Below are 115,343 nucleotides of genomic sequence, written 5' to 3' on the forward strand. Positions count from 1 at the left end.
GACAAACAGTAAAGCCCCCGATGTGTCTTGCCCTATCCCATGGATCAGTGCAAAGGTATTTTGCTTAGATACCGCAAGGTAGTCGATTAAGTGATCTAATCCTTGGTTCTCTGGCAGTAGGTTTTGCAGGTAGCGCCGAATAGCACTTGATTGAATGTTACCTTCAAGTGGTAAGTAGGGTGATAATGCAAAGCCCTGCTGCTTCCATTGAGTTTGGTAAACAAAATGCAAGTTATCCGTATCTGGATCAAAGCTTAATTCAGCAATAACCTGCTTATTAAAAAGTACATTTAAACGGTATGCATTAGACCCAGCCATCATTAGCCTCACTTTCAGCGCTAGTCACTTGTTGCTCCCATGGCTTAATTGAAAGTTGAACTCCTAAGCCTTGCATCACATCTATCAACGCCGACAGGCGAATATCATCTCGACCTTGCTCTATTTTTATATAGGTCTGCTTAGCGATGCCACACAATGCTGCTGCGTCGGTTTGAGTGATGCCGCTTTGCGTACGCTTAGCTTTTATTGCGGCCCCTAATAATTCAACCGAAAAGGTCTTTGAGAGATCGGGGCTTGCTATGGCTTTTACAGATTTGGCCATCTAATACCTCCTATTGTGAACTCCAGCATATAGGGTTAATTTAAGCTGCGATTAGCTAAACGCTAACGTAATCATATAAGTCTACTTTAATAGACTTATAGAACAGATTATAGGCTGAAAATGATAAAGTCTATCTTTTTAGACTTTTATCCTAAAGGTACGTTCAGGAAGCATAAAGTACATAAAGTTAGACTTTATGTACTTGAAGGGTATTCACTTACTAGAATGATACAGGAAGGCCGTGGATGAATTTTTTAAAAGTTTTTTGAATATTCTTACACTAACTCGTAGTGACTCGCTTTTATTGTAACACCAATAGGAACACCCAGATAAGGAGCCACAAGCAAAACTCAACCCTATCAACTCGTTATGATTGAAACTAGAGCCCCGCCGCTTCAACACCTATTAAGTTAATCCTAGGCGTATATCAAGTTTTTCGACCCAGACATCTTCTTTGTAGTAAGGCTCAATAGCCAGTGGCGATATAATCAACTCCCCCAGGATAGAGTCATCTTCAGTCGTCATCGAGACGCTAGTGCCATCGGATAGCTTGATGTTGATCCCCCAGTCATACGTAATAATTTCATCCGACGGGACCCAGCCACCAGCCTTTGTTTTATCTACAATTGCACACTGACAGCTAAGCCGAAGGATCGCTATAGAATCGATGATCACGCCAACTTTCTCCGTCAACTTAATCTCAGAACATGGGCCTATAGAATGATCTATGACACTGTATTCTATTTCAGTCGGTTGCAATACTTTTCTAAAGATTGGAAGATGAAAGTCATGACCTTGAGGGCTCGTATTCCACTCGTTAGTCATCTCAACAAAGCCAGCCTCCACCCTAAAATATAATGGGGATAAACATGTGGCATTACCCTGACTAAAATTGATATCGACACTCTTGGTTAGTAAATTAATTTCTTGGCCTATCAGGCTCTGCAGTGATTCAATAGACTCAGCATCTAATTCGTAACTCGTTTGTGGCATGCTTTACTCCCCCCCCAAAAAAACGCCCAAAAATCAGGCCGCCCATTAGTAATGGACAAATATAACGAGACAAGATTTAACTTTCAACTCTGCCTGGAATTAAAAGGAAAATGAACCTGCTTTCAGAAGTAACGGATTGTTGAATCGTGCGGCCCTAGCTATAGGGTACTGGCGTTGTCTGTTGATGAATGGGGTGGCTTAACGTTTCTACTTATGCCTAGTTAACATCGAATACATTCACGTTAATGCGACGACGTGTATTCAGGTTCTTGAGATATTTATTTGCAGTTTCTGTCGATCCCGTCTAAACATATCTGAGTGAGGTTTTTGGGTTGTGTCAGTTTGATAAAACTAAAAACCACAAACAAACCCTAATACTTCAATGCATTAGGATCACCATTAAAAATGACGGCCCCTTTTTTGATTGAAAAGCGACCAGATTGAACATTTTGAATGTCGAGTGGCTGAAACGATGAACGAGGACCAAGTCAACCATAACGTCACCCAGTAAAGGACTACGACATAACGTCACCAAGTAAAGGATTACAACATGGATAATTACAAGCAATCCGCACAAGCTGCTGAAGGCGCTTTAGCGTCAGACACACTTGCTGCAAAAAAAGTTTTTGAACGTCATTACTCCCAAAAAATTGGCGTATTAGCAGGATACCTCCCCAAAGAAAGCAAATACGTTGCAAGCTGGTTAAGCGGGATTGTTAAAGAAGCCCTGGCCGCGCGTGAAGGCAAGTCTGCCGAGGATCTTCAACCTGCCGTCCTTGCCATGGCAGAGCTTCTGGAACATCACAACGAGCTGCGTGATCTGGTGCGATTAATGATCGCCGAAGGGCAAGACGTTCACAGGCAATATGAGCCGGACACAACATACACCGTCAACTCGATAGAGACGATGCTGTATGCAATGAATCACATCATTATGAGGGCTCCGCCTTTTACGCCCGATGTGCCCCACTCCGCCTTTCCTATGTCGGGCCTCTTTGTATACATGATGTGGACAAGGGGCGGCGAACACGTCTTCAAAGATGACAAATTTAACGCCAAACTCGCCGATATCCTGGACGCTTGGTGCACCTACCTCGACTCACCCACCTCATTAAATGTGATCACCACGGGTGCAGAAGGCTGGCTCAACACAAAATCCTACACCGATAACGACCTCGATCAATTCGTTAGTAAACAACAGCAACGAGACGATCCCGTGCACTGGGGTTATACGTCATTCAATGACTTTTTCCACCGTCAGATCATTGCCAACACCCGGCCGATTGATGGAGCTGGCAACCCTGCAGTGGTGACTTCAGCCAACGATGGCACCGTCTACCGCATCGCTCGAGAAGTCAAACGCACCGACAGTTTCGATTGCAAGAGTCAAAATTACTCCCTGGAAAACATGCTGGATGGTCGTCACGTTGACCGTTTTGTCGGCGGCGACGTTGTGCAATCGTTCCTCAGTGGCAACAACTATCACCGCTGGTGGGCGCCAATCTCCGGCACCATTATTGAAAAGCGGGTGGTGCCGGGTTTCATGTTCAGTGAACTGTATGGCGAAGGTTTTGACGACTCCGCAGGCACCCAATCCCAAGGTTATGAAGCGAATGTCAACACGCGTGGGCTCGTCTTTATCGAAAGCGACGATCCGTCGATTGGCATGGTATGTGTGATGCCGATCGGGATCACGGAAATATCGTCTGTGGATATTCAGGTCGAAGTGGGCGACAAAGTGAAGAAAGGTCAGGAACTTGGCTGGTTCAGCTACGGTGGCTCCAGCATGTGCCTTATTTTCCAGTCTGGTGCGATCAAGCAATTTACCATCGTCAATCCTGAGCCAGATTCAGATTCTGATAACGGCCCCTTTATCCGTGTTGGCGGGCAAATTGCGATAACACATACCCGATAATTTTTTTGCTTTCCGGCATGAATAACAACGCAGGTCGTACTGTAAAACATCGGCTACAGCCTGCGCTCACCCCCACCACCATACATTGAGTAAGGAATCACTGATTATGGCAACCCCATCATCTAAAGAGCAAGTATACGCGCCGTATTTAAAACAAATGAAAACCCAAATAACTACAGATTGTGAAAATCGCAGTCTGGATTATCTCGATGCCGATCTCGCCTGCGTGCAGGCCATCGCTCAGGCAGCGGTTAACGTGGAACTGTTTACCATTCCGCTCTATATGACCTCGCTATATTCGATAAAGGGAACCCACCAAATTAATAGCGAAGGCAGCACCTTATATACCGGCCGATGGTGGCCTGGAACAGCTCCAACTGCTGGCAAAACACTGACCACGAATCAACAAGTTTTCAATAAAGTCTATAGCGTATTCATTGAAGAAATGCTGCATCTGCAACTCGCTGCAAATATGTCAAGCAAGTTGGGTTTCACCCCAGTTTTCACCAGCAATGCGCTGCAAACAGACAACTACGGCTGGCATTGTTATGCCAAAGACAACACCACTATTCCGCATATTCTAGATTTTACCGATTGGAAGGGCAGACACCCGGACCTCAGCACAATGACGGTCGAACTCAGAGCCATGAACGAGACCCAGGTAGAGCTATTTCTAGCCATCGAGGAAACCGCAGCCTTAGCCGCTACAAACTTGCATAATCCAGACATTCCCCTACCAGATGGTGGTTCGCGGCCTAAATACTTTGAACCGGCGCCCTTTGACTGGTTTACCGCCAGCATGACCGAAAATAACCTGCCGTTGTTTGGCTCCATCGGCCATATGTACCTGTGCTACTGGAGCTATCTGGAAATTAAATATGATGACGGCTCGACCCTGCTTGAGCGCTTGACCAACGTCCAGCGAGATCAGTTCAACAACGTGCCCGAAAGGCCCGAAGCGCAGTACCCGGGCATCAATGGGACGTTATCAAGCACTGACCTACTGAAGTGCGAACTAATCAATAACATCGATGCCATTACCGATCAAGGGGAAGGTGATGCCGTCGTGCCCAACATCCTTGAAGTCTGGGGGCATCAACCTTGGGCGACACTCTATCGACAAAAATCGGCAGAAGTCGCTACAGGCATGTTGGGGGCAGTACAATCTAAATACCAACCAGATCCAGTCGCTCTGGCAGCAGATTATCCTGGTTATAACGATGTCGGTAAGCCCACTGAAGAGATGTCCGGCAGTGCACAAGCCCGCAGTGACGCGGCAAACAAAGATCACTATGAGTTATTCGCTGAAGTAAAAGCACTCTTGTCGCATTCTGATTACATGACCTGGGATACCTGGCACCAACAAGGCAACAGCTGGACCTCTGCCATGCTCGGCACTAACGATGCACAAAACCTACCTTCCACTCAAGATGTTGCCCAGGCCCTTAATAATCTTATCTCAACTGAAGAAATTAAGGCAAGCACCTACGACACCTTCAGCCAATCGGCAGTAGGCACCATCAAAGGCATTACCACGCAACTTAATGCCTATTGGCGTGACCCCTCGGTATTTTTTCCAGGGCCTGCAATGGGTGGCTCCGGCGACCGGGTATCCATCTGCTGGGCCGTCACCGGCGAAGTCCCCGATCTGGTCACAGGTATTGTCTCACAGGACACCAAAGCCATGCTTTATCACGCCTGTCAGGGGATGGACTTGACCCCAGACGCAGTGAGTGATCCCGATAGCTGTGCCGCTAAACTGGCGTATCACAGCTGTAAAGGCTCTAACGAGTGTAAAACCCAGGGCGGTTGCGGCTTTGTACAAAGCGCCAGCGGCGGTGGCAGTTGCAGCGGTACGGCAGCAAAGGGAATTAAAAGCGCACCGGCGGATAACCTATGCAGTAATTTAGGGGGCTGTGCAGTGCCCATCTCGGCGTCGCAACTGTTTCCCAAACAGACTGACGACTGCTATGAAATGCAGCTCTATAAATTTGGCGGCGCGCCTGATTTCAAGGCGACACCAATAAGTTGGTTGAAATTACATGCCCGCGACATGCTACCGCCAGTCGTTAAAGAAGTAGAAACCATGCCCTACAAAGTTGGCGATTCTGTTTATGACGTGGCTTGGAAAGCCTATTGTACTGCTGCGGGACTGGTGAAAGTAAAAGGTAACCAACTTGAACACCACCGTTCAATTGAAATGCCCACTCAGCCAGAACCTAGTGACATTCGTCTGGCATTGCCACCATCTACCTAATCAGGGAAGCCATTTACTTTGAGCAACCATATTAAATCAATGCAGAGCCTTTCAGGGGAAGGCTCTTCAACTCTTGGATTGAGAAATCTCGGTTTTGGCGTGGGTTTACGCCCACAGCATTTCCCCTATCTGATGAAAAATGACGATCCACTCGTTGATTGGTTTGAAATCATCAGCGAAAATTTTATGGATAATCATGGCTACGCACGTCATGTACTCCAACATATCCGTTCTAAACGTCCGGTGGTGATGCACGGTGTGTCAATGAACATCGGCAGTACTGATCCGCTCAATTGGACTTATCTACACAAGCTAAAAGAGTTGGCTGATGTTGTCCAACCCGAGTGGATATCCGATCACCTCTGCTGGACAGGATTTGCCGGGGTTAACACTCACGACCTGCTCCCCTTGCCACTTAACGAAGAAAGCCTGATGCATGTCGCTGGGCGCGTTAGAGAGATACAGGATTTTCTGCGTCGCCCGCTCATTATCGAAAACCCTTCTACCTATCTGGAATTTTCCCAAAGTGAATTGTCTGAATGGGAATTTTTAGCGTTACTCGTCGAACAAACCAACTGCGGGCTCTTGCTTGATGTGAATAACGTCTATGTCTCCGCCCATAATCACAGCTTTGACGCGACTGAGTATGTACGAGGACTGCCCCATCAAAATATCGTCCAGCTCCATGTTGCTGGCCCGACGGGTGTCGGTGACTGCCTGATCGATACCCACGACCAACCGGTCCCCACCGACGTTTGGCGCTTATACAAGCTGGCGCAGGAGTTAACAGGCGGTGTCGCTACGTTGCTGGAATGGGACGCCAATATACCCGATTACCCGGAACTGGTTGCCGAACTGGATAAAGCGAAAGCGGTGCTGGCTGGAGAGGCTATTCAAGACGTGCCAATTCATAGGCAGTCCGATGACACGCCCGTCCTATCGACCCCTGTTGTTTTTTAGTATGGAGACTTTGTGTCATGAACAACTTGAAACAGCCTTCTCTACAGCAGATCCAGCAGTGGATGAAAACCATCCTCACGGTTCGCGGCAGCCTGCGAGAAAAATTAGCGACCGCAGCGACCCCGGGCAACCTGCACCTCGAACAAATAGTAAAAACCCAGCAAGGCGTATCGCCCTACCGGCGACTTGACATCTATGCCGCTGGATATGTGATGCGCTTGGTTGAGTGTTTAAAGTCCGAGTTTTCGGTGCTGTGCGCCTATATGGGCGACGAGTTTTTTGAGACATTCGCCAAAGCTTATATTGTGACTGTGCCATCCGAGAACTGGAGCCTCTACTATCTGGGCGAGCACTTCAGTGACTTTCTAAAAAACACCCAGCCACAAGGCCTGCATGCCCCAGAGCAAGCAGCCTTTATCGCCTTGCCCGCGCAAATAGCTCAATTTGAACGGGCATATGCAGAAGTGTTATTGGCGAAAGGTTTGGAAAATAACACCGATATCGTCGCTTCAAAAATGGGATATGAACTGGCTTTTTTACAAGGGGTAATCATGTTGCCCCCCCCCCCCTGCCTTAGGCTTCTTAAGCTGGATTATCCGATCCTTGAGTTAATGAATTGCGTAGAAAAATCTGAGGACTATACCCTGCCGCAGCCAGAAAAGAGCCTGCTTGCACTAACCCGAGTCGATTACCGAGTAACCACAACTGAATTGGATGATTGGCAATTTTCGTTCTTAACCCACTGCAGCGAGGCTATATCCGTGCAAAAAGCCGTACAGATGACCGCGATAGCTTGCGGCATCAGCACTAGCGACCTACTGGCAAAACTGATGATCTGGCTGCCCATAGCCCAGAGCAGCGTATTTTTGGTTTCCTTGTAGATTAAGAGCCAGTTGATTAGATTTTTCAATATAACTATAACCAAGATATAACCAAGACACCCATTCTTGCTCTAAGGAAGATGGCCAATAGGATCTTCATCCGAAAATTTTGGGTGTCTTAGTGATTTTTATCGGATAAACGGTGCCTGTTTTCAGGCATCGCTTATCCGACGACTCCTATAATTCGTCGTGATGAGGTTTAGTGACATTGTCTGGTAATGCACTGATATCACTTTCCTCATCAGGAATACTCGATGGGTCGAGATCACCGCCGATATTACTCGGATCTGTCGGTATCGTGGAGGGGATTGCTACAGCCTGTTCAGCCAGTTCCCAGCCGAGAATGGTTTCCGGGCGCCCGCCTGCTTCTTCGGGGCCAGTGATGGCTTCCGTTTGTAACGGAAGTGGGTGGCCAATCAGGTGACCTACAGCATCGACAGCTTCAGGATCGGCCAGAGTCAGAGGCGTTTCATAGAGGTATGCTGTGGCAGTGCCTGGTACATAGACTCTCAACATAGTGCCATTGCGGATCCGGCCACGCGAGTCAGGCTCTTGATCTTGCGCATATCCATAGGCGACGGCAGGGTCACCTGATATATACAAGCCTTGCCATACATCATCCAGTGCCTGTGTTCTGGTTCTGATCCCCCCGAAAACAATGCTTTGAGCACCTTCCAAAGAGCTGCCGTGATAGCCCACAAAAACATACCCTCGCGCGATCAGTTGCTGATGTGCATGATTCAAGCGTGCTGAAGACCAGTTTCTGGTTCCCCTCGTGGTAAAGCTTACCGCCTCCCCCGCTCCTAGAAAGTTTGCACCATTGGGGTGTTCTCGTTCGAGTAACGCGTTGGCACTGTCGGCTGGCGCACTACAATGAAGCGCACCTGCAGAGCAGGATAGGCTCACCACGTCAGCACTTTGGGCTTGTTCAGGCGTATTGCCAGCGGCCTGATTATCAAATTGATTGACCTGCGCAGCTGCCAGGGTCAGGGTCACCCTAGCTCTCTCTGGTGCTTCTCGAATAGCATCATCCAGCGCATTACCAGGAGTCGGGTTGGTCAAAGCATTGTGGATCACTTGCTCTACCCTGTCCCATGATAGTCGGGCCAATATAAAGAGGCTGACAAGGTTACGTACCGGATAACCACAATTATTGAGTTCTTCCCAACCTCTGGGATGGCGGGTACGAGCTAGAGATTCAAGAGGAATACCGCATACCTGATGGGCAGTTAAGGATGCTAGGCTGTTACCTCTATCGAAATGGATTCGATGACTGATAACGGCCGGTGTCGTTGAGGGAGCGGTTGTATCCAGGGTCGCTGGATTACCTGCCAACACGCGATAAATTTGCCCTTCCCACGTGTCATCAGGATTACAGGTGTGTTGAGTCACGTAATTGTAGAACGCATCGAAAGGGTCAAGGAAGCAGAGTAATTTACCTGTGTGCCATTCACTCCAGCGTTTCTGTCGATGGTGCTGCTGCGGCGCTGCCACATAGCTCACTCCGGCACTGCTGATATTGACCATTGACAATGTTTGGTTATTGTCGAAAGCCCTAATATAAAACGTGGATTTATGCGCCAAACTATTTAACAGGTTGTTACTCACCTCTATACTGTAGATGGGAGAGATATATCTGTTCAGGCCTACGGCGTCCTGTTCAAGGAAGAATATTTTAATGCTGGCTGGAGCATCATCACCAACGGGAACAAGCCAGTTTAGAGACCAATTATTTTCTCCCTTACGAATATATGAGTAACTGCGAGGACCGGATTCCGCCGTCTCACTGGTAAAATTAATCGTTGAATGAGTAGTATGTAGTGTCAGAGCATTATCGATAGCAAGTTTGAGCCCCTCATTACCTTCTCCCAGTAACATAGAGTAGTGCAGTATGCCTTCTTCATTACTGGTTTCAAATAAGGGAGTCAGATCCAATTCACTTGATCTAATACCTTGGCTTAAATCGAGTTGGCAGTGAGTAGCACATTCTTGCCATAGATCGAATGCTTCATTGACTTGAGCTGCTGAGGTTATCTGTGGTTCTAAGCCACGCAGATCCGTTGCATTTACGCTAGTTATTGCGAGAAACAGTGAGCTAATCGCAACACTCAAGCAGAGATATCGTGTTTTTATCATAAAGAAATCCTTTTAATTAAATCAACGTCAAAGTGATACCATTGAGCCTTATTAAGTCAGTACCTAAAAACGAAGCGATGGGCTTTCATATAAAAGGTCTGTCCAACTTTCATTGTTAGCAGTAACATCCTCTCCTGCTGAATAAAATTAAATATTTCATTGGATTATTTGGGAGCTGACATAAAAAATCTCCACAAAAAACACCATTAACTTGGCTAATAATAGTTATTATTACGATCACATCAATATTAGCCGCGCCTCTCTATTATTTTAGTGTACAAGCAGACACTTACCCACGCCCCATTAACAAACCTGCAACTTAATTGAGTTTAATGAATGCACAAGATTAATAGACAACATGGCCGTACACCTGAGAATATTTAATAGAGTCGATATAAATTTATTCGAATGCCAAAGCTTAAATAACTTTATTTAACAGAAGATATATTCAGATTGAATTTTGGATTAGCTTCTATGAATATACCGACACTCGTCAGGTAGTCATGGTAATGCCACTGCACATCTGTTGGACCACTCATTCCTTTTAAATAATATTGACCACTACCATAATATTGTGCAAGACACTCTTCATCGAAAATCAATTCAGATGGTAGGTAACAATCCGATCTTCTACTATTTAGGTCAAGGCCATAACCGTAGGAGTTATAGTAGATGGGAGCCTGGCTACCAAACTCGCCTCGCTTAAACTTTATAGCTGTAAAATCAATAGAATAGACTTCACTTCGACCTTGCTTGGTCACATCACAACTTATAGCATGTTTCCCATCACCCAGTCCTGCTAACAGCTCCGGGATATTAAACCTTATCGCTCTCTCCAAATCTTCGCCTGAAAATAACGTACTTTCATCCACAGTACACTGCACTAAAATTGATTTATCGATATCTTCTCCATTAGAGGGGTAAACAAAATCCAACTCTGTAGCACAAACAGTTTGAGAAGTGATGAGTGCGGCTAATATTATACAATGTTTCATTATATTTAAAATTCCATTTTAATTGATATACGAATGGTATTCTCTTAAATAATTATCGATAAAGCAATAAGAAACGGATGAACTTTACAAAAAACAAACAGATTTTTTAAAAGCTCTACTTAAAATAAAAACTCAAAACAAAAAATGCAACATGGTTTGAATAACTTACCTCTTACGAAACACCAGACCGTTATAAACAATCAACACACTCTTCTATGAAATTAGATTCAAAATGGAATCTTCTAGCCTTCGAAATAGAGATTAAAACTATAACCAAGACACTCATTATTATTCTAAGAAAAATGGCTAAAAGGACCTTGATCTGACAATATTGAGTATCTTCGTTATTTTATTGACACTCTTAGATGTCTTCGTTATTTTATTGACGATCTTATTCCCCTTCGTTACTTCATTTCTTTCCCCGCCTAGAATCTAAAAAAAAACAACTTTTATTGATAATTACCTTCTGTACTGGAATGCTAATATTTAATCTAAACAATAGCATTCTAGTATAAAGTTCAGTCAACGTTTTAAATTGATTGTTAATACGATTCATATCAACTATTCATTGATTGGATAATTGTGGAGAAAATTATATGTTTAATCTAGATAAACACTTATTAAAGATCTGCTTATCTTTAATATTATTACTCTTATCCACTTCGAATAGCTGCTAGTCTTTTTCATGCACTTGATTCGAGGCCAAGAAAGTGTCTTAATTACAAGACACCTTTTGAAATCTATACTGAAATGAGTGGTGCACTTCTACTTTGAACCAGGGCAAGGGATCTTCATCTGACAATCTTGGGTGTCTTCGTTATTTTGATATAAACAGTTAAAGTAACCAGAGTTATTAACTCCTATCCCCTCAATTCCTTATTTGACTAACTCGCTGACTTTGCTATTTTATATCTATATCTCATGATGCTTTGGAAAGATAATGGCTAGCGGAATTGTTACCCCTAAATATGTCAGTGATTTTAGCTGTATAGGCCCAGATTGTGAAGATAGCTGCTGTATCGGTTGGAATATCTATATTGATAAGCAAAGCTATAAAAAAACAGTGGCTCATCGAGATTTGAAAACATTGGCTAAAACAGCCATGAAAAAAATTAAACGAAGTGATGATAAGTGGGCGATAATTCGTGCCGATTCAGATGGGGCATGCCCTTTCCTCGATGTCAATCGACTGTGTAAAATCCACTCTTTAGCCGGTGAAGATACCCTAAGCGATACCTGTAAAACCTATCCCAGAACCAGCTTAGTCAAAGAGGGGGATAAATATCAATCTCTCTATTTATCCTGCCCAGAGGCGGCAAGGCTGATCCTATTTAGTCCCGATGCCTTTATGTTTGAACGTAAAGAGAGTGGTTTAAAGAACCTTTTAAGTACAAGTCCTCTTTGGGCCAGTAAAACTTACGATAACAGCATCGATCTGTTACTCAATGAGCACCTTAGTTGGCAGCAAGCTCTGCTTGCGATCGGTTTATTAATTAATACTGCCGATAAAGTCTGGGGAAATGAGGTTGACGCGGATCAGTTAGATATTCGTTTAGAGCAACTGATGTTGTTGGCAGAGAAAGGTGTACTGCAAGAGCAATATAAAACCTTAGCATATGCTGATAAGCATCAGGTGCAAGCTTTCGCAACCATTCATGGTATGTTTATCGATGTACATCCAAGGCGTGATGGTGAAAGATTTAAGACCGTTAATGATGCTATCAGTACCTTGCTTAATGACGACAAAACCGTGGATATCGATAAGATAAACCATGCATGGAATACCATCGCATCACCTGCGTTAGAGGAGCATGGCGATATCTTTAAACGCTATATTCTCTACTATATTTACCATGAATATTTTCCGCTTACCTTAGGTGACGCACCTCAGTCTGCGTTTAGATTACTGGTATTGGACTGCTTTATGTTGCGCTGCTATTTAGCTGTGATTGCCCATAAGAATAATGGCCTATCTGAGAGTGATATACACCTCTGTTTTCAGGTTTATCATGTGGTACGCCAGCATAAACCAACCTTCATTAAAGGCGCCACAGCCATGATGGAGAAGTTTAATTTCTCCAGCGTAGCAGGGATCATAAGCCTGTTAAAAACTGGGGTTTAGCCAAGGTAAATTAAGAGTTTGTCCCGTCCTGAAATAGGTTGACGGTTTTATCAGACCAGTAGCAAATGCTGCTGGTCTTTTTCATGCACTTGATTTGGGGTTTTCATTCCCAAGCTTAAGTGCGGCCTCATTTCATTGTGATAATTTCAGCTTAGTTCAGCTCAAAAAATCATCAGTTGTTATGGGCATCTTAGTTATTGTCTACCAATGCCTTCTATTTTTGCAGCAACCCCGCCTATTTAGCATACAAATCAATTACACACCCGTTCAAGTTTAATACGCAAAAATAATGATTTTACTGAAATTAAAAATTTCCCAACTACGTAAAAAAATAAACACTGAGGATACCTGTTTGAGCAATAAGCATGATAAAAGTTAGGATTGCATAATATCTTGATTATTAATGAATATAAATGGAATCATAAAATGAAAACCCCTTCACAACCACTACTAGCACCACAACCACCCGTTAAAAATATTAATGAAGAAACGGCTTTGTTGCAACGCAGAGAATTCATCAAAAATACTCTCGCTTTTTCGACAACATTGGCACTAAGTGGTCTTCCACTCAGTGCACAAGCGGAACAGCTGCAACTCTTTTTCAAATTCCAATATAGACGAGTATTGCCTGAGCTCTTTCAACGTCCACCACAACTAGACTCTCATTATCCTGTGGTTATAATCGGCAGTGGCTTTGGGGGGGCTGTCAGTGCTCTGCGCCTAGGCGAAGCTGGTATTAAAACTGCTGTCATTGAAAGAGGGAACCGTTGGCCCATCGATCCTAAACGTTATATTTTTGCACATGATATGTTTCCAGACGGACGCAGTTTTTGGCATCGCACCTCCACAGCTTTTCCTGCATTGACTTTCGATTTACCTTTTTTTCAATCCATTTCTCCCCGCAAAATCAATAAGTTCTGCGGTGTCATTGATATCATCAATCGTCCTGGTGAAAATTACACAACGGGCAGTGACCTACTTCTTGGGACTGGCGTTGGCGGTGGTTCATTGGTCTATACTGCCGTGACTGTGAAACCTAAGCGAGAATATTGGGAACAGATCTATCCCGAGGGGTTATCCTATGATGAGATGAACGATGTCTATTATCCACGCGTTCAAGATGTATTGCAGGCAAGTGAAATGCCCAGTGACATTTACCACAGCTCAGCCTTTAAACACAGCAGGGATTGGGATGATGAAGCCATAAATGCAGGGTTCACCCCTTACAAGGTCGCCGGAAACTGGCATTGGGATATTGTTAGAGGAGAATATACGGAGCAATATACCCCTTCCGCAACTCGAGGGTTAACAAACTTCGGTAACAGCAATGGGGTAAAAAACGACCTCAGTCAGAACTATATTCCGATGGCTGAAAAAACGGGGAACGTTTCCATCCATCATAACCATGAAGTAAAAAATATTCGTTTTGAAAATGGCGTCTACACCCTTGAAGTCGTCGAATATGACCCCTTTGGGCACGTCATTCATACGACACACCTCACCACGGATAAATTGATCATGGCTGCAGGTTCATACCATACGACCCGACTGCTGGTCAGAGCCAAAGGAAGAGGTGATCTCCCGCAATTAAATCAATACGTAGGAAAAAACTGGGGCGATAACGGTAACCGTATGGCCTTCCGTCAACCAAAAATCACTCTCCCAACCGGTGGTCCTCAAGGAGCGCCATCGGCCAGTGCCATTTATAGCAATGACCCAAGCCATAGCCCCATTTTTGCAGAGAATTGGGCGAATGCGGCTGTAGTAGAAGTCGGGGTATCCATGTTGTTATCCGTGACATTTGATATGGACAACAGAGGCCACATTTATTACGACAACTCCAAAGATGATGGTGTGTTGTATTACCCTAAAAGCAAAGAACTAGATGCAACAAATGCAGCAAGATCCATCAATGATCAAATGGCTTCAGCCAATAATCAGAAAGTGGGAGCGCCAGGGTTCAATGACGTCATTTTTACCGGTGCACACCCTGTTGGTGGTATGGAATTAGATAAAGCCACCGACTTATTTGGTCGCGTGCATGGCTATGATGGTTTGTACGTGATGGATGGGGCATTAATTCCAGGTAATACAGGCGGCGCAAACCCATCTTTCACCATTGCTGCCTTAGCAGAGCGAAATATAGAACATATAATTCAGTATGATTTCTAGTGTGGCTAGTTATGCGGTTCTGTCGAAAACGGGGTTGTTGCAAAAATAGTTGATATTGGTGAATATACTCGTTTACTTCCTAGAGTCGTCACAGCATGAGCAACCCTGAATTTAAATGGAAACACTTTGCTGCTGAAGTGATCCTTTGGTCTGTTCGTTGGTATGGCTCCACTCCAATGAGTTATACCAACCTCAGTGACATGTTATCAGAGCGAGGGATATCCGTGCATCGCACGACACTCTATCGCTAGTTCATCGAATATAGCCCAGCGCTGCGAAAGAAGCTTCGTCGGTATCAGTTCATCCGCAAAGACTCATCCTGGCAACTTGATGAAACCTACGTCAAAGTGAAAGGCCAATGGTTTTACCTGTACCGCGCTATTAATAAGCGAGGGGAAACGTTGGATTTTTATTTTTCAAAAACGAAATAGACACTCAGCCTATCGATTTCTTAAACGTTGCTTGAAGCCGTACACGCTTAACAAACAACCTAATACACTGAATACAGACAAGCATTCCTCTTACGCTCATGCCATCGCATCTCCTGCGTTAGAGGAGCATGGCGATATCTTTAAACGCTATATTCTGTACTATATTTACCATGAATATTTTCCACTTACCTTAGGTGACTCACCTCAGTCTGCATTTAGATTACTGGTATTGGATTGCTTTATGTTGCGCTGCTATTTAGCTGTGATAGCCCATAAGAATAATGGCCTATCGGAGAGTGATATACACCTCTGCTTTCAAGTTTATCATGTGGTACGCCAGCATAAACCAACCTTCATTAAAGGCGCCACAGCCATGATGGAGAAGTTTAATTTTTCCAGCGTAGCAGGGATCATAAGCCTGTTAAAAACAGGGGTTTAATCAAAATAAGTTAAGAGTTAAATATGGAAAGGCGAGTGCTTCATGCATTCGCCTTTTTTGTTTTTGTGTCTTGCTCTGAAAAATCGAGCCAATGAAAAATCGGAAAAATCGAGCCAGCCATTATTAATCAATAACATATGAAGTCTGTGGCAAGCTATCAATATTCCACTTACCCATAAATCCAATTACAGTGGGAAATCCTAACTTACACTAGCAAAAATTAATAAAATGAGGTTTTTGAGGGAATATGTGAAAATTCAGACAGGTCTTATTCGTTCTTTATAAAAAAGAGTCAGGTTTAAACAGAGAGAGCGAGCAAAATTACCAGCCAGTTTGAAGGTACTGACAATCTTTAGAAAAATGCCGTCGGCGCGAAGTGAATTCCTTTAGGTGATTAAGGCGCTCATTGCCAATAAAAGGCACTGAGCGTTAAATGTTCAGTGCCTTTTATGGGAGATTGGATGTACATACGTTTAATCATTTGCAATAAATGATAGCTAATTACACTGATTTCAGGAACTGATCTATTTCCCCCCCTCATCAAGAATAAATTTTGCAATAGCTTCTGATTCATGGCGGTTTATAGGTGGCTTAGGCATGCCAAGACCCCCTAACTTAATAGCGACTCCCAATCTATCTACAGCATTATCTGTGCCTTCATATTTAGACCGCATCTCTTTGATAGAAAGAGCTTCCGAATCTTTATGACAAGTTAAGCAATCATTATCAGATAATAGCGATTGCACATCTAAGTTATCCGGATGATAGATTATTTTGGCGTTAGCGAGTTTAGTTAAGGCTATTATTTCTTCATCGGTTTCTTTTGCAGACCCATAAGCGACTGACAAATAAGCGGCAATAAACTTAGCTTCATCCATACTGATAGGTGCACCGTAAGCGTTTCGCATTTTATACATCTCACCAGTCCACTCTTTTAGATCCATTTCTGGTGGTTGATACATGACATAATCAACTGAATGACAAAGGTGACATTTAGATTGCGCAAGCCCATACCCGGGTAATGCCAATGGCTTAAGTTTTGTATTATCCATAGGTAATGAAATTGATACGACTTCAGCTTTAACAGTCAATGAAAATAGCGTTAATATAATAAGTAAAAACCGCATCTAAACCACCTTAATACTTGTACGTTCAATAGCATTACGGTTATAACCACCATGATTCCAAGTTGCATTTACAGGTTGTGTTTCACCGCTCTTACCTGTTGCTCTGACCATCACAAGTGTTCTTCCTTTTTCACTGAAATTATGGCTTAACTTCCAACCTCTAAAGGAAAAGCGACCAAGATCTTCTCCAAGTGTCGCTTGCATCCATTTTTTGCCACCATCGACTGACATTTCGACTTTTTTTATACCACTACCACTGTCAAAAGCAATTCCCTTAATTTCAATACTGCTTGAAGCGTTAACTTCATCACCATTTTCTAAACTAGTAACAAAACTTCTTATTGGGAAACGATTTACAGGTAACGTCGTTTTCGCCCTTTCATTTGGTAATTCACTCTTCGAATCGTTATCTGGTAGACGGTATGCTGTCGTCATAAAGAACGCATCAAAGTTATCAAACTTATCCTCTATGACTTTGAGATGTGATACATGCTTAACCCAGTATGTTGCATACCAACCAGGCACGATTAATTTAACTGGAAATCCATTTAAAAATGGTAAGGGCTCACCATTCATTTCCCAGACCAACATAGGTTCGCCGGTCATAATATGGTCAATAGGTAATGATTTTTTGAAATCTGGTGTCGTGTCTCGTACCGGCTTATCCAAACCATCTATGATGACACTTTTCGCTGCACTTGAAATACCTGCTTTCGCTAACACATTTTTAAGTGGCACACCTTTGAACTTCGCATTACCCATTGCGCCATTACTTAATTGTGCACCAAAAACACGTGGTGATGAATAACCTCGGCTATTACCAGTACATTGTTGTACCGCTACGATTTCTTGCTGGCCTTCAATCGACTTTAATTCAGCCAAACTTAGCGTAACTTCCTCATCAACAGCTCCAGAGATAGTAATGGTATATTTATCAGTGTCTATGGCAACAGGTAAGTCAGCTAAGTGATAACGAACAAAAAAACGATTATTGGGTGTTATTAACCCTTCATTAAATACATTAAAAGGAGTCTCAAGATGAGGTGGTCTAGTATGTACAATCACAAGATCATCTTTTTGAGGAAATGTACTTAGTACGGGCTTAGGGCCAGCAGCATAGCTCACCCCTTCACCATCCGAATACATTTTCCCATCTTTCATAAACTCTTTGGAAAAAGCAGTCAATGGCGCAGCAGCTAGTGCGACATAGCCCCCAGCTTTAATGATTTCCCTTCTTAACTTATTCATTTTCATAATTACGGTATCCTATTAATCTTTAAATCTATTAACCTTTAAATCCACTAGCCTTCAATCTATTAGCCTTTAGCCAGCTCAGCGATTATTTAATTTTTGATAAATATTTCGAAAGGGATTTAATTTCATCATCTGTCAGCTTTCTAACCACGTTTTGCATCATTTGACCTTGATCACCAGATCTAACACCCGTTCTCCAGTCAAATAATTGCTTCTCTAAATAGTCAGAAGATTGACCTGCCAATCTTGGAAATGATGGGTTACCTTCCGTTTTTTGACCATGACAAGTAGCGCAAGCTGGGAGCGCTCGTTGCCAATCACCTTGGAATATTAGGCGTTCAGTAGGATCTTTAATCAGCCCTTCTGCAGATTTATCTGGGAAAATCTCACTTATATCTGGTGAATCTAGCGAGCTGAAATAGCTGGCAGCAAGCAACTTATCTTCAACACTTAAGTTTGCAGTCATGCCTTGCATCGTCGTATTTTGTCTTAAACCTGATACAAACAAGTTCAATTGATTATAGATATAAGCTTCTTTCAAACCGGCTAGTTTAGGCGTCCCAGGTACACCGCCAAGACCATCTGCACCATGACAGCCCACACAAGTGGCTAACACTGCGGGCAATGGTTTTTCATTTCTAGAAAAAATATATGTTTTCGCTTGCATAAGCCCGATATTTTCTTGTGGTTCATTTTGTAGGGAGAGAATATAAGAGGTTAAAGACAACATTTGATTTCTAGTAAGTCGCTCAGAAAAAGCAGGCATAGTGTTGCTCATGCCATTCTCAATAACTCGCTTAATATCATCTTTGGTTGAACCATGAAGCCAGATATTATTCGTTAAGTTTGGTGCACCTATGCCATGTGTCCCTTGGGCATCTTTTCCGTGACATGATGAGCAATTAGCATCAAAAAGATCATTACTTTCAAATGGTCCTTTATTTAGCTGAGAAACATACTGCGTAAGTTCATCTATATCGTCACCGTTCAATACCTCTTTCCAAGCAGGCATTTTACCGTGACGGCCATTATATATAGTCGTATAGATATCTTGAGGTGAACCGCCGTATAACCAGTCTTTATCCACTAAGTTTGGATAGTTATGCTGCCCTGTTGCATCCAGACCGTGACAAGCAGAACAGTTATCTCCAAATATTGCTTTACCCTCTTGTATAACAAGAGGTTCTTTTTGTAAAAGCGTGAATGTTTCCTCATCAGTATGAGCATTGATTGCGCCATTAATATCATTGTTAATATCAACTGATTTCGCTACATAAGCGTCATCGGCCTGTGTCCAGCCGACAAAACCTTTCCAGGAAGCCAAGCTTGGATATAGAAGGACATAAACAATGGCGCCTATAAATGCAATAAGATAGGCCGCAAAGAAAACTTTAGGAATAGGAGCATCTTTTTCATCTATCCCATCAAAGTGCTCTATTGTTTTATTACTATCTGCAGTTTTGTTTTTTTTAAACTGCGAATAGATAACTGCGACCATGATAAAAAAGAAGATAATCGATAGTACGCTAGATAATATTTTTGTGGATTCCATTAATTTAAATCTCCAGCTTTTTCCTGTGTATCCACACCGAGGCTCATTAAGTAAGCAATAAGTGCATCGCCTCTCGTTTTACCCTCAACTTTGTTTACTGAGTTTTCAATTTGAGTGTCTGTATATGGAACGCCTAGTTTTTTCATCGCTTTCATTGAAGCAACAACATGACTACCGTTAATCTCTTTTTCAAAAAGCCACGGATATTGAGGCATGATTGAAGCAGGTACAACTGCTTGAGGGTTTATTAGATGCTGCTTGTGCCAGCCTTCAGTGTATTTCAAACCAATATTAGTTAAGTCTGGCCCTGTTCTTTGTGAGCTCCACAAAAAGGTAAACTCATAAACATCATCTTCCATTTTATTAGGACGACCATATCTTTTTCTTTCCGGCTCCAAGTTTCTAACCATCTGGGTATGACACCCCACACAACCTTCTGCCATATAAACATCTCGCCCAGCTAATTCTAAGGCGGTATATGGTTTGGCCGTTGTGATTTCCTTAAGGTCATTTGTGAAGAAAAATCCTGGGAAAACCCACACAAAGAATGAAAATAAAACAACGACTGTCGTGATAGTAATAAATGCTTTTACAGATTTAGATATTGAATTTTCCATTAACAACCTCCTTTAATCATTGCTTTTTGTGGATTATTTATAGTCATGATTAGGTTGTAAATCATTACCAACATACCGGAGATAAACAGAGCACCACCAATTGCACGCCCTAGCATATAAGGTTCAATAAACCGTAAGATATCAACAAACGTATAAGTGAGTGAACCCGAATCAGTGAGGCTTAACGATTTAATACCTTGACCTATACCACCAATCCAAAGAGCAACGACATAGAAGGTTATACCTAAATGAGCTAGCACAAAATGCACCTTAACTAGACCAAATGAGTAGAGTTCTTTTTTATATAACTGTGGAATGAAATAGTAGAAAGTTGCGATACACGTCATAGCAACCCAACCTAGTGCGCCAGAGTGAACGTGTCCTATAACCCAACTTGTATTGTGCGCTATCGTATTAAACGATCTGATAGCCATAAGAGGGCCTTCAAATGTTGCTAATGCATAATAGGCGATTGACGATAAGAAAAACCATACAATGGGATTTTTTTTCATCTCCTCTTTATTGGAAGTACAGGTCATCCAAGCATTAAATGCGCCAGCCCATGAAGGGATCCACAACAGAAGAGACATCACTATGCCAATATTTTGAATCCAAGTTGGAACTGATGTACCAATTAAGTGGTGTGTACCAGCCCAAGTATAAAAACCAATTAATCCCCAAAAAGTAATTAATGAAAGTCGATATGAATAAATAGGTCTGTTAACTAACTTGGGAATAAAATAATAGTTGGTACCAACAAAGCCAGCTGTCAATAAGAAGCCAACCGCATTATGACCCCACCACCATTGTACAAGCGCATCACTAGCACCAGAAAATATCGAGTAACCTTTAAATGCATATACTGGGATGGATAAATTATTTACCAAGTAAATTAATGCTATAACAACAATAACACCACCACTAAACCAGTTTGAAACAAATATATGATTTGTTTTCCTTTTAGCTAGTGTTCCAAAAAATATATATCCAAACGTTAGCCAGAGGACAACAATAGCGATATCAACCGGCCATGTAAATTCAGCATATTCTTTGGTTGATGTATAACCTAAAGCGATTGATATAAGGCCTATTATCAATGTTATCTGCCAACCCCAGAACAAAAACCAAGATAAACCTTTGGATATTAGATTAACTAATGAAGTTTTAGCCACAATATATAGCGACATACCTATAATAAAGTTACAAACCAATCCATAAATGACCCCGTTCGTATGCAGCGGTCTTATTTTTCCAAAATTAATATACTCATTGGCAAAGTTTAATTGGGGCAGGTATAACTGTAGAGCCGCCAATAAACCTATACACATAGCTACAACCCCCCAAGCGATGGAGGCAATAATAAATGCTTTAACTATTTTTTCTTCATTTTCATACATGAGTATGTTCTCTGTTTACATCGGTTAATACGATGTGTTTTGTGATCAAGTAAAACTTGTACACTTAGATAGGCGTTTAAAATCAGTTGCAGCTTCCACCATCATGCTACTGGTATAGCTATTTAAATCATCGCCCTTCTTCACTAGTGGATTAATATCCATCAGCATTAGATCTCACCGTATTTCATACCCAAAATGCATGTTGGTTCATTTCCAGAAGATGACCTAAACAGGAAGCAGAAATAAAACCACAGGTGATATGATCAGCGGCGTAAGGCTCAATAAGCCGATAGAGATAGACAATAGAAAATAGACACGTTTTCAGTTAATAATAAGCAACTAATTCAAACACATAGAACCTATAACCACCTCTTTCTCAGTGAAAATAGTATAACCTTCCCTGCAAGTTAAAATAATTAAAATCAAGTTAACCAGAAGCTCAATAAAATTGAATCACGATAAAATAAATAAAATCACCGAAATGGTGCTGAGATTCAACCCAGTAATGTCTATGGTGATAGTTTTTTCCAGTGCCCTCATCATCTCCCAGCAGCATTGCACGTCTGGATACACGAGAGCAGTAGTGGACATAGGCGTGTCTTCTAAACTCACTTGGCTTCATCTTGGGCGGGGCATAACAACCTCTCACTTAACCACTGTTAGTCAAGAGTAGCGAGCCAAAAATCGAGCCCGCCATTATTAATCAATAACATATGAAGTCTGTGGCAAGTTATCAATATTCCACTTGCCCATGAATCCAATAACATAGGGGAATCCTGACTTACACTAGCTAAAATGAATAAAATGAGGTTTTTTGAGGGAATATGTGAAAATCCAGGCAGCATTTAATGTGGGTGGCACTATTAATTTTCCAATTAAGTTAATCGTAGGCAAATATCAAGTTGTTCGACCCAGACATCTTCTTTGTAGTAAGGCTCAATAGCCAGCGGCGATATAATCAACTCACCCAGGATTGAGTCATCTTCAGTCGTCATTGAGACACTAGTTCCATCGGATAGCTTGATGTTGACCCCCCAGTCATATGTAACAACTTCACCTGACGGGACCCAATCACCGGCCTTTGTTTTATCTTCAATCGCGCACTGACAGCTAAGGCGAAGGATCTCGACAGAATCGATGATTACGCCAACTTTCTCCGTCAACTTAATCTCAGAGCATGGGCCTATAGAATGATCTATGGCACTGTATTCTATTTCTGTCGGTTCCAATACTTTTCTAAAGATTGGAATATGGAAGTCATGACCTTGGGGGCTCGTATTCCACGCGTTAGTCATCTCAACAAAGCCAGCCTCCACCCAAAAATATAACGATACAAGATTTAGCTTTCAATTCTGTTTAAAATTAAAAGAAAAATGAACCTGATTTCAACCTATGTAATCTTTCCAATCTCGGTGAACAAACTCGCTTGCGACGGCCCCTAAGGGGTAACCTCACGTTAAAGATACTTGGATGATACGAGTCATCCCGCCGTCCACCAACCAAGAAAAAGCCCCGACACTTTCATGTCAGGGCTTTATTATTGCTGTATCCCGTTCTGCGTTAAGTTAACGCTTATAGATGATACTTAATCAAGAGCGAGAAGACACTTTGGTCAACTTCAAGACCGGGAATACCATTGGGTATGCCGTATTTGTTCTTCCAGTAATCATATTCGACACCGACATAAAATTGGCCGCTCTTACCATTGATCACGGCACCTAAGTCATACTTAAGTTGTGGATTAATGTGCAGCATAGGCTCATAAGAGTCTTCAGATGGACTAAATACCCAGTCAATAAAGCCATCGAACACTATGCCAGTGTCACCAAAATCGATTCTCCAGGCTGGGGTTAGCTGCCAACCATCACTGGCACCTCGTTCTCCTGCAGAATTACTCAATTCGGTGCGCTGATAGACGTTCACATTAAGGTAGCTAAAACCAGGCACAGCCCAATCTGAACCTATACCATAAAGCATGGTACTCGCCGCAGCAGAACCTTGCTCATATTGCAGTGCAAGAGACAGATCCGTTAAGGGGCCAAAACCTATTTTGCTATCAAAAATCTTACTGGCACTAAAGCGAGTACCATACTCACCATAGTTAACGTGATTACTATCACTTGGCGCATCATTGAAGTAAATAAAATCCTGGAACGCAAACCAATCACCGTATTTCCAACCGCCGGCGGTTTCTAGCGTGATGGTGGTTTGCTCCGCAGGGTCGACCTCAAAGTTATCGCCGTAAAGGGCTGTCACACTGAAATCAGACCATTGAACTAAGCTTTCAGCAAATACTGTAGGGCTTGCTAGCAATGCTACTAATATCCATTTATTGTTCATATTCCTCACCTGTAATTGACAAACTTATTATTTTTTTAAGTGGTTAAACTTGTGTAAAGTAACTCTTTATATCATGACTCAGTTTTAAAGCTGAGTCAGACTAATACTAAATCGCCCAACCGCCAATATAAAATGCAACTAATGTAATGGTAATAATAACCGTACCTAGGTTGAGTTTCTTCCATTCACCTGAAGTCACCCGCCCTATCACCAGCACTAAAAAGCCCAGCATGATGCCGGTAACAATATTACTGGTCAGCACGATAAACACGGCGCACATCAAACCAGATAATGCATCCACCGAATCCTTGAAATCTAACTTGCTGACATTAGACATCATCAAGAGTCCGACATACATCAAGGCTGGTGCTGTGGCATAAGCCGGAACCAGATAACTAAGCGGTGCCAAAAATAACATACAGATAAACAAGCCACCTACCACAGTGGCAGTTAAACCTGTCTTGCCGCCTGCGGCAGTACCCGCTGCTGACTCTATATAGACCGCAGCCGGTGCACCACCGACCATGCCAGCAAAAATACTAGTCACAGAGTCAGAAGTCAGAGCCTTGCCACCATTGATGATCTGCCCATCCTTATCCAGCAGATTGGCCTGACCGGCTACCGCACGAATGGTACCCGTAGCATCAAAGATAGCGGTCATCACCAGAGCAAATACCGTGGGCAAGATCATAGGGTTCAACGCCCCCATGACATCCATAGTGCCAATCAGGGAGTTCTCACCACCAAAGTCAGGCATGGCAAATAAGCCTTGATAAACCACATTAGGATCGAAGATAAGACCAAATACCGAGATAGCCACGATCACAAGTAAGATACCGCCAGGTACGCGGAGTTTCTCCAGCCCCAAGATGGCCGCAAGACCTATCACGGACATCAACACCGACAATGAAGTGAATTCACCTAATGCAATGGGCAAACCTTCATGGGGATTTTTTATCACCAGTCCTACACCATTGGCGGCGATGAGCAGTAAAAACAAGCCGATGCCGATGCCAGTACCGTGAGCGATACCAAATGGAAGATTAGTTAAGATCCATTGACGAATACCGGTCACGGTAATGCCGGTAAACACGACCCCCATAAGGAAGACTGCACCTAAGGCAACAGGAATACTGACCCCTTGCCCCAGCACCAGACTGAATGCAAGAAATGCCGTGAGTGAGATGGCACAACCAATGGCCATCGGCAGTTTTGCCCATAAGCCCATCAGCAGGGAACCAAACGCGGCGATCAGACAGGTAGCGATAAAAACGGCGCCAGGATCAAACCCTGCGATACCCAACATACTGGGCACCACGATAACCGAATAAACCATAGCCAAGAAAGTGGTCACACCGGCAATTAACTCTTGCCGGACCGTGCTCCCTCGTTCGGTTATCTCGAAGTAATTGTCTAGCGGACTCTTTGAAGCTAACTGAGTTTGTTCTAATGATTCATTTCCAACTGTATTACTATCGGTCATATCATTGCTTCCTTTTTGCCACAAAATATGAGCCTTGATAACATCATGCGAGTGTCTACTCAGACTTCAAGCAATGGCGCCAGGGTATAGAACGACGAAGATTTATACCTTGGCTTGATGTTAAAATTAAAGTTCAATATGACTATTGAGCTTTTATTTTCGGCCCATACTTCCACATATACTCGGCTGCAACAGCCGAGTATTCCAATTTCTGACTCGCGCTTAATTGCGTGCGTAGACTAATTGTCCATCGACATAGGTACGATAGATGCTGCGATCATCACTTAAGGTAATGAGCACAAACAGCTCATCGGCGAGCGACTTAGAGTTGTCATATCTCAATTGCTGTAAAGGGGTCGCGCAGGGATCGATAACCACAAAGTCGGCTTCCTTACCTATCTCAAAGTTACCGATCAGGTGATCTAAAGACAGAGACTTAGCCCCGCCTAATGTCGCCAGATAGAAGGCCTCGAATGCAGACAAACGATAGTCCTGCAGTTGCATCACCTTGTAGGCTTCATTCAGGGTCTGCATCATGCTAAAGGTGGTTCCCGCACCAATATCGGTGCCGACGCCTACCTTGACCTTACGCTTCCAGGCTTCCTGTAACTTAAACAGGCCGCTGCCGAGATACAGGTTTGATGTAGGACAGAAAGAAACCGCTGAATCTGTCTCATGCAGACAATCCCACTCACAATCTTCGAGGTGAATGCTGTGGGCAAATATACTCTTAGGTCCCGTGAGCCCATGGTGATGATAGACATCTAAATAGCTGGCACGCTCAGGAAACAGCTCTTTAACCCACTTAATTTCATCCTTATTTTCACACAGATGAGTGTGTACATAAGTATCGGGAAACTCTTGCTTGAGTCTACCGGCGACATCGAGTTGCTCAGGGGATGAAGTCGGTGCGAAACGTGGCGTGATGGCATAGAGCAGACGTCCACGCTTATGCCACTTCTCAATCAGTTCCTTGCTCTGGTTGTAGCTAATCTCAGGCGTATCCAGCAGATAGTCAGGTGCATTCCTGTCCATCATCACCTTACCCGCTATCATGCGCATATTGATGTTTTCAGCCACTTCAAACAGTGAGTTAACTGACTCAGGATGCACGGTACCAAATACCATGGCCGTGGTTGTGCCGTTGCGCAGCAGTTGTTTTACAAAGAACTCAGACATCTCTTTGGCATAATCTTTGTCTTTGTAACGCGCCTCAGTGGGGAAAACATAGTTATCTAGCCATTCGAGTAACTGCTCACCATAGGCACCCACCATCTCAGATTGCGGATAGTGAATATGGGTGTCGATAAACCCGGGCATGACTATTTTCCCCGGATAACTGCGCACCCTGACATCTGCAGGGATCTTGTCTTTGCCCTCTTCCCAGGTGCCGATCCACTCTATGCGTCCATTGGCAACAAACATCAGACCATCTTCAATAAACCTTAGATTTTCCTCGATGTCTGCTGGATCATCTACCACGCTTAAAATATCCAGGAACGAAGCTCTAATGACTTTTACCGTGTGACTATATCCCATCCCAAACCTCAACTTATCTTTTATTATCAATTCATTGCATTAAAATACAGACTAATATTTATAATTCGTTTTTACATCAGATTCAGGCAAATTTTTAGGTTTAGACAAATTTTCAGCTTCACTCTCTTCAATCTGCTCTTTCAACGACTCGCGTTTCTCTGCCGTACACTGAACTTCATCGGAGCGACTGACCCTAAGCACCTGGTTAAGCAGCAACGCAACGAGTGAGCCTGCTGTGATACCTGAGCTGAAAATCACCCTAATTGAGTCGGGAAAACTGTGGAGGATTTCGGGGCGGAAGGTTACTGCCATACCAAAGGCGACACCTACAGCTATGATCATCATGTTGCGCTTAGTGAAGTTAATGCGAGCTAAGATACCGATACCCGCTGAGATGATCATGGCGAACATCACCAGGCCTGCACCGCCGAGCACAGGAGAAGGTATGGTGACAACCAGAGCACCGATCTTGGGGAATAGTCCGGCGAACACCATGATGAGACCGGTTAATGCCACCACATGTCGGCTGGCGACCCCTGTTATCGAGACGATACCTACATTTTGACTAAAAGATGAGAATGGCGTGGTCCCTAAGGTCGATGCCAAGGCGCTGCCCAGACCATCACATAAGATGCCCTTGGAAAGCTTCTCACCAGTTAACTTAGTATTGGTCGCATCACTCAGGGCTAAAAAGTCGCCGGTGGACTCCATGATAGTGACCAGGTAGGCGATAGACATGCCGATTATGCCGCTGATGGTAAAACTGAGACCGAAGGGAAGTAGACTGGGTAAGGCAAATACCGGGGCGGCACCAACCGGGGAGAAGTCGACAATACCTAACATGATCGCGACCAGATAACCGACAAACATACCGATAACGATGGCGGCTGCAGAGACTATGCCCTTGCCTAGCTGTGATAAGACGATAACCACCACCAACACCAGCAAGCCGAGCAGCAGGTTATTATGATCTCCATAGCCCTCTTGGCCGACAAAACCACCGGCGAACCAATCTACTGCCACAGGTAAAATCGTTAAGCCAATAAGCAAAACAACGGTGCCTGAGACTACGGGAGGAAATAACTTTCTTATCTGTGGCATAAAACGACTGCCAATTATCATCACTAGCGAGCCTATTAACGCCGAGCCAAAAATCGCCGAGACCCCGGATTCCAGACCGATGGAGATAGAGATGGCAACAAAGGTAAAACTGGTGCCCATCACCACGGGTAAACGTATTCCAACCGGGCCTGCACCTTTACACTGAATAATGGTCACCAGGCCCGAGACCATTAATGCGGCATTAACCAGGATAACCATCTCATCTGTGGCCATACCTATGGCGGAACCAACCACTAGAGGGACAGCAACAATCGCCCCCATAGCGGCTAACATATGCTGCAGTGCCAACACAATACTGACACCCATTGGGGGTTTATCTTCAATCTTATATAACAGTTTCATCTCGAATCCTTATCTAAACTTGGTGGTAAGTCATGCGCTAAGACATCAACAAACTTGGTGGGTTTTTAAGTAAACTTCAGATCAAACAGGAACAATTAAGGTGTAAAATTGAGATCGAGCGCGACAAATGTCGCGCACGTTCTTCACTTTTCTCTGGGGATTTATAGCTTGTTTAGTCCTTCGAGGACTTTTTCAGGAGTGAAATGCCAGTCGCGGATCCACACGCCACAGGCGTCATGAATTGCCGATGCGATAGCGGGCGCAGCTCCGTTGACCCCGATTTCAGAGATAGACTTGGCCCCGTAAGGACCCACTTTGTCGTCACTCGGAACCAGTACCGCCTTAAATTCCTTAGGAATATCGCCAATCATAGGCGCACCATAACTCTTAAGGTCGCGGGTTAGCGGGATGCCATTTTCATCGTAGATAAGCTCTTCGGTTAAGCTGTGACCGATTGCACGTAAACTGGCACCATAGATCTGGCCCAGGGCAAGGTTTGGATTGATTGGAGTACCGCAGTCAAGCAAGGCGTGGAACTTCTCCAGCTTGATTTCACCGGTGCGGACATTGACCGCCACTTCGGTAAAGTTGGCACCATAGGGGAAGGCGAACAGTGAGGTGGTGTAACAACCGCTAGCCAATAACTGCCCCCAACCTGTGCCGCTCTCGGCGCGATGGGCAATATCGAAATAGCTGACTTCACCTTGCTTACCTTTCACCACCCCGGGCGCAGCGAGAATCACATCTTCGACGGACTCATCCAACATCTCGGCGCCACAGGTTAAGATCTTAGTGCGCATGGCTTCGGCAGCAATTTTGGCGGCATTGCCAGAGAAACAGGTACCCGAAGAGGCGTAAGCGCCCTTATCGAATGGAGCATGATCGGTATCACCTGAGTGTATGGTGATCTCATCGATGGGGCAGCGCAGCACCTCGGCGGTGAGTTTAGCCACCACGGTATCGAGTCCGGTACCGATATCGGCACCACCGGAGTGAACGATAAAGGTGCCATCGGATGCCATCTTAATCGAACAGTTAGCCTGATCGATATCTGGAATGCCCGATTTTTGTTGAATAATCGCCACTCCGCGACCAATTCGCCAATCACCATCCGCTTGCTTGTCACCATCCCAGTTAATCAGCTCACGTCCCTGCTTAAGAATTGGCTCTAGGGCACAACTTAAGGCTCTTGGCGCCGTTGCCGGCATCTTACCTTCACCGATAGCCGCCAAGATCTTAAGTTCCTGACCCTCACGAACTCGGTTGATCTCGACCATATCCAGATGATCAATACCCAGAACTTCGGCCATCTCAGCCATCGCCATGGTTAAGGCGAAGTTACCCTTAGGCGCACCATAACCCTGATAAGCACCTGTCGGGCAGATATTGGAGTAGTAAGTCGTCACACGAAAATCGACGTTATCACACGGGTATAGTGGCAATGACAAGGCTGGACCATTACAAGGCACCGTCAGGGCGTGGTTACCGTAAGGACCTGTGTTAGCCAGAAAATCCATATCGATCGCGGTCAAAGTACCGTCTTTCTTGGCACCAATTTTTACATGCACCTTAGCCACGTGACGGGTAGAGTTAGCGATAAACTCCTCTTCACGTGTGTAGTGAAAATACACGCCTCTGCCAGTGATCCAAGTCGCCCAACCACAGACATCTTGCAGCAAGATATCTTGCTTAGAGCCAAAACCACCGCCGACACGCTCCTTGACGATATGCACCTTGTTCTGCTTAACACCGATAATTTTAGCCACCTGACGACGCACATGCCAAGGCACCTGAGTCGAGTCGTGCATCACCAGACGATCGCCATCCATATAGCTATAACAGATGTGAGTTTCCGTCGGTAGCTGCTGTACCTGCTTAGACTCATAGGTACGCTCTATGACATGATCGGCCTCGCTAAAACCTTTGTTGATATCACCGATATGGCCACGAATACTCGCCGCTATATTTTTCCGCGGAAAACAGCCAATGGGGAAGTTAAGGATCACCTTACCGTCTCTGATATCGGCATTTTCATTTTGTTCAGCCAAGTCATCGGGAGCGCCAACAACATACTCTATGGGACCATTGTGGATAATGGGCGCATCGGCGGCGCGGGCGTCATCTATGCTGATAACGGGCTTGAGGACGTCATATTTAACCTCAATCAGCTCCAGGGCCTGCTCGGCTATCTCAACGGATTCAGCCACCACGGCGGCGACCCTATCACCCACATGACGTAGTTTTTGACAAAACATGCGTCTATCTAATGGCGAAGGCTCTGGGGCACTCTGACCACCTGGGGTGTAAGGAATATCCGGACAATTCTTATAGGTGATGACAGTCACCACCCCCTCCAAAGCTTCGGCTTTAGTGACATCTAAGTGAGTGAGCCAGGCATGGGCATGTGGACTGCGGAGCATCTTTATCACGCAAGCATCTTTAGGGATCCTATCTTCTACATAACAAGGTTTCGCCTGCACCATTTTGGCCGAGTCTAGCTTAGGGGTGTTCTTACCGATAAAGGTGAGATCGTCTCTGAACTCTGGCGCGTACTGCTTATAATGCTCTGGGTCTTTCAGGCGATTTACTGCTAACTCGATCACTTCATAATATTGCTGGTAGCCGGCATCACGGCTAAATATGCCGGTCAAAGCATCGTCTATCTCGTCACGATTTGGATTCGGGTTATGCTTTAACAGCTCAGTTAAGATCAGAGCCATGGCGGGATCGTTATATCCCGATTGCACCACACCCACGTCGATCATCGCTTGCTGGACATGGTTCAGCTGGTTCCATTTACCTAATGATTCGGCCGTATAGATTTCGGCGCCCTCAAGCTGAGCCGCGATCAACAAGGAAGCGTTCAGTAGACGGCCATCGACTAATATCACGTCGGAACCTGCAAAACCAAAACCGTCATCACTGTTACGTACGGAGCGAAAACCTGCCTTGTTCAGTAAGGTTTGGACATTATCACCAAGACGACAAGCAAGTTCTTGCTGGCGATCATTTATTGTTAGGTTAATACTCATCACTAAGCCTCCTTTACTAGACGTTGGCATTCGGCAAGTAAATCAGTCACTAAGATGCCTGAAATATATTGTTTATAATCGACGCTGCCGCGAATATCAGCCTCTGGAAATACTGAGTTTGCCACCGCTTTTTCAAGTTGTTCATCAGTTAACTTTTGTGCTTCGACGTCTCTTAATCGAACAGGAATGCTGTAACCAGCTCTGCGTGGTGAGACACCATCGATGGCGATCACGCTGTCACCAGCCTGGTCTAAAGATACGGCCACATTGATAATAGAGAGGCCCGCCGCTGAGCGAGTCATGTTGTAGGCCAGACAAACCAAGTTGACATCCGGGATCACGACTTGAAGGATCAAGCCACGGCTGGCACTTTCCAGATAATCTTCGATCCCCATCTCTCCAACGTCGGCCGTCACGATGCGCGCCTTAAGGGCTATCAAGACAGGCAACAATAAGGCTTCTTCTTGAAAGGCGGCGATCTCTCCGCCAATAGTGGCTTGATTACGTAGATGTTTTGAATAAATGAATTTTGCAGCCTGCTTTAGACCATAAGGAGTTAACTCATTTTCCAGCACAGACTGAACCCGACACATGGCATCGATATACAGGGAGTTGCCGCGCAATTCAATGGTTTCCAGGGCTAAGTTATTCAGAGAAATCGCGACAGTTTTTTTAGTCAGACTCGGTCTGGCATTGAGTTTTGAGCCACCAGCAAACCAAGTAGCATTGGCTGCGTGCTCCTTCATTAAATTCAGAGCTTGGTCCGCGCTGCTCGGCTTTAAAAAGCGTTCAATCATAGTACTTTCCTTCTCAAATAAGCCTATTTTTCAACCAGTGTTAAATGATTTAAAAATAAGTGATGCAATTGAGCTAACTAGTGGCAACATTTACGCCAGAATCAGGATTGACTTGGTTATTGTTTTTTTTTGTGATTCGGGTCAAGTTTATGCCGCCGTCGATGAGACTCTTGACGCTATACGGCAGCATAGCGACCTAGATTCAACTCTCAGCAGGAGAAATTAGCCTGATAAAGCACGAAATAAAGGGGGGAGATGGGACGGAAGCGGACGATTAATATCAAGGGCTATCAAAATAATAATAAGGGCTATCACTTTGATAGTGATAGCCCAAGCTGGATAAGTTTGGCCACAGTAAAACTCTGGTGCGACTAATGAAACTCGCGGAACACTCCGGAAATAAATGATTTCTCACAGTAATGACACTTCAGCTTAACCCCGATGCGCTCTTGCTTAATATTGAAGCGACTGTCGACGGGTTCATTATGGCTGATACAGTTGCTATTAGGACAGGTCAACACCCCAGAGATACGCTCGGGGATAGCCACTTTAAACTTGTCTACCACGTCAAAATTTTCGATCACATTGATGGTCGCCTCAGGTGCAAACAGGGCTAACTGGTTGGCCTGATTTTGATCGAATACCGTATGCTCAATCTTGATCAGATCTTTAAAGTCGCCGCTACTGGTCGGCAAGTTGAAACCTATGGTGAGACGCTGTTGCCCCTTGGAGAGTTCAAAAAACTTCAGGATTTTAATCCCTTGCCCGGGTGCGATATGGTCGATAACGGTTCCATTTTCAATGGCTTCGACTTTTAAATGCTTCTTCATTACTCATCTCCATATTCGTTGGTCAGCACTAAGGCGAGCAGCGCTTGGCGAGCATAGACGCCATTTTCAGCCTGCTGAAAGTAATAAGCATAAGGGGTGTAGTCTACATCTGTGGTGATCTCATCCACCCTGGGCAATGGGTGTAATACCTTAAGATTGTCTTTCACTCCCTCCAACATCTTAGCGCTCAAGATAAAACTGGATTTCAAATGCTGATATTCAGTTTCATCGAAGCGTTCCTTCTGCACCCGAGTCATATACAAGATATCTAAGTTATCGACCACGCCGTCTAAGGTGTCATGCAGGGTAAATTTACACCCTTTGGCATTAAGCTCATCGATAATGTAATCGGGCATCGACAGTGCAGAGGGGGCAATGAAGTGGAACTCACAATCAAACAGAGATAATGCCTGGGTCAGAGAATGCACAGTACGACCATATTTCAGATCACCCACGAAGGCCACCTGCAGCTTATCTAAGGTGCCTTGGGTCTCATAGATACTGAACAGGTCGAGTAAGGTTTGAGTCGGATGCTGATTCGAACCATCGCCGCCATTGATCACCGGAACCGAAGAGAACTCACTGGCAAGACGGGCAGCGCCTTCTTGATTGTGGCGCATAAAAAACGCGTCGCAGTAGGAGGAGATCACCTTTACCGAATCGGCCAAAGTTTCACCTTTTTTGCCTAAGGAAGTATTACCACTATCGGGGAACCCGATAATGCTGCCCCCTAGTCGATGAACCGCGGTCTCGAAAGACAGGCGAGTTCGCGTCGAGGCTTCAAAGAAACAGCTGGCGATGACACTGTTTTTCAATAGTTCAGGATTAGGTTTTTTTTTCAGTTTATTGGCGGTAGAAACAATAAGTTCTAATTCAGAACGTGAGAGATCGGAGATAGAGATTATATGTTTATTATATAAGGGGTTACTCATTCTTGCAGTGTCCTTTTCCGACGATGAAATCGGAGGAGAATTGTACCCCTTTTAGGTCAATGAGTATAGTGATATACACTCATTGACCTATGATTTACCCTATATTTTCCAGCCATCGTCGCAAGAGGTTGAGTGCCGCACATCGGCGATACTCGGCGGTTGAACGGTGATCATCGATAGGGGCTATCTTCTGGCTATAAAAATCGACGATCTTGTCGATGGTTTCCGCTTGTTGTAATACGTCCGCACTCTGCCCAATCAAGCCCTGCTCAAACTCGACATTTCGGACCACTGTTGGCCCTATGGCGCCGAATGTCAGTCGCCAATCCTGGATAATGCCCGATTCTATTCGCACCCCGGCTAATATCGACAACTTAGTGAGCGCATTGGCTTTGCGGGTCCCGACCTTATGATATAAATAGTCATCAAACATTGGCAGAGTCAGGCTTACCTTAGTCACTATCTCATCGGCTAACCTCTGCGTCTGACCGGGACCCGAGATAAACTCCTCTATAGCTAACTCCCTTTTACCGCCGGGACTGCCGAGCTCGATACGCGCATCGAGCAGATACAGGGCGGGCAACATGTCAGCCGCGGGCGATGCATTGCAGATATTACCCACTAAGGTAGCCCGGTTACGCAGGGCCGGCGCTGCGATTCGCCTAGCCGCATCTTTAATCATGAAGGGAACAGACTCGTGAGCAATCAACTCGTATAATGTCACCCCAGCCCCTATCACTAGCCTAGGCTCACTGGTTTTATTATCGAGCTCAATCCCCTTGATCTCGGCAATATCATCGAGAAACACCACAGCATTATCGCTGTCACCATAGTGAGCCATTCCCTGCACCATAAGATCTGTGCCACCAGCAAATAGCGTAGCGCAGTATATTGCATTCAACTCAAGCGCTTGCTCTAACTTAGTCGGACGATAGATATTTACCATAGACCTTCTCCCTTTCTGGCCGCAATTTTACCCGCTTCGACTATCATGGCGTAACCGGTACAGCGACACAGATTGCCGGCTAACGCTTCCCTTATCTGCTTATCCGTTGGCGTAATACTCGCACAGACACGATTATCCAGCAGGTGATAGAGGGCTAATACCATGGCTGGCGAACAGAAGCCGCACTGTACGCCCTTTGCCTCTAGCAGAGCATCGATAACGCACAGCCCCTTCGGCGTATCCCTTAAGCCTTCTAAGGTCACCAAGGCCGTTCCTTTCGCTTGGATGGTGGGGATTAAACAGGTATTGACCAGCTGGTTATCCATGATGATCGAACATGAACCACACTCACCTTCACCGCAGCCCTGCTTCGCCGAGGTCATCCCTAGTCGTTCTCTTAAGGTATGCAGTAGAGGCTGCAGTGGATCGACATCCACCTTGACTGCCTGGCCATTAAGCTTGAAACAAATCTTCATCGCGCTACTCCTTGAGTCTTGCCCCTTGTAACCGTTATATTGCTGAGGCATAGCTTCTTCGCCCCATAGAGGAGATCACACACCACCTCTGGCGTAATAGGGATCGATGAAATAGGCAGGCCGATAGCACTCTCAACCGCGGCACAATAAGCCGCAGCGCCGCCATTATGGGTCAACTCGCCTCCCCCTTTAGCGCCCTTAGGCCCATATTTGTAAGGATTATCGACTAATGCGCTGCTGATCGCGGGCACATCCATCGACGTAGGTATCACATAATCGGCCATGGTGGTTTGTTGGAATTTACCCTCACTGTCTAAGGTCATCCGCTCTAAACTGCCATAGCCCAGCGCCTGTACCAGACCACCGTCTATCTGGCCCTTAAATACCATTTCATCTATCGCATGGCCCACATCGTAGATGGCCCACAGGCCGGTGATCTCAGTTTCCCCCGTGGCTGGGTCCAACTCGATCTCAACGATATTCATGCCATAGCTGGTCACCTGATAGGCATTTCCCTCAAACTTTTCTTGATCCCATTTATGGTAACTGGGCTTTTTATAATCTTCTTCGACGCATTGCTCGGTACCATTTATCCAGATACTGGCCAATTTCTTTGCGGCGACCTCGATAAGGTAGCCCACGATGACGATTGAACGCGATGCGACTGTGGGTCCGGAATCAGGCACCACACCGGTATCGGCTCTCGCGAGTCTGACTGAGGTTAATGGCACTTTCAGCGCATCGGCGACAATTTGACAAAAGGTCAGGCTGAGTCCCTGGCCTAAATCTGTGTTAGAGACCTGGATCTCAACCTCATTATCGGCCCCCTTCACCAGACGCACTTTGGCCTTGACTAAGGTATCTTCGAGATCCCCGGCGAAACCACAGCCATGCTGAAACATCGCCAAGCCGATCCCTGTTAACAGGTCACCGTTCTTTGACTGCTGGCGGTAGGCTTTGGCCTTCTCATGGTAATCACTGGCCTCACAGATCTGCTCATACATCTGCTCGAGCACTAAGTCACCGAAGATGCTAGCCCCGGTTAGCGTCGTCGAGTCTGTGTTTAACAGATGATCATGTTTAAAGTCCGCCGGCTCCAAGCCAAGTTGCTTGGCAACATGACTAAGGTGGGTCTCTATGCCGAAGCACGTTTGAGGGGAACCAAAGCCTCTAAAGGCACCGTTAGGTGAGGTGTTTGTCGCCCAGGCCGTGGCATCGACTCGCACATTGTCAATCTCGTAGACATTGATACAACTGGTGATCGCCCTCTGTAGCACTATGCCTGATAGACTCAGGTAAGCCCCCGAGTTTATATCCACCTTCACTTCCATGGCGACTATCTTGCCCTGTTTATCGACTCCGGTGCGGTAATGAAAATCGATAGGGTGGCGCTTCGAGGTGAAGGCAATATCTTCACTACGGGGCAGGACGAGTCTTATGGGCTGACCCACACGCTCAACCGCGACACATAAGGCACCGGCAAGCACATCGGGATAGTCCTCTTTGCCACCGAAACCACCGCCTGTGGTGGCCTGAATCGCTCGTACCTTATTGTGACCCAGCACCACTGAGATACAATGATGAACATACCAGGGGCACTGCATCGAGCCTTCGATAACAATCTTGCCATCCAGTGGATAGCCGACCATGCCTTGTGGCTCCAGATACATATGCTCCTGATAGCTGGTAGACAGCATCTCTTCAAAAATATGCTCAGCCTGAGCAAAACCCCTGTTTACATCACCTTTATTGATCCTGTGGCTATCAAATTTATTGTCCTGGCCATGGATGGCACCATCAGTGAGTTTTTGCGAATCCGGGAGGGTGAAGGCAGGGGTGAGCGGCTGATACTCTACGTGTATTTTGTCTAAGATCTGCTCGAGAACCTTAATCTCGGGTCCCACCACAAGTAAGATAATTTGACCTAGATAACGCACTTCATCATCGGCGAAAACGGGCCAATCCGCCTCCACCATCTGCAGCACGTTGCGCCCAGGCACGTCTTTAGCGCCAAAGACAAAATAGCCTTCGGGTAAGTCCGGTAACCTAATACTTTCGATCTTACCTCTTGGGCATGAAGAGCGAAACAAGCGCCCTTCCAAAAGATTATCGAAATGACGGTCGGCAATAAACTTCGCATCTCCTGTAGCTTCTTGCCATTTGAATTGCGTTTTATCCCTTTTCATAACGTTTCTCTTCTTAGCTGTATTTGTGGTATTGCACCAGATACGTATTGCTAATGTGTGCATCCATGGGGCGATACCAAATGAAACACAATAATGAAAAAGGGAAAAAGTACCGGCTCTTAATATCGAGAGGCTCTATGCCTCTGTGAGCAATACTTCTTCCCTATTTCAAACGCTTAATGGTTAACTGAGCTTATCCATATTGGTCCAGATGCGTTGAGCTACTTTTCTTGCCTCAGCGTAGATTGGCGCAACATCGAATGGGAACTGGCGATCTTGGTAGACGAAGCGTCCCTCAACCATCACAGAGTTAACGTTACCGGCATTGATACCGAAGGCGATATGACCGGGTAAGTTATCTGCCAATAAAGGTGTAGGACTCATGTAATCTAAGATAGTGAGATCAGCCTTATTACCCGCTTCGAGTCGGCCGAACTTAGCACCGAAATTCTTGGCTAAGATATCGTTACCCAGCCATAGGTTACGCAGGAAGCTGTCGGGCCACAGTGGCCCGCCGCTGTCCCTGTGCTTGAAGAATGAGAACTTAAGCTCTTCAAACATATCGGCGCCGATACCGTCAGTGCCTAGCACGACATTATCGAACTTAGCCAGCTGATGGTTGTAACCCACATTGTTGTTCATGTTCGAGCGTGCATTGTGCGCCAGGAAGCCGCCACGAGCGTTCAAAATCTCAATATCTCTATCCGATAAGAACAGGCCGTGAGCCAGTAAGGTCTTATCATTGATCAAACCGAAGCTATCCAAACGCTCAACTATGTCTTGGCCATAATGATGATGACTGTGGGCCACATCATAGCGGTCTTCGGCGACATGAACATGGATACCACGACCTGTGACCTTGACGGCTTCGGCCATCATAGACAAACCTTCATTGGTCACTGTAAACGGTGCATGGGCACCGATATGGGCCTCAACCAGATAAGGTTCATCGCCCTTCTTCTTAGCCGCATCGATCAGTTGAGCGAAGGCGATATTTTCCTCGACGCCGGCTTGCATCTCTTTCATGCCAGCGTTTCTATCTGTGGTTTCATAACAGGTCATGCCACGTAGACCCGCCTTAATGAAACCGCTACGTAAGGTCTTAAGTGAGCCCGCGATATAGTTAGGCGATGCGTGGTGATCGATCACACTCGAGCAACCATTCTTAATCGCTTCAAGGGAACAGATTAGGCCACTGTAGTAGACTGCTTCCTCATCGAGGGCCAGATCCAGACGCCACCAAAGGTTCTTCAGGATGGAGATAAAGTCGGGGCTAGGCTTAATATCAGCCATCACCCCTCTCGCCAGGCCAGAATAGAAGTGATTATGGGAGCACACTATCCCAGGCATAACGAGTTTACCTTTCATATCCGTCACTTCTGCTTGCGGATATTTACTGCGCAGGTTTGATCCCACCTCTTTAATCGTAGTGCCATCAATAAGGATATCGACACCCTCTTTAACGAAACATGGCTCAAATTGAACAGCTGTTGCATTTTGTAATAAAATCATAAGACTATTCCTTATTCACCTAGTTGACCAAGTAAGTAATCATGCTCGGTAACCACGAATTTGATGATGCGTGAAATATCACTTAAGCTGTCAGGTAGCGTAAAATACTTGCCATTATTTAGCTCACAGGTGTAGATCTCTTCATTGGCGCGAACCGTAAGACGTTCGTCTCCGACGAGGAAGCCGCTATTGTGACTGGCGTTCATGTCTGCTAACGAGTTGAAGATGGTCAACTTGTCATGGTAAGGACGGCCGTTCCACGGACAGAACTGAGCACAGTTACCACACTCGTTACAGTAGGCATCGATATGCAGTACCTGGAATTTATCTTTAAAGCCCGGGACTGCCAGTGAGATATTGGCGCGATTAGGACAGACATCCACACACTTAGAGCAGACATATGAACACTCCAGACAGCGCTTGGCTTCTTGCTCAATGAAGGCGTCCTGATCGTCGGAGTTAACCAGCTTAACTTGGATCTCGGCTTTACGCTGGTAGAGCTCTTCCACATCAAGATCTGAGATAACGCTATACTGACACTCAGTAACAGACTCTTTAGCAAGAATTGATGAAGCCGCTTTGCGACCACCTGAGATAGCCGATACGATAGATGAAGGACCCGTGTTCGCATCACCTATAAGGTAAACATTCTCGAGGCCTGTCTCGCCGGTATCGGCAGAGACGATTGGCCAGCCATCTTGACCCATAGGGATACCGATTTTGCTAAGCACATCGCAGTTACTCTGCTCACCGACGGCGGTGATTAAGGCATCGACATTGAGCTCAATAGTCCTATCGGTCGCCACTGGGCGGCGGCGTCCCTTAGCATCTTTCTCACCTAGCTCCATCACGCGAGCGACAAGCTTGCCATCTTGGCTTAATGACTCTGGGTTGGTGAGAAACATGAACTGCACGCCAGCGGCTAACGCTTCATCATACTCATCTTTATAGGCCGGCATCTCAGCGACAGTACGACGGTAAAGTACCGTGACTTGCTCAACGCCATCCACTTTCAGTGCCGCGCGAGCACTGTCCATTGCCGTGTTACCCGCGCCAACCACGGCCACATGCTTACCTAGCTTGTTATCACGGCTATCGAAGAAGCCATTATTGTACTGGGCCAAGAATTCAAGTGACTTGAATACGTGAGTGTTGCCACCTTCGAGTGACATTGGGTTGCCTTTGTCGGCGCCTATGCCTACACAGATATACTTGAAGCCACTAGCGCGCAGTGCATCGACGGTTAAATCTGTCTTACAGCCATACTCTATGTTCACGCCATGGTTAGTGACAAACTCGATATCGTGCTCAATCGCTGCGGCTGGAATTCGAAAGTGAGGAATGATGTTCTTGACCACACCACCGGCATTGGCTTCTTTTTCAAAAATAGTCACAGGGTGACCCGCGCGCGCTAAGAAGTAAGCCGCTGACAGACCCGCTGGACCCGCGCCCAATACGGCGGCAGGCGCCTTATCCGTAAGACTCGGCTGATGCCACTTCGCCTTATATTCATCCCAACCTTTCTCCAGGGCGATCTTCTTCATCTCACGAATATTTAACGCGCCTTCATAGTCACGACGAGTACAGTTGTACTGACATTGATGGTCACAGATCTGACCCGTGATAGCAGGCAGCGCATTACGTGAGTAGATAACCTCGAGGGCCTCGGCATACTTTTTCTCGCCCATTAAGCGTAAATATTCTGGAATATCTTGGCTGATAGGACAGGCGGTAACACAAGGTGCAACCGAGCAGTCAGTTAAAGGCAGTGCCTTATTGACTGTGATATCTTCGGGGCCACGCCACTCTTTTTGGGTGTAGTCGACCGTCAGTGACTTCTTCGCCAGCTCAGCTAACTTAGGGATATTGACCTTAGTCATGCCCCACTCGCTGCTATTGGCGAGCTCGTTCACGCAATCGGTTAGGCGCATGTATCCACCAGGCTTAAGTAAGTCTGTCGCCATAGTGATGGGGCGGATACCCGCTTCGAAGATCTCTTTAATGTTGAACTTGCTCGCACCGCCAGAATAGGAGATCGGCAATTCACCATCGAACTCATTAGAGAGTTCGAGCGCCACATTGATAGAGAGGGGGAACAAGGCGCGACCCGACATATACATCTCTTTATCGGGTAGACGGCCTTTCTTGTTGATCGTGCCTAAGGTGTTAGTCAACTTAACGCCAAAGCCAATATTGAGCGTTTTACCGAGGTCGACCAAACGATGCAGCATGGCTTTAGCCCCATCGATCTGTAGATCATGACTAAACGACTCTTCGCTCAGTACCACATGGGTAAAACCTGCATTATCTAAGATTGAGCGTACACGCTTAAAACCTAATAAGGTTGGATTGAGTTTAACGAAGGTGTTTAGCTTCTTCTCTTCAAGCATGTACTGACAGATGGCTTCAATCTCAGCTGGCGGGCAACCATGCATGGTTGAAAGGGTGACGCCCTTAGAGATCTGTGGAGAAATAGCGTTAAGCAGGCCGTCGATTCGATTCGCCGCAACTTTAACCCCATATTTCTGCTCGAAATCACCAGCTGCAACGAAACACTTGAGCTGCTCAATATGCTGCACAAACAAGGGGTGCTTGCTGGAGTCGATCATATTATCGATAAAGGCCTGCATAGGCGCAGTCTTAATGCCGTCCAGATCGTAGCCAACACTCATATTAAATACAAATGACTTCTCTTCACCGTCAACAAGAGGCTGGAACACCTCTTCTAACAGATAAAGTGCAACCCAAGCTTTAACATACTCATCATACGCCTTAGGCAAGGTAAATTCGCTTGACCACTCGGTATTGAAGCACTCATCTTCCGCATCAATACACGGCTTAGCAATCTCTAAGGTATCGAGTTTTTGAACCGTTTTGAGCTCCATAAAACGACCGCCGGCTAACCATGAACAGATAATGTTCTGCGCTAGCTGGGTATGAGGACCCGCTGCTGGACCTACGGGTGTTTGGCAATTCTCACCCCAAACCGCGAGCTTATTAGCATCATTTTTACGATAAAACTGCTTGGCTGGGATCCCGAATATCGATTGACTCTGTTTGAACTCACTGAACATACGATGAAGTAGTTCGTCAAACGGGACGGGACGCATGATGTCTCCCATGGTAAATCTCCTGATTTCTGTGCTGTTGTTATCTACAAAGCCGCTACATTTCATCAAGCAATGATAAGGACTCTTAAGTTAGGAATGACCTTTGTTAAGCAGACAGGAGCAACTACCACGCCAAGGTGACATTTTTTACAAACAAGCAAAAAAAATCGTGATCTTGGTCAAGATTGAGCAGCAAATATTGTATTTTCATCTGAGATGGCAAGCTAACGAGGTGATAAAACAAGCAGAAACAGAGCTTTGTAGCTCAGCGAGATAGGAGATGATCTCCACCGAGTGATCTTCTCTATCAATTTGATAAGTTATTTAAGATCAGGGTCACATCAGAGCATTTATTTTAACGTCATAGGACATTTATCAAGGCCTGATAAGTCATCGAGAAAATCATCTAGGGTAAGGATCACATCAGAGCATTTATTTAAACGTTATAGGGCATTTATCAAGGCTTGATAAGCCTCTGGGGTATCGACATCCTGATGGATCACAGGCGTAGTCAGCCCCATATAAGTCACGGTTTTCCTGTTGAGGATGGACTTCATTTTACTGCCAGCCGGCGCCGCTATGATTGCCAAAGCTAAGGAGGAAGGCAGCAACACAGGATGACCACTATGTTCAGTATCTCCCGGAAACAGGCTAGATTCGCCTCTTAGTTGCCACATAGCGCGAAACACATCTGCGCCTATATTGGGCATATCACCGTGAGCGATAAAGAAGTACTCACTGTTAACCTGAGCCACTCCAACCTGAATAGAGGTAAACATGCCTTGGGTAAACTGCTCATTGATCACCACCAAGACATTAGGGCGATCACGATATCGCTCAAGCAGTTCCTGACCCCTATGGCCTGCAACTAAGATGACTCGAGAGCAAAAACTCAACGCATTTTCAATACTTTGATCAAGAATTGTATGATGGCGATATGCTAGCATCATCTTCCAGTCACCCATACGCGATGACAAACCCGCGGCAGGCATCACGCAATCGATGTTCTGGTAAACAGGCTCTGGAATCAATGGCATGCTGGTATTCTCCTGGATAAGTTTATGATGTTATTCGACGCTATTTATAATCAAGATCATGCATCGACCCAACTGCTGGCCCTCGTCGGCGGCGGCGGTAAAAGCACCACAGCCTTTGTGCTTGCCCGCCAGGCTAAAGCCCGAGGATTAACGGTCTTAATCACCACAACCACTAAGATGTACCTGCCCAAATCGGACCAGTTCGATACTATCATAGACGCTGAGAATTTAAGCTATCAAATTGATAGCCATGATAGCTCAGCTAGCCAAGCAGCCCCTCGAGCGTTTATTTTTACAACAGTCTCTCCCGGCTGCGGCGATACGACCGAGTCAGCGCCTTCACAGACAAGGCACTATACTCCTTCATCATGGCCGACAGCAAACATCTGCTTCTGCTATCAAGACATTATTGAACACCCTGAAAACAAAGAAAAAAACAAAGTTACCGGCATATCGTTCGCCATGTTGGATAAGCTAAAATCCGCGGCATTATTCGATCTAATCATCATAGAAGCCGACGGCGCAAAACACTTACCGATTAAAGCCCCTTCTGGGCATGAGCCTTGCATTCCTTCCTCTGTTGATACTGTGATTGCGGTCACCGGTTGCGAAGTGATTAACCAGAAAATCGATCCTAGACAGATCCATCGTTGGACTGATTTTCAACATATCACCCAATGCAAGACTGGCGAGATTCTGGATCAACAGGTTTTGGGTAGGCTAATAGCCCACGAAGACGGCATGTTTAAACACGCTCCCAACAGAGCAAAGCGAGTCTGGATCATTAATAAGGTCGAACTTTCACCTAACTATATAGCAGTGAAAGCACTCGCAATGGCTCTACTCAGGCAGGAGATGCAGCTCGACGTCATCTGCTTAGCGAACATGCAAGCATCTATACCCATAAAAGAGGTGATGACTAAAAGGTCAATCACTATGAGTGACGAGGACGGATGAATTAGCCGCCTCCTTTCGTACAAGGTCAAATTTATGAATATTTTTGCTCATGCTGCTGAATTAGAAGAACTCAATATCCCTTTCGCCCTGGCTAATATCCTCGAAACATCAGGCTCGGCTCCCAGACATCAAGGACAAATGATAATTAAAGCCGACGGCACCACACTAGGTACCATAGGTGGCGGCATGATTGAGCGCTATGTTATCGAACAAGCCATCGAGGCTATCCAGCAAAGAGATCCCAGAGTGGTAAAAGGCCGTATGACCCGCACCGGCCCCGATTCCATGGACATGGATTGTGGCGGCACTATGTCGATACATATCGATGTATTTGGATTAAAAGCCCCCTTAATTCTTATCGGTGCGGGCCACGTCAACCAAGCCGTGGCTCAGGCCGCCCATGTCTTAGGTTTCGACATTACTGTCGTCGATACCTATGCCGACAGCTTAGCCGAGGAGAACTTCCCACGAGGCTGCAAGCAGGTCTTTGCTGAAACCATGGAACAGGCCATCGATAAGCTCACTATCACAGATCAAACTTATCTGGTTATCGCCTCAAACCATGAAGATAAAGACGCGATCACTAAAATTATCAAACAAGAAACCAAATATATCGGCCTGTTAGCCAGTAAACGTAAGTTACAGACCCTGTTTAGTCACCTGAAAAATATTGGCATAAGTGATGAGCGAGTCCAAGCCGTCTACTCTCCTATCGGCTTTAGCATAGGGGCTGAGACGCCGGAAGAGCTCGCCGTCAGCATCATGGGCGAGATATTGAAGGTCAAAAATGGTGCCGCCGGTGGCCTGATGAAAGACGATCCCCGCATCAACCGCAAACGTTTAGTACTGATCCGCGGCGCCGGTGATATCGCCACCGGGGTTGCCATACGTCTGCACAATGTCGGCTTTAAAGTCGTGATGACAGATATTGCTAAACCTGAGGTTATCCGTCGCTCCGTCTCCTTTGCCCAGTGCCTATTCGATGACACAGCCACAGTCGAGGGGATCACCGCCCAAAAGGCCAACTCTTATAATTCGATCTTTAAGCTCATCGATAAGGGTATGATCCCTGTATTGGTCGATGAAGAGTGTAAAACTGCCGCCAAGTTACAGCCAAATTTTGTGGTCGATGCCATTCTGGCTAAGCGCAATTTAGGCACCACAAAAGCACTGGCGCCACACACAGTAGCACTCGGTCCAGGCTTTATGGCTGGGGTGGACTGCGATGCCGTTATCGAAACTAATCGTGGCCATCATTTAGGCCGCATCATATATCAAGGTGAAACAGCCCCTAATACCGGTATTCCCGGCAACATCGGCGGTTACACCCACCAAAGGGTATTAAGAGCCCCCGAAGCCGGCACCATGCGCTGCCATGTCAGCTTGGGCGACATAGTCAAAGAGGGCGAGCTTATCGCCCAAGTGAACGACACCCCCGTCATAGCGCCCATGTCCGGCAAGGTCAGGGGCCTGCTTAATGAGGGGCTAGAGGTTCACCAAGGTCTTAAGATTGGTGATATCGACCCAAGGGGAGATAAAGCCGATCACCTGAGCGTATCCGATAAAGCCCGTGCCATCGGCGGCAGTGTGCTGGAGGCATTGCTACACTTAGATATGCGCAGCATATAACGACGGAGCCAAAGATTTAGCGAACCATAGTTTAACTTGAGCAACAGGTAAGCTTAAAGCAAGAGCTAGGCAAGAGTTAAGCACAAGAGATTCAACCTTAGGGAGCCAGCAGGCTCCCTTTTTAGTGTCTGATTGGTCTGATGCGCGAGTATTGAACAAGCCAACGGCAAACCTGCTGGGTGTTCTCTTGATTGAATAGTGAATAGTGAATAGTGAATAGTGAATAGTGAATAGTGAATAGTGAATAGTGTGATGAACGAGCTTGGAGCGACTCAATAGCCATGGGTATAAAATAGGGATGGCTATAAGAGTGGGATGATAAAGGTGTCACCTCTTGTCGATGACACCTAATACCATTCCATATAAGTATCTGGTCAGTTCAGATACTTACTCGGAATGGTATAAATGAACGAATAAAAAATTGGAGGCGCGGTCGTCACCTCCATAGGATTAAGTCCACTCTAACGATTAATGGATATCCTCAACATCGACTTCCACATGAGCCGCAACCGCACCTCCTGGGCGTGACGCTATCTCCTCATAGAGTTTCCATCGACGCTCCAGAACATGCTGGGCCCGGTTTGTTAGTGACTCGGCTAAATCAGGATCACTGCGTGTCAGCATATTGAATCTAGCCTCATGGGAGCGATACTCCTTCAAGGAGATGCTGGGTCTCAGTGAATCGAGTGAGAATGGATTCTCTCCTACCTCACGCAATTGCGGGTTGTACCTAAACAATGGCCAGTGACCCGACTTAACCGCTAACTGCTGCTGGCGTAGCCCTTTTTCCATGTCGATACCATGGGCAATGCAGTGACTGTAAGCGATGATGATCGAGGGTCCTTTGTAGGCTTCTGCTTCTCGCATGGCCAACAGTGTCTGCTGTGGATCGCCACCTAGGGCAATACGAGCAACGTAGACGTTGTTATAGGAGATAGCTTGCATCGCCACATCTTTCTTGGTGGTCTGCTTACCCGCTGCAGCGAATTTAGCCACGGCGCCCAGAGGCGTCGATTTAGACATTTGACCGCCGGTGTTAGAATACACTTCGGTATCCATCACCAAGACATTGACATCAGCACCGCTGGCTAACACATGATCTAAACCACTAGAGCCAATATCGTAAGCCCAACCATCACCGCCTATTATCCAGATTGAACGACGGATCAGCTGATCGGCAACCGAGATAAGATTAAGCGCATCTTCCGTTCCATGCTTCTCAAGCTCAAGTTTCAGCTCGTCGACGCGTTTAATCTGCGCCTGTATATCAGACTCAGATCCTTGTTCGCCATTGAGTAGCTTATCGATGAGTTCAGGCCTGAGATCCCCTTGCGGGTCTTGACTGATACGAACCAATAACTGCTTAGCCATCTCTTGTTGCTTAATGGCCGCTAAACGGAAACCAAAGCCAAACTCGGCGTTATCTTCAAACAGTGAGTTAGCCCAAGCAGGACCACGGCCGGCATCATTCTTAGCCCAAGGTGTGGTGGGTAAGTTACCGCCATAGATAGATGAACAACCTGTCGCATTGGCGATCATTAAGCGGTCACCAAAGAGCTGAGACACTAGCTTAAGGTAAGGTGTTTCACCACAACCAGAGCAAGCACCCGAGAACTCGAACAGAGGCTGCAGGAACTGAGCGCCACGAACATGTGAGAAATCCACTCGTGATCTGTCGTTGTAGGGGATTGAGGTAAAGAAATCGAGATCTTTCTTAGCTTGTTCCATATACGGCCCTTTAGGCTGCATATTGATGGCTTTAACCTCAGGACTTGTATCTGTTACCTCTTGTATCACCATAGGACAAGCATCGACACACAAGGTGCAACCGGTACAATCTTGTGCATAGACCTGCAAGGTGTAACGGGTATCGGGGAAACCGCGAGCGGTAATGGTATGAGACTTGAAGCCATCCGGCGCCTTGTTAAGCAGAGACTTGTCATAGAACTTGGCGCGTATCGCCCCATGAGGACAGACGATTGAGCAGTTACCACATTGGATACAGGCTGTCTCTTCCCACACAGGGATCTGCAGGGCGATATCGCGCTTCTCCCACTGGGTCGTGCCCGATGGGTAGGTACCATCTACAGGTAGCATAGACACAGGGATGAGATCGCCCTTACCTGCCATCATCTTAGCGGTAACTTGTTTGACAAAATCAGGGGCTTTTTCATCAACTATGGGTCTATCAATCACTTTGGCGGTGACTGATGCGGGTATCTTCACCTCTTCGAGGTGGGCTAAGGTGTGATCCACTGCGGCGAAGTTTTTCTCAATGACCTTAGGCCCTTTATGGGTATAGGTTTTAACGATGGACTTTTTGATCTTATCGATGGCGACGTCTTTTTCTAACACCCCAGAAAGGGCAAAGAAACACGTCTGCATTATGGTGTTAATGCGCTTGCCCATGCCTGTATCTTCCCCCACCTTGTAGGCATCGATCACATGCATGCTCATCTTTTTCTCAATCAATTGAGACTGCATCTTGGCGGGTAGTGTATCCCACACTTTGTCGGCACTGGCTTGGGTATTAAGCAGAAACACGGCGTTTTCTGTCGCCTTAGCTAACATATCGGTTGTATCGACGAAGGTCGCCTGATGACAGGCTATGAAGTTGGCCGATTGAATAAGGTAAGGGCTGTTAATGGCATGGTTACCAAATCGCAGGTGTGACTCGGTTTGTGAGCCTGACTTTTTCGAATCATAGACGAAATAGCCCTGGGCGAAATAATCAGGATCTTCACCTATGATCTTGATGGTATTTTTATTCGCACCTACGGTGCCGTCGGCGCCTAGACCATAGAAAATAGCCCGCACCACATCCTTTGACTCTATGTCATAACTGGCATCAAACTCGAGGTGAGAATGGCAAACATCATCAATAATACCTAAGGTGAAATGTTTCTTTGGCTTGTCCTTAGCTAAGTTATCAAACACAGCGCTAACCATAGCTGGGGTAAATTCTTTGCTAGACAGACCATAGCGTCCCGCCACTAGCATAGGCATCTGCGACAGATTATCTTGCTCACTATAACTGTCGACCAGAGAAGTTAAGATATCTTGATAAAGAGGGTCGCCGTTAGCACCTGGCTCTTTGGTTCTATCAAGCACGGCTATCTTGTTAACCGTCTTTGGTAAGGCCGCAAGCAGATATTCAGCACTCAATGGACGGTACAGTCTCACCTGTAATAGACCCACTTTTTCACCCGCCCGGTTTAAGGCGTCGACTGTCTCTTTAACGGTCTCGATACCTGAGCCCATGGCGATGATCACCCGCTCTGCGGCTTCATCACCATAAAACTCTATCAGTTTATAGTAACGGCCGGTGATATCACCGAGCTTATCCATGCAAGCCTGCACGATTTCAGGCGTCTTATTGTAAAACGCTGTCACGGTTTCACGCCCCTGGAAATAGACATCAGGATTTTGCGCGGTACCTCTAATAAAGGGCTTATTTGGGCTCAGACCTCGCTCTCTATGGGCTCTGACAAGTTTATCATCGATCATAGTGCGAATATCGCTATCACTAATAAGCGCAATCTTATTCACTTCGTGGGAGGTTCTGAAACCATCGAAGAAGTGCATGAAAGGGATCCGCGCATCTAACGTGGCAGCATGAGCCACCATAGCCATATCGTGGGATTCTTGCACGGAAGATGATGCTAATAGGGCGAAGCCTGTGCCTCTGGCCGCCATCACATCCTGATGATCACCAAAGATGGACAACCCCTGAGCCGCCAGTGAACGCGCGGCAACATGGAATACCGTCGCGGTGAGCTCACCGGCAATTTTATACATGTTCGGCAACATCAGCAGCAAGCCTTGGGAAGCCGTAAATGTGGTAGTCAGGGCGCCACTTTGCAGTGAGCCATGCACGGTACCAGCTGCGCCACCTTCGCTCTGCATCGAGGCGATAAGTGGGATCCCTTGCCAGATATTACGAATATCTTTAGCCGCCCACTCCTCTGCGAGCTCCGCCATGGTCGAAGATGGCGTAATGGGATAGATGGCACATACTTCACTGACACGATAGGCGATATGGGCCGCGGCCTCATTACCATCACAGGTGTGCATCGAAGCCGTGACTGAGTTTAATTCTGTTGTTTTCATATCTTGCTCCTAAGCCTGCTCGGCCGCTACCATCTCTATGGCATGACATGGACATTGGGAATAGCAAGCGTTACAACCGGTACACTTGTCATAATCAATCTTATAGCCTTTACCTTTGCCTAAGTAAGTGATCGCTCCATGAGGACAAGCTGCTAAGCAGCCATTACACTCGAAACAGTTACCACAGGAGTAACAACGCTGGGCCTCATAAAGGGCCTCTTGCTCGGTTAATCCGCCGAGCACTTCGTCAAAATTAGTGCGACGTTCGACAGGATCTGTGGCGGGTTGCTCACTTTGCTCTGCATCGGTTTTATACCAAAGGTGCAATTTATCTAGCTTGATGAGGGGCGTTTTTTCGACCTTAGTAAAGATGCGCCCTTGGAGGAAGGCATCGATATTAGCCGCTGCTTTCTTTCCATGGCCGACCGCGATGGTGACAGTGCGATCGCAAGGCACCATATCACCACCGGCGAACAAGCCTTTATAGCCTGTCATCATGTTGTCGTTAACCACAACACTGCCATCCCACTTATGCTCAACATCCGGAATGGCCTTAGTGAGCTTGGTATCGATATTCTGACCTAGAGCCAGAATTAACGAGTCGGCTTGCAGCGTCTCGAACTCGCCTGTTGGTTGAGGCTTACCCTCTGCATTGATCGCCATCTTCTCTAGGGTAAATTGCTGACCATCTATCTGATTGATGGTGCGCTGCCAATGAAACTCGACACCCTCTTCCATGGCTTCGACACATTCAAAATCATGGGCAGGCATATTAGCCCGGTCTCGACGGTAGACCACTTTTACCTGGGCACCGAAACGTTTAGCGGTACGCGCCGCATCCATGGCCGTATTACCACCGCCATAAACCACCACAACTTTACCCAGTTTGGGCGCCTTGCCTAGTTCGACATCTCTTAAGTATGAGACCGCATCGGTCACCTTTTCAGGATCAGCATTGGGGATGTCTACGCCGCGGCCAATGTGAGCACCAATGGCGAGAAATACCGCATCGAACTGGCCACTCACCTTCTCGGCTAAGATAGACTCGACCTTAGTATTGAGCACAATCTTAATGCCCATATCTTGGATACGTTGGATCTCTTGATCTAATACTTTGCGCGGTAAACGATAGGCGGGAATACCAAAATGCATCATGCCACCAGCCATGGGGGCACTATCACGGATCTCGACATCATGGCCCTTGCGCTTCAGATGATAAGCCGTTGCCAAACCACTGGGGCCCGCACCGATAATAAGCACTCGCTTACCACTCGATTTGGCCTCGAAACGCACAGGCCACTTATGCGCTATGGCTTGATCGCCCAGATAACGCTCCACGGCGTGAATGCTCACTGATTGGTCGACATCATTACGGTTACACGCACTCTCACAAGGGTGATAACAGACGCGGCCATGAATAGCTGGCATGGGATTATTCTTGATCAACGCCTGAAATGCGGCTTCATACTCTTCTTCTTGAGCGAGACTCAGCCACTCTTGGATATTACTGCCTGTCGGGCAGGCATGATTACAAGGGGGAAGTGAGTTCGCATAGATGGGAAACTTACTGCGCACCGCGCCAGAGCCTTTCTTTGTAGTCAGATCTGGTGGTAGCGTCATATCTTTGGAAGTATGTCTCATATTTTTACTGCCTTAATATGGATCACATGATGCGCCTAAGCTGAATGTATGCGTAGGCGCATTCGATGTTTAAGCTTGTGCTAGCACAAGGAAATCCCCCCTGTGCTCTATAGTGATTAATTACTCACGCAGGTTCCTGAGCGTTCGGCTAGTACATCGAGTCCATGCTCCAGAGCACCGATATAAGCCTTGCCGCCAAACGCGGCGAAGTCACTAACGGCTTCAACTTTGGGCCCCATGGAACCAGCTGGGAAATCATACTGGCTTAATTCAGCAGGCGTTGCATTGCGCAGGGCACGCTGGTTTTCAGTACCCCAGTCGAGATAGACAGCATCGGCATCGGTAAGAATAAGTAACTTCTCTGCGTTCAACTGCTTAGCAAGTAGTGTCGCCGATAAGTCTTTATCGATAACACCTTCTACACCCACATAACCGAGATCAGACTTACACACTGGAATACCGCCACCACCACAGCAGATCACCACTTCGTCAGCAGCTAGCAGAGTATCGATAGCATGCTTATCCAGAATATTGATCGGCTTAGGTGAAGGCACCACACGACGGATAAATTCACCATCACGCTTCATGATCCAGTTATTAGCTTCAGCTAAAACACCGGCTTCATCTTCGTTATATACCGGGCCAACAAACTTAGTCGGATCTAGCATGCTCTTATCATTAGCATCCACTTCGATGCGCGTCAGCAGAGTAGACACTTCGCGATCTGGCATTAAATTTTGAACTTCTTGAGCCAACATATAGCCGATCATGCCTTCAGTCTCGGCGCCCAACACATCTAATGGATAGGGAGATACCTTGGTATAAGCTAAGTTCTGTAGCGCTAACAGGCCAACTTGTGGGCCGTTACCGTGTACGATAGCGACGCGATAATCTTTAGCGATTTCGGCGATGGCTGCGGCAGCAATCTTTATATTGGCTAATTGGTTAGCATAACTTGGTGCATCACCACGGCGTAGTAATGCGTTGCCTCCTAGGGCAACTACAGCGATAGGTTTCATAAATATTCCTTGACTCTCCGACTCATTAACCCGCGGTTCTGAAAGAGATGACTCTGAAGCCATCGCGAGTTAATTGTGGATAAAATGATGAATTAGATGTTGTTTTTATCGAACGGCTTGCGGTGCACGAAATGCCCTGCACCGGCTTTCCCTAGAAACTCACCATGATTTGCAACGACTTCTCCACGACTGATGGTCATGACTGGCCATCCAGTAACAGCATGTGATTCAAAAGGGGTGTAGTCAGTATTGTCATGTAATCTGTCATGACTGATAGTGACCTCAAGTTCAGGATCGAATAACACAATATCCGCATCCGAACCTTCCAGAAGGCAGCCTTTTTGTGGGTAAAGGCCGAACAGTTTTGCAGGTTTAAAACTGGTTACCTCGACAAATTTTTCAGGAGATATCCTGCCCTTAGACACCCCTTCGGAGAAGAGGAGCGGCATACGGGTCTCTACACCCGGCATGCCATTAGGACAAGCGGTGAAGTCATCGACTCCCTTGTGCTTCTGGTCGTGGTAAGTAAATGAACAGTGATCGGTAGCGACTGTGTCTATGCTGCCATCCTCGAGCCCCAGCCAAAGCTTTTCAAGTTCGGCTTTAGGTCTAAGAGGCGGGCTCATCACATATTTAACGGCATCTTCATTTTCATAGAGGCTATCGTCCAGCAACAGGTACTGTGGGCACGTTTCCGCCCAAACAGCTTGCTGGTTCTTCCTGGCTAAGCGGATATAGTCCAGGCCTAGGCCGTTAGAAAGATGGACGATATACAGGGGCGCGTTACCAGAGAGGCTAGCAAGGTTGATCGTGCGGGCAATCGCTTCCGCTTCACATTCCAGTGGACGACTGACGGCATGGTATTTGGGGGCAATTTTGCCCGCTTTAATTAGCTGAGCACGACGCTGTGCTATGGCGGCATCATTTTCTGGATGAACCGTTGTGAGTGCATTTAACTCATTGAGACGCGCCATGGCTTTAAGGGTACTGTCGTCATCAAGCTTATAACCATAGGTGAGGTAGAGTTTGAAACTAGAGATGCCCTCTTTTTCAACCATGGTTTGCATATCAGCAAGCACTTGCTCATCTACATGCTGGATAACGCCATGAAAGCTATAATCGATCACCGCCTTATCTTGAGCGTACTCTTTATACACGGCGAGCTGGTGCCCTAATGAACAACCTTTAGGCCCAAAACCCATATGATCTATGATCATAGTGGTGCCGCCACAGGCCGCTGAACGGGTACCTGTGTAAAAGTCATCTATGCTGCGGCTAATGCCTACATCTATGTTGAAGTGGGTATGAACATCGATCCCACCAGGCATAACGTAGAGGCCTTGTGCATCGATAATCTTGGTCTCAGCCGGGGTGTCAGTGATGGTCTCACTCACTTTGGCTATCTTACCATCGATAAGTAGCAGCTGTTTTTTGGACTGACCATGGGCATCGACAAGCGTGCCATTAATGATCAGTATCGCTGTTGATGTCATCGAAACCGCTCCCAAGAAAAAGAAAAAAGAAAAAAAGAGAAAGTACAGAAAATAAAAGGCTTGGTATAAATGACACTTTAAGGGCGATGCAGTCGCCCTTAAAGTGTCTTGCTTAATTACTTCTTAAGCTGATCTAGGTACATCATTGGGATCACGGCGTACATAGCCGCACACGTCACAAGATGAGCTTTCCAGGTCTTCTCGTTTGGTGCATGAGCTTCAGGCTCTTTACCCGGACCGAAACCGATAACGGGAATACCATGACGACCCATGATAGAGACACCGTTAGTTGAGAAGGTCCACTTATCAACGACTGGCTTCTTATCAAATAACAACTCGAATGAAGACTCGAGAGCCTTAGTAGCAACATGCTCGCTATCGATCTTCCAAGTTGGGAAGTAACACTCAGTGGGGTAAACAAGACCCGTGTAAGAAGGACGGTCGTACTCGTACATAGAGACAACGCCTTTAGCCTTCTGAACTGCAGGTAGAGCACGAATTTCTTCTAGTGCGCCTTCCCAAGTCTCACCCCAAGTTAAGCGACGGTCGATAGAAACAGCACAGCTATCGGCAACAGCACAACGGCTGGGAGATGTATAGAAGATCTCTGATACCGTTAACGTGCCTTTACCTAAGAAGTCATCATCGCCTAGGTTTTGCGCTAGCGCTTCAACTTCACCTAAGATGTGACCCATCTTGAAGATTGCGTTGTCGCCACGCTCTGGAGCAGAGCCGTGACAGCTGACTCCTGGAACGTCGATACGGATTTCCATACGACCACGTTGACCGCGGTAGATCTGGCAATCTGTAGGCTCGGTAGAGACGACAAACTCAGGACGGATCTTGCTCTGTTCGATAATGTACTGCCAGCACAGGCCGTCACAATCTTCTTCCTGAACGGTACCAGTAACGAGTAGCGTGTACTCACCTTCAAGACCGAGGTCTTTGATGATCTTACCTGCGTAAACCATAGAAGCCATGCCGCCTTCTTGGTCTGAAGTACCACGACCACCGATAATTTCGTCATCTTCCATGCCGATGTAAGGATCGAAAGTCCAGTTATCAAGGTTACCCACACCCACAGTATCTATGTGTGCATCCATGGCGATTAAATGTGGACCATGACCTATGTACCCCAGAATGTTACCCATAGGATCGATTTCAACTTTGTCAAAACCAACTTTTTCCATCTCTTCTTTAATACGTAAAACCACTTTTTCTTCGTCACAGCTCTCACTAGGAATAGCGATCATGTCACGGAGGAACTTAGTCATATCAGCTTTGTATTCTTCTGCTTTTGCTAGTACTTCATTGAATGGAATTGTCATAATATTTCTCCAAGCTTGGATGGTGGTCATCACATCCAGCTTTTCTCGATTACTAAAAATACAGCTCAGTCATTGATGACGACACTAGGCTGTGTCTATTGAAAAATCACGCCATAGTTGGGTACTTGCCGCCCCAAACGATGTCACGGTAGTTAAGCGGGTCGGTATCGCCCTCGGTGTTGATTAACAGCACGACTGAGTCTTTGTTAAGACCCATCTTCTGCATCAAATCAGCTTTGTCTTTATGGAAATGAATCGCGGCGAGAAGTCCAAGACCAACGGCACCCGACTCTCCAGAAACTACACGAGGGTCTGTGCCCAGTGGATTACCGAATACACGCATACCAAGTGCAGCTACGGCGTCATCACACGAAACAAATTGTGTCGCACAGTCACGTAGCACTGGCCAGCCGATTGGGTTGGGCTCACCGCAAGCCAGACCCACCATGATGGTGTCAAGAGATCCATCGACATTGACCATCTCGCCATTAGCACTGATGCCAGAGCGATAGATACAGTCTGCAGTCTCTGGCTCAATGACCACTGAGTGCAATTTGTCCGGGCCATAAATAGAAGCCAGATAACCTAAGACACCACCGGCTAATGCGCCAACACCCGCCTGTAGAAACACATGGGTTGGTGCTTTCACGTTTTGCTCTGCCATCTGCTCAACGGCTTCAAGGGCTAACGTGGTATAACCTTGCATGATCCAAGTTGGGATCTCTTGGTAACCTTCCCACGCCGTATCCTGAACCACTTTCCAGTTGTTCTGTGCTGCAGTCTTGATGGCTAGTCGAACGGTATCGTCATAGTTCATGTCGGTAACAATACACTCGGCCCCTAGAGACTTGATGCTGTTAACTCGCTCGACAGCTGCGCCTTTTGGCATGTAAACGACGGCGTTCTGACCTAGCTTGTTAGCAGCCCAAGCCACACCACGACCATGGTTACCATCGGTAGCCGTCGCAAAGGTCACCTTTTCGGTGATATCATTTTTCAGTTTATCGAAGTCAAACGCATTAATATCAAGCTTGAATTCATCGCATAACAGACGCGCGATAGCATAGGCGCCGCCGAGCATTTTGAAGGCATTAAGATCGAAGCGGTGCGCCTCGTCTTTAACTAAAATTTTACCTAAACCAAACTCTTTGGCTAAGCAATCGAGAGATTGAAGTGGTGTTGGCTGATAGCCTTCGATACCGCTATGGAAAGCGAGGGCTTTCTTAGCTTCCGCCGCAGTGAAAAGTGAAGACAGTTGACCATTGTAATGACGGTTATCAGCTATCTCCATATTGAGTGAGAATGTAGACACGGGCATACCTCATAGGTGAAAACAGATAGAGGGGCAGAGCTTTGCCCCAAGAATGTGTAAATGAATCAGCAAGAGTTAATTACTTAACGCGCTTTTTAGCATCTGTTAGTAACTCTTTTAGTATTTTTCCTGGCTCGGAAAACTTACGGTTTAGGATCATTGAGGCTATGATATATGGCTTCCAGCTTGCTTCTTTGTAAGTCGCGATACGGTACTTTTCAAATACTGACTCTTCAACTTCACCCTCTTTGCAAGACACCCCTGAGATATCGGCAGGTAGACAGTGCATGTATAATGCTTCGCCATCTTTAGTCTTAGTCATCATCTCTTCGGTACAATGCCAATCTTTATGCTTTGCATTTTGTGCAAGACACGCTTGCTCTAGCGCTTTTAGGCCCTCTTGGTCATTGGCACGTAACAGCTCGGTACGCTTGCCCATGACCTGATATGGAGCCCAAGATTTAGGATAAACGATGTCAGCACCTTCGAACGCTTCGGCCATGGTATCGACCTGTGTGAAGCTACCGCCTGAGGCTTTAGCGTTCTTCTTCGCTTGCTCAACGACTTCAGGAATTAAATCGTAACCTTCTGGGTGAGCTAGCGTCACGTCCATACCGAAACGAGTCATCAAGCCTATGATGCCCTGAGGTACAGAAAGGGGCTTACCGTAGCTTGGAGAATAAGCCCAAGTCATAGCAATCTTCTTGCCTTTAAGTTCTTTAAGGTCACCGAAGTGCTCTTCAAGCCATGCAAGATCGGCCATTGACTGTGTTGGGTGGTCAATATCACATTGAAGGTTAATCAGTGCCGGACGGCTTGGTAACACGCCTTTTTCCACACCTTCATCCAGTGCTTCACCCACTTCACGCATGTAAGCGTTACCCGCACCTAAATACATATCATCACGAATGCCGATGGCGTCAGCACAAAATGAGATCATGTTGGCTGTCTCACGCACTGTTTCGCCGTGAGCAATTTGAGACTTACCTTCATCGAGGTCTTGTTGAGCCAGGCCTAACATGTTGATTGCTGATGCGTATGAGAAACGAGTACGAGTGGAGTTATCTCTAAATAGTGAGATACCCAAGCCATTGTTAAATACGTTAGTGGCAATGTTTTCATCGCGCATGGTTTTAAGGACTTTCGCAGTCTTAAGTACACGCTCTAACTCAGCAGGAGTTTGCTCCCATGTGAGTAGAAGATCTTTTTGATCTAATTGAGATTCAAGTTCATTAATTTCCTTGATAAGTGTATTGATGCTTTTCATCATTATTCCTACTTCTTTTGTGATTTTGTTGATACCTACTTATTAAAATAAGAGGCGATTACTGGAATTTTTGCAGAGGTCACATTGGATGTAGAGACTAAAAGCAAGATGGATGCCAAAACTAAAAAATAAAGGTAAGGCGTTGTTTTAAATGTTATTTGTAGTTTCAAAACAATAAAGTAGAGGGTTTGAAGTGAGAGGCACTATCATTGATAGTGATTAAAATGATAGCTCTCAGATGAGAATTATCATTCTGATACCCACAATGTGATGCGGGTAACATTTCTACACAAGCGCGTAACTTACTTAAATAAAATTATTCCATATCAAAACAAAAGAATGCCAGACACCTAATATCGATTGATGACAAAAATCATAAGATCACACAATTGAATACTGCATATACCTCTGAGCTGATGAAACTTCAGCCCACCATATTAGAATTCACCCAGAAGTTATCCGCCGTGTTGCAACTCGACGCGGAAGTGGTTGATGCCAATTTAGTGCGTATCGCAGGTACTGGGCCTTACAATAAATTCATAGGAAAGAAACTAAACACCAGTTCGAGAATTTTCAGATACATCATAGAAACCAAAAATAATAAGGTGGTCGTAAAAACTCGCACCGATCCTATATGTGAAGGCTGTACAACTCGGGACAGCTGTGAGGAAACCGCTTTTCTTGGTGTGCCAATCATACTCAATGAATCTTGTATCGGTGTGATCAGTTTAGTGGCATTTAATCAAAAATCACGGGAATTAATTAAGAATAATACTCAGTTATTTCTCGATTATATTCAGCATATTTCACAGATTTTTGTCATCAAGGTATCTGAATCTAAGAAGAGTAGCTCCGGGCTAGATGATGTTTTTTCCAGCTTAATAAACAATATGGATCAAGGGGTACTGGTTCTCGATGGCAGTAATCGGGTTTTACATGGCAACGCCCCAGCCTTAGCCAACCTGAATATCAGCCAAACGGAACTGACGAGTATCGAGATCAATATTCAGCCTTTGCTGGTGCATGACAATAAATTAAAAGGACCTGAGCAACATATTATTACCTTGGGAAAACGCCAGGAGCTAGTGGTAGGACAGTTTCATGTCATCAAGAGCCAGCAGCTGTTTTTAATGTCTTTTTATCAGCCCCACAACGCGATCTCCCAAGATGATACTTCGATGAATTTATTTAAAGATATCATAGGTGAATCCAGCCAAATGCTTCAGTTAAAAACCTTAATTTCCCGCGTAGCCAGGAGCCCATCGAGTATCTTGATCGATGGCGAGAGTGGCACGGGTAAAGAGGTCTTTGCTAAAGCTATTCACGCCCATAGTGATCGTAATAAACAAAGCTTTATTGCCATTAACTGTGCCGCCATCCCGGAGCAACTGCTTGAAAGTGAGCTGTTTGGCTATGTCAAAGGTGCCTTTACCGGTGCCCTGACGAAAGGTAGAGTCGGGTTAATTCAGGCGGCGAATAATGGCACCCTGTTCCTCGATGAGATCGGCGATATGTCAATGACACTTCAGTCTAAGCTGCTGCGCGTCCTGGAAGAGCGCGAGGTAATGCCCATAGGTTCTAACAGCCCAGTGCCGGTAAATATTCGTATTATTTCTGCGACCAATCGCAACTTCAAAGAGATGATAGCCCAGAATGACTTCCGTGAAGATCTCTACTATCGCCTCAATGTGATCCCTATGCATTTACCTGCATTGAGAGAGCGAAAAGGCGATATAGAACACTTAGTCTATCACTTCCTAGAGCGCCACTCTCACGCCATAGGCGCCTGCTATCCGGGGATCACAGAGACGGTGATTAACAGCCTGAATGCCTACCACTGGCCGGGAAATATTCGTGAACTGAGTAATCTTATCGAGTACCTGGTCAATATCGTGCCAGTTGGCGATCAGATCGATGTCGACCTGCTGCCCCCCTACTTTGATAATCAGGTCGAGGTTAGTGAGACCAAGACCAGAGTCACAGATGACTATCTAAATCTTGAAGAGATAGAGAAGATAAAAATAGAGGAGTGCATCTCCAGACTAGGTAACCGTAAGCTCGTGGCGAAGGAGCTAGGGATAGGGGTTGCCACTCTCTATCGCAAGATTAAGAAGTACCAACTGTCTTAAACTAAGCGTCTGGCTCGATTGAGGATTCGTGGATACTTGAGTAAACAAGAATAAAAAAACCTGCTAGTAAGCAGGTCTAATTAATCACAGGTGAAATAGGTGAAAAGCGCGTCGGGGGCTAGCTCATACTTACATTCTTACACACAGGGTTGTGCTATATCCCTCGCTAACCGCGCTGTAAGCCCAGAAACTAACACGGTTGCTACTCATAGACATGACATCAAAACTTACAAACCCAATCACTACCTATGATACGCTTTTCACTATTCAGTATAGTCAATATTTAGCCACTATTGCGTTTAAGAGACTAAAAATTTCAGTTATTGCGTAATGGGAACGTATTTCTACACTGGAGCCACTTCCCCTAATTTTCCTAGTTCCTTCAATATCCGCAGCAACGACTATGTCTCCCTATGAGTCTGGCCAATTAAAACTGAGCTACAACTGCATTTTAGCTATGCACTATTTTAGCCCCTCAAACGCTCAAACCCAAATAAGTTACAAAAATTAACATTAACCATCAATAAGTTACATAAATTAATTGTGATTAATGTGATTGACCCGCTTGCGTTATCTAACTTAACTTGGTAGGGCGCAAGCTTACTTCTGTAAACTCAGTGTTCGATGGCTCTTTCGCCTAACTGCTGATCATCTCGATAATCATGTAGCCATCCGCACGCATACAGAAGCCCCGGTCTCCCCTACAGACCTAAGCCTAAACCTTAGCAGTTTAAGGAATCATAAAAATGAGAAATTTAGAACTATTCAGTACCGCCTCAATCGATCATCTTCTCTGGTCATCAGATGAAGATATTACTAAGTTAAGCTCACCAGCCCTGTCTATCTTCACAGACTTCGATCACTCTCAGCCTATGGTCATCGACTCATCGACCCATGCACTCGAGGCTTTGGAAATCATGAATAAGACCCATGGTTTTATGCGCCTGGTTGTGAATAAGAACAATCACTTCTTAGGCGTCATCACCAAGCACAGACTGCTTCACAGAAAGATGGTCAAGCTAGCGAATAAGTTTGGCTCGAGTCTGGAAGAACTCTTAGTTACCGATATGATGATTCCAAGGGATAAGCTAATGGCTCTGGATTATGAGCAGATCACCACCGCCAATGTCAGTGATGTCGTCAGATCCTTACAGCAGAATGGTTTACACCATATTTTGGTGGTGGACCATCAGCAGCATCACATCAGAGGGCTGATCTCCGCCAATGATGTGGCACGAAAGCTCAGAGTTCCCATTGATATTGAGCAGCCACCTTCATTTATGCATATTTTCAAGACTGCAATCTAAAACTGATTGGTACTGGTACAGCTCCTGTAAAACCTGTACCAGTATCAATTGTTAGGCTGCTGAACTGGTGTCACATCTGCCGCATCAGCCAGTCTTAAAACAGTAAGCCACCAATGCTGGTTTACTGTTTTACTCAGCCTTCTCTTTCATTTTCGATGAGTGTCCGGCTAACACCAACAAACCAGCAAGAATACCTAAATTTTTGATGAAGTTTTGCATCTCATGGGCTCCCTCGATACCGGTATAGTTCCAGAAGTCATGTAAACTGAAATTGATTACAACCACGAGTGCAGCAAGCATGAGTGACACGGCTACAGTGTATCTATTGGCCATTAATGCCAGGGCGGCGAGTATCTCGAACGCCCCAGCTGTTGCCAATAACACAGGGATCATCACCATATTATGCTTAACCATCAGTGCCACATGCATATCCCAGCTAACAAACTTCATGATCCCGGGTAATAAGAAGTAGAGGGCTAACAATATTCTTCCACTGGTGATTAATGTTAGGTTCATAACTATTATCCTCTGATCTTAAAAGAACCAGACTCTGTTAATAGAGTCTGGTTCTTATTAGGAAGCTTTGCTTCGTTAATTAAGGTCTTTACTAAATAAACCGTTAAACAGCAGTTATATCAAGTGATCATTGACCGTCAGGGCCACATCGATATTACCTCTTACTGCATTTGAGTAAGGGCATACCTGATGTGCAGTCTTGACTAATTGCTCTGCCTGCTCTTGAGGTAGATCGAGTGTCACAGATAATGATGCAGTTAATCCAAAACCACCCTCTTCTCGTACACCAATCGTGACAGTCGCCGTAACGGGTGCCAGGCTTAATGTTAGTTTCTCTTCCCGTGCAACGTGTAAAATCGCATTGGAGAAACAAGCACTGTAACCGGCCGCAAACAGTTGCTCTGGGTTGGTAAATTCTCCGCTGCCCCCCATCTCTTTGGGGTAGCTAAGTGATAGACTTAACTTGCCATCATCTGTGGCCACATTGCCGTTACGACCAGCGCTCGCGGTTGCTTTAGTTTGATAGATTGCTTTCATAATTAGTCTCTCTTCCTGTATTAGTTCTCTGATATGAGTACTCTTGTTCAGTGCTTAGGTATTAGTACTCGGATTAAAATTTCAGCTCACACGCCAAATTAGATTGTGCGCAATTTAATTTAAGGCAACTCTATCAGCATTAAGCTAATCGCGCAACTAACTTGCGCGCAATTCAAATTATTATAAAGCTAATTCCCAAGTTAAAAGTAACGGAATGGTGTTTTATTAAGCGAATCGATTCAGCAATTGTTAAGTAAACTGACGCTAATATGCTCTGGTACTCGACTCATTACAGGAGGTAAATATGATCAAACCTATCTTAGGCTTCTTAGGGTTAGGCTTATTGGTGTTATCCGTAGGTATCTTTGCCGGTGAGATAGGCAGGGGGGACTGGACTCATCAGCAAGACTCTGGCAATGCTGCTGTAATAGCGACTTATGGTTATCAGAAGATGAAGGTATTAGACGCTGGTTCGGGTAAAGCTTCTGTCATTTTCACCAATGTTAACGACCGTGAATACTGCGCTGGCCAAGACGCCCTGTTTAACCCCATTAATGCCAATATAAATATTGAATTAGAGATAGATAGTCAACTGACAACCATAGCACTCCCCGCCTTAATTGGTTGTGATGATGGCGAGTCTTTCGCCCAGATAAAAGACACGGAAAGCATGCAGTTGATCGCTATGATGTACGATGCGAAAAGGGTACTTTTTCATCAACAAAGCTACTCATTAAACGGGTTTGAAAGAGCAGTGAAAAAGGTCATAGACTAAATTCTTGTAATCAAAATCGCGGCTAATGCAGACAAGATAAACATTGGCTAATACAAAACGTCACATTTATTTTATTGTGATATGCGACTGGCTTTGTTTATGCTTTTCTCTAACCATGCTCAAACCTGCCTCACTCACATTTGAAGTGAGCGCAAACTTTGCTTGGCAATAACGAGTTTCTTGTCTTTCAAGGAGAAGATTGACGAGTGAAATTCCCTCTAAGCTAGGAGTAAAATTTGTCCCATCTATTTTCTCGCTCCAATGTATTCGCTTCTGGTTTAGCAGCTAGTCTAGTATTGGGTATTCCAGCCGCACATGCAGGCCAATGGCATCTCCAACTCGATAATGACATCATTTTTGGCGATGATGGTAACTATACCAATGCCATCATCCTGGGCTGGGAAAGCGATACAGAGGCTGATTTGTCTTTTGCTCCGATGCTGGCTCAATGGCTTGGTTCACTCACCTTCTCACAAACCGATGCTGAGCACGCTTGGGGCTGGAAGGTCACCCAACAGATGTGGACACCAGGCATGATCGAAGTCGATGCACCACAAGCTGAAGATAGGCCTTATGCTGGCTATCTGGCATTTGAAGGTCATACGGCAAGCTATTCAGCTAGATTAGCGCAAAAAAACTGGCTCTCATTAGGAGTCGTTGGTCCAGCATCGGCCAATGAGCAAGTTCAATCCTTTGTGCATAAGGTCACGGGTTCCTCCGCTCCTCAAGGATGGCAATACCAAGTCGAAAATCAACTGACGCTCCAAGTCGCCTACGAAATTGACAGTTTGTTCATGCGTGGAGCGGCATTTAATAATGACTTTCTCGGAGAGACCCAATGGGATATTGCAGGCTTTAGTCATACACAATTAGGTAACTTTAGAAGCCAAACAGACTTAGGCTTAACCTTGAGATGGGGAAACGAACTGGCAAGTTCATTCGGTCGACTGAGTCAACATGCTGGCCAGTATGGCAATCTGTCCGCCACGGCACAAAGCAGCAGCTTCATGGTCTATAGCCGCGCTTATCTAGGTTATCGCTTCAACGATCTCACCCTCGATGGTTCTCTCCCCTATGATTCACAAGTCGAGCTAGAAAGCAGACAAGCAGGCATCAATACCGGCATTATCTGGGCCCATCCAGGCTGGTCTATTGCCTGGACGTTCAATACCTACACCAAGGAATATCAGAGCGACACAGACAAGTGGCATGGCTATGGTTCTTTAGTGGTCAGTTGGAACTTGTAATAGAAGAGTCTACAAACGTTAGAGAGTGATGATGAACAGTCTCGATTGTAGACATGTTAGCCTTAGAGAGTATTCAATAAGGCTAACAACTGAAATAGAGAAAGTAAGTTAAGATAGATCGCCTTTTGAAGGCTCGTTGAGTGTATTAAAGAAGTCATACAAGCTTTCGAGAATTGCGCCAAGCTCACTGCTCACCACTTGTGTCTGACCCTGAGTCTCCTGCAGTTGCAAGGAGGTCTGGTCTGCCAAGGCCATCAACTTTTTCTCCTGATCTTCCTCTAATCCCAGGCCAAACAACATGCCTTCTAACTCGGACACCATGCCATGCATGATGCCTTGAGAGTTTTTATCGTGTTCAAAAAGCCGAATCGTAGTTCTTTTTATCTGCTCTTCCGCCACCGAGATGACTTGAGTAAAGATCTGTTGGCGCTGCTCTAGCATCACATTACGGGTCTTGATGTTAGCCAGTTGTGCATCTGCGATATCCATCAATACCGCTAAATGGTCTCTAAAACGACCACAGCGCTTCTCATCGTCTAAGGGCATATCTTTGATCAGCAGGACGATGTGAGGGTCTCGAATTACGGTGCGGATCCCGACACTTAAAATCCGCTCATGATGGACTACGAACCGAGACAAGACTTCGGCCTCTATACTCTCTTCATCACAGCCAATGTACGCTACAGAACCTGTATCGACTCGAGCCACCGCGTTCATACCAAACCTAGAGAGAATATTGATCATGGCACGGCCCACATCCTCGGCATTCTTGATCGATTGAACATCTTTAATAAATTGCACCACTTGCCCTAGCTCACTGTTGACAGTCATCGCCTCCATGGCAATGCTCACGGCCTCGGTCTCACTCGCCTTAGCTGCGCCCATATTCTGACGCTGCTCTAAACAATTGGCCAACTTAGCAAATAAGATCTCAGGCTCGACAGGCTTAACAATGTAATCATCGGCGCCGGCTTCATATCCGGCAAGACGCTCTTCATATGAGTCCAAACCAGATACAAAAATAATAGGCAAGCACTCGGATTGGTACTGCTTCCTTAAATGGACACAGACCTCATACCCCGAAATCCCAGGCATGTCGACATCGAGTAAAATGAGGTCAGGCAGAGACTTAGCCACCTCAATGAGGCACATTTCACCGGAAGCCACTTCGGACACTGAGTAATCACCTTCAAGCATAGCGCTGAGCATCAAGCGACAATCAGCAGTATCATCTACTATCAGTATATTTACATTTTCGCTCATGATTAATCCCATCGAATAAATGAATGAATCAGACTATTTTTTTGTCTAAATAAGGCTCAGAAATCGCATCTTCTGCGGCAACCACCCGATTACGTCCCAGCTCTTTAGCCCGGTAGACAGCGGCATCAGCACGGGTAAGTAGTTCGACAAATGTTTGCTCATGTTTCATTAACTGAGCGACGCCAAAACTCGCAGTCACAGTTATCCCCATCGGCTCTAGCGCTTCAATTTCAGCTCTTAATATTTCAGCCTTCTCGACAGCAGAATGGAGGGAGCAATGTTCCAGTAACACCACAAATTCCTCGCCACCGAAACGTGCCACTACATCTTCTTTTCGGTTACCTGTCTTGAGTATTTCCGCTATAGCCTTGAGTACCTGATCGCCAGCATGATGGCCGAATTGATCATTGATGTGCTTGAAAAAATCGATATCTATCATAAGCAGTGATAGCGGATTACCATGTCGATCGACATGGGCCAATTTATTCGCCGCGGATTCGATTAAAAAGTGACGGTTATACAGTTGAGTCAGTTGGTCATGGAGCGCCATGTTACGAAGTTCATCACTTTGATACTTAAGCTTTATCTGGGTAGACACCCTAGCCGTCACAATCGCAGGACGTATAGGTTTAGCGATGTAATCCACCGCACCGAGCCGCAAGCCAAACTCCTCATCTTCATCTGAGTCTCGACCCGTGACAAAAATAATCGGAATATTTTTGGTATTTGGGTTTTCTTTAAGTTGACGGCAAACTTCATAGCCATCCATCTCAGGCATGATCACATCGAGTAAAATCAGATCAGGAAAGGGGGGATTTTGGGCGAGCTCGAGACAACGTTGGCCATTCATGGCGATTTTCAATCGATACTGATGCTTTAAGCATCCGGCCAACAGCTGAATGTTGGTTCGAGTATCATCGACCAATAGAATCGTTGCTTTTTCAGCCATTGGCAATCCCCTTAGATGGACTCGAATCAGTATCAACAAGATAGATGGAGAGCTCACTCAAACATACACAGGCTTGCTCATGTTCAAAATCGGCCAAAAGTTGCAGTAAAAGATCAAACTTCTGCTGCAGTTCGGCTCGTTCACTGGCTCTTTTTAGATGACCATAATCCTCTACATCTATGTAACTGCCTTCACTGAGTTTTACTGAGATATCCGCTAAGCTTTCTGAAATCAACTGTTTACTGGCACGGGTTAGCGTAACCTCTTCTTCCGGAGACTTTTCATGCAGGTTGAGCACTGAAATTAATTCTTCATATCGGATCTGTAACGCGGGGATCTCGGCTCGTATTTTATCCAGCTCTTGCTCTTTTGCCGCTTTCTCTATCGTCGCTGCACAAGCTTGAAGTTTACTGCCACTAAGATTTGCTGCGACACCTTTTATAGTATGGGAAATTTGACGTAATTGATCAACATCCCCTATTTCACTGGCCTCCAACAGGGACTCGATACGCTTAGGCATATCCTCTACAAACAGATTCACTATGGCATTTAACAGGGATTCTTTGCCCATTGAACGCTTTAATAGCGCCTCTTTATCCCATATTGCCTTATCGACCTCAACACTGACTTGGTCGGTTTTAACGCCAGTTATTGCGCTGACTGCAGAATCCGATGCCTTAGCAGACACATGCACATCAAAGCCATCTAGATTGAGATCCACTTCATCAGACTCAGCCAGAGGAATCCAATGTATGAGTTTATCGAGCAGCTTATCTGGATCTATCGGCTTTGGCAGATAATCATTCATCCCTGAATCTATGCACTTCTCTCTATCTCCCATCATGGCATTCGCTGTCATGGCAACTATGATAATGTCTTTATTCCCTTCTCCCGCATTGCCGGTGCGGATCTCACTAGTGGCTTGATATCCATCCATCTCAGGCATTAGGCAATCCATCAAGACCAGATCGAAAGGGGAACCGACTACATTTTTCAGTTTATTCAATGCTTGCAAACCATTTTCAGCGACGACCACATCTAAGTTAAAATCTTCTAAAATCCCCATGGCCACTAATTGATTAACGTAGTTATCCTCAACTAAGAGAATACGGGTGTCATGAGACCATCTCGGTATCTTGGGCTCGTTCGCTTGATGATGTAACGCCTGAAGATAATGATGAGTCACCAAAGGCCGAGCATTTTGAAGTGCCTCACCGCCATCGGCGACGACGTTGAGTGCATCTAAAATATCTGAGGTGGTGGTAGGTTTAGGGAAGTAGCCACTGAACCCAAGTTTCGCGAAGAAACTGGCATCCCCCATCTGAGACATAGAGGTCATCATTACCAGCTTGATTTGAGCAAATCTAAGATCGGCTTTTAATTTCTGTCCAAGCTCGGCTCCGTCCATTGCTGCCATCTGCATGTCTAAGAAGGCGACATCAAACTTAGGACTGCCAGGCTCTTTATCCCTTTGAGAGCATATATCCAAGGCGTCCTGGCCGCTGCAGGCCTCAACCACAGTCGCTCCCCATAGCTCAAGTTGCTCCCGGATCACCTCACGGTTAGTCGCATTGTCATCGACCACCAACAAGCTTAGCTGACTAATATCGACCTTAGGGATCACTAAAGTCGACCTGTTACTCCTGCCAAGCAAGACCTTAAATTCAAAACAACTGCCTACGCCATAAACGCTGCTCACTGAAACATCCCCGCCCATCAGGCGCGATATCTTCTGTACTATGGCGAGTCCCAATCCAGTACCGCCATACTTTCTGGTGGTTGATGCGTCGACCTGGCTAAATGATTTAAACAAACTGTCAATTTTATCCGCGGGAATCCCTATCCCCGTATCGGACACGGAGCAAGTTAACCACCATTGCCCCTCATTGGCAGGGGTTAGCTCGGCTCTCACCACCACCTCACCTTGCTGAGTAAACTTGATCGCATTACCGGTTAAGTTAGTGATCGCCTGACGCAGCCTACCAGGGTCTCCGGTAACCATAGATTGTTCGACCCCTTTAAGATCTAAAATCAGCTCTAGGTTTTTATTTTGAGCCTGATGGGCAATGCCTTCGGCAAAATCACCCAGCATTCCCCTCAGGTTGAAATCTATCTGTTCCAGCTCTAACTTGCCGGCATCGATTTTGGAATAATCTAATATGTCGTTAATCAGCGAAAGCAAAGATTGTGCACTGGACTGAGCTATGTTGACACGGCGGTTTTGATACTCGGTCAACTTAGAGTTAGATAGCAGACCCAACATGCCGATGACGCCATTCATGGGGGTACGTATCTCATGGCTCATGCTGGCTAGAAACTCACTCTTAGCCTTAGTGGCTAGCTCTGCCTGCTCTTTCGCCTGCAACAGGGCATTTTGATTTTCAGTTCGCTCGGTAATATCCCTAAAGCTCCAGACTCGACCAAAATACTCACCATCGATTTCCATGGGAGAGGATGCACGCTCGAAGACTCGACCATCGATAAACTCAATGGTATCGAATGCCTCTAACTCTCTATCCAGATAGACTTCCTCGACACGTTTAATGAAAATATCAGGATTTTTCAACTGACTCATGATCTGCTTTAATATGACTCTATCGTTAACCCCTTTGTCGAGTAACTCTTTAGCGACTCCCCAGAGATGTGAAAACTGACTATTAGTCCTTAATATCTCGCCATCACTACTGGTCACCAAGATACCATTACCGGTCGACTCCAGTGTGGCATTCATCAGGGTCAACGCCTCTTTAACCTCTAACTCATTACGCTTTCTCTCGGTAATATCGGCTCGAATGGCGATGTAGCTCTTAGGTTGATTTCGCGCATCTTTGAGCGCCATGATGGTGGTATCAACCCAGTAGATCTCACCTCGCTTATTGCGATTACAGATCTCGCCATGCCACACCTTGCCCTTAGTCACGGTCCTATACATCTCAGAGAAAAATTCCACAGAATGAAAACCTGAATTAAGGATACGATGATTCTGGCCAACTAATTCGTTGACTTTGTAACCACTGATCTCGGCAAATTTATCATTGGCGTAGGTGATGGTGCCTTTCAAATCTGTCACAGCAACAATCGCATGCTGATCTAAGGCAAACTTCTGCTCTTCCAGAGAATCCAGCGCCTCCATGACCAGGCTATTAGCCTCTATAAGTGCCTCTTCATTACGCGCTTTTGCTTCAAGCATATGGTTAAAAGCACTGGCTAGCAGGCCAATTTCATTCTTGCCTTTAACATCCACCCGAGTCAGATCTTCTCCAGCGGCGACTTTCCGACTGGCTTCGGCAAGCTTAATAATCGGTCGAGTGATCTTGCGAGCAATAAATACCGAGGCAAGTAACACGCCCATCGCCGTTAGCAGCACGAATAAGAGGGTGATTTTTTTCAACCAGTTGCTGGCTTGTAACGTCTCTTCGCTATCTATCTCACTGATCAATAACCATTCTATGTTGGCAAGATGAACCGTGTGGTAAAGCCCAATCACCTCTTTGCCGGAAGGTCCGATATACTCATAAGCTATGCTCCTTTTGCCATCTGTGCCAGCATTAGCCCCTCTCCCCTGCCAGGCGATAAAAGGACGAGTATTAATTTTTCTTTGCAAGACCTGCTCCCAATTATCTTTTATTGGCGTCCTGAGAATACCGTCTTGACCAATAATGTAATGAGTTAAAGAGCTAGAGTCTGATATGGTCGAGTGCAGCATATTCAATATTTTATCGAACTTTAATTCGATAACATAGACCCCGATAGGAGCGCCAAATTCATCGAGAACGGGGGCAGAAATAAAGCCTGTGATTTGACCTTGGCTCAATGGGCTCCTCTCCAAGCCAGAAAAGTTAGCCTTACCAGAGTCCATGGTCACTTTTAAACTTTGAGTAAACTGCGAGGCCACTAAATTGGCCGAGAAGACATTTTTGCCTTTCGCATCATTACTCACCACGGAATAAAGAATGTCACCATCGAGATCAATCAAGAATATATCGCTGATATAGTCATATTGACGACTTAATACGATAAGGTCGTTTTGCAGGCCATCGACTCGCTTGGTCCAATCGTAACTCGTCACATATTCATCAGCTTTTTTACCACTGGATAGCTTCCCCTCAGAGAGTGAATTCAAAATAAGCCCGGCATTGATAGATTCGGCTTCGACGTTGAGGTCTACCATGCGATAATTAAACCAGCTCTCAATGGACTGTACACTCAGCAGCGAAGACTGAGTTAACTCCTCTTCAGCTGCATCGACCAGACTCTGCTTGGCCTGCTGATAACTGAACCAGGCAACAATTGTCAGAGGCAGTAAGGATAAGATCAAGAACCAGATAGTCAGGTTGAAGCTTAAAGAGCTTAGCTTGTCTACCTCTTTCATCGGTGCTTGTGTGAACTCATGTTTCATTGGCTCTCTCACTTTAGCGGTTCAATTGGGCCTGGCTCACTCCGATTAAGTCATTGCGACTAAAACCTTCATCTGCAAACTTGTCGATATCGATAACATTTTTGATGATGCCTCCCTCAACCGCCAGATCCATAATCAATTTAAGACCCGGTTTATCCACATTCAGGTTTTGATAATTAATCACTCTCAAGTCGGGATCAAGGCTCGCGATAATGGCTTCACGGGTATGGGCCGGAATATGCTTACGCACTAATTTGACGATTTCCTCTAATGCTTCTCCTCCTTGAGCACGAGCAACCTCAATATCCTCTCCCGCCTTATGAATATAATCCATCACTTCATGGACCGCCTGACGCTTATATTTAATCGCAGCATCAGTTGCCAAAGCAATACATTCCACATGCCCATGCTCCCAAGGTATCACATCTTTTGAATACCAGGCCACATGCCCAAATCCCCCCGTCTCAACCACATCAGCCCAGGGTAAGGACTGTTCGAAAGCCGCCGCTTGGGCTCTATTACTCTTACTCTTAATAAAGCTTGGGGATTTAGGTGGCGCGACGGCAATCGCCAGTACGTGGGTGCCTGAATTGGGCGTTAAACTCATGGTGAGCCCATGCTCTTTTAGATAGCGATATAGCACAACGGTATGGGTCGCCAGCAGATGAGGCATACCGATTTCGGTTGCGCGGCCTGTCGACTCAAATACTTGCTTCAATGCCTTGGCAACCTTGTCATCGGGCTTTCTTTCATGCCTCACAGCGGGAAGCTTGACCTGCTCATTTAGCAGGTCGTTAATTGCCAATGCGTTTCCATCCCTGTGCATCAAGCCTATCCACCTGAAATGCGGTTTTTCGCTAAACATATCCATCGCTAATGGGCTCATCACATAGGCCATGTCGACCTCACCGGATTGGAAATACGCCCGTAATAGATCCCAGTTTTTCATCTGCTCTATCTGATAATCGGCGTACTTCATCTCTTCGCGATAGCGCTCATAGGCCACGATCGATGCATAATGATCTGCAAGAGGAATATACAATGCCTTGATCACTTTTTTATCGGCGGCATGAGCACTAGCTGATACAGCCAAGACAAAAAATAGTGTGATAACAAACGCTAAATAGGTGATGAATCGGTGTGGCGAACGAACACTAGCCGACATGTGTCTCTCCCTGACCTGTGATAATAAGCAACTACATAGTAGTACTCACAGAGCTTAGTAGAGCATCGTCAGCTTTTCACTAAGGAAGAGGAAAAAACACTAATGAAGCTTAAGGTAAGTCCTTACATTAAGTAAGGTAATACTTATTTGTGCACTTGCTTGGGAACTCACTTATGAATAAGTTATGGATGAATACGAGTTGGCTGAAATATATGGAGAGCATGCACCGTCAACGTCGAGTTAACTAACAAGCACTATCGATAATAATAAGCATGGGACGGCCGCCGGCTTCATTTTCCAGCATGTAATGACGACTCTTCATAGAAGTTACATTTCCCCTCTGAAGGCCACTTTTTAAGTGGTGCAATTTGAATCGCAAATTGCGAGCTGAAATGACAAAAAACACAAATGCCATAAAAATCAAATTATTACAAAATGGCACATCTCATGCAGTTCATAGTAAAATCCGTTTCATATAGGGACTAACTATGAAATATCTCTCTCCTCTCATTCTCTTTACTATCTTATCTACCTTTGCCAATGATGGCATTGCAGCTGAGTTTGAGTCATGTCCGACTCAGGCATTCATCATACAAACGCCTTCTTCTGTTCCCATTGCATACGGTGTCGAATTGGCAACGGGTAGCTATGTGATACTTTCAGACGACATGAATCGCCTTGCTTCCTATAACGGTGTGGGATTTAATTATCACGATAACTATATCTATGGCTGGGACTATGAAGCCAGCACCTTAGGTAAAACCGGTGATGACTATGTGATCACCCCACTCACCATTATTAAAGATGCCGACGCATCTGCTGCGGGAAACTTCTTTGTCGGTGACATCGCCATCAATGAAAATGCCTGGTATGGATATAGAAAAAATAAGGGTCTATTTAAAATCCCCTTAGATGACCCAAACAACTATCCAATGACACTCGTTGCCGGAAGTACAGCTAACGCGACCTATAACATCACCGACTTTGCCTTCCATCCAAGCGATGGATATATCTACGCCGTCACTAATGGCTATAATGCCAGCCTGCTTCGCATCGACCCGTTTGACGCCTCCGCCACAAACCTGGGGGTGGTGGTCGTCTCAACGGGTTCAAAATTCACCTTTGGCGCGCAGTTCTTCGACCCCGACGGTGTGCTTTACCTGAGCAATAATAGTAACGGTAAGATCTATCGCCTCAATGTTAATGAGTCAAATCCCATTGCCGATATATTTGCTTACGGCCCTTCATCATCGAGTAATGACGGTGCCCGGTGCGCCTTGGCTGAAGTGCCTGTTGGTGAGAATGTTGACTTTGGTGATGCGCCTGATAGCTATGGGACATATATGGCTTCCAATGGTGCCAGACACTCCATCATAGATGATTTTTATTTAGGTGCCAGTGTCGACGGTGAAGCTAGTGGTTACCCTACTCCTTTGTCAGATGATGATAGTGACGGCATGGATGATGAAGATGGCATTAGCTTCCCTACTGGTTTTGAAGTAGGTGAATCCGCTGTCATTCTTGCCACCGCAACGGGCAGTGGCGGTTTTCTCAACGCTTGGTTTGACTGGAATCGAGATGGTATTTTTGACAGTGACGAGCAGGCTATCACAGGCCACGCCCTTTCCCCCGGCAGTAACAATGTCAATTTAGATGTGCCTACATGGGGAAAAACCGGTCAAACATGGGCTAGATTTCGCTTCAGTAGCCTGGCCGACATTGGCCCTACCGGGGGAGCCGGAGATGGGGAGGTCGAAGACTATCAAATCAGCACAACTGAAACCGGCGTGACCATTAACTACTATCCATCATCTTCAACTTTCACCTCAATAGTTTTTGAAGATCTCTACCCAACCCGAGAAGATTACGACATGAATGATGTCATTTTCCATTTAAGGCTCATTGAATATGTCAAATATGGTCAAGTCAGACGAGTAGAGTTTGTAGCTAAACTCGCAGCAGCAGGCGCTTTTTATCACAACGGATTTGCCATTCAATTACCGGGTATCGCGATGAGTAACATCAAGGAAAATACCATTGAATGGAGTATTGACGGTGTTGCACAGAGTGCTTCGCCGCTGGAAAGCGGTCAAACTTATGGCGTACTTATACTTGCCCAAGACCTTTGGGATTACATTACTCTCACTACTGGGTGCGAGTTTCTTCGTTCAGAATCGGGCTGCGGAACTAGCTACCGCACCACTTGGAATATGACTATCCCCTTTGTGAATGCAGTGCCAGAATCCCAGATGCCAGACTTTCCCTATGACCCTTTTATCTTTGCAACCCCAGAAAGTGATCATGGACAAGCAGCAAAGGAACCCACTGGTGAGCATCCCGGACGAAAACTTGAGATCCATCTGAAAAATAAAGCACCTACAGATAAATTCGATACGGCCTATTTTGGCTTCAGAGAAGACAGATCCGTTCCAAATCAAGGGCTCTATTTTCTTAATGAAAATGGTATGGGTTGGGCATTAGAGGTGCCTACCAGCTGGAAACACCCACTAGAAAGGCTACGTTTAGATGCGTGCTATCCAGAGTTTATCGATTTCGCAGCAGATAACAGCGGCAATACTAATCCCTCTTGGTATCTTACCCCTATTTCGGCACTCGTTTTTCAGGACTAACGTTAACTTGACCTGAACAATACCCTTGAATATGGGAAAGGAGATGAATATGAAAAACTTAACAAAAATGACGAGTATAAAACGCTATTTATTGCTGTTAACTTTCAGCATCCTGCCTGCTTGTGGAGGCGGAGGAGATGAAGGCTCTACAACAGATACCAGCACCCCACCTCCGGTAACTCCACCAGCAACATCTACCCCGAAGCCAACTTCATTAGATGATCTCATTATTGACCCTCACAATGTCATGCAGAGCGTTTTCCAACTTGCAATCGATATCAGTATCGACTCAAGCAAGCGAGCCTATTTCTCACTGTGCGATGAATTTAATGGCAGTAATAACACTTACTCGGTGAACTTTGATTCCTGCCAGTTCAGGGGGCCACTGGATAAGGGCCTACTCACGACCAAGATCAAAGTAGCGAATCATCAGAATAAATTGATTGCCGTTCTCTGGTTTTATGATGGCAAAGAGCCACAATACCAAGTTTGGCAATATGACACTGGACTTGAGCAACAAGTATTGATGATAAATTAATCATCTCACCAAGTTTTTAAGAAGGCTCTACAACAAGAAAGCGCAGCCATATGGCTGCGCTTTCTATTCCTGATAAAAGTATGGCTAAACAGGTATAAAGTTTATCTGATGGCACTAATCCGTTGAGTTAACTTTGAGTTAGCCCCTCATCGGCCAGGCTCTTATTCAGTTCAGGGCTGTAACCCGAATCAGGTACACCAGCTTTTTGCTTAGCAATTAGAGAGAAAGCGACTGTGATAAACAGTATCACAGTGATCGCCAAGCCAACCTGCACCCCGGCAACGGCCATAAAACCCGCATTTAACGCCATCACTATCTGCTCATGGAAAAGCACCCAATCCGCTAAAATGGTGGTTAATAAGATACATGCTGTAGCAATGAGTGAGATAAACAGCATTTTTCGCTTATCAGACACAAACCAAGCCAGCACCAGATAGAGTCCAAGACTCGCCACGAAACTGCTCATCATCAATTCGTCTCGCCCAACCACTCCCAGGGGCACTACTCGCTCGAACAAGAATGCCATCGCGGTGGCGAATATAACTCCCATGGTCGAGCCTAACGTCATGCTATTAACCAATGCGATACTCTTTGGCGAAGATTTTCTCTGCTGCGTCCGTTTCTCGGCCCAAAGTAGATTACCACTGACGATAAGCACACACACACCCATGCCAAGTAATAAATAGATCAGTCTAAGATCCGTGCCCGCATAATCACCAAAGTGCAGCGTCGAGAGTACAATTCTCCCGGTGGTCATCGTATTGGGAGTCTCTGGCGCCCTTGAGAACAAGGTTTCGCCGCCATCTAAGGTAAACACCTGCTCGACAGGACTGACAAATTTTCCTGACTCGTTACCGAACATGTGCAGCAGTGCACTGCTATCACCATAGTTATAGGCGCGAATGACTCTAGGTGGCTGACCAAACGCTGCAATATGCTGAGCCACTAAGGTATCAACTTCTGCACTGGTATCCTGCGGCTCATCCAGCCACTCTGGCATTTGCTGGGTATAACCAGCATCACTGAGTAGTGCTTGTTGATCGCCTTTATACAAGACTAAGGCGAACGCGATCTGATAGATGATAACTAAGTTAAATATCAATCCTGTGATGGCATACATCAAGGTAAACGGCAGGGTCATCACGCCAATGACATTATGCATGGTGAGCAGCTGATCTCGCTTACCCTCGTTAGTGCGGTAAAGAAAAAACTGTCTGAACAACTTACGAGCGTGAATGAAAATCCCAGATATCAGCGCGAAAAAGAAAAATAGGGTCACAAAACCTATAATATAACCGCCATTGGGAATATTAAGATTGTAATGTAACTGGTAGATAAAATCGGCCAGATAGAAGTCATCGACATGTGCCAGGATCTCGCCAGACACAGGGTCCATCAAGAGTGACACATAATCGATATCCGTCGTCGCATCTTCGGGGAGGACGATGTCCACATAGACTTTATAAAATGGCATCTCTGCAGTCGGAGACACTAGTGTCAAATGCTCCTTGGCATTGAAGGGACGATCCTTAATTGCCAGTGTCATTATCTCACTGGGAGACAAAACCTCGCCTTGGGCAGGTGTATGATGTGGCAACACAGACCAGAGGTATATTTCACTGCGAAATAAACTTATTGAGCCCATAAAAAAAACGATGAATAGCAAACCAGAGATGATCAATCCCAGCCAACTGTGAGCCTCGGTTAGACGCTTTAAAAATTGTTTATTCATAATGACTTAGTTTAATGACTTAGTTTAATGACTTAGTTTAATGACTTAGTTTAATGAGTTATGTTTAATAAGCTGTTGTTCACTTGACCTCAGTTCAGATAAATCTCAATTTAACTGAAAAAAAACAGAGTATTGAATCCAGCCGATACCAACAATAAGCCGCCACAACGTCGCCAGGCATGCCAACCTGAATCACTGGCATAACACCAGATCATGGCACTCACCCAGAGTGGAAAGGCCATCAATAATCCGACAAATAGCCGAGTATCGACGTCTAATGGAAGTATATAATTGAGATTCAACATCACCGAAATCGAGATAAGACAACCACCGAATATGGCGGCGAAGGTTTTAGGCCACATGTTGACCTCCCAGCTGAACCACAGCGACCCAGAAGATTAAATTGAAACAGCTCAAGGGAACCAATTTAGCCTTAACATGCCCAAGCTGTAGCACTAAACTCAGCCAGATAAACATGGTAAACGCTAATACCATCAGCGCCGAAGCAATCGGGTTATAGATATATGTTAACAACCAGATACTAGCCATTAAACAGACGACAAAAACAGAGATGGAAAAGCACTTCATCAAAGGTTTAGCCAGTAAACCTTGATGCTTACTGGACAGAAATGCGGTTAAACATCCAAACCAGAGTACGACAATCGTTACGCTCATCTTAATACATGCAAATAGTTATCATTTAGATAACAGGCGAGCCTACCACCTCTCACAAACTTTTCAGTAAAATTTACATTAAAAGCTGCACATCTGTGGCCTGGCAATGGATACGAGACATATTAGTGTAAATACTCTTGCCTCAACACCTTAACTTTGTGTTAACATCCGCCGCGATTTTTAATAATGATTCTCATTCGTATAGATATACATCGAAATGCAGACAGGACCTATGATGAAACATAACCCAATAACACTCGCTATTCGCACCAGCATACTCTTCTCACTCATGCTTCCAGCCATGTCTAATGCCGATGACCAAGCCATAGAAAGGATCATGGTCACAGGCCAGAAAATAGACAGAACACTACAAGAAACCACGGCTAGCGTAGCTGTGATCACCAGCAAGCAGATCGAAGATCAAAACATTAACGATCTTTATGATGCACTCGAACGTACTCCAAACGTTAACGGTGATCTCCGTAGTGGTTTTAGCATACGTGGCATAGATGCCTATAACGTTTCAGGTGGCGGCAGCAGCAACTTAGCTTCTATGTACATCGATGGCGCAGTGATGCCCTATGGTGTTGTACGTCAAGGCGGATTCTCAGCATGGGATGTTAGCCAGATAGAAATTCTGCGTGGTCCTCAATCGACCCTGCAGGGACGTAATTCCTTGGCCGGTGCCATCATAATGCGCACGGTCGACCCGAGTTTCGAATGGCAAGGAAAAGCCAGGCTAGGTGTGGGTGAAAATGGTCAGAAGGAGTACGCTGCAGCCATAGGCGGTGAGGTTATTGAAGATGAAGTCGCCTTTAGAGCCAGCGCCGATAAAAATGATTTCGACGGTTATATCAACAATACAGTGACAGGCAAGCCTGCCGGATATAATAACAATGAAACCTATCGCTTTAAGCTGAAATATCAGCCTTCAAACTTGCAAGAGTTCTATGCCCAAATAGGCTATACCAAAGCTAAAAGTTCAGTGGGTATGCAGAGCACTAAAACAACGGCTCAAGATGGCAGTCCGCTAAACGATCCTTTTGGACAAAGAGAAGTATCAATCGATCAAGACAGCTTTACCTTCACCGATGTCGATATCTACACCTTAGCGCTCAACTACGATATCAATGATGATTGGACAGCCTCTGCTGTCAGCGCCTACTCCACTGTCTATGGAGGATTTAGCTGGGATGATGATAGAACTCCTGAGCCTACAGCAGCAAGATTTTGGGACAATCAAGAAGATACATTCAGCCAAGAGCTTAAACTGGTATTCGACACGGACAAGGTTTCCGGTGTTATCGGTGCCTTCTATTCTAAACAGGATATTAACACTAAATCCTATGGTCAAAGATACCTTAGCTTCCAGCGCTTAGGCGTACCGACTCTGTTAGTCACTCCCCCGGAAAATGGCGGGTTAGGACTACCACAATCACTTGCAGACATGGTCTTAGGCCTATATGCCGATGTTGATCCAGTACGGATTTATAATGAAGCAATAACCAAACAAAGTGTCACTAACTTAGCCATGTTTGCCGATGCGGTTTATGAAATCAATGACAATTGGGACATCTTTGCCGGTTTCCGTTTCGATCGCGAAAAACAGGAAAATGAATCCGATGGGGATATAGCGATCACCAACGCTCATCTGATGCCAGACCCTGCAAATCCAGCATTTGACCCTATGACAAGCGCCCTGATCACTGGGATCAATGCAAAACTGCTAAGCATGGCGGACAGCGCCTCTGGGGCAGAGCCCTTGGTTGATGCATCTTTCAATGCCTTCCTGCCAAAACTCGGTGCCAGCTATCACTGGAGCAGTGACATCACCACCAGCTTTACCGTACAACAAGGTTATCGCTCCGGTGGAGTAGGCACTAACACGGCCCAAAACACCACACATACCTTCGATCCCGAATATACCTGGAACTATGAACTGGCATTTCGCTCAGTCTGGCTAGAAGGCAGCTTAAGTGCCAATGCCAACTTCTTCTATGTTGACTGGCAAGATCAACAGGTAGATGTACAGTTCTCGGGTAACAGATATGACAGTGAAACCCGTAATGCGGGTAGTTCAACGGTTCAAGGCTTCGAAACTGAACTTTACTATCAGATAGATAGCGACTGGAGCGTCTATGGCGGCGTGGGTTATGCCAAAACTGAGTTTGAAGAGTTTTTGGTCGTACTGCCAACCGTGACTTACGACCTATCCGGTCGAAGCTTCGAAGATGCCCCCGAGTGGACGGCAAACATAGGCTCCACTTATCGCAGTGACTCTGGTATCTTCGCTAACCTAAACGTCAGCTATGCAGGCACATCATCAGCCCTAAATAACCCCGAAGCATCAGGGCTTGATTACGAACCTGAGAACGATGCAAAAACCTTGGTCAATGCCCGTATCGGCTATGAATGGGATAACTTCTCAGTCTACGCTTTAGGCACCAATCTGTTGGACGCTGAATATGTAGCTTCAGCTGACACCGGCTATGGAGTCCACACCTTAGGTGATCCAAGACAATTGACTCTAAGAGTCGAAGCTCAGTTCTAACCTAGACGAGTCAGTTTAATCAGTAAACTTAGGTAAGCTAAATGAGCAGCATTTGCTGCTCATTTTCATTCCAGGGTCAGTCTCCATTCACGAGTTTATTCCCCCAGTCCTTCTCCCCTTAGGCAAGGCGTTTAATCGCACTAAAGTGTACTCAGGACTAAGTTCAGCCTTTTTATCACTATAAGCCTTTATCGAGTCTTAGCTTTGCCAGGCTTTACTCACTCTACTCAATAAAAATTAACCCTTAATATAAATAATTCATATCTCAGCGCACACATGTAAGCCAATGAAAAATCAGAATATAACTTTCACAGCAAACGAACAATTAAAACAATCGTTTAAATTACTCGTTTGGAGTTATTGATCTAAGTTTGATTTTATGTAGTAATGTGATCTGAATTTCTGGTCGGATGAGCGAAGAAGATGAGCATAAGAACCCAATTAAAAAAGATAATGCCGAGTATTTCTACCACAGAGCAAGAGGCACTCGATGCCGGTGATGTATGGTTAGAGGGATCGATCTTCCAAGGCAAACCTGACTTCGCTGCACTGAGAGACATTCCGGTCGCTAAGTTAAGCGTAGATGAACAGGCCTTCCTCGATGGTCCTGTGACCACTTTAATAGAGATGATAGATGACTTCGCTATCCAGGGTGATAAACATATACCGGATCACATTCTTAGCTATCTTAAAGAGAACAAATTTTTCTCACTGATCATTCCAAAATCCTACGGCGGACTCGAATTTAGCCCTTACGCTAACTCAACCATAGTTGCCACCATATCGGCCAAGAGCTCAGCCGTTGCCGTTACTGTCATGGTGCCTAACTCTTTGGGTCCGGGCGAGCTATTGATGCATTATGGTACCAGTGAGCAAAGAGACTACTGGCTACCGCGTCTGGCTAAAGGTCAGGAGATCCCGTGCTTTGCCCTGACCAGCCCGGAGGCTGGCTCTGATGCCGGTGGTATCCCGGATGTTGGCATTGTGACTATGGGTGAATTTGAAGGTAAGCAGGTACTTGGTCTCTCGATCACCTGGGATAAGCGCTATATCACCTTAGCCCCTATCGCCACAGTACTTGGACTGGCGTTCAAGGTTCAAGATCCAAAGGGTCTGCTTGGCGGCAAAGAAAATCTTGGCATTACCTGTGCGCTGATCCCTAAGTCTCACCCGGGGGTACAACTTGGCAATCGTCACGATCCTATGGGCGTTAACTTCTATAATGGCACCACACGCGGCGAAAATGTATTTATCCCTATGGATTTCATCATAGGTGGCCAGGCTAAGATTGGCCGTGGCTGGGCTATGCTCGTTGCCTGTCTTGGCGCGGGACGTGGTATCTCTTTACCTGCCCTTGGTGCAGCGGTGAGCCAGTGCTCATTTAAGTCTTCGGCAGAATATGCCGCCGTCCGTGAGCAATTTGGATTATCTATCGGCAAGTTCGAAGGCATTCAAGAAAAACTTGCAGACATTGCCGGTAAGACGTATTTACAGGAATCCATGCGAGTGCTGACCACAGAAGGCCTAGGTATAGGCCTTAAGCCTTCGGTAGTGACTGCAATCGCAAAATATCATATGACCGAACTTGGCCGAGATATACTCAACTCAGCCATGGACATTCAAGCCGGTAAGGCCATTCAACGTGGTCCACAAAATACCTTAGCCTCGGCTTATGTTGCCCAGCCTATCGCTATCACGGTCGAAGGCGCTAACATTCTGACCCGTAACCTGATGATTTTCGGGCAAGGCGTAATGCGTTGTCACCCTCATATGCAGAGCATGGTTGAGGCGATTCACAGCGATCATAAGAATGCCGATAAGGTGTTTAACAGCATATTCCGTAAAACCATAGGTTACAGCGTCAACAACAGTTTGCGCGCATTCCGTTTAGGCCTGCTGCCATTTACAGCCCCTTCAAGCTCTAAGCTAGCCGAAGTCGCGACATACGAGAAATCAGTCAACAAACTGGCTTCGAAACTCGCAGTATACGCCGACTTCTCTTTGCTGGTACTTGGCGGAAAACTCAAGCAAGCCGAGATGCTATCGGCGCGCCTGGGTGATGTGATGAGTTACTTGTACGCTGCCATGGCGTCGATTCGTTATTACGAGCAGAAACTGCCAAGCGAGCAAAGAGCACAAGCAGCGCCTTACTTTCACTATGCGACCCGTTGGTCTCTGTGTAAGGCAGAAGAAGCACTGCTTGCCTTCCTGGAAAACTTCCCGTCGTCGCCAGTACGTAAGTTAATGCGTGCATTAACGGTGACTTACTCAGCTAAAATGCCGAAAGTGAATGATAACTTAGTCAGAGAGCTTGCCGAGCAGGCCCAGCTCAATACTGAGTTCAAGAAGAACCTGACTCACTTGATTAAGCCTGTTGTCGGTGATGGTAACTACATCAACGAGCAAGCCTATCTGGCTAAGATGGATTGCCTCGAGTTACTGGCTAAGGTGAAAAAGGGGCTTAAGGCGCGTGCATTCAAACCTGGCACTCGCTTCCCTATCACTCTCGATAATGCTCTGGACGCTAAAGTCATCAACGCCACAGAGCACAAACAATTGCTGAGCTACAACCTCAAGCGTGAGCGCGCGATCCGCGTCGATGAGTTCGATTTTAATATGAATTTAATCGGTGAAAAAGCAGAGCTAAAGATAGCTAACTAAGTTCAGTTTTCACTATACCAAGAAGAGATGCAGCCAAGTGGCTGCATTTTTTTAAACTCAATACTGAGCATCAAGGTAAGAAATATGTTTCACGTATGCTAACCATAATGAGGCATCTGAATAATATTTGGACGAACACACTTCATTTACTATTTTCAATGTGCTCTTAAGCAACTCATTGACTATGATGCCGAAGCCTAGAAGGAAGCTTATATAAGCTTCCTAATCAATTTAGAATTCGAATCAATAACTTATGAAAAACATACTGAAACAAACGCTCGTTATTGCAACCCTTGCTCTCACTATATCGGCATGCACTTCAATGAAAACCATGGAAGCCACAGGCGGCAGCCTAGCCGATGGGGTCATTGAACTCTCCTACACCCGTACGCCAAGTGAAACATCTATCTTCGATGAACAAGATGCCTTAAAGACAGCAACAAAAAGATGCAAAGCTTGGGGATTCAAAAAAGCAGATGCTTTTAGCGGTGAACAAACCAGCTGCCGGGATCAGCTTGGCTCAAGATGTGATGTCTATATGGTCACCAAGAAGTATCAATGTGTTGGTAAAGGCTAGGTTAGCTATAGGCTATTAGCCTTTAGCTAACCCGTTTTGTTAGTTTAAGTGCTTGGGGATCATGGTTTTGCCAAAAGGCATAATGATGTTTTCCCCTCTGCTTCACCTGATACATGGCCCTATCAGCCTGTTCGTAAATCGCAATAAATGGATCGGAGCAATCAAATAGACTGATACCGATACTTAACCCTAATTTGATTTCACAGGAATCAATCTGAACGGGTCTGCAATAGTGTTCCAATATGCTTTGAGCTAACTTAGCCAGTACCTCTTTATTGATAGCAGTATGCAAAATCACGAACTCATCACCACCAAAACGCGCTAGCTTGGCTAACCCTCCCGCCTTATTTTTAAGGGTCTGTGCCACATCCATCAACACCAGATCGCCGAATCGATGACCATGTTTATCGTTAAGTAACTTGAAACCATCGAGATCGATGAAGAAAAGTGCACCGCCAATGCGTGGCTGACTGTGTTGTTGAATATAAAATGCTTGCTCCAGCGCCTTACGGTTGAGTAGATGGGTAAGAGGGTCACAATGAGCCAGCCTGGCTAAATCAAGTTCGTAGCGCTTCTCTTGGGTAATATCAATATGAGTCCCCATCATACGAACAGGTCGACCTTCATCATATTCGACGATACGGCCTCTGTCTGAGACCCAACTTACGCTGCCATCTTTATGCAGCATTCTGTGAACGACCTGATAGGACTCAGCTTTACCGGATACATGATCTTCAAAAGCGGCGATTACCCAGTCTCTGTCTTCCGGATGAAGTTTTCCCTTCCAGCTATCCACATGAGCCGACAACTCTTGCTCCGTATAACCCAGTAGATGCCCCCACTCACGATTGAAAATAGTGAGCGTACCACTGGGGATATGCTGCTGCCAAAGACATAAACCTGTGCCATCCAGAGCAGCGGTCAGCTTCTCCTCGACACTTAGCATCTGCCTTGTTAACTCGAGATTATCATCTTTCAACGCTTTGATTTCGGCTTGTAATTGTCTGATGGTTTTATCTGCGCACATCCCCTTGCATCCCTAACATACTTTCAAAATGGTCCTTTTATGAGCTTAACGGAATGGCGCCCCGTATTAAAGAGCGGAATACATGTTCAACTAAAACTCCTAGTGATCTATAGAAAAGCAAACAAGCTGATAATGACCAACACATTCAAATCTATCGGTAGATATAGGGAAAAAGATGAACTTTGATTGGCAAGAGCTACATACTCAATATTTTGATACTTCTGTCGCTTTCTATACGGCACATTTCAATTGCACCATCAGGGAGGTTCGCGGAAGAAATGGTAAGCGCTACGGACTCATCATTCCTCATGGTTCTGTCAAACCTATGGCCGGCATCTTCGAGACCGCAACTAACTGTCAGGAAACAGCGAAGGATGGACAATTTCATATGCCTATATCGGCTTGGGTGGGGTATGTCACTGTCGACAATATTGATCAATCCGTAGAACAGGCATTAGCTGATGGGGCCATTGAACTTGCCGCATTTGAGATCCCATATATCGGCTCAGTCTCAGTGCTCAAAGACCCAGCAGGCCAAGAAATCAACTTGATTGAGTACAAGGCAACTGGCAGTTCACGCAAATAAATGAGTGAGTCTAGTGTTATTGTTAACTATTTAAAATGGCTAAGAAAATGTATTGAAAGTGATCCAGGTAGGCAATGGCCATGGGGAATAGATCTCGCCCCCGATGATAGCTTTGTGGCCACTGCTGCCATTAGCGATAACAAGATCTCAATCATAGATCCTGTCAACCTAACGACTCAACACATAGTTGTCGGTCAAGGACCCCACGGTATCCGTACCAGTAAGGACAGCCAATGGATCTACGTCACCTTAACTAAAGACAACCAAGTCGTGGTGATCAATGCCCAGATCATGACCATAGAGAAATGATTTATTGTGGGTAATTTCCCGTTCTGGATTGCGGTCAATGGCAGCCCTTAGCTTGCTCCAAGGTAGAATGAACCCAAAGTCTATTGCGCCTCTATCTCTTGTTGCAGCTCTTTAAGCGCATCCAATATTGTCATAAACTTACTTCCGAAAGGCGTCACGTGATACTCCACACGCGGCGGGATCTCCGGATAGCTGATTTTTTCTAAGATCCCAAATTCGACATTACGCTTCAGGCATTGATTAAGTACCTTAGTGGTTAAGCCCTCAACACGGCGTACCATCTCACCAGGGCGATTGATATCTTGAGCCAATAGCTGAAAAACGGTCAAAGACCATTTACAGCCCACTATGGTTTCGACCATGCGTGTGCTTTCACTCGGGCTTACCACTCGTAACTGCAAAGTTGAAATTTCTTTTTCTTTTAAAGTCATAAAGATGTACCAAAAAGTACCTAGCGAACCTATTTGTACTTACTATTTTAATCTGTCGATGAGCCATAAGATTATCACATCAAACGGCTTAAACGCCGACGAAATAAGTAATCAACGAATAATCGACAAGGATTCATTATGACAGCTACAGAGACTCATTCTTCAAACCTGGCTTTTTCACATTCCGGCATCGCACTTATTGTTGGCGGCTCGAGTGGTATGGGCTTTGAATCGGCCAAACAACTCGTAAAATCCAATATTCAAGTGGTTATTGTCGGCAACAACGCCGCTAAGCTTGAGAAGGCCGTTGCCGAGCTGAGTGAATTTGGTAAGGTATCAGGGTTACAAGCCGATCTTTATCAAACTAGCCATGTTCAACGCATCGTCGACTTTATTGAATTACCTTCAAACAAGGTTAGTTATCTGGTCAATGCCGCCGGCTACTTCAACCCCAAGCCCTTCATTGAGCACAGCCAGAGTGATTATGAAATTTATATGGGCTTAAACAAGTCTACTTTTATTATTTCTCAAGCCGTAGCCAAGAATATGATGCAAAATGACGGTGGCAACATAGTCAACATTGGCTCTATGTGGGCAAAACAAGCGGTTAAGGCTACCCCCTCTTCTGCTTACTCTATGGCTAAAGCCGGACTTCATGCCTTGACACAACATATGGCCATGGAGCTGGCAGACGCTAATATCAGGGTCAACGCCGTCTCTCCTGCCGTGGTCAAGACGCCCATCTATCAAGCCTTTATTGAACCTGAGCAGATGGATGAAGCCTTAGCAGGCTTTAATGGCTTCCATCCAATCGGTAGGATAGGCACTCCATCAGATGTTGCCAATACCATTAGCTTTTTGCTTTCAGATGCCTCCAGTTGGGTTACTGGTGCCATCTGGGATGTCGATGGCGGCGTGATGGCTGGGCGAAATTAAACCAGTTTCGAGTTTCGAGTATCGAGTTTCGAGTATCGAGTAAGAAAGAGTAATCATGAGAACTGTGGAATCAACAAGGGCCAGGAAATGAATCCTTTATTAAATATAAATCTGAATATGGATTTTGCACACAGAGTCGTTATCGACAGCAATGATATGGACTGGCTTCCTAGCCCCCTTGAGGGAGTCACCCGTAAGCCTCTGGCAAGGGAGAACCAAGAAAGCGGCCATGCCACCAGTATAGTGCGTTATCAAGCTGGTTCACATTTCAGCGCACACCGTCACCCAATAGGTGAAGAGATATTGGTGTTAGATGGCACCTTTTCCGATGAGACGGGTGACTACCCGGCGGGGACTTACATTCGTAATCCGCCAGGCAGCAGTCATAGCCCGTTTAGCACGAATGGTTGCACCCTTTTTGTCAAACTCAACCAGTTTAATATTCAAGATACTCAGCAAGTGCGAGTCGATACCAAGAGACAGGTATGGCAACAAGGTATTGGCGGGCTCGAGGTCATGTCACTGCATGATTTTGAGGGGCAGCACACAGCGCTGGTGAAATGGCCTGCCAATGAGGTTTTTCAACCCCATCGACACTTTGGCGGCGAAGAGATACTGGTATTATCGGGGCAGTTTGAAGATGAACATGGCAGATATCCGGCAAACACCTGGATACGCAGCCCGCATCAGAGTGAGCATCATCCTTTTGTGAAACAGGAAACGGTTATTTTAGTCAAGGTGGGACATCTGATGATTTAAAAGCCAAAATAAGTAAAAATCAGCAAGGAGTAGCTAGTGAAACCTAGCGGATTTTGTTATTGTTGAGCTCACTTTGAAGTCGACTGACTCTAATACTATTACCAACTTAAACAGATAGGAGATTAATTGATGATTGTTACAGGTTTTAACTGGGCAACAGGCGCTTTAACTTAAACAGTTATAGATCAAAGCAATTTTTGCTTAGCTCTTTTAAGTAGTTGTTTATGTAAATAAGGTTCCACTACCCGGTTGTATTTATCGTTACGACTAGCGACGACTCGTCCTAGCCTCAAGTAACGCATAACACCGGGATCTCAGATATACCTCAGGTTAGTTGACGATCCCCTGATCCAATCAGTTCAGGCGCTTTGCGCTGGGATAAAAATGAATAAACACAATCGATTCTCAATAATCAAATCTAAAACAATCTCGAGTTCAACTTCTAACTCAATCTCTAATGCTAGCAGTGCTGCTACACATCAAGAGAAATCAAACTACTCACTCACTCGATTAGGTTGGCGTCCCTTTTTTGCACAACAAGTGGCAGAGGAGAATATCACCGAGATTCAGTTCGCTAAAGTGATGGCCTGTCACCGAAATCAATTCGAGCTAGAGACAAGTACCCACACCTTAACGCTCCCTATCACAAACCAGATGCCTGATATCACAGTGGGTGACTGGTTGGTGCTTAATGATGACCACAGTTTTCGTCATCGGCTGGAACGTATCTCATTATTTAGCCGCAAAGCCCCTGGAAGCAAGGTGCAGACTCAGCTCATTGCGGCCAATGTCGACACGGTATTTATCGTCTCATCCTTGAATAATGACTTTAATTTAAACCGTATAGAGCGGTATCTCGCCTTAGCCAATGAAGCCAGGGTAACCCCGGTATTCGTACTGACTAAAGCCGATCTTTGCGATGACACTCGAGTCTACATTAAGCAGATATTGGGCATTTCTCCGCTGGCTATGATAGAGACAGTTAATGCGCTAGCACGAGAGAGCGTGCAATCTCTACACACTTATTGCTCTGCGGGGCAAACAGTAGCGGTCATGGGCTCATCCGGAGTTGGAAAATCAACACTCATCAATAGCTTGATAGGGAGCCAGTCACAATTAACCTCTGACATTAGGGAAGATGATAGCAAGGGACGTCACACCACAACGGGGCGAACTTTACATCAACTGAAATCAGGAGGTTTACTTTTAGATACACCGGGTATGCGAGAGCTACAACTTGCCGATTGTGAGCAAGGCGTCGCTGACACCTTCGAAGAGATCATCTCTTTAGCAAGGCAATGCAGGTTTGGTGATTGTCATCACCAATCTGAGCCTGGATGCGCGGTGCAAATGGCGTTAACCAATGGAGAGCTAGAGTCCAGACGTTTAACCAGCTACCTGAAGTTACTCCGGGAACAGGCATTAAATACGGCGAGTTTAGCCCAGAAGCGCGCTAAAGATCGTAACCGAACCAAGTTCCATCGCTCGGTACAAGATGGGGCCAGAAGGCTTAAGGGAAAATAAGTTTTCAGTCACAAAATAGTGTGTGGACACAAGCTACAAGGGCGCTTTCTACAAGCGCCCTTTGTAAGTCAATACAACACCGAAGTGATTTGCGACTCGATTACGCCCGCTCAGAGGATAATGATGCGATACATGTATCAGTAGCCGAAGCGTTTTAGATCAGGACTCATATCCAGATCTTAGTTACCCTAGGAGTCTCCCATAAACCTAGCTTGTTATCCCATCAAGTTAACCGTTTGTATGCATAATTGCTTGAATTTTTCCCATAGGCTTAGGCTAGTTACACTCTTATGCTGGCTAGAAAGACCTTGCCGATAATGCTCTGTGCTATCTCGGCGCTCTTGGGCACGATTAGCCACTTCAGCGAAACGTTTACGCTGAGCAAGAGTCATACTGGCCATAAAACTTCTAAAGGGGGTTTCAGGCATTTTAGCTGCCAGGCTTGTCTTAGGTGTGCTGCACATAATCACTCCAGCAATCAAAGATACATAGGTAATTAAATGACAAAGCTATAAACTCGAAAAATTGTCATATCACAAGATGCTTGCTTATATAGACCTTCACAAGGGGGATTTTATTTCCTGTTTTTTCTCTAACAATACCCTCCCTTTCTCCCAACAAAACCAGCATCATTTTCTTGCCATATTTCACCTTATTCCGGTCAGGTTTAAGGCAAGAATCTCACAATTTCATTTCATTATAACCAAAACAATATAATATTTATTTGCCATAAATTTCAATAGATTATCATTATTTGGATTTATCACGAATTAAGCCTAAATTCGATTGATATAGAGAGACGGTTTCAATAACCTTGCCCCATCGATGGCGACAATACCCTTAGGTATATGACCATTCCATTTAAAGGTGAAACATGAAATCAATCCGATATATCTTCAGTCTGCTCGCGTTTGTGATAATAGCCAGCTCAACGGCTGTGGCCGCGCCTCAAGTCGGCGTCATGCTTGGCAGCGATACCGGGATAAATGCTAAATTTGGTGATATTAAAGTAGGAGTTGGGTTAGATAATTTTTCAATCACAGTAGACAAGATGATTAATTTTAATAACACACCGCATTTTTACTATGGCTTTGGTGGCAAGATTGCCGATATCAATTCCAATCATCATGATGTTAAATTGGGTGCCAGAGCCATATTCGGTGCGCAAACCTCAGTAGAGAAGTTCACTTTCTTCGTTGAGGCTCAGCCTATTCTTTACATTATTGATGATGTAAAAGTCGAGTTAGAAGCCATAGCGGGAGTTCGCTATCAGTTCTAGAATCACTCAACTATGTCAAATAGTGTAGTCATTGAGGAGCCCGCGCTAACACCAAACGGGATAAGATGAGTAAAAATGCGCTTAACCTCTTGTCTTATATCTATCGGTATTAGCCAGTCATCTTAGATTGCGGGTTTACCTCGTTTAGACATAAGATCGGCTTTGACTATCTCGATAGCCGATAACGCGACTTCGGTTTCTATCTTGTTACTTTCGAAGAGGTAGATAAGATCCACGGCCAGTTTAATATCCTCTGCAGCATCATCCAGAGAAGAGGGTCCTTCTTGCTCTACAGGATTTGTTGGTACTTTCTCTGATTCTGGTATGTTTAGCTTGGACATCTTGTCATCTGAAATTTATCGGCTACTGGTTAACTGATATTGTAGATATTTCTTATCTTAGCCACAAGCCTGCTAAAAAACTCGCTCACTAAATTGTAAGCTTGGTTGATAAGTGAGTTTATACACTAATTGCTCAACTTAGGATCATAAAAAACTTACCGTTCGAGCTCACATTTACTTTACCTCATAGGAAAATGGCGAGAGAGAAGCTCTTATCCATGCGATTAAGCCTTTAGTGTTTGCTCAAGCAAAGATATACTCGACAATAGATAACAAAGATGACTAACTTAGATGGCGGATCATGAGCGAAACTAGCCCAGGCAAGACACAGAAACTCGATTTCTCAGCAATTAATAAGACCACAGCCAAATCGTTTAACGCACAGAAAAACTTGATTAAGCGCCTCTTCAAAGGCAATACTGTCTTGTGTGAAACCTGTAAGCAACCTCTCAAACTCATCGTGCCAACAGACAAGCAACAGACTGGAAAGTATGGTGTTTTTTGCAATAAAGGTTGTACAGATATTGAGTTAGAGCTAGAAGTGGTGCTTTAAGCCATCCCAAATATTCTTGCTAAAGCCTTCAATCTGAGGGCTTTTAAAATCACTCCTCATGTTTAGCCTTTTCTTAACGTTCCATTTCTAGAATATGTCATTTCGCGAGAGAATAATGCGCAATTTAAGAACCACTACTCACCCAGAACTGAGTTCACTCGAAGGTAAAATCTTCCATCGTAGAGCTGCCCGCGGCATCATTCTCGATGGTGAGAACATTCTCATGCTCTATACGGAGCGATATCATGATTACAGTATTCCAGGCGGGGGAATTGATGCAGGAGAAGCCATCGAAGCAGGCCTGCTAAGAGAACTCGAAGAGGAAACTGGCGCTCAACATATCGAAGTGGTGAGCGAGTTTGGTCTGTACCAAGAGTTCAGACCTTGGTACAAGGAAGATTTTGACATCATGCACATGGAGTCATACTGCTACGTATGCAATATTCACCCCGAACTCGGTGAAACGAAACTGGAAGCCCACGAAATTCAAAATGGTATGACACCTGTGTGGATCAACATATTCGAGGCCATAAAACACAACGAGCACACCATGGCTAACAGCCCCAAGAAAGGCATGTCTATCGAACGAGAGACCTACCTGCTCAAGCTCATCGTCGAAGAGCTCTTGTAAGCTCTTTTAGGTACACACTCAAGCAGTAAGATTTATTTATCCTCTGCCTAAGTAATTCTCAATATTATTAATTCAACAGAGGTTTAAGCTTGCTTCATCAGGCTTAGCGGAAGTTAAGCGCTAACAAATAATACCTCTAGGTATAAATAGGCAGGTTGAGAATGAATTACAAACATATACTCTTGTGTGTCGCACTGAATAAAGACAGTGGGAAAATCTTAGCAAAAGCGGCTAATATTGCCAGACAGAATCAAGCGTTGCTGAGTCTGCTGCATATCGACCTGGACATTCCCCACACCTATGAGGGGATGCTAGGAAGCGATTATAAAGAGCAGGAGAGCATCGTCAGAGAAGAATCTACGACTTCGATGGCTAAGCTTATCGACTCTCTCGACATGGATATAAAACATCACTACCCGATCCACCAGCACATCATACACTCAGGCGATCTCGACAGTGAGATCCTCGACAATATCGACAAATATGACATAGATCTACTGATCATGGGTCACCATAAAGTGAACTTTATCACTCAGTTTTTGCTTTCACCCACTGAGCCAGTTTTGCGCAATATGCCCTGTGACTCGATGTTCATCAAGTTATAAGCCTTACCTTTAATCCAAAAATAAAAAGGAGCCTGGGCTCCTTTTTATTATCAGTTAACAGTCCTATCGCAAATATGTTTAGAAATTAACGAACAGGTTGATGATCATGGCATTGACGATATCGATAAAGAAACCACATACCAGAGGCACTATGATGAAGGCTCTATGAGCCGCGCCATATTGCTGAGATACCGCCGTCATATTTACAATCGCCGTCGCTGTCGAGCCCAAGGTGACCCCGCCAAAGCCGGAACATATGACTGCTGCCTCATAATCTTTGCCCATCAGCCTAAATACGATAAACACAGTGAACAGAATCGACAGCAATACCTGCAACGTCATCACCACAGAAATATAAGCCAGACTACCTTCAAGCTCCCAAATTTTCAGGCTCATCAAGGCCATGGTTAAGAACATGCCTAGACAGATATCTTGAATGAGTGATAAGCCTCTGGAAGCATCCTCTACATAACTTCTGTCTTTCTCTTTGTCACGATTGAGATAAGCTCTGCCTACATTACCAATGATAATACCCGCTAACAGACAAGCAACGAACATAGGCAGCTTAAGCCCAGCCTCTTGTAATCCGATGTCGATAAAATAACCCACAATCAAGGTCACGTTTAACCATAACCAGGCACGTAATACCCCAAAATAATCGACTTGAATATGATTGCGGTTACTATTATGGCTAGCACCGATATCTAAGTTAGTATCCAGATTCGGTTTCACATTATGACGTTTCATCAAATAAGCGGCAATTGGCCCACCAATGACACAAGCTGCAATAAGGCCTAATGTATTGGATGCTATGCCTAGCTCACTGGCATTCGGTATGCCTAGCTCCTCGACGAAGGTGGGTGTCCAAGCCATGGCCGTACCGACACCACCGATAAGGGAGACAGAACCAGACATCAAACCCGCTTTAGGATCTAAACCAAACAGGGTCGCGACACTGACCCCCATAAAGTTTTGCAAGAAGATAAAAACGGTCGAAAGCACTAGCAAGATAAGCAGCGGTTTACCGCCTTTTAGCAAGGTGACAATATCGGCCTTAAGCCCTATACCGGCAAAGAAATAGAGCAGTAGGATATCTCGGACATCCAAATTAAATTCAATCTGGATGCCAAAAGCATAATAGAGAACCCCGACAATAATCGCACAAGCAAAGCCTCCGACCACGGGCTCTGGAATACTGTATTTTCGTAACAACTCATAGCGAGAGATGATCGTTTTACCTATAAACAGCGCAATAATGGCTAAGGTAAACGAAACAAAATCTCTAATTTCAACTATCTGGGGTTCCATCTATTTCTCTTCCTCCAAAAACTTTTCAGCATTTTACATTACATTAACACTCAATGAAAAGAGCATCATGAATAGGGAACATGAATATAGAGAAATAATGCTGAATTAGAGTTGAATCAAAGAGATAAAAAGCTGATGATTCAGCTTTCTAAACCCTAAAATATTGTCATAGATATGAAAAATCAGCATTAGCGTTATTGGCGGGTATAGATCTGTAGAATGGGGGTCTTGTTATTACCAAATGAAAGTGTCATTGAGATGCTTTCTCCTCGTTTAAACTTCTGCTTATAGGTATGTGGAGAGAGACGTCTGCCATCTCCCATGAGTGCCATAACCTGATCACTTTTAAAGATTCGGCTACCCGATGATTGATTTTCCAGGGTCACCACGGCGCGACGATCGCCTTTTTCATTACTCATCAAGACGTAATTGACCACAATAAAGTCACTGATTTTGGGCTGTATATCACCGTCATTGATGAAATTAAGCTCTACATTATCAGACACAATACGGTCGACATTAAAAACATCACTCAAGTTGTTGTCGTCAGGCTTGTTAGCGGAAAAACTACTAAAACTGATCAAGGAGGCGATCAATACTAGGCTTGTTGTTAATTTACGGCTCAAAAGAACCTCCTGTTTATAATGAAAGAGCAGAATTTATTATACATTTTCCTCTAAAACTTTATCGCCTTTATGCTTAAAGCTAAAGGCATAGTCTGACTCGCCATGTTTTCTTAGATACATGAGTCGCTCTTTCCCCTCTTCAACATCAGGGCGATAACCTTCAGGCACCCACCAGATCACGTAGTTAGCTTGCTCTAGCCTATCAAACCATTCACTTTTTCGTTTTAAAAAACGAATATGATGAGTCTTAAAGATAAAGCCTTTGAGCGCTTCTACTGACTCCCACACCGACATGTTCACGATAATCGAAGGATCATCGAAAGCTTGAATACTGGTTGCATCGCCACTTTCATCTTGCAAGCGCCACACAAACCCTTGGCTTGATTCGGCGATGGCATTAATGGGTTCTAAGTTATCGACAAACTCTTTCATTAAAGGTTCATCCATTGCCGCTTTGGTACGGGCAATATTTAATTGGGCTAACTGCATTTTCTCTGACATTAAACTTCCCTTTTAAAGCAAGATTTGTGATGGACCAATCACAGGAAATAAACATAAATTTAGGTTATCTGACTCTACCTTAATTTTCCTTATGCTGAAATAATCAGCTCATACTCAAATGTAATAAACAATCTTCCGCGGATAACACTTAGCCAAGCAGATCCAAAACAAAGTCGCTGATATGAAAATACCGCTGGGTGTACATCATTGGTTAGCCAGTATCAGTGTGGGATTAGCTGTTCAATCTGGATTTATGTCTCACTATCACGAACTAATAAAGCAAGCCGATAATTCACTATACCAAGCCAAATCCAGTAGCATTTTTACAAATGAAGTTAATCATTGTCAGGTTCTGTGACCTCGTGTTCTTGTTCAGGGGAAATTAATCACCAAGTTTCTCTTAAACCTAGAATGACAACACTATCACTAAAAAGGTTAATCATTATCTGGCTCTGTGACTTCGTGTTCTTGCTCAGGAGAGAGTACCCACGACTCTCCCTCGGTTCGCGCAATGATCACAGTGCCGCAGGCGTCGCTATACACATTGACCGCGGTTCGCATCATATCCAAGATCCTATCGGTGACTAAGAGCAGGCCAATCGCCTCGAGTGGCAGGCCTATCGCGGCTAAAATCACGGTAATGGCCACTAAGCTTGCCGCAGGGATCCCTGCGACTCCAATAGACGTTAATAGCGCCACGAGAACTATGGTGAACTGGGTAATAAGTCCCAATTCCAGACCATAGGCCTGAGCAATAAACATGGCTGCGACGCACTCATACAAAGCAGTACCATCCATATTCACCGTAGCCCCTAAGGGCAGCACGAAACTGGCTGTCTTATGTGATACTCCGGCGCGCTTTTTTACGCACTCCATAGTCAGAGGCAGAGTGGCAGATGATGAAGCGGTAGAGAATGCCATCAACATGGCTGGCGACATCACAGATAACTGCTTTAGCGGACTCACGCCTCCTACAAATTTAAGCAAGAGTGGTAAAGCCACAAAGGCATGCAGTGCTAAAGCCGTGATCACAGTCAACAGAAAAACCAACATGGGCGCGAAGGCATCGAAGCCTGTGGCACTCACGGTTTTAGCGATTAATGCAAAAATACCGATAGGGGCAAACTTGAGGACAAATTGAGTGATAAGCACCATGGTCTTAGACACACCCTTCCAAAAATCTCTTAGCACCTCTCCCCTGCGCCCTTCCACACGTCCCATAAAGAAGCCAAACAGCAAGCTAAAGAATATCAGGCCCAGCATCTGCCCTTCTGCCGCTGCGGCGATTATGTTGGTAGGGATCATGCGAATAAAAATTTCAATCAGATCTTTACTGCCTCTGCCTTCGACTTTCAACAGAGTCGACTCGAGTTCAGCGTTATCGGCGTGCAGGTTTAATAGCTCCCCCGCGGGCGCACCATCGATAATGCCAGGGGTAGTAATATTAACGACCGTGAGTCCAATCAAGATGGCAATAAGACTCGTCGTGGCGTAATAGCCCAAGGTCTTAAGCCCCAAACGGCCCAAATTATCCCCCTGATTAAGGCTAGCCATACTGGAGATAATCGATGCCATGATTAAGGGGACAATCACCATTTTTAAAGCATTAAGAAACAGGGTACCGAAAAAGCCATAGACTTGGTAAATGTGACTGTTAGGAGGCGTAAGCAAGCCAACAAAAATGGCTATAACAATCGCTATCATTATCTGCCAATGAAGTTTCATCTGTCACACCTCAATGAATAAACATGGTCACTACCCTACAAATACTAGTAAAACACAGAGGAATTATCTAAATAAGGCAGTCAATCAGCATCCCAATCTGACAATTATCATTTTTGTTTCTAATAAGTTAATTTACCCCGCCCCGTGTACAAGTCTCGTATTTCAGACGTTAGCGCCAGTGGTTTACTGAGTTATCGCCTTAAGTAAAACAGGTTAAAGTTCACCCTAATCACCGTGGTTGGACTTGTTAGCACCTTGTATATAACAGAGTATTTTTAATACAAAGAAAGGAAGTAATGCTCTATGGAAGGAGTAATCATAATTAAAATTGAAGGTGCAGACTTATGTTTAAATCTCTATCATCCCGTATATTTGTCGGCTTATTTGCCGGCCTGATATTAGGTACAATAATTCAATATGGTTTTGCTGGCAGTAGCTTTGCCAACACCACCTTAGTCGATATCGCATCAGGTGCTGGCAGCATGTTCGTGCAGCTCATCATGATGCTGGTCGTCCCGCTGGTTTTTTTCAGTATAGTTACTGGTATTGCCGAGCTTCGCGATCTCAAATCTTTCGGCCGCTTGGGCAGCAAGACCTTCGGACTATATCTCGTCAATACTGCAGTCGCAATTATCGTCTCAATTGGTTTAGCCATGTGGATCGCACCAGGGGCGGGCATGAATCTAGTAGGCGATCAAAATGCCAGCCTGACATCGACAGAACTTCCGGGCTTTATCGACATGATAGTCAACATAATCCCAAGCAATCCTATTCAGGCATTCGCTTCGGGTAACATGCTGCAGATCATCTTTATGGCGTTGCTGACAGGCGGTATCGTTAAAGCTTTGGGAGATGAAGTACAGCCTGTGGTGGCCTTCTTCCAACTAGGTAACAAGATCATGCTTAAGATGATCACCGTTGTGATGAGCATCGCCCCTATCGGTGTATTCGCCCTCATGGTTAAACTCGGTGCGACCTTCGAACCTGAAGCCTTCTTGAGTGTATTTAGCTATATGGCGGTCATCGTCGGTCTACTGGCATTCTGGGCACTTGTGGTATACCCAGTCGTTATCGGCATGACCACCAATATCTCAGCATCTGAGTTTCGCCGTAAGACGCGTGAGCAGTTCCTGTTCGCACTGTCTACTGCCAGCTCAAATGCCACGATTCCGGTCACCATGCGTACCCTAACTGAAAAACTCGGTGTAAAGCGCAGCGTGGCAGGTTTCGGCGTACCTATGGGCGCAACCATGAACATGAGTGGTGTGGCTATTTATATCACAGTTGCAGCCTTCTTCGTCGGTAACGCCTTCGGTACACCCATCACCATGGATCAAATACCCGTGCTGGCCTTCAGTGTGTTCCTGCTGTCAATCGGTGCAGGTGGTGTTCCTGGTGGCGGTATCGTCATGATTGGCGTGCTCATTCACCAGATGGGTCTACCTGTAGAAGCAATTGCTCTGGTAGCAGCCCTTGACCGTATCATCGACATGTTCTGTACCAGTACTAACGTAGTGGGTGACTCGGCGGTAGTAACTATGGTCGACCACAGCGAAAAATTAGAAGAAGCTAAGCTCAATGAGCCAGTTAAGGCTTAAGTTATAAGTTATAAGTTATAAGTTAAGAATAAAACAAAGGCGCCAAATGGCGCCTTTGTTTTTACTAACCCAGTCCCAGAGTGAAATGTGGGCACCTGAGATAAATGTAGAAAACCAGAATTAAGGGAAACAAAGCACAGATAAGTATCTGATGAAGCTAGGGCTGTTAAGCAGGTTTGTGGTGCTTAGTGATAAATCTATCGAGCTCGTTAGCAAACGCCTGTCGTTCACTCTGACCCAAGGGTGCCGGGCCGCCAGTTTGCACACCACTAGCTCGCATGGTATCCATAAAATCACGCATATTCAGAATAGCCTTAATATTTTGCTCGGTATAAAGCTCACCACGGGGATTAAGCGCCACGCCGCCTTTATCGATCACCTCAGATGCCAAGGGGATATCGGCGGTTATCACTAAATCGCCCGCATCGAGCCGCTTAACTATCTCATCATCGGCCACATCGAAGCCCGACGAGACAGTCACCATCTTAATAAAACGAGATGGCGGCACACGCATCGAATGATTGGCCACCAGCGTCACTTCAACTTTAGCTCTATCTGCTGCTCTAAACAGCGTCTCTTTTATTACACCGGGACACGCATCGGCATCAACCCAAATTTTCATATGTTTCCAATTACAATAAATGTACATAATATCAGTTAAATCATTTACCATTGAAAATGGTTTGTACATGATTCAGATTATTCAACAAAAATGTTTTATCATCTATCCAATAAATTATTTGGTTATCAGAAAATGCTCGTTTTATTACATTTTCAGCCAAATTCAAAATAAACTCATTGTCAGTACCGGCAATGACAGGTTTTAATTCAGATATATCTTCAGGCATAAAATTTAACACATTCCCATTAACCTCCCACCTTCCATTACTGTTTATATTATATTTAAATATAACTTCCTCATTTGTATCTAACTCGAGAAACTGAATATGAATAATAGTAGAGTAATCATTGTCACTATGGAACTCTAATTCACCATCAAAGTTAGCTGTCACATCACCTTCAAACCGACCTAACATTGCTGAATTATTATTAATGTAAACCTCCTCATGAAATTCCCAGCGACCTTCCAAAAAGGCGTTGGAATTCCCATATCCTGTTCCATAAGTAAGTCCAAAAAAAACACTGAAAAAACACACTGAAAAAATAAACAAATAATTCATGTTTTTCAAAAAATAAGACATTGATTACTCTCCAGTGGAATATTAGAATTTAGCCCGATCCGAAAAGAAAAACTACTGCTGTCATCATAAAAAAACAATAACGACAAAGTTCTTTCATCTTTAGATGAAATAAAAACTTTACTTAATTTTCCCGAGTATTCATTTGAAATATAAATTATACACTTCTTAATAATAGGGAATAAATCTGAATTTATTTCGCTATCAGCAAACCCCAACAACTCTACATTGTCTATTAATAAACCGGTAAAAGACTCAACCTTAACTTCCGGATCATGTTCAGTTACAACCCAAGAAATTAAAATAGCTAAGCATATAGCTGAAAATATTGAAAAGGTCATTTTTAGCGTAGCTGGATTTTTATAAAATGATGCAGATTTATTTTTACCAAACATACCAGAGTTTTCAGTTATCTCTACACCAGGAGTCAACATGTAGCCCATTTTAGTTACGGTTTTGATATAACTCTGCTCTCTGACATTGTCGTCTAAAATCTTCCTTAATAGGGATACAGTTTGGTTAACACTGGTTTCATCAACAACTAAACCACGTTTTAGCCAAACTTCCTCTAGTATTTGCTCCCGGGAAACCACATCTCCCTTATGGGAAATAAAAAGGCTCAATAATCTGGATTCATTAATCCCAAGTTCGATAGTACTGTCATTTAACGTATCGGTTAATTGATCCGTGCAGGCATTAAACACATACCTCTTACCTAAGCCATAAACCTCAGTAACATCATTATCTTTCACAAATTTCTCCATTGTATCAATTGAAGACCACAGCAAGTTTACATTAACTCTTTGAGGACTTAGCTGAGGCGGTGACCACGTGTTTCTCTCAATAGCCAAGTGTATCAAGGCTAGATTAATACTCAACGACAATTGCTACATTAATGCTACATTAATGGAACATTAGAGCGTAAAAACAGATGTAAAAAGGTAAGTGGAGCGCCAGAATCATTTTCATAAGATAATTTTATATAATTATTCAAAGTATCACAAATATTCCAAGCTTCCAAAAAAAACCAACGACAAAAAAAATCAATTAAAACAATTGGTTGAAAGTAATTTTAGAATTGTTTTATTTGGAGTAAATAATTTAAACACATTTATATCGATTTTAGATTATTCACACCTCAAACTGCACTAGCCACAGTATGCTTATACCAATAAAAGTGCAATTCACACAAGCTTAAGCTGGCTATGCTAACTGTATTTACATCCATAATGCGTAATGTCATCGAGCTAAAGTGGGTATAACGACAGTTAATATGAGACTAATTATGTTAGAGAAAAAAGAAAATATCCCAACTAATGATGATATCAAAGTATTGATCGTTGATGACGTTAACATCAACTTGATTCTGGGGAAGAGGCTGTTATCTAAGCTAGGGGTCAAAGTAGACACTGCAGACTCTGGAGTGCAGTGTCTAGAGAAAATGAGACAGGATGACTATCATCTAATCTTACTCGATATACAAATGGAGCCTATGACGGGCCCAGAGACAATGGCCGAAATAAGGAAAAACACACACTGGGACCAGGTCTCGATAGTCGCTGTATCCTCTAGCCTCACCGAAGAAATCATCAACCAATGTAGAGCATTCTCTGTAACACATTTTTTGAAACGGCCTTTTCTCAAGTCAGACTTGAACACGATATTAACTTCTTTAGTAAGCAGCTAGTTTCGAATAAATAACATTTTCCTACAAGAGAAATTAGATATGGACTCACGAAGTAATAATAGATTACTTACCAGTAAAACTAAGGTTAATAAAATCTCATTACGTTTTTATATCCTAATAAGTATTTTATTTATCGTAGGTATCATAGGCGGAGGCGTACTCTCAAATTTAAGCTACCATATCGATGATTACATCACAGTAGATCAGGCAACAACAGCATTAGACAAGGCACGTTTGAATGAACTCGTGTATGCCCGTGATGGTAGTTTGTTATCGGCTGGTACGATTCAGAACAATATGGATAAAATTCTAAAAAGTATCCATAGGGATGAGTTAGCAAGCTATTTCCGCAATGATAATGATGGTGAGAGCAAGTTTATTTTTTCACTAAACAGTTATGAAGAACAATTTAAGCTCTTTGTGAAACAACAAAATAAATTCAACAATGGAAAAAAAAGAGTTGCATTAACTGCAGCAGAAATGACCAATAAACTAATTGAGCTGACCCAATATCAGGAGAAGCATATCAAGGTTGATGTGAATAGTATTAACAACCTAAGAAATATAGTCGATAACATATACAGAATAGTAATGATAACTACGGATACAAGAACAAAATCTCAGCAAGTAATGAGTCTTCTTCGTAATTACGAAAAAAATAAATTCCAAAAACAAGCTTTACTAGAAATAACGGGGCAGTTAATAAAAAACCTGTCATCTGAAAGTTTTAATATGGATAGTAGCTATTACTTTATAAAAACAAAACAAGCTGCAGAAAACTTTTCAAAGTTAGCATCTAAATCTGTCCCTATCAAAAGATTGAAAGCGGCGGGAGTCACATTGATCGATGCTTCGAATAAGCTTGACAATGTTGAACATGAAAATCTTAACGGTGCTCAGCAAAGAATCTGGAGAGTCCAAACTTCAGTTTTGAAGCGGGTTAACATCTTAAAAGAGATCAATTTACTCACCCAAGGCTTCAACAAGTTAAGGCTTTATGAAGACGAATTTTACACATCCATTAATGATGATGTCTATTTTGATGAATCAAAAGTGCTTACACAGCTAGAAAAAACTGAAGAACAAGCTAATTTAGTCACAGGAACACTGCTTAAAAATGATGAGAAGCAGCAGTTATCCATGACAATTGACACCTTGGACCAGTACCGGAATAATTTCGAATCGTCAGTCAGTAGAGCAAGAAAAATCGCCATCATCAAAAACAAAATGCATACATCGGCTGTTGCTACCGACAAGTATTTAACAGACATGCTAGAAAAAGAATCTCAGGACATAAAAAATGCCAACAAGATAACCTCGAACATGTGGTGGTTAGGCGGCCTATTTTTCATGGCGCTTGTGATATTACTCATTTCTGTCCGCCGCTCACATAATGAAATAGTCGATCTCACACAGGACCTAAATCAGGCGGTCACTGACGCTGAGAAAGCAAAAGAGGCGAAATCTTTTTTCCTTGCTAATATGAGCCATGAAATCCGCACCCCGATGAATGCCATCATAGGCATGACAGATTTGGCTCTACAGACAAACCTAAGCTCAGAGACATCATCTTATATCAAGGATGCTAATCAATCTGCAAAATTATTACTTGGTATTATCGACGACATACTCGATTTTTCAAAAATAGAAGCCAACAAGTTAACATTGGAAGAAGTCGATTTCGATATCCGAAAAGTAGTCAAGGATTTCGACGTCGTTATCCGTAATAGAGCACAGGAATCCAGTTTAACCCTGCAGATCCATATAGATGAAAACGTACCCAACTTTTTAAAAGGTGATCCATTACGCTTGTATCAAGTCTTGCTAAACTTGGGCAGTAACGCAGTTAAATTTACTTCTAAAGGTAGCGTAACGTTAAGCGTTAGCAAGCTCACGGAAGAAAGTCCTCCGAAAAGCATAGGTTTACAATTCAAGGTGCAAGACACGGGAATTGGCATGAGTAAGCAGGAAACTGAAAATCTGTTCCAATCATTTACCCAGGCTGACTCCTCCACTTCACGAACATTTGGCGGCACTGGACTTGGCTTAGTCATTAGCCGGCAACTAGTCGAATCCATGGATGGTGATATTAGCATCGAAAGTGAAAAAGGCGTAGGAACTACATTTCTAGTTCGTGTTTATTTTAAGCCTCCAAGTTCCGATAATTTATCCATACTCTCTGATGACGCCCTTAATACTGATCAAAGTGTCATGTCTAAGAATATAGCCTCGCTTATCGGTAAAAAAATATTATTGGCAGAAGATAATGAAACAAACCAGAGACTGATAAAAGCCCTATTTTTGAAGAAAGGAATCGAAATCACCATAGTTAATAACGGGCTTGAAGCCGTCAAATTATTAGAAAAAAACACATTCGATGCGATGCTAATGGATTGCCAAATGCCGATACTGGATGGTTACCATGCGACTCAAAGAATAAGAAACGAGCTCAATTTACAAGCGCTTCCAATCATAGCGCTCACGGCAAATATCATGTACGAAGATCGTCAAAAGGCGTTCGCTTGCGGAATGAATGATGTGATAGGTAAACCATTAGATTTTGAGAAACTAATAGCCACATTAGTTAAACATATAGAAATAGCGGGTGAAAATGTTGAGTTAGCAAAACCGAATCCGGGACAGCCGGAAATAAAGAGCATCCAGAGTAAACCTATCCTGGATGTGAACGCAGGATTAACAATTACCGACCATGATGAAGACTTGTATATCGAACTACTCGGTTACTTTATCGAAAGCTACTCGACACTAAATCTTTTGGCTAACGACCGAACTCCAAGTGAAATAAAAAATTACCTGCATGAATTAAAAGGGGTAGCAGCCAATATAGGAGCTACAGCACTCGCAGATCTTTGTTCAACTTATGAAGCCCACTCTGACTTAACAGGTTTAAATAGCCAACAAATGAATGGAATTACAACATTGTCAGATAAAACCAATCAGGAAATCACCCGATATTTAAAAGAAGGTAGACCGTAAACTTCATATCCTATTTCAATGATATGAAATTTTGATTACTTACACTATTGCTTACTTAGTCGATTAAATTTCTCTCTAGCCAGCCCTGTTTCATTTATGGTTCGAATCAGTTTATCACTAGGACAAGTCAGGTTTGCACCGCGAACCAATCGATTGATATTCTGGTTTTTAAACTTAGTTAGATTGTTTTTATATATCGCCAGCACAGCGCCATAGATGCTTGTTCCCCAATCATTTTTATATTGCTTAGCTATACTCCACAGGGTTTCACTCTCATCAAAGCGCAAATAACAAACGCTTCCTGATCTGCCTACTTCCGATGCTACCACTCCCATCCTTGAGGTCTTTATGGCTTGATTATCAACAATATCACTATGAGTAGTGTTAACTGAAATAGTCTGATTATGGCTAGACTGGCTAAATCCAGTAGAGTAAATTTTATCCCAGTGACCAGATTTACTCTCATAAACATTAATTTTGGCACCTTCAAGATCTAACCTTGGATCCACAAGGGCCTCCAGCATAAAATGATTAATTATTTTATGCTTAATAATCACCTCCTCCTTTTGTTTATTTGAAAGTGTGACTAAGAGCCGGCTATTAGATTTATCCCCCTCAACTAGATTTAACTTTACAGACAACATTTTAATCTCAACGGAGCTGACATCGTGCATGCTGATATGCTTTATTCCAGCTAACGCAGGATCGCAAAACAAAAATATAAAAAATACTAGAAATAAAATAAAAACATGAAAGCCCCTATAAAAACAACTCTGACCATAACGGTAGTTAATACTGCAGTTATGACTTTCTCTAGATTTATATAAATTTAACAATACCATTCGAATAACACACCCTAAACTATAATTACATAGCTGAAGCCATAGTCTGACAAAGACTCATAAATTCCAGTTTTAAAACGATACTAAGTACGTTTACAAGTAAGTTTATCGCTTTTTTTAAAATATTTAGTATCAAAAAGGTACTTATGATAAACCATGGAGATCTGATTGATTTTCATAATAATTATCAATATAGGATTAAGGGGGAAACCGATACTCAGGTGAAACACAAAAAACACCAATGATAAACTCAGATAGAAACTAATGAGTTAGTGACATAAAAACACCTGTTAAGTATATAATCGTTATGTATATTTTAATTTTACATGCTAAATAAACTCATTAAATTAGATACAAAAAACTTAGTCAAAACAAGAGTTAAATATACTGAGAAAAACGATTTACCTTATCAAAAATGATCGACTCTTACAGCTAAAACACTGACGATACCAAAATTTTATTGAGAAATGATAAATTCCGTAAAAATAAATCATCATTAAGACTGGAATGATCATGAAAAAAACGATCGGTATTATCTTAGCTTTATCTCTTCTATCTGGCTGTGCTCCTGAAATAGGCAGTAAGGATTGGTGCAAAAACATAAAAGAGAAATCTAAGGCTGATTGGACGATAAAAGAAGGAAAAGAGTTCGCTAGCAACTGCATTTTCTAAAGAATCAGCAGAAAAACTAAGTCGGATATTTTCGACTTAGTTTCAGCTCAAGTTAACTGCCCCCCCCTACCTGACGATTGATGATATTCCAAGGAAGTAAATTTGATCACAACCATCTTTGAAGCGAGCGCCTGGCTTCAGTATGAACGAGTCCTCATTATTTTAAGCATCTTCTTAATTAGCTGTACACTTCTGCACTATAAATACAAAAGAAATATTCCCTGGAAGATCATGAGCCTGACGGCCATATTCGCGTCAGCCTTGATCACTAGCCGAATTTCAGCATTAGAGTTTGATGGCATGTTAGCAAATCCAAAAAACATCGAAATAGTTAATGGTTTATTTCACCATGGAGAGTATAGATTTACAGACATAGCCAGCGATAGCATAGATTATCGTGAGATCAGACTAAGCGACAGAATGATTAAACTGTATCATTCAGGCTATATGTACAGCTCCAGATGCTATCGAAAATTCTTTAGTTCTAACAGCATAGAAGAGAACAGCAAGTTACGCATGTACATATATTGGTTTGAACATGATTACATTTTTAATGAAAAGAGCCATAAGTTGAAAACCCCCTGCATTTTAAAGATAGAACAGTTAAGTTAAATGACTCACCCATTTGATGAGTCACTAACTTACATCAGCCCCTAACAAACTAAATGCCTAAGCTGGTTGATGCTGGGTGACACAGTGTATCCCCCCTCCTGCATAATTTAATGCATCAGCATCTATCTGAATGACTTTATGTTTCGGGTAAGCAAGGCTGAGTACCTTCTTGGCTTCGGCATCTTTCTTCGGGCTGTTATAACTCGGCGCTATGATCGTATTATTGGTAACCAAGTAGTTAGCATAGCTTGCCGCTTTCACCACCTGGATTGGCTTCCCCTTCGGAAATGCCACCGCATGTGAGGGATAAGTATATGACTCCAAATACTTATACATATCTTGATCAGGTTGTACTTCAATATACTCGAGATCCGGTACGGGAAGCTCAATAATATTAAATGGATTTCCGTCCTGATCTTTCGCTGCAGACAAGGTGCGATGCGCATGCTGAAGCCTTGCATAATTAACACCATGAATAGGATCGCTGGCCGCTTCTTCGGCTGTAGGCATGGTCAGAATAATATCAGTTGCGTTAGCAAATCTTGCACATTCGTCCGTATGCCCACCCACTGTTTGCGGGCCATACAAGAAGAGGGTTTCAGTTGCAGATACCGCATAGGGTAACGGCCCCCAGAAGGCTAACGGATCTTCATAAACCCCGGAATTGAGCCAAATCACATTAGTCACACCTAACGCACTCTCTAATTTAGCCGTAATTTCATCTTCAGATAAGTTGGGGTTGCGATCAAATTCCACGTCTCTGCAGACAATAAGCGTCCCCTTGCCGTTGGGTATTCTGTCACCCCCTTCACTCACCAGAGATGTCTGATAATATTCATTGGCCGAGAACTCTTTCAGTTTTGATACTTCGAAAGGAAGTTTGCTCATAGCGACGGACGTTGCATCGTCCGTCGTCGAATAGCCCCATTGATTCTGAGTAAAACTTGATATGGCCGTCTTGCCGGTTTTACGATTTTTCAAGAAAACTGGACCAAAATCACGCTGCCAGATATCCACCGGATTGACATAAACATAGTTGAGGAAGCGGTTCGTGCCAATCTCATAACCTTGCTCTTTGAACCAAGCTTTAATGACCTGTTCACCCGCTAAATCTGTACACATAAGCTGAACGGTAACGCTTTCCTGTACCAGCGCCTGAATGATATTCGCAATGGCAAATTTAGTGTCGAGTTTGGGATCGGTATACCATTGAAATGTAGGCCAACCAAGCCAAACAGCCTTTTGCTTTTCAAACTCACCGGGAATGGTAAATCCGTCACTTTTAGGTGATTTTTCTATATCTGATAATGGCTCTGCGGCTTGAGCACTCCCGGAAATAACCAAGGAAGATAAGCCAGAGGCAAATAGGGTGGAACCGCCAGTAATCACGGCAGCAGATTTTAATAGATCACGTCTGGATTGTTTAAACATATTGAGTCCCAATTTAATTTTAATCGTTTTTATCAGTAAACTTTTTTATGACTTCCCATTACACAAGTTCAGTACAAACAGAACACTTGTTAAACACTCTAATCAATATTTAATGGTTTAATGAGCTCATGACAATAACCCCTCGGGGGTATTGCTCACTTCACGCAGAACTTGTTTATTAGAGGTACATCAACAAAAAGACAGGTGGTAATGTGACCGATTCAATTAAGACAGATAAAGTATGGCAGCAAGATAAAAATCATTTTATTCATCCATATACAGACTTTTCTACTTTCCATGAAGAGGGAAGCCAGGTAATTACTAAGGCTAAAGGCAATTTTGTTAGTGACTCACAAGGGAACACATTTTTAGACGGTATCGCAGGACTTTGGTGCGTCAATATCGGTCATGGCCGTGAAGACATGGCAGATGCTATCCATAAGCAGATCACCCAGATGCAATATTTTAATCCCTTCGGTCACTCCACCAATGCACCAGCCTCAGAATTAGCCGCTGAGATAGCCAAGAGAACCCCTGGGGACCTCAATCATGTATTTTTCACCTCAGGCGGCTCAGTCTCCAACGACTCAGCTTTTAGAATAATCCACTACTACAATAACCTACGCGACAAGACCACCAAGAAGAAAATAATCTCTCGTGATAGTGCGTATCATGGTTCAACCTATTTCGCAGCGAACCTTACCGGGATACAAGCCACCAAGAGCAGCTTCGACTCCTTAGGCGATGAGCTCATCAGTTATGTCTCAGCCGCCGATATGTATCGACGCCCAATAGGTGCAGAGCAGCTAACCGAAGACGAATACGCTTGTTTTCTTGCCAATGAACTTGAAAATCATATTTTACGCTTAGGTGCCGACAACGTTGCAGCCTTTATTCTCGAACCTGTGATGGGTGCAGGCGGCGTACTGGTTGCCCCTAAGGGTTACCATAAAAAGTGTGCCGACATATGCCGTAAGTATGATGTATTGGTCGTCGCCGATGAAGTTGTCACGGCTTTTGGACGTCTTGGACAATGGTTTAGCAGTGAAGCCATATTCGATTTTGTACCCGATGTATTAATCACCGCCAAAGGCATTAACTCAGGCTACATCCCCCTAGGCGCAACGATTATATCAGCAGACATCTATCGGGTTATCAGTCAGCCCCAATGTGAAGGCGGTGTCTTCTCCATGGGCTTCACCTACAGTGGACATGCTACAGCTTGCGCCGCAGCATTGAAGAATTTCGAGATCCTTGAACAGGAATCCCTGTTTGATAATGTCAATAAATTGGGGCCTTATCTGCAACAAACAGCCCGTGAAACACTTCTCACAAACTCAATTGTTGGTGATGTGCGCGGTACAGGCTTTATGCTGGCCATCGATCTGGTATCGAACAAGCAAACGAAAGAAAGACTGTATCAGGCGCAGCGAGTGTTCGAGAAATGCCTCGAGAAAGGCCTCATCATTCGCCCCGTGGGCAATATTATCGTCATATCCCCACCACTCACATTAACCAGAGACAATATAGACAGCTTAATTTCCAAATTGAAAGAAGCTATAGATGAAGTGTCATCAGAAGTGCTCCTTGGGGATAATCTTGATGCCTAACGATAATGCAATGCCTCTACCAAGCAGCGACAAGCTATCAAAAAAAATCGGCTATTTGTTAGGTTTTGCGACTCTCGTTATCTTGTTCATCTATATTGGCCAAAACCACGTACAGGGAGAAAGTTTTGGCTGGCTAAGTATATTGCCAACCTGCATCGTCTTAGGCATTGCATTTACAACCCACCGTTCGGCTGAACCTTTAGTTATCGGCACCGTTGCAGGTCTTATCATGCTCAACCCAGGTGAAACGGTTCCAGGCATCGTTGAGGTCACCCAAGCCGTACTGGTGGATCCAACCATAGCCTGGATCATCTTAGTCTGTGGCTTAATGGGGGGCTTGATAGCCTTACTGGAAACAGGTGGCAGTATATTTAACTTCAGCCGGGTCTTACTCAACAAGGTAAAGAGTAAAGAGCAGACCATGCTGATCACCTTCTGTCTGGGAATTCTAATCTTCATCGATGATTATTTAAATGCCCTGGCTATATCGACATCCATGAAGCTACTCACCGACAAATACAAGATTTCACGGGAGAAGCTTGCCTACCTGGTTGATTCAACCGCGGCGCCGGTATGCATATTGGTGCCCTTCTCCACCTGGGCGGTATACTTCGGCTCTCTACTGGAATCCAATGGCATAGCCGAATCCGGTCAAGGACTGGCAATCTATATCGATGCCATTCCTTATATGGCCTATGGTTGGGCAACCTTGGCAGTGGTATTTCTGGTCGCCATTCGCAAGCTGCCAGATCTTGGTCCCATGAAAGCTGCTGAACAGAGGGCACAAGCTGGGCAGCCCAAACCTGATGGTGTCGATGAAATAGACCTTGAACTCGTACAGGACAAGCAGACCTCAGATCTGATGGGAGTGATTAACTTTTTACTGCCTATGTTTGTTCTGGTCATCGCCAGCTGGCTTTACGGCATAGACTTACTTGCTGGTGTCATAGTAGCGATAACATTCACTATTGGCCTGTATTGGCTACAAAACATCTTATCGATTACCAAGATGTTCGATTCCATGTTCAAGGGTTTCAAGGTGATGTTGGTCCCCCTGGCAACGGTGATCGGTGGCTTTATGCTTAAAAATGTCAATGACCAACTGGGATTGACTCAATATATTATCGACACGATAGTGCCATACATTTCACCCGCCATATTCCCGGCTGTTATATTTCTGGTGTTAACAGCCATGGTATTTGCAACAGCGTCGATCTGGGGCTTGTTTGCCGTCGCCATGCCAATCGTCTTTCCTGTTGCCATCGCCATAGGAACACCTATGCCTATCATAATCGGCGCCTTACTCTCGGCCGCCGCCGCAGGTAGCCATTCCTGTTTCTTCAGTGATTCGACTGTGCTTTCGGCTCAGGGAAGCGGCTGTACCCCCATTCAACATGCCAGGACTCAGCTGCCTTATACCTTAATAGGCATAGCTATCACGGCCATTTTCTTCTTAATCATTGCTTAGTAGGAAATAAGTAACAAGCTGGGGGAGAGTTAACCTCTCCCCTTTTATTTTCACAATCCCCCCGAGATGTTATGAACAGATCTAATGTATTTATGGCAAGCTTAATGTCATTAAGCTTTTCCCCCGTGATGGCCACCGAACTCTCAACCAATTTAGGCGCAACGTCAGATTACCGTTGGCGCGGACAATCATTGAGCGCTGGCGATCCAGCCCTACAAGCTGGAATAAATGCAGACTTTAGCAATGGACTCTTCGTCGGGGCTTGGGCATCCAACCTGGACTACGGCGGCGATGAGAGTGTCGAGACTGACTTTTGGCTAGGTTACTCAAATAATTTATCTGCAGATATCGATTACAGCGTGAGCTTAATTAGCTATCAATATCTCGGCTCACATGATGTTGCCGGATTTGAGGAGTTGCTTTTAGGCTTATCTGGATTTGGACTGGATGTCAGTTATTACTTTACCAATGACATGTCAGGTTTAGGCGATATCAGCCATTACATCAGTGTTAATTACAGTTACCAAATCATGGAGAAATACAGTATAGACTTACACGCAGGTAGAAACTGGGGAAACTACTGGAGCAATTGGGATATTGGTGCCTATACAGACATGTCCGTTGGACTATCGACCCAAGTCATGGGGATAGACATATCCTTAGCCTACTTATTTAATGATATAAACACAGAGATGAAAGTTGATAGTGGCGTGTTTAGAAACGATAACCATCTGCTACTCTCCATCAACAAGTCGTTTAATTTTACTCTTTAAACCTAGAAGTCATAAGTGATTTTTCTTACAACTTACCGCTTACGACTCACTGCTCATTCATCAAGGCCCAAAAGGTTACCTCTTAACCTTTCGGGCCTTTCCTAGTCAAATAGCTAACTCAATCGCCATAGTTAATCCACACCGTCTTAGTCTCAAGAAACAGATCCAATTGCTCTTTGCCCTGCTCTCGCCCGAAGCCTGACTGCTTCACCCCGCCAAAAGGCATGGATGCATCGACAAGATGATGGGTATTAACCCAGACTATGCCCACCTCGAGACTGTCAATCATCTGATGGACAAGCTTGATATCATTTGACCAGATACTGGCAGCAAGCCCAAATGGTGTATCGTTAGCTAGCGCTATGACCTCCTCCAATGTATCGAATGATTGCGCAACCAGCACAGGGCCGAAGATCTCTTCACGGACTATGGTCATATCATGGTGAGTATCTGCAAATACGGTCGGTTTAACAAAATATCCAGGGCCTTGCCAGTCACACCCTCCAGCCAGTAATCTAGCCCCCTCTTCGATACCTATTTTGATAAAATCCTGGACTCGCTCTTGTTGTACACGGGAAATCAGTGGCCCCATATCAATCTGACTGTCCATTCCATGAGTGAGAGTCATATCATTTGCAATCTCACTGACGCGTTGAATAAATGCCTCGTAGATCCCCGACTGAACATAGAGGCGAGAACCCGCGACACATACCTGACCATGATTAAAGAAAATAGCGCTGGCCGCTCCCTGAGCCGCCTTCTCAATATCAGCATCATTAAATACGATAACCGGAGATTTACCCCCTAGCTCCAACGACACCCGTGTCACATTCTCCATCGCCGCCTTACCAATCATCTTGCCTACTGGTGTCGAGCCCGTAAATGCAATCTTGTTAATCCCGGGATGGGAAGATAGCGCCGCGCCAGCAACATTCCCAAAGCCAGTAACCACATTGAGCACACCTGCAGGCAAGCCGGCCTTGATGCCTATTTCAGCGAGTAGCAGGGCTGTCAAAGAGGTATTTTCCGCAGGCTTTAAGATGATGCTGCAACCAGTAGCCAAAGCTGGGGCTATTTTCCATGCCGCCATAGATAAGGGGAAGTTCCAGGGAACAATCGCCCCAACCACCCCTATGGGGACTTTCTTGGTATAGGTTGAATGTAAACCAGGCACGGACACAGTTTGCGTTGTCCCCTCTATCTTGGTCGCCCACCCCGCCATATAGCGGAAAAACTTGATCGTCGACTCCACATCGACATGGCGGGCGATTTCAACAGATTTGCCATTATCGAGGGACTCAAGCATGGCAAAATCATCAGCATGACATTCGATTAAGTCGGCAAATTTTAAGATAACCTGTTGACGCTCATAGGGCAGCATACGAGACCACACTTTAAAACCAGCTTGAGCCGATATCACGGCCTTATCTATATCTTGTTTATCCGCCGCGGGGATTTTAGCCAGTAACTCACCGCTTGAAGGCTCGAAAACATCGATTGTCTCCCCTGAACTGGCGCTGAGCCACTGCCCACCGATACACATCTTAAGATCGGTGCTGAGATATCTCTGTACTGTGTCACTGACAGGGACATCATTTAAAATACTGAGTGATAATGGTGACATAAAGGATTCCAAATATTCATGGGCTGATCGGCTCACTCATATGCTTAACTATGAGTGAGATAAGATCTTGCCATTAATTGATATATGATTAATAGACGCTAAACAGCCTGGGATAAGATGGCATTGAGCAAGACATCGGCACCCTTCCCCACATCGGTAGGAGATGCGTACTCGGCTTCGTTATGGCTCAATCCATCGCGACATGGAATAAATATCATGCTGGTATTCACTATCCGAGCCAGGTTGACCGCATCATGACCGGCGCCGCTCACCATGGTCTTGTTGCTGTAGCCTAAATCGTCGACAGCCTGCTGCACCGAAACAATACAAGCGTCCGAAAATTCAACACCCGGAGCATGCCAGCTCTGCTTGAGCTGAAATTCTAAATCTAAACTGCCACAGCTCTGTGAAATAATCTGCTCGCTCTTCTCTAACATATCAAGATAAGTGGCAAGATCCGGATGACGAATATCCATAGTAAGCATCAACTTACCCGGTACGGTATTGGGTGAAGCGGGTTCGACATCGATCGTGCCAAAAGTGATGCGGCTATCAGGGGAATATTCCTCTGCCAATTGATAAAGCTTGGGTAGGAAAAGTGATAATGCCATCATGGGATCGCGTCTTGAAGACATGGGTGTTGGGCCAGCGTGAGCCTCCTGGCCCCAGACGGTAATATTATGCCGACTCATGTGCTGAGCGCCCTTTACCACCCCAATAGTCAACTTCTCAAGCTCCAGAATGGGCCCTTGCTCTATGTGTAATTCGAAGGCGGCTTTTATCGGAAAGTAACTGGCGGCTACCTGGCCTTTTTGCCCTAAACGGATAAGCTCATCTTCGACTCTGGCCTGATTGTCGAAAGCCTGAAGATCATAAGCCAGTTGCAATGGCATTGACTGAGTCCACACCGCAGAGCCCATCATGGCACAATCGAAACGACAGCCCTCTTCATTGGTCCAGACAACCAACTCTATGGAGTGCTGGGTATCGATACCTTTCTCAGTCAAGGTGTGTAACACCTCTAACCCACCTAAGACACCATATACCCCATCGAACTTGCCACCACTGGGCTGGGTATCCAGATGACTGCCAACGAGTATGACTGGCAACTGTGGAGACTGACCCTCCCGACGAATGAACAAGTTACCAATTTCATCATAATGATGACTGCAACCAATCTCATTGGCCCATTCGATCAATAGACTCCTGCCCATGCTGTCCAGATCCGTTAACGCTTGCCTGTTACAGCCTCCGTTCGGCGTCGCACCTAGTTTGGCCATCGCCATCAAGCGAGACCAGAGTCGCTTGTGATTTGTTTTTTCCGTCATCTGCTTTTCCTTTTAGCCCGATAAAGAGAAACCATATGAAAATTTCAAATGGGAAATTGATCTCATACCAATTGGTGTAAGACTAATTTAGCGAGATAAATGACGGAATAACCCTGTAGGGGTATTGATAACAAGATTATTATTTCAAGAAAAATGGCGATTAAAATGGCACAAGATCAAAGGTAAATTTCAGCTTAAAACTTATTCGACAGATTAATTTAAAGCCAGTATTGTGGTTGAACTATGTTTGACTGGAATACATTTTGAACAAGAATAATTATAACAATATTCAAACTGAATTTGATTGGCAGCACATATTACCTAAGCTCATTTCTAAAATGGGCAGCAAAGATTTTCTTGGTGATTTATCAGCCATACTGCAATCCATATCTCCCTATGGCAGTAGTGTGGTATTTGGCTA

92 protein-coding genes and 1 pseudogene (2 of these 93 cut by a window edge) are annotated in these 115,343 nt (G+C 44.8%); 37 read left to right on the forward strand and 56 right to left on the reverse strand.

Annotation, left to right across the window (positions count from 1 at the left end):
• From FS373_RS07095 to FS373_RS07105, 3 genes are all read right to left on the reverse strand, one after another.
• Positions 1-321, reverse strand: partial view of a HipA domain-containing protein gene (locus FS373_RS07095; RefSeq protein ID WP_194165826.1) — the 5' end (the start) only. It extends 987 nt beyond the left edge of the window; 321 of the gene's 1,308 nt are visible here — the first part of the coding sequence; it begins with the start codon at positions 319-321; the stop codon falls past the left edge of the window.
• A complete protein-coding gene (locus FS373_RS07100; protein WP_144045679.1) occupies positions 305-601 on the reverse strand; it encodes a helix-turn-helix domain-containing protein in 297 nt (98 codons plus the stop codon). Before FS373_RS07100 ends, FS373_RS07095 begins: the two co-directional genes overlap by 17 nt.
• 405 nt (positions 602-1,006) lie before the next feature.
• A complete protein-coding gene (locus FS373_RS07105; protein ID WP_144045678.1) occupies positions 1,007-1,594 on the reverse strand; it encodes a hypothetical protein in 588 nt (195 codons plus the stop codon).
• Positions 1,595-2,144: 550 nt separating this feature from the next.
• Between FS373_RS07105 and FS373_RS07110 the strand changes: the two genes are divergently transcribed.
• The 4 genes from FS373_RS07110 (at position 2,145) to FS373_RS07125 (ending at position 7,607) form a co-directional block, all read left to right on the forward strand.
• Positions 2,145-3,509: a phosphatidylserine decarboxylase family protein gene (locus FS373_RS07110; RefSeq protein ID WP_152829157.1), complete on the forward strand. Its 1,365-nt coding sequence runs from the start codon at positions 2,145-2,147 to the stop codon at positions 3,507-3,509.
• 106 nt (positions 3,510-3,615) lie between these two features.
• Positions 3,616-5,766, forward strand: coding sequence for a ferritin-like protein (locus tag FS373_RS07115; RefSeq protein WP_227992579.1), 2,151 nt, complete (start codon positions 3,616-3,618; stop codon positions 5,764-5,766).
• Positions 5,767-5,784: 18 nt separating this feature from the next.
• Entirely contained in the window at positions 5,785-6,726 is a 942-nt protein-coding gene (locus tag FS373_RS07120) for a DUF692 domain-containing protein (RefSeq protein WP_227992581.1), read from the forward strand.
• 17 nt (positions 6,727-6,743) lie between these two features.
• Positions 6,744-7,607, forward strand: coding sequence for a DNA-binding domain-containing protein (locus FS373_RS07125; protein WP_152829158.1), 864 nt, complete (start codon positions 6,744-6,746; stop codon positions 7,605-7,607).
• Between the two features lie 177 nt (positions 7,608-7,784).
• Here the strand turns inward: FS373_RS07125 and FS373_RS07130 are convergent, their stop codons facing one another.
• Positions 7,785-9,743, reverse strand: coding sequence for an exotoxin A binding domain-containing protein (locus FS373_RS07130; RefSeq protein ID WP_152829160.1), 1,959 nt, complete (start codon positions 9,741-9,743; stop codon positions 7,785-7,787).
• Between the two features lie 428 nt (positions 9,744-10,171).
• A complete protein-coding gene (locus FS373_RS07135; RefSeq protein ID WP_144045674.1) occupies positions 10,172-10,738 on the reverse strand; it encodes a hypothetical protein in 567 nt (188 codons plus the stop codon).
• Positions 10,739-11,678: 940 nt separating this feature from the next.
• On the opposite strand from FS373_RS07135, the gene fliB reads away from it, so the two are divergent.
• The 3 genes and pseudogenes from fliB to FS373_RS31420 all read left to right on the forward strand — a co-directional run.
• Complete coding sequence (gene fliB, locus FS373_RS07140) at positions 11,679-12,860, forward strand: flagellin lysine-N-methylase (RefSeq protein WP_152829162.1); 1,182 nt, start codon at positions 11,679-11,681, stop codon at positions 12,858-12,860.
• A gap of 426 nt (positions 12,861-13,286) precedes the next feature.
• Positions 13,287-15,032 (forward strand): GMC oxidoreductase, encoded by a 1,746-nt coding sequence (locus FS373_RS07145; protein WP_152829164.1) that lies wholly within the window; start codon positions 13,287-13,289, stop codon positions 15,030-15,032.
• Between the two features lie 95 nt (positions 15,033-15,127).
• Positions 15,128-15,572, forward strand: a pseudogene (locus FS373_RS31420) (IS6 family transposase); the annotation flags it as partial.
• 854 nt (positions 15,573-16,426) lie between these two features.
• On the opposite strand, the gene FS373_RS07155 reads toward FS373_RS31420, so the two are convergent.
• From FS373_RS07155 to FS373_RS07255, 20 genes are all read right to left on the reverse strand, one after another.
• Complete coding sequence (locus FS373_RS07155; RefSeq protein WP_152829165.1) at positions 16,427-17,029, reverse strand: c-type cytochrome; 603 nt, start codon at positions 17,027-17,029, stop codon at positions 16,427-16,429.
• Entirely contained in the window at positions 17,030-18,283 is a 1,254-nt protein-coding gene (locus FS373_RS07160) for a molybdopterin-dependent oxidoreductase (protein WP_144045673.1), read from the reverse strand.
• An 85-nt stretch (positions 18,284-18,368) separates the two neighbouring features.
• Positions 18,369-19,835, reverse strand: a complete 1,467-nt coding sequence (gene ccoP, locus FS373_RS07165; protein WP_144045672.1) for a cytochrome-c oxidase, cbb3-type subunit III — start codon at positions 19,833-19,835, stop codon at positions 18,369-18,371.
• The gene (locus tag FS373_RS07170; RefSeq protein ID WP_144045671.1) at positions 19,835-20,452 is read right to left on the reverse strand and encodes a cbb3-type cytochrome c oxidase subunit II; all 618 of its coding nucleotides are present in this window, start codon (positions 20,450-20,452) and stop codon (positions 19,835-19,837) included. Before FS373_RS07170 ends, ccoP begins: the two co-directional genes overlap by 1 nt.
• Positions 20,452-21,849: a cbb3-type cytochrome c oxidase subunit I gene (locus tag FS373_RS07175; RefSeq protein ID WP_152829167.1), complete on the reverse strand. Its 1,398-nt coding sequence runs from the start codon at positions 21,847-21,849 to the stop codon at positions 20,452-20,454. The genes FS373_RS07170 and FS373_RS07175 overlap by 1 nt, the downstream gene beginning before the upstream one ends.
• 875 nt (positions 21,850-22,724) lie before the next feature.
• Complete coding sequence (locus FS373_RS07185; protein WP_144045670.1) at positions 22,725-23,144, reverse strand: hypothetical protein; 420 nt, start codon at positions 23,142-23,144, stop codon at positions 22,725-22,727.
• 277 nt (positions 23,145-23,421) lie between these two features.
• Positions 23,422-24,189, reverse strand: a complete 768-nt coding sequence (locus FS373_RS07190; protein WP_144045669.1) for an outer membrane protein OmpK — start codon at positions 24,187-24,189, stop codon at positions 23,422-23,424.
• A gap of 106 nt (positions 24,190-24,295) precedes the next feature.
• Positions 24,296-25,672: an NCS2 family permease gene (locus FS373_RS07195; protein ID WP_144045668.1), complete on the reverse strand. Its 1,377-nt coding sequence runs from the start codon at positions 25,670-25,672 to the stop codon at positions 24,296-24,298.
• 222 nt (positions 25,673-25,894) lie between these two features.
• A complete protein-coding gene (guaD, locus tag FS373_RS07200) occupies positions 25,895-27,211 on the reverse strand; it encodes a guanine deaminase (protein WP_152829168.1) in 1,317 nt (438 codons plus the stop codon).
• A 51-nt stretch (positions 27,212-27,262) separates the two neighbouring features.
• Positions 27,263-28,675: a nucleobase:cation symporter-2 family protein gene (locus FS373_RS07205; protein WP_152829169.1), complete on the reverse strand. Its 1,413-nt coding sequence runs from the start codon at positions 28,673-28,675 to the stop codon at positions 27,263-27,265.
• A gap of 161 nt (positions 28,676-28,836) precedes the next feature.
• Entirely contained in the window at positions 28,837-31,707 is a 2,871-nt protein-coding gene (locus tag FS373_RS07210) for a molybdopterin-dependent oxidoreductase Mo/Fe-S-binding subunit (RefSeq protein WP_152829170.1), read from the reverse strand.
• 2 nt (positions 31,708-31,709) lie between these two features.
• Positions 31,710-32,504: a molybdopterin-dependent oxidoreductase FAD-binding subunit gene (ygfM, locus tag FS373_RS07215; RefSeq protein WP_152829171.1), complete on the reverse strand. Its 795-nt coding sequence runs from the start codon at positions 32,502-32,504 to the stop codon at positions 31,710-31,712.
• 371 nt (positions 32,505-32,875) lie between these two features.
• A complete protein-coding gene (pyrI, locus tag FS373_RS07220) occupies positions 32,876-33,334 on the reverse strand; it encodes an aspartate carbamoyltransferase regulatory subunit (protein ID WP_144045663.1) in 459 nt (152 codons plus the stop codon).
• Positions 33,334-34,266 (reverse strand): aspartate carbamoyltransferase, encoded by a 933-nt coding sequence (gene pyrB, locus FS373_RS07225; protein WP_144045662.1) that lies wholly within the window; start codon positions 34,264-34,266, stop codon positions 33,334-33,336. Before pyrB ends, pyrI begins: the two co-directional genes overlap by 1 nt.
• A 94-nt stretch (positions 34,267-34,360) precedes the next feature.
• Positions 34,361-35,212 (reverse strand): FAD binding domain-containing protein, encoded by an 852-nt coding sequence (locus tag FS373_RS07230; RefSeq protein WP_144045661.1) that lies wholly within the window; start codon positions 35,210-35,212, stop codon positions 34,361-34,363.
• Positions 35,206-35,688: a (2Fe-2S)-binding protein gene (locus FS373_RS07235; protein WP_144045660.1), complete on the reverse strand. Its 483-nt coding sequence runs from the start codon at positions 35,686-35,688 to the stop codon at positions 35,206-35,208. Before FS373_RS07235 ends, FS373_RS07230 begins: the two co-directional genes overlap by 7 nt.
• Entirely contained in the window at positions 35,685-37,874 is a 2,190-nt protein-coding gene (locus FS373_RS07240; protein WP_152829173.1) for a xanthine dehydrogenase family protein molybdopterin-binding subunit, read from the reverse strand. Before FS373_RS07240 ends, FS373_RS07235 begins: the two co-directional genes overlap by 4 nt.
• 183 nt (positions 37,875-38,057) lie before the next feature.
• Positions 38,058-39,386: a putative aminohydrolase SsnA gene (ssnA, locus tag FS373_RS07245; protein ID WP_152829175.1), complete on the reverse strand. Its 1,329-nt coding sequence runs from the start codon at positions 39,384-39,386 to the stop codon at positions 38,058-38,060.
• Between the two features lie 11 nt (positions 39,387-39,397).
• Complete coding sequence (gene ygfK, locus FS373_RS07250) at positions 39,398-42,508, reverse strand: putative selenate reductase subunit YgfK (RefSeq protein ID WP_152829177.1); 3,111 nt, start codon at positions 42,506-42,508, stop codon at positions 39,398-39,400.
• 431 nt (positions 42,509-42,939) lie between these two features.
• Complete coding sequence (locus FS373_RS07255; RefSeq protein ID WP_144045657.1) at positions 42,940-43,533, reverse strand: NTP transferase domain-containing protein; 594 nt, start codon at positions 43,531-43,533, stop codon at positions 42,940-42,942.
• Between the two features lie 24 nt (positions 43,534-43,557).
• On the opposite strand from FS373_RS07255, the gene yqeC reads away from it, so the two are divergent.
• Both yqeC and yqeB read left to right on the forward strand, forming a co-directional pair.
• On the forward strand, positions 43,558-44,490 hold the full coding sequence (gene yqeC / locus FS373_RS07260) for a selenium cofactor biosynthesis protein YqeC (protein WP_152829179.1): 933 nt from the start codon (positions 43,558-43,560) through the stop codon (positions 44,488-44,490).
• Positions 44,491-44,523: 33 nt separating this feature from the next.
• The gene (gene yqeB / locus FS373_RS07265) at positions 44,524-46,119 is read left to right on the forward strand and encodes a selenium-dependent molybdenum cofactor biosynthesis protein YqeB (protein WP_144045655.1); all 1,596 of its coding nucleotides are present in this window, start codon (positions 44,524-44,526) and stop codon (positions 46,117-46,119) included.
• 468 nt (positions 46,120-46,587) lie between these two features.
• Here yqeB and nifJ read toward each other — a convergent pair whose 3' ends face one another.
• From nifJ to ygeW, 7 genes are all read right to left on the reverse strand, one after another.
• On the reverse strand, positions 46,588-50,229 hold the full coding sequence (gene nifJ, locus FS373_RS07270) for a pyruvate:ferredoxin (flavodoxin) oxidoreductase (RefSeq protein WP_152829181.1): 3,642 nt from the start codon (positions 50,227-50,229) through the stop codon (positions 46,588-46,590).
• A gap of 9 nt (positions 50,230-50,238) precedes the next feature.
• Entirely contained in the window at positions 50,239-51,870 is a 1,632-nt protein-coding gene (locus tag FS373_RS07275; RefSeq protein WP_152829182.1) for an NAD(P)-binding protein, read from the reverse strand.
• A 116-nt stretch (positions 51,871-51,986) separates the two neighbouring features.
• A complete protein-coding gene (gene arcC, locus FS373_RS07280; protein WP_152829184.1) occupies positions 51,987-52,889 on the reverse strand; it encodes a carbamate kinase in 903 nt (300 codons plus the stop codon).
• Between the two features lie 92 nt (positions 52,890-52,981).
• Entirely contained in the window at positions 52,982-54,382 is a 1,401-nt protein-coding gene (gene hydA / locus FS373_RS07285; RefSeq protein WP_152829186.1) for a dihydropyrimidinase, read from the reverse strand.
• A 116-nt stretch (positions 54,383-54,498) separates the two neighbouring features.
• The gene (locus FS373_RS07290) at positions 54,499-55,710 is read right to left on the reverse strand and encodes a YgeY family selenium metabolism-linked hydrolase (protein ID WP_152829188.1); all 1,212 of its coding nucleotides are present in this window, start codon (positions 55,708-55,710) and stop codon (positions 54,499-54,501) included.
• 106 nt (positions 55,711-55,816) lie between these two features.
• Positions 55,817-57,028, reverse strand: coding sequence for a diaminopropionate ammonia-lyase (dpaL, locus tag FS373_RS07295; protein WP_152829189.1), 1,212 nt, complete (start codon positions 57,026-57,028; stop codon positions 55,817-55,819).
• A 73-nt stretch (positions 57,029-57,101) separates the two neighbouring features.
• On the reverse strand, positions 57,102-58,292 hold the full coding sequence (ygeW, locus tag FS373_RS07300) for a knotted carbamoyltransferase YgeW (protein ID WP_185976984.1): 1,191 nt from the start codon (positions 58,290-58,292) through the stop codon (positions 57,102-57,104).
• Between the two features lie 386 nt (positions 58,293-58,678).
• Here ygeW and FS373_RS07305 point away from each other — a divergent pair, with 386 nt between their 5' ends.
• Positions 58,679-60,418 carry a sigma-54 interaction domain-containing protein gene (locus FS373_RS07305; RefSeq protein WP_227992583.1) on the forward strand — a complete coding sequence of 580 codons (1,740 nt, stop codon included), beginning with the start codon at positions 58,679-58,681 and terminating at the stop codon, positions 60,416-60,418.
• A gap of 746 nt (positions 60,419-61,164) precedes the next feature.
• Positions 61,165-61,725 carry a CBS domain-containing protein gene (locus FS373_RS07310; protein WP_152829190.1) on the forward strand — a complete coding sequence of 187 codons (561 nt, stop codon included), beginning with the start codon at positions 61,165-61,167 and terminating at the stop codon, positions 61,723-61,725.
• 129 nt (positions 61,726-61,854) lie between these two features.
• Here FS373_RS07310 and FS373_RS07315 read toward each other — a convergent pair whose 3' ends face one another.
• Together FS373_RS07315 and FS373_RS07320 are read right to left on the reverse strand one after the other, a co-directional pair.
• The gene (locus FS373_RS07315; RefSeq protein WP_144045647.1) at positions 61,855-62,241 is read right to left on the reverse strand and encodes a DoxX family protein; all 387 of its coding nucleotides are present in this window, start codon (positions 62,239-62,241) and stop codon (positions 61,855-61,857) included.
• Between the two features lie 114 nt (positions 62,242-62,355).
• Positions 62,356-62,778, reverse strand: coding sequence for an organic hydroperoxide resistance protein (locus tag FS373_RS07320; RefSeq protein ID WP_144045646.1), 423 nt, complete (start codon positions 62,776-62,778; stop codon positions 62,356-62,358).
• Positions 62,779-63,082: 304 nt separating this feature from the next.
• Between FS373_RS07320 and FS373_RS07325 the strand changes: the two genes are divergently transcribed.
• Positions 63,083-63,553: a hypothetical protein gene (locus tag FS373_RS07325; RefSeq protein ID WP_144045645.1), complete on the forward strand. Its 471-nt coding sequence runs from the start codon at positions 63,083-63,085 to the stop codon at positions 63,551-63,553.
• 236 nt (positions 63,554-63,789) lie between these two features.
• On the forward strand, positions 63,790-64,800 hold the full coding sequence (locus FS373_RS07330) for a lipid A deacylase LpxR family protein (protein ID WP_152829191.1): 1,011 nt from the start codon (positions 63,790-63,792) through the stop codon (positions 64,798-64,800).
• 108 nt (positions 64,801-64,908) lie between these two features.
• Here the strand turns inward: FS373_RS07330 and FS373_RS07335 are convergent, their stop codons facing one another.
• The 4 genes from FS373_RS07335 to FS373_RS07350 are packed head-to-tail and all read right to left on the reverse strand — an operon-like array spanning position 64,909 to position 72,576.
• On the reverse strand, positions 64,909-66,063 hold the full coding sequence (locus tag FS373_RS07335; protein WP_227992585.1) for a response regulator: 1,155 nt from the start codon (positions 66,061-66,063) through the stop codon (positions 64,909-64,911).
• Positions 66,064-66,091: 28 nt separating this feature from the next.
• On the reverse strand, positions 66,092-67,012 hold the full coding sequence (locus FS373_RS07340) for a diguanylate cyclase (RefSeq protein WP_144045642.1): 921 nt from the start codon (positions 67,010-67,012) through the stop codon (positions 66,092-66,094).
• Positions 67,005-71,411: a response regulator gene (locus tag FS373_RS07345; protein ID WP_152829192.1), complete on the reverse strand. Its 4,407-nt coding sequence runs from the start codon at positions 71,409-71,411 to the stop codon at positions 67,005-67,007. The genes FS373_RS07340 and FS373_RS07345 overlap by 8 nt, the downstream gene beginning before the upstream one ends.
• A gap of 13 nt (positions 71,412-71,424) precedes the next feature.
• On the reverse strand, positions 71,425-72,576 hold the full coding sequence (locus FS373_RS07350; RefSeq protein ID WP_152829193.1) for an ABC transporter substrate-binding protein: 1,152 nt from the start codon (positions 72,574-72,576) through the stop codon (positions 71,425-71,427).
• 488 nt (positions 72,577-73,064) lie between these two features.
• On the opposite strand from FS373_RS07350, the gene FS373_RS07355 reads away from it, so the two are divergent.
• On the forward strand, positions 73,065-75,206 hold the full coding sequence (locus tag FS373_RS07355) for an LruC domain-containing protein (protein ID WP_144045638.1): 2,142 nt from the start codon (positions 73,065-73,067) through the stop codon (positions 75,204-75,206).
• Between the two features lie 49 nt (positions 75,207-75,255).
• Positions 75,256-75,744, forward strand: coding sequence for a hypothetical protein (locus FS373_RS07360; protein ID WP_185976983.1), 489 nt, complete (start codon positions 75,256-75,258; stop codon positions 75,742-75,744).
• 127 nt (positions 75,745-75,871) lie between these two features.
• Here FS373_RS07360 and FS373_RS07365 read toward each other — a convergent pair whose 3' ends face one another.
• The 3 genes from FS373_RS07365 to FS373_RS07375 form a co-directional block, all read right to left on the reverse strand.
• Positions 75,872-77,476 carry a PepSY-associated TM helix domain-containing protein gene (locus tag FS373_RS07365; RefSeq protein ID WP_144045637.1) on the reverse strand — a complete coding sequence of 535 codons (1,605 nt, stop codon included), beginning with the start codon at positions 77,474-77,476 and terminating at the stop codon, positions 75,872-75,874.
• A gap of 110 nt (positions 77,477-77,586) precedes the next feature.
• Positions 77,587-77,838 (reverse strand): hypothetical protein, encoded by a 252-nt coding sequence (locus tag FS373_RS07370; protein ID WP_144045636.1) that lies wholly within the window; start codon positions 77,836-77,838, stop codon positions 77,587-77,589.
• A complete protein-coding gene (locus FS373_RS07375; RefSeq protein ID WP_144045635.1) occupies positions 77,828-78,151 on the reverse strand; it encodes a hypothetical protein in 324 nt (107 codons plus the stop codon). Before FS373_RS07375 ends, FS373_RS07370 begins: the two co-directional genes overlap by 11 nt.
• 232 nt (positions 78,152-78,383) lie before the next feature.
• Here FS373_RS07375 and FS373_RS07380 point away from each other — a divergent pair, with 232 nt between their 5' ends.
• From FS373_RS07380 to yecR, 3 genes are all read left to right on the forward strand, one after another.
• Positions 78,384-80,702, forward strand: a complete 2,319-nt coding sequence (locus FS373_RS07380) for a TonB-dependent receptor (RefSeq protein ID WP_227992587.1) — start codon at positions 78,384-78,386, stop codon at positions 80,700-80,702.
• Between the two features lie 423 nt (positions 80,703-81,125).
• The gene (locus tag FS373_RS07385) at positions 81,126-83,363 is read left to right on the forward strand and encodes an acyl-CoA dehydrogenase (protein ID WP_152829195.1); all 2,238 of its coding nucleotides are present in this window, start codon (positions 81,126-81,128) and stop codon (positions 83,361-83,363) included.
• 322 nt (positions 83,364-83,685) lie between these two features.
• Positions 83,686-83,940, forward strand: a complete 255-nt coding sequence (yecR, locus tag FS373_RS07390; RefSeq protein ID WP_185976982.1) for a YecR family lipoprotein — start codon at positions 83,686-83,688, stop codon at positions 83,938-83,940.
• Between the two features lie 22 nt (positions 83,941-83,962).
• On the opposite strand, the gene FS373_RS07395 is transcribed toward yecR, so the two are convergent.
• A complete protein-coding gene (locus FS373_RS07395; protein WP_144045632.1) occupies positions 83,963-84,967 on the reverse strand; it encodes a diguanylate cyclase domain-containing protein in 1,005 nt (334 codons plus the stop codon).
• 175 nt (positions 84,968-85,142) lie between these two features.
• Here FS373_RS07395 and FS373_RS07400 point away from each other — a divergent pair, with 175 nt between their 5' ends.
• Positions 85,143-85,553 carry a VOC family protein gene (locus FS373_RS07400; RefSeq protein ID WP_144045631.1) on the forward strand — a complete coding sequence of 137 codons (411 nt, stop codon included), beginning with the start codon at positions 85,143-85,145 and terminating at the stop codon, positions 85,551-85,553.
• Entirely contained in the window at positions 85,554-85,862 is a 309-nt protein-coding gene (locus FS373_RS07405) for a YncE family protein (protein ID WP_144045630.1), read from the forward strand. It abuts the gene before it with no gap.
• Positions 85,863-85,942: 80 nt separating this feature from the next.
• Here FS373_RS07405 and FS373_RS07410 read toward each other — a convergent pair whose 3' ends face one another.
• On the reverse strand, positions 85,943-86,293 hold the full coding sequence (locus FS373_RS07410) for a winged helix-turn-helix transcriptional regulator (protein ID WP_144045629.1): 351 nt from the start codon (positions 86,291-86,293) through the stop codon (positions 85,943-85,945).
• A 168-nt stretch (positions 86,294-86,461) separates the two neighbouring features.
• Here FS373_RS07410 and FS373_RS07415 point away from each other — a divergent pair, with 168 nt between their 5' ends.
• The 3 genes from FS373_RS07415 to rsgA all read left to right on the forward strand — a co-directional run bounded on the left by FS373_RS07415 (position 86,462) and on the right by rsgA (position 89,512).
• Positions 86,462-87,229, forward strand: a complete 768-nt coding sequence (locus tag FS373_RS07415) for an SDR family NAD(P)-dependent oxidoreductase (protein ID WP_152829318.1) — start codon at positions 86,462-86,464, stop codon at positions 87,227-87,229.
• Between the two features lie 87 nt (positions 87,230-87,316).
• A complete protein-coding gene (locus FS373_RS07420) occupies positions 87,317-87,988 on the forward strand; it encodes a cupin domain-containing protein (protein ID WP_152829196.1) in 672 nt (223 codons plus the stop codon).
• Positions 87,989-88,372: 384 nt separating this feature from the next.
• Entirely contained in the window at positions 88,373-89,512 is a 1,140-nt protein-coding gene (gene rsgA / locus FS373_RS07425) for a ribosome small subunit-dependent GTPase A (protein ID WP_152829197.1), read from the forward strand.
• A gap of 215 nt (positions 89,513-89,727) precedes the next feature.
• Here the strand turns inward: rsgA and FS373_RS07430 are convergent, their stop codons facing one another.
• Entirely contained in the window at positions 89,728-89,976 is a 249-nt protein-coding gene (locus FS373_RS07430; RefSeq protein WP_152829198.1) for a hypothetical protein, read from the reverse strand.
• Between the two features lie 410 nt (positions 89,977-90,386).
• Here FS373_RS07430 and FS373_RS07435 point away from each other — a divergent pair, with 410 nt between their 5' ends.
• A complete protein-coding gene (locus FS373_RS07435; protein WP_144045626.1) occupies positions 90,387-90,791 on the forward strand; it encodes a hypothetical protein in 405 nt (134 codons plus the stop codon).
• Positions 90,792-90,913: 122 nt separating this feature from the next.
• Here FS373_RS07435 and FS373_RS07440 read toward each other — a convergent pair whose 3' ends face one another.
• Positions 90,914-91,132, reverse strand: coding sequence for a YbaM family protein (locus tag FS373_RS07440; protein ID WP_144045625.1), 219 nt, complete (start codon positions 91,130-91,132; stop codon positions 90,914-90,916).
• A 301-nt stretch (positions 91,133-91,433) separates the two neighbouring features.
• Here FS373_RS07440 and FS373_RS07445 point away from each other — a divergent pair, with 301 nt between their 5' ends.
• From FS373_RS07445 to FS373_RS07455, 3 genes are all read left to right on the forward strand, one after another.
• Positions 91,434-91,685 (forward strand): hypothetical protein, encoded by a 252-nt coding sequence (locus FS373_RS07445; RefSeq protein ID WP_144045624.1) that lies wholly within the window; start codon positions 91,434-91,436, stop codon positions 91,683-91,685.
• Between the two features lie 115 nt (positions 91,686-91,800).
• Positions 91,801-92,316, forward strand: coding sequence for an NUDIX hydrolase (locus FS373_RS07450; RefSeq protein WP_144045623.1), 516 nt, complete (start codon positions 91,801-91,803; stop codon positions 92,314-92,316).
• Positions 92,317-92,477: 161 nt separating this feature from the next.
• Positions 92,478-92,921 carry a universal stress protein gene (locus FS373_RS07455; protein WP_144045622.1) on the forward strand — a complete coding sequence of 148 codons (444 nt, stop codon included), beginning with the start codon at positions 92,478-92,480 and terminating at the stop codon, positions 92,919-92,921.
• A 78-nt stretch (positions 92,922-92,999) separates the two neighbouring features.
• Here the strand turns inward: FS373_RS07455 and gltS are convergent, their stop codons facing one another.
• The 3 genes from gltS to FS373_RS07470 form a co-directional block, all read right to left on the reverse strand.
• Positions 93,000-94,229 (reverse strand): sodium/glutamate symporter, encoded by a 1,230-nt coding sequence (gene gltS / locus FS373_RS07460; RefSeq protein ID WP_144045621.1) that lies wholly within the window; start codon positions 94,227-94,229, stop codon positions 93,000-93,002.
• A 194-nt stretch (positions 94,230-94,423) separates the two neighbouring features.
• On the reverse strand, positions 94,424-94,855 hold the full coding sequence (locus FS373_RS07465; RefSeq protein WP_227992589.1) for a hypothetical protein: 432 nt from the start codon (positions 94,853-94,855) through the stop codon (positions 94,424-94,426).
• A gap of 36 nt (positions 94,856-94,891) precedes the next feature.
• The gene (locus tag FS373_RS07470) at positions 94,892-95,344 is read right to left on the reverse strand and encodes a DUF3291 domain-containing protein (RefSeq protein ID WP_144048888.1); all 453 of its coding nucleotides are present in this window, start codon (positions 95,342-95,344) and stop codon (positions 94,892-94,894) included.
• A 172-nt stretch (positions 95,345-95,516) separates the two neighbouring features.
• On the opposite strand from FS373_RS07470, the gene FS373_RS32700 reads away from it, so the two are divergent.
• Positions 95,517-95,714, forward strand: coding sequence for a hypothetical protein (locus FS373_RS32700; protein WP_407695655.1), 198 nt, complete (start codon positions 95,517-95,519; stop codon positions 95,712-95,714).
• Positions 95,715-95,791: 77 nt separating this feature from the next.
• On the opposite strand, the gene FS373_RS07480 is transcribed toward FS373_RS32700, so the two are convergent.
• A complete protein-coding gene (locus FS373_RS07480) occupies positions 95,792-97,081 on the reverse strand; it encodes a dicarboxylate/amino acid:cation symporter (protein ID WP_144045619.1) in 1,290 nt (429 codons plus the stop codon).
• Positions 97,082-97,425: 344 nt separating this feature from the next.
• On the opposite strand from FS373_RS07480, the gene FS373_RS07485 reads away from it, so the two are divergent.
• Positions 97,426-98,679, forward strand: a complete 1,254-nt coding sequence (locus FS373_RS07485) for a dicarboxylate/amino acid:cation symporter (protein ID WP_152829199.1) — start codon at positions 97,426-97,428, stop codon at positions 98,677-98,679.
• A 166-nt stretch (positions 98,680-98,845) separates the two neighbouring features.
• Here the strand turns inward: FS373_RS07485 and FS373_RS07490 are convergent, their stop codons facing one another.
• From FS373_RS07490 to FS373_RS07500, 3 genes are read right to left on the reverse strand one after another with little or no spacing between them, the layout of a single operon-like run.
• Positions 98,846-99,301 (reverse strand): YaiI/YqxD family protein, encoded by a 456-nt coding sequence (locus FS373_RS07490; RefSeq protein ID WP_144045618.1) that lies wholly within the window; start codon positions 99,299-99,301, stop codon positions 98,846-98,848.
• A 40-nt stretch (positions 99,302-99,341) separates the two neighbouring features.
• Positions 99,342-99,881: a regulatory protein ToxS gene (locus FS373_RS07495; protein WP_152829200.1), complete on the reverse strand. Its 540-nt coding sequence runs from the start codon at positions 99,879-99,881 to the stop codon at positions 99,342-99,344.
• Complete coding sequence (locus tag FS373_RS07500) at positions 99,866-100,630, reverse strand: winged helix-turn-helix domain-containing protein (protein WP_194165827.1); 765 nt, start codon at positions 100,628-100,630, stop codon at positions 99,866-99,868. The genes FS373_RS07495 and FS373_RS07500 overlap by 16 nt, the downstream gene beginning before the upstream one ends.
• 533 nt (positions 100,631-101,163) lie before the next feature.
• Here FS373_RS07500 and FS373_RS32705 point away from each other — a divergent pair.
• Complete coding sequence (locus tag FS373_RS32705; protein ID WP_185976980.1) at positions 101,164-101,565, forward strand: response regulator; 402 nt, start codon at positions 101,164-101,166, stop codon at positions 101,563-101,565.
• A gap of 39 nt (positions 101,566-101,604) precedes the next feature.
• Positions 101,605-104,562, forward strand: a complete 2,958-nt coding sequence (locus FS373_RS07510) for an ATP-binding protein (protein WP_152829202.1) — start codon at positions 101,605-101,607, stop codon at positions 104,560-104,562.
• A 44-nt stretch (positions 104,563-104,606) separates the two neighbouring features.
• Here FS373_RS07510 and FS373_RS07515 read toward each other — a convergent pair whose 3' ends face one another.
• Entirely contained in the window at positions 104,607-105,404 is a 798-nt protein-coding gene (locus FS373_RS07515) for a FimV/HubP family polar landmark protein (RefSeq protein WP_152829203.1), read from the reverse strand.
• 513 nt (positions 105,405-105,917) lie between these two features.
• Here FS373_RS07515 and FS373_RS07520 point away from each other — a divergent pair.
• Both FS373_RS07520 and FS373_RS07525 read left to right on the forward strand, forming a co-directional pair.
• Positions 105,918-106,076, forward strand: a complete 159-nt coding sequence (locus FS373_RS07520; RefSeq protein ID WP_144045612.1) for a DUF3012 domain-containing protein — start codon at positions 105,918-105,920, stop codon at positions 106,074-106,076.
• Between the two features lie 102 nt (positions 106,077-106,178).
• Entirely contained in the window at positions 106,179-106,688 is a 510-nt protein-coding gene (locus tag FS373_RS07525) for a hypothetical protein (protein WP_152829204.1), read from the forward strand.
• 57 nt (positions 106,689-106,745) lie between these two features.
• On the opposite strand, the gene FS373_RS07530 is transcribed toward FS373_RS07525, so the two are convergent.
• On the reverse strand, positions 106,746-108,119 hold the full coding sequence (locus tag FS373_RS07530; protein ID WP_152829205.1) for an agmatine deiminase family protein: 1,374 nt from the start codon (positions 108,117-108,119) through the stop codon (positions 106,746-106,748).
• A gap of 212 nt (positions 108,120-108,331) precedes the next feature.
• Between FS373_RS07530 and FS373_RS07535 the strand changes: the two genes are divergently transcribed.
• From FS373_RS07535 to FS373_RS07545, 3 genes are all read left to right on the forward strand, one after another.
• On the forward strand, positions 108,332-109,729 hold the full coding sequence (locus FS373_RS07535; RefSeq protein ID WP_144045609.1) for an aminotransferase class III-fold pyridoxal phosphate-dependent enzyme: 1,398 nt from the start codon (positions 108,332-108,334) through the stop codon (positions 109,727-109,729).
• Positions 109,722-111,197 (forward strand): Na+/H+ antiporter NhaC family protein, encoded by a 1,476-nt coding sequence (locus tag FS373_RS07540; RefSeq protein WP_152829206.1) that lies wholly within the window; start codon positions 109,722-109,724, stop codon positions 111,195-111,197. Before FS373_RS07535 ends, FS373_RS07540 begins: the two co-directional genes overlap by 8 nt.
• A gap of 104 nt (positions 111,198-111,301) precedes the next feature.
• Positions 111,302-111,970 (forward strand): TorF family putative porin, encoded by a 669-nt coding sequence (locus tag FS373_RS07545; protein ID WP_221937485.1) that lies wholly within the window; start codon positions 111,302-111,304, stop codon positions 111,968-111,970.
• A 118-nt stretch (positions 111,971-112,088) separates the two neighbouring features.
• Here the strand turns inward: FS373_RS07545 and FS373_RS07550 are convergent, their stop codons facing one another.
• Positions 112,089-113,594, reverse strand: coding sequence for an aldehyde dehydrogenase family protein (locus FS373_RS07550; protein WP_144045607.1), 1,506 nt, complete (start codon positions 113,592-113,594; stop codon positions 112,089-112,091).
• A gap of 98 nt (positions 113,595-113,692) precedes the next feature.
• Positions 113,693-114,922, reverse strand: coding sequence for a M20 family metallo-hydrolase (locus FS373_RS07555; protein WP_144045606.1), 1,230 nt, complete (start codon positions 114,920-114,922; stop codon positions 113,693-113,695).
• Positions 114,923-115,185: 263 nt separating this feature from the next.
• Between FS373_RS07555 and FS373_RS07560 the strand changes: the two genes are divergently transcribed.
• Positions 115,186-115,343: the 5' end (the start) of a LuxR C-terminal-related transcriptional regulator gene (locus FS373_RS07560; protein ID WP_144045605.1), read on the forward strand. It continues 724 nt past the right edge of the window; 158 of the gene's 882 nt are visible here — the first part of the coding sequence; it begins with the start codon at positions 115,186-115,188; its stop codon lies off the right edge, out of view.

The sequence above is a fragment of the Shewanella sp. YLB-07 genome (assembly GCF_009377275.1).

Bases quoted from the DNA above. Each gene is read 5' to 3' on its own strand.
- rsgA (WP_152829197.1), top strand. From the start codon at position 88,373: ATGAATAAACACAATCGATTCTCAATAATCAAATCTAAAACAATCTCG.
- FS373_RS07515 (WP_152829203.1), bottom strand. From the start codon at position 105,404: ATGGTATTGTTAAATTTATATAAATCTAGAGAAAGTCATAACTGCAGT.
- FS373_RS07335 (WP_227992585.1), bottom strand. From the start codon at position 66,063: ATGAGCGAAAATGTAAATATACTGATAGTAGATGATACTGCTGATTGT.
- FS373_RS07345 (WP_152829192.1), bottom strand. From the start codon at position 71,411: ATGAAACATGAGTTCACACAAGCACCGATGAAAGAGGTAGACAAGCTA.
- FS373_RS07155 (WP_152829165.1), bottom strand. From the start codon at position 17,029: ATGCGGTTTTTACTTATTATATTAACGCTATTTTCATTGACTGTTAAA.
- FS373_RS07485 (WP_152829199.1), top strand. From the start codon at position 97,426: ATGTTTAAATCTCTATCATCCCGTATATTTGTCGGCTTATTTGCCGGC.
- FS373_RS07395 (WP_144045632.1), bottom strand. From the start codon at position 84,967: ATGTGCGCAGATAAAACCATCAGACAATTACAAGCCGAAATCAAAGCG.
- FS373_RS07405 (WP_144045630.1), top strand. From the start codon at position 85,554: ATGAGTGAGTCTAGTGTTATTGTTAACTATTTAAAATGGCTAAGAAAA.
- FS373_RS07495 (WP_152829200.1), bottom strand. From the start codon at position 99,881: ATGTCTTATTTTTTGAAAAACATGAATTATTTGTTTATTTTTTCAGTG.
- FS373_RS07170 (WP_144045671.1), bottom strand. From the start codon at position 20,452: ATGGAAAATTCAATATCTAAATCTGTAAAAGCATTTATTACTATCACG.
- ygfK (WP_152829177.1), bottom strand. From the start codon at position 42,508: ATGGGAGACATCATGCGTCCCGTCCCGTTTGACGAACTACTTCATCGT.
- FS373_RS07445 (WP_144045624.1), top strand. From the start codon at position 91,434: ATGAGCGAAACTAGCCCAGGCAAGACACAGAAACTCGATTTCTCAGCA.
- FS373_RS07255 (WP_144045657.1), bottom strand. From the start codon at position 43,533: ATGCCATTGATTCCAGAGCCTGTTTACCAGAACATCGATTGCGTGATG.
- FS373_RS07310 (WP_152829190.1), top strand. From the start codon at position 61,165: ATGAGAAATTTAGAACTATTCAGTACCGCCTCAATCGATCATCTTCTC.
- FS373_RS07340 (WP_144045642.1), bottom strand. From the start codon at position 67,012: ATGGCTGAAAAAGCAACGATTCTATTGGTCGATGATACTCGAACCAAC.
- ssnA (WP_152829175.1), bottom strand. From the start codon at position 39,386: ATGATTTTATTACAAAATGCAACAGCTGTTCAATTTGAGCCATGTTTC.
- guaD (WP_152829168.1), bottom strand. From the start codon at position 27,211: ATGGGATATAGTCACACGGTAAAAGTCATTAGAGCTTCGTTCCTGGAT.
- ccoP (WP_144045672.1), bottom strand. From the start codon at position 19,835: ATGGAATCCACAAAAATATTATCTAGCGTACTATCGATTATCTTCTTT.
- FS373_RS07190 (WP_144045669.1), bottom strand. From the start codon at position 24,189: ATGAACAATAAATGGATATTAGTAGCATTGCTAGCAAGCCCTACAGTA.
- FS373_RS32705 (WP_185976980.1), top strand. From the start codon at position 101,164: ATGTTAGAGAAAAAAGAAAATATCCCAACTAATGATGATATCAAAGTA.
- arcC (WP_152829184.1), bottom strand. From the start codon at position 52,889: ATGAAACCTATCGCTGTAGTTGCCCTAGGAGGCAACGCATTACTACGC.
- FS373_RS07365 (WP_144045637.1), bottom strand. From the start codon at position 77,476: ATGAATAAACAATTTTTAAAGCGTCTAACCGAGGCTCACAGTTGGCTG.
- FS373_RS07110 (WP_152829157.1), top strand. From the start codon at position 2,145: ATGGATAATTACAAGCAATCCGCACAAGCTGCTGAAGGCGCTTTAGCG.
- FS373_RS07325 (WP_144045645.1), top strand. From the start codon at position 63,083: ATGATCAAACCTATCTTAGGCTTCTTAGGGTTAGGCTTATTGGTGTTA.
- fliB (WP_152829162.1), top strand. From the start codon at position 11,679: ATGGCTAGCGGAATTGTTACCCCTAAATATGTCAGTGATTTTAGCTGT.
- FS373_RS07530 (WP_152829205.1), bottom strand. From the start codon at position 108,119: ATGTTTAAACAATCCAGACGTGATCTATTAAAATCTGCTGCCGTGATT.
- FS373_RS07490 (WP_144045618.1), bottom strand. From the start codon at position 99,301: ATGAAAATTTGGGTTGATGCCGATGCGTGTCCCGGTGTAATAAAAGAG.
- yqeB (WP_144045655.1), top strand. From the start codon at position 44,524: ATGAATATTTTTGCTCATGCTGCTGAATTAGAAGAACTCAATATCCCT.
- FS373_RS07450 (WP_144045623.1), top strand. From the start codon at position 91,801: ATGCGCAATTTAAGAACCACTACTCACCCAGAACTGAGTTCACTCGAA.
- FS373_RS07205 (WP_152829169.1), bottom strand. From the start codon at position 28,675: ATGAAACTGTTATATAAGATTGAAGATAAACCCCCAATGGGTGTCAGT.
- FS373_RS07100 (WP_144045679.1), bottom strand. From the start codon at position 601: ATGGCCAAATCTGTAAAAGCCATAGCAAGCCCCGATCTCTCAAAGACC.
- FS373_RS07440 (WP_144045625.1), bottom strand. From the start codon at position 91,132: ATGTCCAAGCTAAACATACCAGAATCAGAGAAAGTACCAACAAATCCT.
- FS373_RS07350 (WP_152829193.1), bottom strand. From the start codon at position 72,576: ATGTCGGCTAGTGTTCGTTCGCCACACCGATTCATCACCTATTTAGCG.
- FS373_RS07175 (WP_152829167.1), bottom strand. From the start codon at position 21,849: ATGTATGAAAATGAAGAAAAAATAGTTAAAGCATTTATTATTGCCTCC.
- FS373_RS07235 (WP_144045660.1), bottom strand. From the start codon at position 35,688: ATGAAGATTTGTTTCAAGCTTAATGGCCAGGCAGTCAAGGTGGATGTC.
- FS373_RS07360 (WP_185976983.1), top strand. From the start codon at position 75,256: ATGAAAAACTTAACAAAAATGACGAGTATAAAACGCTATTTATTGCTG.
- FS373_RS07160 (WP_144045673.1), bottom strand. From the start codon at position 18,283: ATGAAAATGAATAAGTTAAGAAGGGAAATCATTAAAGCTGGGGGCTAT.
- FS373_RS07355 (WP_144045638.1), top strand. From the start codon at position 73,065: ATGAAATATCTCTCTCCTCTCATTCTCTTTACTATCTTATCTACCTTT.
- FS373_RS07240 (WP_152829173.1), bottom strand. From the start codon at position 37,874: ATGAAAAGGGATAAAACGCAATTCAAATGGCAAGAAGCTACAGGAGAT.
- FS373_RS07135 (WP_144045674.1), bottom strand. From the start codon at position 10,738: ATGAAACATTGTATAATATTAGCCGCACTCATCACTTCTCAAACTGTT.
- FS373_RS07430 (WP_152829198.1), bottom strand. From the start codon at position 89,976: ATGTGCAGCACACCTAAGACAAGCCTGGCAGCTAAAATGCCTGAAACC.
- FS373_RS07380 (WP_227992587.1), top strand. From the start codon at position 78,384: ATGATGAAACATAACCCAATAACACTCGCTATTCGCACCAGCATACTC.
- FS373_RS07550 (WP_144045607.1), bottom strand. From the start codon at position 113,594: ATGTCACCATTATCACTCAGTATTTTAAATGATGTCCCTGTCAGTGAC.
- FS373_RS07510 (WP_152829202.1), top strand. From the start codon at position 101,605: ATGGACTCACGAAGTAATAATAGATTACTTACCAGTAAAACTAAGGTT.
- FS373_RS07145 (WP_152829164.1), top strand. From the start codon at position 13,287: ATGAAAACCCCTTCACAACCACTACTAGCACCACAACCACCCGTTAAA.
- pyrI (WP_144045663.1), bottom strand. From the start codon at position 33,334: ATGAAGAAGCATTTAAAAGTCGAAGCCATTGAAAATGGAACCGTTATC.
- ygfM (WP_152829171.1), bottom strand. From the start codon at position 32,504: ATGATTGAACGCTTTTTAAAGCCGAGCAGCGCGGACCAAGCTCTGAAT.
- FS373_RS07105 (WP_144045678.1), bottom strand. From the start codon at position 1,594: ATGCCACAAACGAGTTACGAATTAGATGCTGAGTCTATTGAATCACTG.
- FS373_RS07370 (WP_144045636.1), bottom strand. From the start codon at position 77,838: ATGTGGCCTAAAACCTTCGCCGCCATATTCGGTGGTTGTCTTATCTCG.
- FS373_RS07185 (WP_144045670.1), bottom strand. From the start codon at position 23,144: ATGACTAACGCGTGGAATACGAGCCCCCAAGGTCATGACTTCCATATT.
- FS373_RS07320 (WP_144045646.1), bottom strand. From the start codon at position 62,778: ATGAAAGCAATCTATCAAACTAAAGCAACCGCGAGCGCTGGTCGTAAC.
- FS373_RS07520 (WP_144045612.1), top strand. From the start codon at position 105,918: ATGAAAAAAACGATCGGTATTATCTTAGCTTTATCTCTTCTATCTGGC.
- nifJ (WP_152829181.1), bottom strand. From the start codon at position 50,229: ATGAAAACAACAGAATTAAACTCAGTCACGGCTTCGATGCACACCTGT.
- ygeW (WP_185976984.1), bottom strand. From the start codon at position 58,292: ATGATGAAAAGCATCAATACACTTATCAAGGAAATTAATGAACTTGAA.
- FS373_RS07410 (WP_144045629.1), bottom strand. From the start codon at position 86,293: ATGACTTTAAAAGAAAAAGAAATTTCAACTTTGCAGTTACGAGTGGTA.
- FS373_RS07115 (WP_227992579.1), top strand. From the start codon at position 3,616: ATGGCAACCCCATCATCTAAAGAGCAAGTATACGCGCCGTATTTAAAA.
- FS373_RS07470 (WP_144048888.1), bottom strand. From the start codon at position 95,344: ATGCAGTTAGCCCAATTAAATATTGCCCGTACCAAAGCGGCAATGGAT.
- FS373_RS07480 (WP_144045619.1), bottom strand. From the start codon at position 97,081: ATGAAACTTCATTGGCAGATAATGATAGCGATTGTTATAGCCATTTTT.
- FS373_RS07210 (WP_152829170.1), bottom strand. From the start codon at position 31,707: ATGAGTATTAACCTAACAATAAATGATCGCCAGCAAGAACTTGCTTGT.
- FS373_RS07540 (WP_152829206.1), top strand. From the start codon at position 109,722: ATGCCTAACGATAATGCAATGCCTCTACCAAGCAGCGACAAGCTATCA.
- FS373_RS07400 (WP_144045631.1), top strand. From the start codon at position 85,143: ATGAACTTTGATTGGCAAGAGCTACATACTCAATATTTTGATACTTCT.
- FS373_RS07315 (WP_144045647.1), bottom strand. From the start codon at position 62,241: ATGAACCTAACATTAATCACCAGTGGAAGAATATTGTTAGCCCTCTAC.
- FS373_RS07130 (WP_152829160.1), bottom strand. From the start codon at position 9,743: ATGATAAAAACACGATATCTCTGCTTGAGTGTTGCGATTAGCTCACTG.
- yqeC (WP_152829179.1), top strand. From the start codon at position 43,558: ATGATGTTATTCGACGCTATTTATAATCAAGATCATGCATCGACCCAA.
- FS373_RS07455 (WP_144045622.1), top strand. From the start codon at position 92,478: ATGAATTACAAACATATACTCTTGTGTGTCGCACTGAATAAAGACAGT.
- FS373_RS07125 (WP_152829158.1), top strand. From the start codon at position 6,744: ATGAACAACTTGAAACAGCCTTCTCTACAGCAGATCCAGCAGTGGATG.
- hydA (WP_152829186.1), bottom strand. From the start codon at position 54,382: ATGACATCAACAGCGATACTGATCATTAATGGCACGCTTGTCGATGCC.
- dpaL (WP_152829189.1), bottom strand. From the start codon at position 57,028: ATGCCCGTGTCTACATTCTCACTCAATATGGAGATAGCTGATAACCGT.
- FS373_RS07545 (WP_221937485.1), top strand. From the start codon at position 111,302: ATGTCATTAAGCTTTTCCCCCGTGATGGCCACCGAACTCTCAACCAAT.
- FS373_RS07230 (WP_144045661.1), bottom strand. From the start codon at position 35,212: ATGGTAAATATCTATCGTCCGACTAAGTTAGAGCAAGCGCTTGAGTTG.
- FS373_RS07195 (WP_144045668.1), bottom strand. From the start codon at position 25,672: ATGACCGATAGTAATACAGTTGGAAATGAATCATTAGAACAAACTCAG.
- FS373_RS07420 (WP_152829196.1), top strand. From the start codon at position 87,317: ATGAATCCTTTATTAAATATAAATCTGAATATGGATTTTGCACACAGA.
- FS373_RS07555 (WP_144045606.1), bottom strand. From the start codon at position 114,922: ATGACGGAAAAAACAAATCACAAGCGACTCTGGTCTCGCTTGATGGCG.
- FS373_RS07290 (WP_152829188.1), bottom strand. From the start codon at position 55,710: ATGACAATTCCATTCAATGAAGTACTAGCAAAAGCAGAAGAATACAAA.
- FS373_RS07385 (WP_152829195.1), top strand. From the start codon at position 81,126: ATGAGCATAAGAACCCAATTAAAAAAGATAATGCCGAGTATTTCTACC.
- yecR (WP_185976982.1), top strand. From the start codon at position 83,686: ATGAAAACCATGGAAGCCACAGGCGGCAGCCTAGCCGATGGGGTCATT.
- gltS (WP_144045621.1), bottom strand. From the start codon at position 94,229: ATGGAACCCCAGATAGTTGAAATTAGAGATTTTGTTTCGTTTACCTTA.
- FS373_RS07435 (WP_144045626.1), top strand. From the start codon at position 90,387: ATGAAATCAATCCGATATATCTTCAGTCTGCTCGCGTTTGTGATAATA.
- FS373_RS07275 (WP_152829182.1), bottom strand. From the start codon at position 51,870: ATGAGACATACTTCCAAAGATATGACGCTACCACCAGATCTGACTACA.
- FS373_RS07375 (WP_144045635.1), bottom strand. From the start codon at position 78,151: ATGAGCGTAACGATTGTCGTACTCTGGTTTGGATGTTTAACCGCATTT.
- pyrB (WP_144045662.1), bottom strand. From the start codon at position 34,266: ATGAGTAACCCCTTATATAATAAACATATAATCTCTATCTCCGATCTC.